The organism is Psychrobacter sp. MF31, assembly GCF_012847335.1.
GTDB lineage: Bacteria > Pseudomonadota > Gammaproteobacteria > Pseudomonadales > Moraxellaceae > Psychrobacter.
Window position 1 is genome coordinate 692,057 of sequence record NZ_JABBDX010000001.1, and the last position, 85,213, is coordinate 777,269.

Annotated in this window: 62 protein-coding genes, 1 tRNA gene and 1 CRISPR repeat array (1 of these 64 only partly in view); of the genes, 17 read left to right on the forward strand and 46 right to left on the reverse strand. The window is 45.2% G+C overall.

What is annotated here, in order from left to right; genetic code table 11:
- Positions 1-2,052: direct repeats of the CRISPR family, unit length 28 nt; unit sequence GTTTGCCATCGCATAGATGGTTTAGAAA; it begins 1,577 nt to the left of the window's first position.
- Positions 2,053-2,140: 88 nt separating this feature from the next.
- The gene (locus tag HF322_RS02935) at positions 2,141-2,629 is read right to left on the reverse strand and encodes an META domain-containing protein (protein ID WP_169391873.1); all 489 of its coding nucleotides are present in this window, start codon (positions 2,627-2,629) and stop codon (positions 2,141-2,143) included.
- A 441-nt stretch (positions 2,630-3,070) separates the two neighbouring features.
- Here HF322_RS02935 and HF322_RS02940 point away from each other — a divergent pair, with 441 nt between their 5' ends.
- Entirely contained in the window at positions 3,071-4,633 is a 1,563-nt protein-coding gene (locus HF322_RS02940) for a TerC family protein (RefSeq protein WP_169391874.1), read from the forward strand.
- A 116-nt stretch (positions 4,634-4,749) separates the two neighbouring features.
- On the opposite strand, the gene HF322_RS02945 is transcribed toward HF322_RS02940, so the two are convergent.
- The 3 genes from HF322_RS02945 to HF322_RS02955 form a co-directional block, all read right to left on the reverse strand.
- Positions 4,750-5,364: a nitroreductase family protein gene (locus HF322_RS02945; protein WP_169391875.1), complete on the reverse strand. Its 615-nt coding sequence runs from the start codon at positions 5,362-5,364 to the stop codon at positions 4,750-4,752.
- A 101-nt stretch (positions 5,365-5,465) separates the two neighbouring features.
- Entirely contained in the window at positions 5,466-6,452 is a 987-nt protein-coding gene (locus tag HF322_RS02950; RefSeq protein WP_169391876.1) for a glutathione S-transferase family protein, read from the reverse strand.
- 72 nt (positions 6,453-6,524) lie between these two features.
- Complete coding sequence (locus HF322_RS02955; RefSeq protein ID WP_169391877.1) at positions 6,525-7,406, reverse strand: pirin family protein; 882 nt, start codon at positions 7,404-7,406, stop codon at positions 6,525-6,527.
- Between the two features lie 126 nt (positions 7,407-7,532).
- On the opposite strand from HF322_RS02955, the gene HF322_RS02960 reads away from it, so the two are divergent.
- Positions 7,533-8,477, forward strand: coding sequence for a LysR family transcriptional regulator (locus tag HF322_RS02960; protein ID WP_169391878.1), 945 nt, complete (start codon positions 7,533-7,535; stop codon positions 8,475-8,477).
- 112 nt (positions 8,478-8,589) lie between these two features.
- Here HF322_RS02960 and HF322_RS02965 read toward each other — a convergent pair whose 3' ends face one another.
- From HF322_RS02965 to HF322_RS02985, 5 genes are all read right to left on the reverse strand, one after another.
- Positions 8,590-10,011, reverse strand: coding sequence for an adenylate/guanylate cyclase domain-containing protein (locus HF322_RS02965; RefSeq protein WP_219848142.1), 1,422 nt, complete (start codon positions 10,009-10,011; stop codon positions 8,590-8,592).
- A gap of 178 nt (positions 10,012-10,189) precedes the next feature.
- Positions 10,190-10,621, reverse strand: a complete 432-nt coding sequence (locus tag HF322_RS02970; RefSeq protein WP_169391879.1) for an HIT domain-containing protein — start codon at positions 10,619-10,621, stop codon at positions 10,190-10,192.
- A 106-nt stretch (positions 10,622-10,727) separates the two neighbouring features.
- Positions 10,728-14,369 (reverse strand): transcription-repair coupling factor, encoded by a 3,642-nt coding sequence (gene mfd, locus HF322_RS02975; protein WP_169391880.1) that lies wholly within the window; start codon positions 14,367-14,369, stop codon positions 10,728-10,730.
- Positions 14,370-14,570: 201 nt separating this feature from the next.
- A complete protein-coding gene (gene rraA, locus HF322_RS02980; protein ID WP_169391979.1) occupies positions 14,571-15,086 on the reverse strand; it encodes a ribonuclease E activity regulator RraA in 516 nt (171 codons plus the stop codon).
- Between the two features lie 147 nt (positions 15,087-15,233).
- Positions 15,234-15,935 (reverse strand): NAD-dependent epimerase/dehydratase family protein, encoded by a 702-nt coding sequence (locus tag HF322_RS02985; RefSeq protein ID WP_169391881.1) that lies wholly within the window; start codon positions 15,933-15,935, stop codon positions 15,234-15,236.
- A gap of 420 nt (positions 15,936-16,355) precedes the next feature.
- Here HF322_RS02985 and rpsT point away from each other — a divergent pair, with 420 nt between their 5' ends.
- A complete protein-coding gene (rpsT, locus tag HF322_RS02990) occupies positions 16,356-16,622 on the forward strand; it encodes a 30S ribosomal protein S20 (RefSeq protein WP_169391882.1) in 267 nt (88 codons plus the stop codon).
- 47 nt (positions 16,623-16,669) lie between these two features.
- On the opposite strand, the gene HF322_RS02995 is transcribed toward rpsT, so the two are convergent.
- From HF322_RS02995 to HF322_RS03075, 17 genes are all read right to left on the reverse strand, one after another.
- Entirely contained in the window at positions 16,670-17,509 is an 840-nt protein-coding gene (locus HF322_RS02995; protein ID WP_169391883.1) for a histidine phosphatase family protein, read from the reverse strand.
- A gap of 202 nt (positions 17,510-17,711) precedes the next feature.
- Positions 17,712-18,395 (reverse strand): orotidine-5'-phosphate decarboxylase, encoded by a 684-nt coding sequence (pyrF, locus tag HF322_RS03000; RefSeq protein ID WP_375138519.1) that lies wholly within the window; start codon positions 18,393-18,395, stop codon positions 17,712-17,714.
- A 132-nt stretch (positions 18,396-18,527) separates the two neighbouring features.
- The gene (locus HF322_RS03005) at positions 18,528-18,830 is read right to left on the reverse strand and encodes an integration host factor subunit beta (RefSeq protein WP_169391885.1); all 303 of its coding nucleotides are present in this window, start codon (positions 18,828-18,830) and stop codon (positions 18,528-18,530) included.
- A 385-nt stretch (positions 18,831-19,215) separates the two neighbouring features.
- Complete coding sequence (gene rpsA / locus HF322_RS03010; protein ID WP_308811477.1) at positions 19,216-20,898, reverse strand: 30S ribosomal protein S1; 1,683 nt, start codon at positions 20,896-20,898, stop codon at positions 19,216-19,218.
- 148 nt (positions 20,899-21,046) lie between these two features.
- Positions 21,047-21,787, reverse strand: coding sequence for a (d)CMP kinase (cmk, locus tag HF322_RS03015; protein WP_169391887.1), 741 nt, complete (start codon positions 21,785-21,787; stop codon positions 21,047-21,049).
- Positions 21,788-21,946: 159 nt separating this feature from the next.
- Positions 21,947-22,489, reverse strand: a complete 543-nt coding sequence (gene tadA, locus HF322_RS03020) for a tRNA adenosine(34) deaminase TadA (protein ID WP_223193136.1) — start codon at positions 22,487-22,489, stop codon at positions 21,947-21,949.
- A gap of 7 nt (positions 22,490-22,496) precedes the next feature.
- The gene (gene ung / locus HF322_RS03025; protein WP_169391888.1) at positions 22,497-23,237 is read right to left on the reverse strand and encodes a uracil-DNA glycosylase; all 741 of its coding nucleotides are present in this window, start codon (positions 23,235-23,237) and stop codon (positions 22,497-22,499) included.
- Between the two features lie 83 nt (positions 23,238-23,320).
- A complete protein-coding gene (gene clpA / locus HF322_RS03030) occupies positions 23,321-25,828 on the reverse strand; it encodes an ATP-dependent Clp protease ATP-binding subunit ClpA (protein WP_169391889.1) in 2,508 nt (835 codons plus the stop codon).
- A 304-nt stretch (positions 25,829-26,132) separates the two neighbouring features.
- Positions 26,133-26,549, reverse strand: coding sequence for an ATP-dependent Clp protease adaptor ClpS (locus tag HF322_RS03035; RefSeq protein WP_169391890.1), 417 nt, complete (start codon positions 26,547-26,549; stop codon positions 26,133-26,135).
- Between the two features lie 178 nt (positions 26,550-26,727).
- A complete protein-coding gene (locus HF322_RS03040) occupies positions 26,728-27,657 on the reverse strand; it encodes a hypothetical protein (protein ID WP_223193137.1) in 930 nt (309 codons plus the stop codon).
- Between the two features lie 213 nt (positions 27,658-27,870).
- Positions 27,871-28,938, reverse strand: coding sequence for an N-acetyl-gamma-glutamyl-phosphate reductase (gene argC, locus HF322_RS03045; protein ID WP_169391891.1), 1,068 nt, complete (start codon positions 28,936-28,938; stop codon positions 27,871-27,873).
- Positions 28,939-29,010: 72 nt separating this feature from the next.
- The gene (gene hemE, locus HF322_RS03050; RefSeq protein WP_169391892.1) at positions 29,011-30,156 is read right to left on the reverse strand and encodes a uroporphyrinogen decarboxylase; all 1,146 of its coding nucleotides are present in this window, start codon (positions 30,154-30,156) and stop codon (positions 29,011-29,013) included.
- Between the two features lie 83 nt (positions 30,157-30,239).
- Positions 30,240-31,391 (reverse strand): glutamate 5-kinase, encoded by a 1,152-nt coding sequence (gene proB, locus HF322_RS03055; protein WP_223193150.1) that lies wholly within the window; start codon positions 31,389-31,391, stop codon positions 30,240-30,242.
- Positions 31,392-31,517: 126 nt separating this feature from the next.
- A complete protein-coding gene (cgtA, locus tag HF322_RS03060; protein WP_169391894.1) occupies positions 31,518-32,720 on the reverse strand; it encodes an Obg family GTPase CgtA in 1,203 nt (400 codons plus the stop codon).
- A 155-nt stretch (positions 32,721-32,875) separates the two neighbouring features.
- Positions 32,876-34,315 (reverse strand): glyceraldehyde-3-phosphate dehydrogenase, encoded by a 1,440-nt coding sequence (locus HF322_RS03065; protein ID WP_169391895.1) that lies wholly within the window; start codon positions 34,313-34,315, stop codon positions 32,876-32,878.
- A gap of 279 nt (positions 34,316-34,594) precedes the next feature.
- Entirely contained in the window at positions 34,595-36,184 is a 1,590-nt protein-coding gene (locus HF322_RS11635) for a lipocalin family protein (protein WP_223193138.1), read from the reverse strand.
- A 313-nt stretch (positions 36,185-36,497) separates the two neighbouring features.
- Positions 36,498-37,604 carry an NUDIX domain-containing protein gene (locus tag HF322_RS03075; RefSeq protein ID WP_169391896.1) on the reverse strand — a complete coding sequence of 369 codons (1,107 nt, stop codon included), beginning with the start codon at positions 37,602-37,604 and terminating at the stop codon, positions 36,498-36,500.
- Between the two features lie 274 nt (positions 37,605-37,878).
- On the opposite strand from HF322_RS03075, the gene hemP reads away from it, so the two are divergent.
- Positions 37,879-38,037, forward strand: coding sequence for a hemin uptake protein HemP (hemP, locus tag HF322_RS03080; protein ID WP_227672156.1), 159 nt, complete (start codon positions 37,879-37,881; stop codon positions 38,035-38,037).
- Between the two features lie 81 nt (positions 38,038-38,118).
- On the opposite strand, the gene HF322_RS03085 is transcribed toward hemP, so the two are convergent.
- The gene (locus HF322_RS03085) at positions 38,119-43,110 is read right to left on the reverse strand and encodes a translocation/assembly module TamB domain-containing protein (protein WP_169391897.1); all 4,992 of its coding nucleotides are present in this window, start codon (positions 43,108-43,110) and stop codon (positions 38,119-38,121) included.
- 158 nt (positions 43,111-43,268) lie between these two features.
- Positions 43,269-46,583 (reverse strand): autotransporter assembly complex family protein, encoded by a 3,315-nt coding sequence (locus tag HF322_RS03090; RefSeq protein ID WP_169391898.1) that lies wholly within the window; start codon positions 46,581-46,583, stop codon positions 43,269-43,271.
- Between the two features lie 267 nt (positions 46,584-46,850).
- On the opposite strand from HF322_RS03090, the gene HF322_RS03095 reads away from it, so the two are divergent.
- From HF322_RS03095 to HF322_RS03125, 7 genes are all read left to right on the forward strand, one after another.
- Entirely contained in the window at positions 46,851-48,197 is a 1,347-nt protein-coding gene (locus HF322_RS03095) for an MFS transporter (RefSeq protein ID WP_169391899.1), read from the forward strand.
- A gap of 127 nt (positions 48,198-48,324) precedes the next feature.
- Entirely contained in the window at positions 48,325-48,963 is a 639-nt protein-coding gene (gene coq7, locus HF322_RS03100; protein WP_308811478.1) for a 2-polyprenyl-3-methyl-6-methoxy-1,4-benzoquinone monooxygenase, read from the forward strand.
- A 234-nt stretch (positions 48,964-49,197) separates the two neighbouring features.
- Positions 49,198-50,322, forward strand: a complete 1,125-nt coding sequence (locus HF322_RS03105; protein ID WP_169391901.1) for a hypothetical protein — start codon at positions 49,198-49,200, stop codon at positions 50,320-50,322.
- A 10-nt stretch (positions 50,323-50,332) separates the two neighbouring features.
- Positions 50,333-52,771, forward strand: a complete 2,439-nt coding sequence (locus HF322_RS03110; RefSeq protein WP_169391902.1) for a triacylglycerol lipase — start codon at positions 50,333-50,335, stop codon at positions 52,769-52,771.
- Positions 52,772-53,266: 495 nt separating this feature from the next.
- On the forward strand, positions 53,267-54,772 hold the full coding sequence (locus HF322_RS03115) for a cytochrome ubiquinol oxidase subunit I (protein ID WP_169391903.1): 1,506 nt from the start codon (positions 53,267-53,269) through the stop codon (positions 54,770-54,772).
- Positions 54,772-55,788 (forward strand): cytochrome d ubiquinol oxidase subunit II, encoded by a 1,017-nt coding sequence (gene cydB, locus HF322_RS03120; protein ID WP_169391904.1) that lies wholly within the window; start codon positions 54,772-54,774, stop codon positions 55,786-55,788. Before HF322_RS03115 ends, cydB begins: the two co-directional genes overlap by 1 nt.
- A gap of 30 nt (positions 55,789-55,818) precedes the next feature.
- Positions 55,819-55,935 (forward strand): DUF2474 domain-containing protein, encoded by a 117-nt coding sequence (locus HF322_RS03125; RefSeq protein ID WP_169391905.1) that lies wholly within the window; start codon positions 55,819-55,821, stop codon positions 55,933-55,935.
- Positions 55,936-56,045: 110 nt separating this feature from the next.
- Here HF322_RS03125 and murU read toward each other — a convergent pair whose 3' ends face one another.
- A complete protein-coding gene (gene murU / locus HF322_RS03130) occupies positions 56,046-56,765 on the reverse strand; it encodes an N-acetylmuramate alpha-1-phosphate uridylyltransferase MurU (protein WP_219848144.1) in 720 nt (239 codons plus the stop codon).
- Positions 56,744-57,871 (reverse strand): aminoglycoside phosphotransferase family protein, encoded by a 1,128-nt coding sequence (locus HF322_RS03135; RefSeq protein WP_169391906.1) that lies wholly within the window; start codon positions 57,869-57,871, stop codon positions 56,744-56,746. The genes murU and HF322_RS03135 overlap by 22 nt, the downstream gene beginning before the upstream one ends.
- A 320-nt stretch (positions 57,872-58,191) precedes the next feature.
- On the opposite strand from HF322_RS03135, the gene HF322_RS03140 reads away from it, so the two are divergent.
- A complete protein-coding gene (locus HF322_RS03140) occupies positions 58,192-61,224 on the forward strand; it encodes an LPS assembly protein LptD (RefSeq protein ID WP_169391907.1) in 3,033 nt (1,010 codons plus the stop codon).
- Positions 61,225-61,317: 93 nt separating this feature from the next.
- Positions 61,318-62,682: a peptidylprolyl isomerase gene (locus HF322_RS03145; RefSeq protein WP_169391908.1), complete on the forward strand. Its 1,365-nt coding sequence runs from the start codon at positions 61,318-61,320 to the stop codon at positions 62,680-62,682.
- 406 nt (positions 62,683-63,088) lie between these two features.
- On the opposite strand, the gene HF322_RS03150 is transcribed toward HF322_RS03145, so the two are convergent.
- Positions 63,089-64,174: an endonuclease/exonuclease/phosphatase family protein gene (locus HF322_RS03150; RefSeq protein WP_308811474.1), complete on the reverse strand. Its 1,086-nt coding sequence runs from the start codon at positions 64,172-64,174 to the stop codon at positions 63,089-63,091.
- Between the two features lie 387 nt (positions 64,175-64,561).
- On the opposite strand from HF322_RS03150, the gene asd reads away from it, so the two are divergent.
- Positions 64,562-65,686: an aspartate-semialdehyde dehydrogenase gene (gene asd, locus HF322_RS03155; RefSeq protein ID WP_219848161.1), complete on the forward strand. Its 1,125-nt coding sequence runs from the start codon at positions 64,562-64,564 to the stop codon at positions 65,684-65,686.
- A 117-nt stretch (positions 65,687-65,803) separates the two neighbouring features.
- On the opposite strand, the gene HF322_RS03160 is transcribed toward asd, so the two are convergent.
- On the reverse strand, positions 65,804-66,466 hold the full coding sequence (locus HF322_RS03160) for a heme-binding protein (protein WP_219848145.1): 663 nt from the start codon (positions 66,464-66,466) through the stop codon (positions 65,804-65,806).
- Between the two features lie 232 nt (positions 66,467-66,698).
- Between HF322_RS03160 and tgt the strand changes: the two genes are divergently transcribed.
- Entirely contained in the window at positions 66,699-67,850 is a 1,152-nt protein-coding gene (gene tgt / locus HF322_RS03165; protein WP_169391911.1) for a tRNA guanosine(34) transglycosylase Tgt, read from the forward strand.
- A gap of 68 nt (positions 67,851-67,918) precedes the next feature.
- Here tgt and HF322_RS03170 read toward each other — a convergent pair whose 3' ends face one another.
- The 13 genes from HF322_RS03170 to rimO form a co-directional block, all read right to left on the reverse strand.
- Complete coding sequence (locus HF322_RS03170) at positions 67,919-68,050, reverse strand: methionine/alanine import family NSS transporter small subunit (RefSeq protein ID WP_169391912.1); 132 nt, start codon at positions 68,048-68,050, stop codon at positions 67,919-67,921.
- On the reverse strand, positions 68,051-69,535 hold the full coding sequence (locus tag HF322_RS03175) for a sodium-dependent transporter (protein WP_169391913.1): 1,485 nt from the start codon (positions 69,533-69,535) through the stop codon (positions 68,051-68,053).
- Positions 69,536-69,796: 261 nt separating this feature from the next.
- Positions 69,797-70,576 (reverse strand): acyl-ACP--UDP-N-acetylglucosamine O-acyltransferase, encoded by a 780-nt coding sequence (gene lpxA / locus HF322_RS03180; RefSeq protein ID WP_169391914.1) that lies wholly within the window; start codon positions 70,574-70,576, stop codon positions 69,797-69,799.
- A gap of 96 nt (positions 70,577-70,672) precedes the next feature.
- Positions 70,673-71,185 (reverse strand): 3-hydroxyacyl-ACP dehydratase FabZ, encoded by a 513-nt coding sequence (gene fabZ, locus HF322_RS03185; protein ID WP_169391915.1) that lies wholly within the window; start codon positions 71,183-71,185, stop codon positions 70,673-70,675.
- 198 nt (positions 71,186-71,383) lie between these two features.
- Entirely contained in the window at positions 71,384-72,415 is a 1,032-nt protein-coding gene (lpxD, locus tag HF322_RS03190; protein WP_169391985.1) for a UDP-3-O-(3-hydroxymyristoyl)glucosamine N-acyltransferase, read from the reverse strand.
- A gap of 72 nt (positions 72,416-72,487) precedes the next feature.
- Positions 72,488-74,914, reverse strand: coding sequence for an outer membrane protein assembly factor BamA (gene bamA, locus HF322_RS03195; protein ID WP_169391916.1), 2,427 nt, complete (start codon positions 74,912-74,914; stop codon positions 72,488-72,490).
- A gap of 286 nt (positions 74,915-75,200) precedes the next feature.
- Positions 75,201-76,565 carry an RIP metalloprotease RseP gene (gene rseP, locus HF322_RS03200; RefSeq protein ID WP_169391986.1) on the reverse strand — a complete coding sequence of 455 codons (1,365 nt, stop codon included), beginning with the start codon at positions 76,563-76,565 and terminating at the stop codon, positions 75,201-75,203.
- An 85-nt stretch (positions 76,566-76,650) separates the two neighbouring features.
- On the reverse strand, positions 76,651-77,853 hold the full coding sequence (ispC, locus tag HF322_RS03205; protein ID WP_169391917.1) for a 1-deoxy-D-xylulose-5-phosphate reductoisomerase: 1,203 nt from the start codon (positions 77,851-77,853) through the stop codon (positions 76,651-76,653).
- Between the two features lie 59 nt (positions 77,854-77,912).
- On the reverse strand, positions 77,913-78,722 hold the full coding sequence (locus HF322_RS03210; RefSeq protein ID WP_169391918.1) for a phosphatidate cytidylyltransferase: 810 nt from the start codon (positions 78,720-78,722) through the stop codon (positions 77,913-77,915).
- A 76-nt stretch (positions 78,723-78,798) separates the two neighbouring features.
- Positions 78,799-79,572, reverse strand: a complete 774-nt coding sequence (gene uppS / locus HF322_RS03215; protein ID WP_169391919.1) for a polyprenyl diphosphate synthase — start codon at positions 79,570-79,572, stop codon at positions 78,799-78,801.
- Positions 79,573-79,807: 235 nt separating this feature from the next.
- Positions 79,808-80,362, reverse strand: coding sequence for a ribosome recycling factor (gene frr / locus HF322_RS03220; protein WP_169391920.1), 555 nt, complete (start codon positions 80,360-80,362; stop codon positions 79,808-79,810).
- Between the two features lie 82 nt (positions 80,363-80,444).
- Complete coding sequence (pyrH, locus tag HF322_RS03225) at positions 80,445-81,170, reverse strand: UMP kinase (RefSeq protein WP_169391921.1); 726 nt, start codon at positions 81,168-81,170, stop codon at positions 80,445-80,447.
- A gap of 191 nt (positions 81,171-81,361) precedes the next feature.
- Positions 81,362-82,834 carry a 30S ribosomal protein S12 methylthiotransferase RimO gene (gene rimO, locus HF322_RS03230; protein WP_219848162.1) on the reverse strand — a complete coding sequence of 491 codons (1,473 nt, stop codon included), beginning with the start codon at positions 82,832-82,834 and terminating at the stop codon, positions 81,362-81,364.
- Between the two features lie 445 nt (positions 82,835-83,279).
- On the opposite strand from rimO, the gene HF322_RS03235 reads away from it, so the two are divergent.
- Positions 83,280-83,364, forward strand: a tRNA-Leu gene (locus HF322_RS03235).
- A 218-nt stretch (positions 83,365-83,582) separates the two neighbouring features.
- On the opposite strand, the gene HF322_RS03240 is transcribed toward HF322_RS03235, so the two are convergent.
- Positions 83,583-84,524 carry a protein kinase gene (locus HF322_RS03240; RefSeq protein ID WP_169391923.1) on the reverse strand — a complete coding sequence of 314 codons (942 nt, stop codon included), beginning with the start codon at positions 84,522-84,524 and terminating at the stop codon, positions 83,583-83,585.
- A 175-nt stretch (positions 84,525-84,699) separates the two neighbouring features.
- Between HF322_RS03240 and HF322_RS03245 the strand changes: the two genes are divergently transcribed.
- Positions 84,700-85,068, forward strand: a complete 369-nt coding sequence (locus HF322_RS03245) for a tetratricopeptide repeat protein (protein WP_219848146.1) — start codon at positions 84,700-84,702, stop codon at positions 85,066-85,068.
- Positions 85,069-85,213: the final 145 nt, after the last annotated feature.

Sequence of the window (85,213 nt, forward strand, 5' to 3'; positions counted from 1 at the left end):
TGGTTTAGAAAACAGCGGTGATTGGTTTTTTCGGGACGGCGGAGTTTGCCATCGCATAGATGGTTTAGAAAGGTCGGGGCAGGGCTGTGGACGGTGGCATTAAGTTTGCCATCGCATAGATGGTTTAGAAACTTGGAGTTGGCCTGCAATTCCAGCCCCTGAAGTTTGCCATCGCATAGATGGTTTAGAAAGTTCAAGTTGACGTAAGCTTCGACCACTTCAAGTTTGCCATCGCATAGATGGTTTAGAAAGAAAACTACAAAGCGCGCGCGGTATTTGTTGAGTTTGCCATCGCATAGATGGTTTAGAAACAAAACGTGCTGACCGGCTGATGGTCGTTAACGTTTGCCATCGCATAGATGGTTTAGAAATAGGATCAATGCAGGCAGAATTTGAAAAAATGGTTTGCCATCGCATAGATGGTTTAGAAAATCGCCAGCGCTAGCAAAATGATTGCTAGTCTGTTTGCCATCGCATAGATGGTTTAGAAAACATAATCGCTAATCGTTTTCACCGCCTCATCGTTTGCCATCGCATAGATGGTTTAGAAAGCTTGGGGTGCTTGGGTCAGATCAGACCGTGAGTTTGCCATCGCATAGATGGTTTAGAAAACCGCGCCGCTGTGCTCGATCTTGTCAGTAAAGTTTGCCATCGCATAGATGGTTTAGAAATGCGGCTTCCATGGCTTGGCGATCAGCTTCGCGTTTGCCATCGCATAGATGGTTTAGAAAGAGATTATCGGGACCACTATCCAATGTTTATTGTTTGCCATCGCATAGATGGTTTAGAAAATGAAAACGTATCAAAAAGGCGACTACATCGTGTTTGCCATCGCATAGATGGTTTAGAAAACTCGTTATTGATGTTGAAACGCCGGAAACTAGTTTGCCATCGCATAGATGGTTTAGAAACATAACGCCAATTTCAAAAATGCGTCTTTTTAGTTTGCCATCGCATAGATGGTTTAGAAACGCGAGTCATGGGTGATATGTCGTTTGAGGTGGTTTGCCATCGCATAGATGGTTTAGAAAAAGATGGCAGCCGCGCCGTTCCTGCGCCCCGCGTTTGCCATCGCATAGATGGTTTAGAAATCTTTGATCAAGACCTGATAATCTGAGCGCGAGTTTGCCATCGCATAGATGGTTTAGAAACACCAGCCATTATTACGGTCTGATAGCTCAGTGTTTGCCATCGCATAGATGGTTTAGAAACAGCGTTCGCTAAAGCCATACTGCGGCGCGTAGTTTGCCATCGCATAGATGGTTTAGAAAAGTAGCGCAATGTCAGTCATATCGCTGCTTTTGTTTGCCATCGCATAGATGGTTTAGAAAGGATGGAAAATAATAGCGAAGTGCAAATGCGAGTTTGCCATCGCATAGATGGTTTAGAAATGTTGCTCATCCGTTGAACGAACGTTTAAACGGTTTGCCATCGCATAGATGGTTTAGAAAAACTCAAAACTCAGGAGTAGCAAGACCGCACGGTTTGCCATCGCATAGATAGTTTAGAAATACTCGCGCAACATGAAAGATGCTCGCGGCAAGTTTGCCATCGCATAGATGGTTTAGAAAAAAATCTGAGAAAGCTTCAACTGAAAAGCTCAGTTTGCCATCGCATAGATGGTTTAGAAATTGATGGCGATAAAGATAGTATTGCCTATGCTGTTTGCCATCGCATAGATGGTTTAGAAACGTCGGATCGCTTGTGGTGGCAAAAAAACTATAGTTTGCCATCGCATAGATGGTTTAGAAAAAAACGGCTCAATCACCAACGCTAAGATCGGTGTTTGCCATCGCATAGATGGTTTAGAAATCTTTGCTTAGTAGCTCATAAACCCACATCTGGTTTGCCATCGCATAGATGGTTTAGAAAAAACATGGACGACTACGACCTTGACACGCAGCGTTTGCCATCGCATAGATGGTTTAGAAACACTCGTGATGATTTTGAGAAAAGCATAACTGGTTTGCCATCGCATAGATGGTTTAGAAAGCCAAGCTGTCACAGCTTATTGTTGATATCACGTTTGCCATCGCATAGATGGTTTAGAGCTTCCCTTAAACATCATCGATTTAGAAATAAAAAACTGGATTAAACAAGATTTAACCCAACTTTTTTATAATTTTTTAACCTATAAATTTTACTTCGAGATTGCTTTAAAGTGAGCGACCTGATTGGCATTCGTAATCGTTAAGACCGGCAGATTGCTCGCGTCCTTACTTAAGCTAAATTTACCTTGAGCCATGGCACTCACTGCCGCATCAAAGCTTGCTTGCGGCTCAGGACAAGCCATTCTGGTGCTGATGATATTGCCCAATTGCACGTTACCCGCTGCAGCGCTGTAGTTGGCGCTCATTTTATTGCAAGTGTTTAAAAAAGCCACGCGATTGTTCGAATCAACCGTCATAAAATTTAAGATTAAAGGTTTTGCTGGATCAAAAAACAGCTGAGTCACTTTGCTGCCATCATTACGCTTGGCATCGATCAGTTGCCAGTTGTAGGCTTGTAGCGCGCTTGAGGTCACCGTTTGCGTCACAGGAGTCGCCGCGCTTGGGGCAGATTGACAACCCGCTGCCAATGCGCCAACCGTAAAAACGCCCGCCAGCATCAGTTTAGTCATATGTTTCATAAAATACCTTTAATATACATTCAAAAATAACGTTCAGTTGTTATATCCTCAAGGAATATCCGAGCGATTATATGATTAAATAGTGGTAGATGCTATTGCTCGTAACGACGAGAATAAGTAAAACAACGAAAGCAAACGGTTCTTTAACGTCCCGCAGTTTATCGCCACCCTTCCTAATCATTTCATTTGCCATATCTAAACCAAAAATAGCCGCAATATAAAAGGTTTACTCACTTGATTGCCAAATTTTAAGCTGATCTTAAGATTGGCATCAGGCGTTCACAGCGTATTTCACCTGCTGACAAGATTACTGATGAATTTTGCTTGATTAAACTTACGACTTCAGATAATTTTCAGGTGAACTTGAAAATAAATATGTCTTAATTCTAATTTTATAATTATAGCGTCATCCGCCTAATTTTTTTGAGAGTATGATATTCAATGATAGAGCTGTTAAGCGATCCTTCGATTTGGCTTGGATTTTTTGCGCTGGTGAGCCTTGAGATCATTCTTGGCATTGACAACCTTGTTTTTATTGCCATTCTTGCCAATAAACTTCCGCCAAATCAACGTAGCAAAGCGCGCAATCTTGGGCTAGGACTTGCTTTAATTATGCGGTTAGGGTTGCTGTTTGTCATGTCATGGCTTGTGACCTTGACCGAACCTGTGGTGAGCTTTGCCTCATTTAATTTATCAATCCGCGACTTGATTTTGATCGTCGGCGGCTTCTTTTTATTGTTTAAAGCCACGCTTGAGCTTCATGAACGCTTAGAAGGTAAGCCTGAGGGGAGCAATAAAAGCAAAGTTTATGCAGGATTTGCAGCGGTCGTTGCGCAAATTGTGATCCTAGATGCGGTATTCTCCTTTGACGCGGTGATTACGGCTGTGGGCATGGTGGAGCATTTAGAAGTCATGATGGCGGCGGTCATTGTGGCAATGGCAGTGATGGTTTTGGCTGCCAAAGCGTTAACGGATTTTGTAGGAAAACACCCAACGGTCGTGATTTTATGCTTAAGCTTTTTGCTGATGATCGGGTTTAGCTTGGTCGTTGAAGGCTTAGGATTTCATATTCCCAAAAGCTATCTTTATGCTGCGATTGGCTTTTCTATTGTCATTGAAGCCTTTAATCAATTTATGCAGCGCAACCGCACCAAGCATGAAAACGCCATTCCGCTACGCGATAGAGCGGCGGATAACATCCTAAAGCTTATGGGCGGCACTATCGCAAACCATGATGAAGATCAGCTTACCGAGGTCAGCCCATCCATAGCGCCCATCCCTTTTGCAGAAGAGGAGCGCTATATGATCAGCGGCGTGCTTGCGCTTGGTGAGCGCGATGTCAAAACCATCATGACGCCGCGATCAGAGATTTCTTGGGTTAACATTGAGAACAGCGCCGCCGAGATCCGTGAGCAGGTGCTCTCAACGCCGCACAGCTTGTTGCCGATTTGCGAGGGGCGCTTAAACAAAATCTTGGGCGTCGTTCGGGCTAAAGATATTTTATCGGTGCTCGATACGCCGTCTGACGATATTTATTTGGCGCTGGAGCCGTTATTAACTAAGCAGCAGCCTGTGTTTGTCTCTGATGGCATTGATAACTTACGGCTGATCAATCTGCTAAAAAACGCCAAAGGCAACTTGGCAATCGTCGTCGATGAATATGGTCAAGTGGCAGGATTGGTGACGCCTTTGGATTTGTTTGGAGCGATTGCAGGCGAATTTCCTGATGAAGACGAAACGTTGGAAATCTCTAAACAAGAGGATCATTGGATCGCTGAAGGTACAATCAGCTTAGATCAGTTGCGACTTGAATTAAATGAAGCCAGCTTACTTGCCGAAGCTGAGCAGCTAACCCTAGGCGGTTATATCAACTTTAAGCTTGATAACATCGCTCAAGTGAATGATCATGTGAGCAGCGAGGGTTACTTATTTACCGTTTTGGAAACGTTATCGGGAAGGATTCTTTTAGTCAAAATTGAAAAAGCGCTGACCCAGTCAAGTTGATAGCGCCTTGCCCTAAATCGCTAAAAATCGTGACATAAAAGTTGTGCTATTCGTGATTGAAAGCTGATGTCATTCAGCTTTCAACCCTAAACAATATCATCGCCAGTTTTTTTCGATTACTGCTGACCTACCACCATCACTCGCGCTTCAGTGGCGGCAAACTCTTTTTCGCCTGCCTGCGCTGCAATCCCGCCAAACGGCATCTGGGCAATCAGCTTCCAACTGCTTGGAATGTTAAACGCTTGGGCGACATCTTGTTCAAAAATGGCGGAATAATGCTGCAAACTTGCACCAATACCCAAATTGCTCAGCTGCGTCCAAACGGCGTACTGGTGCATGGCGTTGGTATGCTCAGCATAAATCGGAAAGCTGTCGGCATAAATTGCAAACTGCTCTTGTAGCGCCTTGATACCGTCGTTATCTTCAAAGTAAAGAATCGTTCCGGCACCGGCGCGAAAGCTATCCATTTTTTGCTTCGTACTTGAAAAATCGTTGTCACCGACAATCTGTCTTAAATTTGTCTCAGCAATGTCCCAAAGGCGTTTATGCGCCTCGCCAAACAGAACGGTAATCCGCGTGGTTTGCGAGTTAAACGCAGAGGGCGTGTGCAAAATGGCATGCTCTACCGCATCAACCACCGCTTGCTCAGAAACCGGAAGCTGATCCGTTAGCGCATAAATGGTTCGGCGGTTTGCAAAAATATCTTGAAGGTGAATCGCTTCTTGAGTCATAAGTTATCCTTATTGATTGAAATTTAGCTTATCTTGATAAAAAGTTTTGGCGTTGGTTAATTGGCATTGATTAAACTTGAGCTTGACTAAACTATGAAGGATTAATTTTCAGTAGAGCCAAGCGCTTCCCGACCATGAGCGCTGTTAAAATCGATTTTTGGCCCTACTGGAATAATTTTATTTGGATTGATCGTGTCGTGGCTTTGGTAATAATGCGTTTTAATGTGCGCCATATTGACCGTTTCTGACACGCCTTTGGTTTGGTACAAATCACGCAAGTAGCCCCAAAGGTTCGGGTAATCAACAATTCGGCGGATGTTACACTTAAAATGCCCAACATAAACACTATCAAAGCGGATCAAGGTGGTAAATAAGCGCCAATCGGCTTCGGTAATTTGGCTGCCGGTTAAATACTGCTGCGAGCTTAAGCGCGCTTCTAGTTGATCAAGCGCGTCAAACAGCACCATCACCGCCTCTTCATAGGCTGCTTGGGTGGTAGCAAAGCCCGCTTTATAAACACCATTGTTAATGGCGGGGTAAATAAACGCGTTCAGCTCATCAATCAGCGCAAGCAGTGAGGGCGGCGCAAAATCGACAGCCACCGCGCCAATGTCGTCAAACGCTGAATTAAACATACGGATGATTTCAGAGGATTCATTGTTGACAATGGTGTTTCGTTTTTTGTCCCAGAGCACCGGAACGGTAACTTGACCTGTGTAATCCGGTTTAGCGGCAGTGTAAATTTCATATAAATACTGAGCATTAAAGATGGGGTCAGCAATCACCCCTGCTGCCTCCTCAAACGTCCAACCGTTCTCCCCCATAACAGGGTTAACGACCGATAACGATATCATGTCCGTCAACCCTTTAAGCTTTCGATAAATCAAGGTTCGGTGCGCCCAAGGACAAGCAAGGGACACGTACAAATGATAGCGATTTGGCTCGGCTTTAAAACCGCCGACCCCTGAGCTGCCTTTGCTGCCATCTTTGGTGACCCAATTTCGAAAGCTTGAGTTTTTGCGCTCAAAGCGACCATCTTTGGTATCATACCAGCGGTCTTGCCAATTGCCATCTACAAGTAATCCCATGATTGCCTCCTTGCCGGTTCAACTTTTTAATTAAAATCAGTTGATTAAAACCAGTTGTTTAAAATCAGTTGATTAAAAGTTACCTTGATTAAAGTCGTCAAAAGCTTGCAATACCTCAGCTTTGGTCGTCATCACAAAAGGTCCACCGCGAGCAATAGGCTCTTGCAAAGGCTTGCCCGCGATCAGTAAAAAGCGCGCCCCATCACTGCCACCGGTTACCAACAGTTCATCCCCGTGGGTTAATACGCCAAGATGTTTGGCGGTTAATGGTTGGTTTGCCGCCTCAGTTTGGTCATTGCCTTCTGGTATCACACGGATATCGCCCTCGATCACGTAAACAAAGGCGTTATGCGCTCTCGGAAGCGATTGCTCAAACGTCGTTTCCGCAGGAAGGCTGATATCAAGATACGTCGGATATGTGTGATGATTGACCACAGGACCTACTGTTCCTTGATTGGTACGCCCTGAAATTACCCGAATTTGCGTGCCATTATCGCGGCATTCAAGCGGCGTTGATTCAGGCGGAAACTCTTGATATTTAGGTGCGCTCATTTTTGCAGCAGCCGGAAGGTTGACCCAAAGCTGAAAACCTTTGAGCAATCCCTCTTCTTGCTCGGGCATTTCTGAGTGAATGATACCTTTTGCCGCCGTCATCCACTGAACGCCACCGGATTCGATAAGTCCTTCGTGACCGGCATTGTCTTTGTGACGCATTCGACCATTTAACAGGTAAGTGACCGTTTCAAAACCGCGATGCGGGTGCGCCGGAAAGCCGCCAATATAGTCATTTTTATCATCACTTTCAAAGCAATCGAGCAATAAAAAGGGGTCAAGAAAATTAATCTGCGGCGAGCCGATAATTCGGGTCAACTTGACACCATCCCCATCCGCCGTGGCGACACCTGAAAACTGCTGGGCGATACGACGGAAAACTTTATTATGTTTTGTTGTCATAAGATCACTCCGTTAGGCTTTTGAAGTTACCTTATTATAGTAACTGTTGACGGAGTAAAGATAAACGTCAATAATTGCAAATATATGTTCTGCTGACAAGAACAATAAAAAAATAAAGGGGATGATTTGGGACAATTAGAAGATATGGCGCTGTTTATTCGCATTGTGGATGCCGGCAGCATCACCAAAGCCGCCGAGCAGTTAGGTCTTGCCAAATCCGCAGTCAGCCGTAGGCTTAAAGATTTAGAGCTGCGCTTAGGCGTCCAGCTCATCAGCCGAACGACAAGAAAATCCAACGTCACCGAGTCAGGCGCTGAATATTATCGGCGCGCTAAAACTATTTTGGATGAAGTGAGCTTATTAAATGAGCAAACCAGCGGCGCCCCCATGCTTATTGAAGGGACGCTAAAACTAACCGCGCCGTTATCCTTTGGTTTGATGCACCTAAATTCGGTGATTCATGACTATGCCAACTTGAATCCTAATTTGCGATTTGAGCTGGATTTTACTGACCGAAACGTGGATTTAATTGAAGAAGGCTTCGAGCTTGCCATTCGCATTGGCAATTTACAAGACTCAAGCTATCAAGCCCAGCAGCTGACCATCATTCGCTCCGTTATTTGCGCAAGTCCTGACTATCTAAGTCAAAACGGCATACCAAACACGTTGGAGGATTTAACCGCGCATCATGTTTTACAATATAGCTTAAGCCAAAGCCACGATTTAGCCCTCACCGATGCGCAAGGTCAGCAGCATTTAGTTTCCACGCATTCAAAGATGAGGGCTAATAATGGCGATTTTTTGTTAGATATGGCGGTCAGAGGTCACGGAATTGTTGCCCTGCCAACCTTTATTGCTTATCAAAAGCTTAAAAGCCAAGCGCTAATCCCTGTACTTCAGCAATTTCGACTGCCCACCCTAAACGCTTACGCCGTTTATCCACAAAATAAGTTTTTATCCAAGCGTTGCCGAGCGCTTATTGAACTGATTGCCGAGCGCTTTGGTGATCATCCTTATTGGGATGACGATTGTGGCATTGCTAAAAACATAAGCCTAAAAAAAATAAGCTAAAAGACGGTCATATTTCTTTTAGAAAAATTTAAATATTTAGGCACGATGATATGATTTATCAATAAAAAATTCGGCTTTAAACCTAAAAATGAACTGTAAATAGCCATCAAAATCAAGACTTTGGCTCATCAAGATTGCTATCTTGTTTTAATACTGAGCGCTGCTCTTTTTCTAAGCGCTCAAGGGCAAAATTGAGCCGTTTTTTAATTTCTTGATAGTCATAGTTTTTAACGTCTTTAAAGTTTAAATGCAAATTAAAGCCGGGTAAGGTGTGATCGATCCATTTGGACATCTCCCCTTGACTGACATCAGGATCAAGCACTTGCCAAGCCGGCACTTTGTCATCAAAACCTTTTAAACTAAAAGTGCCTGCAAACTCGCAATCGTAATCGTGGCAGATGTAATCGTAAGTGGCTTGGCTAATAAAAATATCGCTTTTCCCCGCCGCCGACTCAAGCCTTGAGGCTAAATTGGCTTCTTTACCAATCAAGGTATAGCTCATGCGGTTGCTGCTGCCAAAGTTGCCCACATGACAATAGCCGGTTGAAATGCCAATACGAACGTAAAGCCCCTCAAATCCCATCAGCCGCCAAGTTTGACGCAGGCTGCGCATCTCGCGGCGCATGTCCACCGCCATCGCCACACAATCAAGGGCATCTTGACGAGCACCGCGACTGTTCGGCTCACCAAAAAAGCAAACCATGCCATCGCCAATAAACTTATCAAGCACCGCGCCGTGGCGATTGGCGATCAGCGTCATGCTGTGCATATAGGTGTTTAAAATATCCGCAAGATTGTCAGCGCTTAGGCTATCTGAAAGCTCGGTAAATCCTGCGATATCTGAAAACATAATCGTTAATTTGGCGCGTTTGTTGGCAACGATTACTGGGCTGTCCGTTTTGACAATCGGCTGCCAAATTTGCGGCGGCACAAATCGGGTCAATTTATTGATGACTGACACCATGGTGGCTAGGCGCTCACGAGCTTGGGTAGAGGTTTTAAAATAGCTCAAATATTTGCGATGAATGGACCAATACTGCCATAAAATGGCGCAAATACTGACAAACAACACCGTTGGCGCTAAAAATCCTTCATGGCAGTTGGTATTTCTACCATTTAACGTGACGCTGACATAATAAAACATCAAGCTGGTAATCACCGCAACGCTGACAAGCTTTAACCGATCTTCGCTCTCGCTGACAATTACCCGAAAGCCAATCAGCATAACAAGGCTTAGCGCCATCACGGTACAAAACTGTGACAACCCAATCATGGTCGCCAGCAAAATGATGACAATGTTGGACGTCCAAAAACTTGGCGCTCGGCGATAGTTGTAAACCAAGATCATTATGCTTGGCAAAACGACAATCACCAGTCGCGCCATCGAACTTGGATTAAATTCGTAATACAGCGCTGAAAAAATGCCAGTAATGATGAGCACAAAAGCTTCAGGATAGTTAAACGAGCCATCCTTTTGGTTGGTAAGCTTTTGCTTGAAGGCTTGTAAATTAGAAAAGCGACTAAAAAATGCCATGATGATCCGGCGTAAAGCAAACAAAAAGGGGAAAATAAGTTATAACCGATAATGGCGCCAGATGCCAGTTATTCTTACTTAAACGTTAATCCTATGTTAATAAATATAAAATGCTAGGCATAAAAATAAGCCATTTATCAAACAGTTAAGATAAATGGCTTAATTAATTTTATTTTGGCTACATGCGCCAATCAAACGGCATTTGATGATGACCGCGAAGCGCCATCATGAGCGCCTGCTGCATTTGGGTTAAAATCTCTTGCGAATACGGCACGGCAGGGATGCCCCAAACCGGATTTGGCCATTGGCTGTCGTTTTGGTAGCGAACAATGTGATGAAAATGCAATTGCGGCACTTGATTGCCAAGAGCGGCGACGTTCATTTTATCGGCTTGAAAAGTTTTGGCAAGCTGACTTGACAGCCAGCTTGACTCGCGTAAAAACTGAGCTTGATCCGACTCACTTAATTCATAAAGCTCTTTGACCCCTGAGACGCGCGGCACCAAAATCAGCCACGGAAATTGGCAGTCGTTAATCAAGCGGCAAGTGGACAGTGGAAAATCCCCCACCAAAAAACTATCAGCGGCAAGCTTTGGGTGCAGTTGAAACATAATGACAGCGGCTCATCTTATTAATTTTAGCTAGTTTAGCAAAATTCCTAAGCTTGGCATAGCACCTTAAGCCGCTCCTCAATTTTACGGTAATGATCAAAGCTTGTTAGATCGTTTCTGTGATATGCTCATGAAAATAATTAAGCAGCTCGGTTACCGTGTCAACGCGCGCCTGCGCGGTGGTCAGTTTAGCCGCATCACTAAAGCGAATCGCTGAGGCGCCATTCATTTTAAAATGGCGAGCGTCTGATTGGATCAGTTTGATGATAGATAACGCTTCAACTGGTGTGTCCGGCGCAAATTCTAAGGTCACGCTTGAGGTACTGGCATCAATCTTATTAATTTTTAACGGCTCAGCCAATAACCTTAATTGATGAACGGCAAATAACTGGCGGGTTTGCTCAGGGAGCGCGCCAAAGCGATCAATCATTTCGGTGCGAATATCAATCAGCGCCGCTTTGTCCTCAGCGTTACTGATTCGCTTGTAAAACAGTAGCCGCTGATGAACATCGTGTAAATACTCCTCCGGAACAAGCGCGGAAGCATGCAGATTAATTTCACTGGTTAAAGACAGCGGCGAGCTTAAATTCGGCTCACGACCGGCTTTAATGGCTTTGGTGGCGCGCTCAAGCATGTCCATATACAAGCTAAAGCCAATCGCTTGCATGTTACCGCTTTGCTGCTTGCCTAAAATCTCCCCCGCCCCGCGAATTTCTAAATCTTCACTTGCCAACATAAACCCTGCGCCCAAAGTATTGGCGCGCTCAATCGCATGAAGGCGGCGTTTGGCATCGCCTTTTAAGCCTTTAAGTGACGGCACAAGCAGATAGCAATAGGCTTGATGATGGCTGCGACCCACACGACCGCGAAGCTGATGAAGCTGCGCCAGACCAAATTTATCAGCGCGCTCAATGATGATGGTATTGGCATTTGGAACGTCAATTCCGGTTTCAATAATGGTGGTACAAACCAAAACGTTAAACTTTTTATGGTAAAACTGCTGCATGATTTGCTCAAGCTGACGCTCTTGCATCTGACCGTGAGCGACGCCAACGCGAGCCTCGGGAACAAGTTCGCGGATAGTTTCTGCCATGCGCTCAATGCTTGCCACATCGTTATGAAGCAAATACACCTGACCGCCGCGAAGCAATTCACGCAAAATTGCCTCTTTCATCAGTGCGTCGGTTTTTTGCATGACAAAGGTTTTAATCGCCAATCGGCGCGCTGGTGGCGTCGCGATAATCGACATATCGCGCATGCCGGATAGTGCCATATTCAGCGTTCTTGGGATGGGTGTTGCGGTCATGGATAGGCTATCAACATTGGTTTGAATCGCTTTAATGCGCTCTTTATGGCGAACACCAAAGCGGTGCTCTTCATCGACAATCATGAGTCCTAAATTGACAAATTTGACATCCGGCTGCAATAACTTGTGCGTGCCAATGACAATATCCACTTTACCGTCGGCTAAATCGGCCAGCACTTTTTCTTGATGCTTTTTACCACCAAATCGTGAAAGTGATTCAATCCGAACCGGCCAATCCGCAAATCTATCCAAAAAATTATCTTCGTGTTGACCGGCAAGCAAGGTCGTTGGTACGAGCACCGCCACTTGATATCCCGCGCTTACCGCAATAAATGCCGCTCGCATGGCAACTTCAGTTTTGCCAAAGCCCACATCGCCACAAATGAGGCGATCCATCGGCTTATTTTGCTTCATATCATGCATGACCGCATGAATGGCATTGGCTTGGTCGGGCGTTTCTTCAAAGGCAAATTGACTGGCAAACAAGTCATAATGCGCCATGTCAATGTTAAAATGAATACCGACTTTAGCATCACGCCGCGCTTGAACGTTAAGCAACTCGGCGGCAACGTCATGAATTTGCTCAAGGGCTTTTTGCTTGGCTTTATCCCATTTGCCGCTGCCAATTTTATGCAAAGGCGCGGTCGCAGGATCGCCGCCACTATAGCGGCTAATCATGTTGAGATTGGCAACCGGAACGTAAATGCTCGCGTCATCGGCGTATTTTAAATGGATAAATTCTTGCTCGCCTTCCCCAACGTCCAAAGTAATCAAGCCATCATAACGACCAATACCATGCTCAATATGAACGACCGGACTGCCTTCGGTCATTTCGGTAACGCTTTTTACCAAAAACTCTTCAGAAACACCACTTTGACGGCGGCGGCGCGTTTGTAGCACTTGCCTGCCAAATAATTGCGTCTCACTAATCATCACCAAGCGCTCAGGAACAAACACCCCGCGCTCAATCGGCGCTACCGTCAAGCCAACGGATGGCAAGCCGCGGCTTTGACTGGTGATGTCATTTTCGGCTAAAAACTCTTTAAAACTTGGATAAATTTTGGTATCAATTTTACCTTTAAACAGCTCAGTTAGAATTTCGCGGCGACCTGCCGTTTCTGCAACAATCAATATCGGGGCACTTGCATTTTCCGCTAAAAAGTCTAAAAGCGCGGCAAGTGGTTCGGCTTTTTGATGATTCACCGGCAGCTCTGGCGGCGGTAACGCGGTCAATGTCACCAAGCCTTGAGCGCCCTCTTTTGCCTCAACCATCTTATCATCCGCACCCAAAATCACGCGCGGATAACCGTTTAGATATTCATTAAGCGAACTTGATGGCAAGTACAGCAGCTCAGGCGGCAAAATGGGCTTATCGATATCATGGCGGCGCTCTTCATAGCGGCGCTGAATTTGCGACCAATATTCCGCTTGGTTTTCGTTAATTAACTCATCGGTAATGATCAGCGCATCTTTGGGTAAATAGGCAAATAAATTGCCTTCCGATTGCCAATCATTTTGGTCAAAAAATAGCGGCTGATAATATTCCAAACCGCTACTGGCAATCCCTGACATCACATCTTGATGCAGCTCAAACTTTCGGCTACTGGTGTTGGGAAACATTGCCGCAAAATTGGTTCGAAACGTTTCGCGACCTTCATCAAGCGGAAATTCTTTAGCAGGCAGAATTTGAAACTGCTTAATCGGCTTTGAAACGTCCGGCAGTTTATGCAGCAGCGACAGCGACTCTTGACGGACATTGTCATCTTTGCCGGCAATAATATTTGCCAAATCGTCTTGGGTGAGCGTTCTTTGCGTTTCGGGGTGAAAAAAGCGAATGGTGTCGATTTCATCATCAAACAAGTCAAGGCGCATTGGAAACGGCTGACCCATCGCAAAAATATCGACGATGCTACCACGAACCGCAAACTCCCCCGGCTCAAACACGTTTTCAACCGCTCGGTAACCGGCTTTGGTCAATAGTTCACGCTGACTGTTAATATCAAAAGTATCACCAACCTTTAAGTCAAAATGCTGACCGATAAGCCAACTTGGCGGCGCAACCCTTTGCATGAGCGTTTGAATAGAAATAAGCAGAACGCCAAATTTTGGCATGTCCGTCAATAAATTAATGCGCTCACTGACGATATCTTGATGCGGCGACAAGTCATCGTAGCTGAGCGTTTCCCAATCAGGGAACACAAAGGCATCAACGCCGCAAAAGGCAAGCTCAGTTTCGATTTGATTGAGCTGATTTTGATTGCGAGCGACCACCACTTTTAGGCGATTGTCCAACTGCCAAAGATCGGTATCAACCAAACTTGATAGCCATAAGCTGCCAACCGCACCATAAACGGGAGCAAGCCAGCGGCGCTCATTTTTTAAAATAGGAAAAAGTTGCTCATTAATCGGGGCAAAGGCAGCAGTTAAAGCAGAGATAGGCATAGCAGAATCAAATCAACGTGATAGGTTAGGTAAGCTTGTAAGCAAAAAACTATTATACGAGGATTTTGGTCATTGACCAAAACGATTGCCGTAACGGTTTGTGATTGGCAAAGCGGAACGATGAACCAGTCAAATAGCAAAAAATCCCAGTGATGACTGAGATTTTTACTGAACTATTAAAAATTTGGTCTTTAAATAAGATTAAATCAGCGGCTTATCGCTTGCAATCATGCCGTTGTTGTCAGCATAAATATACATGCCAGAATTCAGCGTCAAATCGCCAAAGCTGATTTCGATATCGGTTTGACCTTCATCACGTCGCGTTGATTTGCGAGGAATACAGCCGACTGCCATCACGCCCAAATCCATCTCTGCCATCGCATCGACATCACGGACGCAGCCATAAATGACCACCCCTTCCCAGCCGTTTTTGACCGCCGATTCGGCAATCATATCGCCAAGCAGGGCACAGCGCATTGAGCCGCCGCCATCAACGACCAAGACTTTGCCATTGCCATTATCATCACGACCGTTTGAGCCAAGCAGCGATTTGACGCGGCTGTTGTCCTCAAAGCATTTTACCGTCACGATTTGACCGCAAAATTTATCTTTACCACCAAAGCTATAAAACGATTTACCCTCGATATTGGGCAGGCAAACTTGCGATTCTGGGTTATTATCCAGCAAATCACAGGTTACAAAGTTGTCTTTGGTCATCTCAGTCATTGATTACGCTCCATGCTTATTGTTGACAATGCTTTTGCCATTAATTTTTATTGAACAAATTGCGTTCATGTTTAAGCTTTTACTTAAATCAGCAGTAAAAATTATCGCCCATAACATAGCATAATTGCCGCCAATCGCCTAATGCTTTACGCGCGTCATGGCAAGCAGCTGCTTATTTTCGATGATATCAACGGTAGGAAATTTAGAAGCTTCGCGGTATTTTCCGCTTTCATAAATCGCTTGGGCGCTCATTGCCATCGCGATTGCCACCCTTTGGGCAGAGATTGGTCGTAGGGGCACCGATTCTGATACCAAAGGCGCAATGATCGAAAACGCCTTTTGGCTTAAGCTTTCAAGCGGTCGACCTTTATGCTTACCAAGCAGCAGTGACGGTCGAAAAATCACCAAGCGGTTAAAATTAAGCTCGATAATTGATTGCTCCGTTTCCGCTTTAACCCGATTATAAAAAAAGCGGCTATTTTTATCAGCATTCATGGCGGACAACAAAAAGAAGTTTTGAACACCTTTATCTCGGCACAATTTGGCAAAGGTGACATTGTAATCGTGATCGACTTTATAAAATGCCTCATCGCTTCCGGACTGCTTTTTGGTCGTCCCAAGGCAGCTGAACGCATCGGTGGTACTGTCCGCGCCAACGCTTGCAAAGACTTCTTTTAAATTGTCAAAATCATTGACTTGATAAAAGCGCATCCGGCTATTGATAAAGCGCGGCGGGCGGCGGGCAATTACAATTAAGGTCTCATAGAGCACATTTAACTGCTCGATTAAATGCTGACCAACAAGCCCCGTCGCCCCGATCACTATCGCTTTTTGCTGCATAGCCTACCTATTATTGTTCGTCACTAAAATGAAGGATTGGCAAACCCAACCACTATTCTTGCCTAAAATACCTTATTATCCCTCAAGCTTGGCAAGATTTATTGTAAAAGAGTTTATCAAATCCTTTTCTTGGCGACCGATTATTTTTTAATCTTATAGGTTCTTGATCATATTTTCAGCACTTCACTTGACGCAATTCACAATCAATGGGCGATTGGTTTTTAAATATATTGTCCTTATGCTAATAATTTGCTAAGATAACCGGCTTTATACGCCAAGGTTGTTGCATTATTCCCAGCGGCTTTGGCACAATTGATGAGAATCATCGGCATCATTTTGACGAGACGGCTGCTCGTCGGCCATGATTGTTTCACAGAATTTGCAATCAACATTCATAACTTTATCTTCAAGGAGATACGCGTGGCTAACTCTGCTCAAGCTCGTAAACGCGCCCGTCAAAATACCAAACGTCGCCAACATGCCGCTTCACAGCGCTCAATGGTTCGCACTTATCTTAAGCGTGTTGACGCTGCCATTGCAACTCAAGACTATGCAGCAGCAACTGAAGCTTTCAAAAGAGCCGTTCCTGTGATCGATCGCATGGCGGACAAAGGCATTATTCACAAAAACAAAGCCGCTCGTCGTAAAAGCCGCTTGAATAAAGCCATCAAAGCATTGCAAGCTTAATACCCATTAAGCTTAAAAAAAACCTTACCACTCGCGTAAGGTTTTTTTTATGGCAATTCCCAACTGACTTTTGGCGGTAATAACAACTGCTGCGGCGCAAACCCAAGCGCTAAATAGCTATCGAGCAGGCTGCTAATCGATTTTGAATACAATCTGCCGCGCCAAATAAAATAAGCCGTTGATTGATAAAAAGGCTGATCGTCAAACCACAAAAACGTCCCCTCCATCATCTTTGGCCAATCACTCCAGCTTAGGTTTTTCGTATCGAGCATCACGGCTAAAAAAGCCGACAATAAAGTGTCATGACTGATTGCCAATAACAGATGATTTTGCTCAGGGCGCTTTTGATAAAATAAGGATAGCAAATCAAGCGCTCCTTGATATGCGTTTTTGGTGCCGTCAAGATCGCCTTGTAAAAAACGGTTGATAAAATTTAATACCCCAATTTCTTTAAACACTGGACTTGCAATATCAGGGTCAATCACCAAACTTCCCGGCTCAACAAGCAGCGACTGCGGCGCAATATAGCGACTCAGCCCTGCCCCTGCTTGCATCAATTGAGCGGTATCAATGCAGCGCTTGATCGGGCTTGAAATGCTATCAACCTCCATCGAATACGGCAGATTATTGGCAAGCCAGCAGCCCCAAGAGTGGGCAAGAACGCGACCCTTTTGCGTAAGTGGCAGCTTGGAGCTTGCAAAGCCATTGCCGTCAGAACGCTCGCGCAACGAGTGGCGGGTGAATAAAATCAGCCGCTTAGCTTCTGGCAGCAGCTCTACCGACGCCATCATGCTGTCAGGCAAGTGCTCAGGAACAGGAGCGCCGCTTTTTTGATAGCTTGCCATCGTTGATATATTAGCATTCGCGTAGGGAGGATTTGAGTTCATGGCTCAAGACTAGCAGATTTTTTTGCTGCCGTGAACTAATGACAAGTTTTGTAGCAATCATTTTTTGAAGTTGAAAAAATCGTTTAAGTTATGCTTAAACGTAATTCGGATTAGTTTTAAAAAAAATTTGCTAACATAAAAAAGCTGGATGATAAGTCCAGCTTTTTAATAAATACAAGCTTTAAGCAAAGAACGTTAACGCTTAGATCCCTGACAAAATCAAATTTAGCTTAGCAAGGGGGTCGCTTGCCGTCGTGATGGAGCGACCAATGACCAAATAATCCGCGCCATCATCAAGCGCTTGCTTTGGCGTACAAATCCGCGATTGATCGTCGCTATTGTCCTCAGGTAAGCGAATTCCCGGCGTTACCAGTTTAAAATCAGTACCGCAAAGCTGCTTGAGCATTACCGCTTCGCGCGCTGAGCAAACCACCCCATCAAGACCAGCATCACGCGTCAGTTTAGCAAGGCGGCTGACTTGTAAGTCCAAATCATCATTAACACCAATTTGCGACAACGCCGCCTCATTCATTGAGGTGAGCACCGTTACTGCAATCAAGAGCGTTTGGTAATCGCCATCGACAAGCGCTTGCTTGGCGCGTGACATCGCCTCAAAACCGGCGCTGGCATGAACATTCACCATCCAAACGCCCAAATCTGCCGCCGCTTTCACTGCCTGCGCGGTGGTATTTGGGATATCATGAAATTTTAAATCCAAAAATATCTCAAAGTCGCGACTTTGCAGTTCGGTGACGATCTGAGTGCCGCAGCGGGTAAACAGCTCTTTGCCCACTTTCAACCGGCACAAGTTAGGATTAAGACGGTCGGCTAAGGCAAGTGCTTGCGGCATGGTAAGATTATCAAGCGCCACGATGACAGGAGACATGACAGTTTGGGTTAAAGCTTTGGAGGAATTCATATCAAAATCGCTTTAAAAATGAGGGACTGAAAAAATCGAGATGATCACTTAGCAACTATAAAAAACGCCGATTAAAATTTTTAATCAGCGTTTTAGGGCTTAAGCTAAAATATTGTCATTGACCGCTTCGCGAAGGGCTTTGCCAGGTTTAAAATGCGGAATGGCTTTTGCTGGAACCGGAACACTCTCGCCAGTCTTTGGGTTGCGACCTGTTCTTGCGCGGCGATGATGCAAACAAAAGCTGCCAAAACCGCGAACTTCAACGCGACCGTCATTAGCAAGTGTGTCGATCATCAAATTTAAAATCTCGCGAACCGCATCATCAACGACCACTTCGGTCATGGTGTCACAGTTGGCACTCAAATTATTAATAAAATCGGACTTATTAATCGCCTGTTGCATTATTACACTTACCTTATTGATTCATGAGTATCATCATTACTAACGCTAAAAACTAGCCTTAGTCGCCATTATTTTTGTTAACGCTGAGTGCGAGCAGTCAAACCGATTGAGCCTTTTTATCAGCCATTTTGACCCAAATCAAACAAAGCCAAGCAAAAGTTAATGCGATTTCAACCACTTAGTCCTATTTTACATTTCGTTACCCAATGTTGCAAATAATAGCGGAAAAATTTATCTTTAATTTTCAATAAAAAGCAGCTTTTATTATTAAAAAATTATGAATAGTGGATTATCTTTACTAAGTTGAAAAATAAAAACCAAAAAAAAGCGACCGAAGCCGCTTTTTTTATTTACGATATTTTCTACTTACAATATTAAATAGCTATTATTGCATTTGCTCTTTGATCAAATCACCAATCGTTTTTGGCTGAGCGTCAGCTGATTGCTGAGTGTTGCTGCTCAAGTCTTTAATCGCTTGACGCTCTTCGGCTTCATCTTTAGCTTTTACAGATAAGCTGATGCCGCGAGATTTGCGATCAACGCTGATGATTTGCGCTTCAACGTCGTCACCAACATTTAGATGCTTGGTCGCATCTTCAACGCGGTCACGTTGAATTTCTGAAGCGCGAAGGTAGCCTTCAACGTCGTCAGCCAATTCGATAACTGCGCCTTTCGCGTCAACTTCTTTCACTTTACCAGTGACGATCGCGCCGCGGTCATTAGCAACTAAGTACTCATTGAATGGATCTGAGCTTAACTGCTTAATACCAAGGCTGATACGGTTGGCTTCAGCATCTACAGACAATACCATAGCTTCTACGGTGTCGCCTTTGTTGTAGTTGCGGATCGCGTCTTCGCCAGACTCATTCCAAGAAATGTCTGATAAGTGAACTAAACCGTCGATGCCGCCATCAAGACCGATGAAAATACCAAAGTCAGTGATTGACTTGATGGTGCCTTCAATTTTGTCGCCACGCTCATGTTTTTTGTCAAACTCATCCCAAGGGTTAGCAAGGGTTTGTTTGATACCAAGGCTGATACGGCGACGCTCTTCGTCGATGTCAAGGATCATCACGTCGATATCATCGCCCACTTGAACGACTTTTGATGGGTGGATGTTTTTGTTGGTGTGATCCATTTCAGACACGTGAACCAAACCTTCGATGCCCTCTGAAATTTCAGCAAAGCAGCCGTAATCGGTCAAGTTGGTTACGCGAGCTTTAACCACGCTGCCTACTGGGTAAGTTGCGCCAACATTGTCCCAAGGATCCGTGCCAAGCTGTTTTAAGCCTAAGCTTACGCGGTTGCGCTCACGGTCAAATTTCAAAACTTTAACTTTTAAGTCTTGACCCACTTCAACCACCTCAGATGGGTGCTTGATTCGGCGCCATGCCATATCGGTGATATGAAGTAGACCGTCGATACCGCCTAAGTCAACAAACGCACCGTAATCGGTTAAGTTTTTGACGATACCTTCAACTTCGATACCTTCTTCAAGCTTGTTCAATAGCTCTTCACGCTCTGCTGAATTTTCAGCTTCCATAACGGCGCGGCGGCTAACCACAACGTTATTGCGTTTTTGATCAAGTTTGATCACTTTAAATTCAAGCTCTTTACCTTCTAAATGGGTGGTGTCGCGAATCGGGCGAACATCAACCAATGATCCTGGCAAGAACGCGCGAACTGAACCGATATCAACGGTAAAGCCGCCTTTTACTTTGCTTGAAATGATGCCTTTGACAATCTCATCGTTGTCATAGATTTTTTCAAGAACATTCCACGTTTCAACGCGTTTGGCTTTTTCGCGAGACAGACGGGTTTGACCCATACCGTTGTCCACTTCTTCAACCACCACGTCAACGCTATCGCCAACTGCTACTTCAAGCTCGCCGTCGTCATTTAAAAACTCTTCACGAGCGACGATACCTTCAGATTTAAGGCCGGTGTCAACGGTGATCCAGTCGCTATCGATGGCAACGACCGTTCCTGTGATAACTGAGCCACGCTCAATATCAAGACCTTGCTCTTCAATGCTCGCTTCAAATAGTTCAGCAAATGATTCCATTATTTCTACCTTTGTATAGCCGTAGCCTGTCCAGCACAGTACGGATCAAATTTATGGCACAATAAAACGAGATACTGGTTTTTTATTTTATCTTGCCATATAAAAAAGCTGTTGCTAATAAGCTTATCAATTTACTAGCAGCAACTGTCTTTTAGCAGCAAATGCCCTTTGATTGGCAATAGCGTTTAATGGTGGTATAAACTTCCGTTGCATCAAGGGTCGAGCTGTCTATTATCAACGCATCCGCCGCCGGTTTTGATGGCGCCGTGCTTCTTGTTTCATCGCGAACATCACGAGTTTTGATCGTCGCTAAAATCTCTTCAAAGTCTGCGTTTTGGTTATCACGCTCAAGCTGAGTTAGCCGTCTTTGAGCGCGAGCTTGCGCACTTGCGGTCAAAAATATCTTCACTTCGGCATCCGGAAACACCACCGTTCCCATATCGCGACCATCGGCAACCAGTCCTGATCGCATTGCCATATCTTGCTGAAGCTTTAGTAGCGCCGCCCGAACCTTTGGAAATACGGCAACTTGAGAAGCATAACCGCCGACCGTTTCATTGCGAACTTGATCACCAACTATTTCACCATTCACCACAATATCGACACGATTTGAAGCATTATTTGGTTCAAAGCTGATTTGCAAACTTTGAGTTAGACGTTCAAGCAAATCCTCATCGAGCTCAGCATTACTTTCATCGTTAATCAAGCCAGCTTCAAATGCTTTTAAGCCAACAATTCGGTAAAGCGCTCCTGAATCTAGCAGCTGATAGCCAAGCTCTTGCGCCAATCGCCATGCTGCTGTTCCCTTTCCCGCCCCACTTGGACCGTCAATGCAAATCACCGGAAAGCGTTTAGGTGATGATGAAAAAGCATTTAAAGGGGGCAAAGACATTGCACTTATAACCATTATTGATGACTTAAGACCACAATTTTAGCAAAATCCGCTTCCGCTATATTTTCATAGTCAAATAGGGCAGTATTATAGCAAGAAAATATCGCAATCACTAGCGTTTAACGACAATTTTTCTTATTAAATCAGGGCAAATTTTGCTTAAGACTGTGCCGCTTTTTTTAAAAGTTTAGCTTGCTTACGTCTATTTTTAAAAAACTGCTGTAACATTATCCGGCTTTGCTCAGCAAATAAACCGCTATTCACGAGCAACTGATGATTGTAAAAACTTTGTGTCGTCAAATCCATCTGACTGCCGACCATTCCGGCGCGCGGCTCAAAGGTTGCAAACACAAGCCTTGCTACGCGAGCATGAATCAGCGCGCCAATGCACATGGTACAAGGCTCAAGCGTCACATAAAGGGTCGAATTTGTTGGCAAGCGGTAGTTATTTAGCGCCTTACAAGCTGATCTTAACGCCACAATTTCAGCATGGGCGGTGGCGTCCGAATCTTGAATCGGCGCGTTAAAACCCTCGCCAATGACTTGATTATCATGAACAATGACAGCTCCTACCGGAACTTCACCAAGATTGGCGCCCAGCTTTGCCAACGTTAGCGCGCGCTGCATCCAAATAATGTCATGACTTGACCAAAGCTTTTGCTCACTTAAATCATGGGGCTCATTGAAAGGCGATAATTTCATCATCACGTTATTGCGGCAACTGCCAATCAATCGGCGTTTTTCCGTGTTGGATCAAATAATCATTGGTCTTAGAAAATGGCTTACTGCCAAAAAATCCGCCACGATTGGCAGCAAGGGGCGATGGATGAACCGCTGTTAAAATTAAATGCTTATCGGTATTGATATACTTACCCTTTTTTTGCGCGTGACTGCCCCACAAAATAAATACGGTATGGTCGGTTTTTTCGTTGACCACATCAATAACTGCATCGGTAAATTGCTCCCAACCGATGTTCTTATGGCTGTTTGGGGTCGCTTCCAACACGCTCAATGAGCTGTTTAATAGCAACACGCCCTGCTTTGCCCAATAGGTCAAATCGCCATGCTTTGAGGGCGAAATGCCAATATCATCCGCCATTTCTTTTAATACGTTGTTGAGCGATGGCGGCTTTGGAATGGCTTTAGGAACGGAAAAAGACAGTCCCATGGCTTGACCGGCTTTATGATAAGGATCTTGACCTAAAATCACGACTTTAACTTTAGATAAGGGCGTTAAATCAAACGCGTTAAACATCAAGTTTGCAGGTGGATAAATCGCCTCACCTCTTTGATAAGCGCTAGTTAAAAACGTACGAATATGATCCATATTGCTTGAGGTCAGCTCCGCTGCCAGCGCTTCTTTCCAATCTTGCGGCAAGCGAACTTTATCTAGAATCGCTTGTTTTTCAGCATCCGTTTTTTCGTTATTATTATTAAAAAGTGCAGTCATGATCACCTCTTATTTTGAGTAATTATTGGCATTGTATAAAAAAACGGCTACTGGCGTAACCGTTTTTAATAATAGGGAAAGAGTTAAGCTAAAGATTCAGAATCCGAATGCGGCTCATGAGTTTCAACCACCGTCAAAATGATCCTGCTGTCTTTTGAGCCGCGCTCGCCTTGATTGTTATTACTGGTATTATCATCACTTGGTGCAAGCGTTAAGTGAACAACGCCACCATTGACCAAATCCCCAAACAAAATCATACTTGCCAGCGGTTTTTTGATCTCATCTTGGATCAAGCGCTGCATCGGTCGCGCGCCCATCAAGCGATCATAGCCTTTATCAGCTAAGTAGTCGCGAACGTCATCATCAATCTCAAGGACGACTTGCTTGTCATCAAGCTGGGCTTGAAGCTCAACCAAGAACTTATCAACCACTGAAATAACCACTGTTTTATCAAGCGGATTAAAGTGGATGATCGCGTCTAAGCGGTTGCGAAACTCAGGGGTAAATACCCGTTTTAGCGCTTCGGTATTGTCGCGGCTGTGATCTTGATGAGTAAAGCCCATTGAGGATCGGCTGATACTTTCTGCGCCCACGTTGGTAGTCATAATCAAAATTACATGCTTAAAGCTGGCTACCCGACCGTTATTGTCAGTAAGCGTTCCATGATCCATCACTTGCAATAGGAGGTTAAAAACGTCCGGATGCGCTTTTTCAATTTCATCAAGAAGCAGTACGCAGTGCGGATGCTGATTGATTTTTTCAGTCAAAAGCCCGCCTTGATCAAAGCCCACATACCCTGGAGGCGCACCAATCAATCGCGAGGCGGTATGAGCTTCCATGTACTCTGACATATCAAAGCGAACCAGCTCAGCACCTAAAAGGCTTGCCAGCTGCTGTGACACTTCCGTTTTACCAACGCCAGTAGGTCCTGCAAACATAAATGAGCCAATTGGTTTATCCGGTGCCTTAAGTCCCGCTCTTGATAGTTTAATGGCATCGGCAAGGGTGCTAATTGCCTCATCTTGACCAAAGACCAAGCGTTTTAAATCACGCTCTAAATGCTCAAGAATTCCCTTATCATCGCTTGAGACCGTTTTTGGTGGAATCCTTGCAAGTTTGGCAACAATGGCTTCAATATCGGTGACCCCAATAACCACAGGCGCTTTTTTGCCTTTGGCTTTATTTTTGGTTTTACCTGAGGCTTTGATATTAGTCGTTTCAGAAATAATATCGGTTTCAGAGGCTTCTTCTTTATCAAAATCAATTGCTTGATCTTCAACATCAACGGTTTCTTCGCCAAGATCTGCAAGTAACTCATTTTCAGCATTAATATCACCAACATCAGGGATCACACCAAGACGTTTATAAGCTCCAGCTTCATCAATCACATCAATGGCTTTATCTGGTAAAAAACGCTCATGAACGTGCTTTGCGGACAGTTGAACCGCACTCACCAATGCCTCATCGGTATATTCCACATTATGAAACTCCTCATAACGTGATTTTAAACCGCGAAGAATGTCGATGCTGTCTTCAATACTTGGCTCTTTGATATCGATTTTTTGGAATCGGCGCGATAACGCATGATCTTTTTCAAAAACTTGCCGATATTCGGTAAAAGTTGTTGAGCCAACGCAGCGCAGCTCGCCATTTGCCAAGGCAGGCTTGATCAAATTTGACACGTCCATGTTACTGCTCATGGAAGACCCTGCCCCAATGATCATGTGAATCTCATCGATAAACAAGATAGCATTGGGCTTTTGTTTTAAGGCATCAAGCAAAGACTTCATGCGCTTTTCAAAATCACCGCGATATTTGGTTCCGGCAATGAGCGCGCCGATATCAAGGCTATAAATCACGCAGCCGCTTAATGGTTTTGGCGCTTTGTCATTGATGATCAACCAAGCTAAACCTTCAGCAATCGAAGTTTTACCCACGCCCGGCTCACCGACCAACAGCGGATTATTTTTACGGCGTCGGCAAAGTACCTGAGCGGTTCGCTCAATTTCAGGACCACGACCAATCAATGGGTCGGTTTTACCTTCCGCAGCGCGCTGGTTTAAGTTGGTGGCAAATTCAGTCAGTGGGTCTTTACCACCTTTGTCAGAAACGGCTCGGCGCTCGCCACTCATCGGTCGCGGCGGCTCTGAGCTGTCCGTTTTTCCCTGACCATGCGATAAGTATTGGGTCAATTCAAGGCGGCTAATGCCTTGTTTTTTAAGCAAATAAACTGCGTAAGTATCATGCTCTGAGAACATCGAGACCAAAATATCTGAGCCTTCGACCAAACGCCCACCGCCAATCGACTGAACATGAAAGATCGCCCGCTGCAAAATGCGATCAAAGCTTTGGGTTGGCTGTGGTGACTGCTCCATATCTGCATCAATGGTTGGCGTATGCTTATTGATATACGCCTCAAGCTCTGATCGCAGGCTTGAAATATTAGCATTACAAGCGGTCAGCGTATTTGCCGCATGAGTGTTCTCTAAAAGCGCCAACAGCAAGTGCTCAACGGTCAAATATTCATGCGACTTTTGGCGCGCAAGCGTCATGGCTAAACGTAAGGAGACTTCAAGATGACGACTTAACATAGCGAATTCCTATGGTTTGTTCCTATTGCCATCATGACTCCGGCGTTACTGGCAGTCAGGATAACTATAAAATATTTTTATTAATAATAAGTGATTTTTAGTCATTGGGTTGATTATCATCACACCATGATAATCACTTGGAGTCAATCAATTAACCGCTGCTAAAATGTATCAAAGATTTTAATGAAAGGAATTTTGATGCTGACTGGTTTAAAAACAACAGCCAATGACCGCAATAGGAGTGGATCAGTAATATCCTTTATATAAGGAATAAGATTTAAAAATCAAGTTAGGGAATGCGCAATTATTCGCCTTGATGCGGCTCAATTTGAGTCAGTAGTGGATAGCCTTCACGGTGAGCGGCGCTATTGACCTTTTTGGCTTTAGTTTCTGCGATGTCTTTGGGATAAATGCCAGCAATGCCTTTGCCATTATTATGAACGGTCAGCATAATTTCCACCGCGGTTTCAATCGAGTGGCGAAATTCTGATTGTAAAATATAAACCACAAATTCCATCGGCGTATAGTTGTCATTATACATCACCACCGCGTACATAGGCGGCTTGGCAATTTCAGGCTCCGCCACCATCACATCAGATTGCGGGGTCGATTGCGGCGCACTTTCTTCATGGGCGCGCGGAAAATTGGGAAAATAAGGCGCACTGATTGGCGCGTTCGGCAGATGCCAATCGCAAACGATCGGCTCAACAGAATCGATCATCGATTGGCAATCTTTTTGGTTAGACTTAATAAAACAAGGTTGGATTCGCGTCATTTGCATAAGAGTGAATTCAAATATTTTAATTAAAATTTTGCTTTAACGTTAAAAAGCATGCTTAAAATAAAGATGACCCTTTAATGGGGTCATTTTTGCAAAAATTAAGAGCGCCCAATCATTATTATTCAGATTTTTTAATCGCACTGGCTTTATTTGCTTTGACTTTAACGTCCTCATTGACGATCGGACTTTCATCCGGATCCCCCAAATCAAGCAGCGATAGCGGCATATTATCAACCATATCGCCAAGTCGCCAATCATAAAGCTGCTCGACTTCTTGCTTTCCAGATTCAAGAGTCAGCTTCACTTGCAGTGGCTTGAAGCCTTTTGGCATCACAAAGCGACCGCGAATACGAACAATACCTTGAATCGTATAGCTTGGCGGATCAAGGGGCACTTCTACAAAGTTATCCTTATCCTGAAGCGTTAAGGTGACTTTTAAATCTTTAGCTTTGCCATCATCGCTCAACATGCCCACATCAAAACCATATTCAAAGGCATTTTCAGGAAGCGGCTCAATTTTTGCGCCTAAGACTTGAAGCGGCATACCGCCTTTTTCAGAAATCAGCTGGGCATAAATGTCATTGAGCTGCATGACTTGCTTATTTTCAACTTTAAGCGCTTGTTGAGCTTGGCGCAATTCATCCAAATTGGCAAGGCTAATTGCCAGCTCTTGCTTAGAAGTTTCGACTTGGTTGGTCAAAACCTTGTTGCTAATTTGCAAGTCTTTGAGAGTTTTGGCGTTCTGCTCACTGCTGCTAACCGCTTTTTGCGTCTCTTCTTTGATCGCATGATAGCCGCGCTGATAGCCAATTTTATGACCTAGCAGTAGCGCCACCACGGCACTAACCAACACAGCAACGGCAAATAATGCAAATAGTCCCGTTCCTGCCCCGCGCTGACGGCTAAACGGCAACGCCAAGTTTGCGTCCAGAGTCTCATTTAACAACGGCTGATAAGATGGCGTAGGCTTTGATAGGGAGGTCACCGGCAAATTGCGCGGCGGCAAATTTTGCGAGCATTGCAGGTGGGAGTCAGTCTTAACACGCATCTTAGCAGCATCTCATAACAGAAAAAGGCGAGACATTATAACGGAAATTAGCATCAATACCTAGCCGCGCCCTGTAATCATGCCAAACGTCGCAGCAAGGATTCTGTGATAAGTAAAAGTTATCATTCTCAACTGGCTATTATAACATCTTATGGATTGCAGGTTAACCTTAAAATTTTAAGCCCAACCCTTTATCATCGTCAAAATCAAGTATTAAGGCACAATCGGCGCAAAATCTAATCCAAGCGTTTCATCCAAACCAAACATGACGTTCATATTTTGTACTGCTTGACCGGCAGCGCCTTTCACAAGATTGTCTTGAACCACAAGAATGGTTAAATCCGCGCGAGCGTTATCTTGATGAACGGCGATTCGTAAACGGTTGCTTGCGCGAACGCTTCTGGTATCTGGAAAACTTCCCTTTGGCAGCACATCAATAAAGAACTCATCCTGATAGCTTTTTTCAAACTCAGCTTGCCAATCAATTTTAGTACCTGCATCAGTCAATTCTAAATGAATCGAGCTGAACATCCCGCGGATCATTGGCACCAAATGCGGCAAAAAGCGAATGTCATGGTCAAACTGACTGGCAAGGATGTCATTAACCCCTTGCTCAATCTCTGGCAAATGACGATGACCTGCCACGCCATAAGCGGCAAAATTGTCTGAAGTTTCGGCAAAATTAAGCGACAGCTTGCCTTGACGACCTGCCCCTGAAACGCCCGACTTGGCATCAATGACAATGCGCTTGGCGATAAGCTGTTCCGCGCGGGCATTTTGTAAGTTGATAATGGGTTTTAGTCCCAAAATTGCTGTGGTCGGATAGCAGCCCGGATTACCAACCACCAACGCTTGAGCAATGGTATCGCGAGAAACTTCAGGAAGACCATAAACGGCAGATTTTAGCAGTTCAGGGCAAGCATGGGGCTGCTGATACCAGTGCTCAAAATCGCTTAACGACTGCAAGCGAAAATCAGCTGCCAAATCAATCACTTTTACGCCAGCTTTGATCAATGCTTCAGCTTGCTTCATAGCAACACCATGCGGGGTTGCAAAAAATACCACATCGCAGTCTTGAAGCTTGAATAGCGTGTCATCGCCCAAATCGCTAAAAATGATCTCTGAAACACCGCGAAGACTTGGGAAAATGCTGTCCGCGCGAGTTCCTGCTTCACTTCTTGAGGTGAGCAGCTCAAGGCTTACTTTTGGGTGAGCCGATAGCAGCCGGATAAGCTCGACTCCGGTATAGCCAGTGCCGCCGACGATCGCCGCTTTAATCATAAGTCATCCTTAATTTATTATTTTAATTGAGCATAAGCCCTAATCGTTAAACCAATTAAATTTGCAAGCCTGTTAAATTTGATAGTTATGCACCGCATCAATAAAGACTTTGGCGTTTTCAGGGTCAACCCATTGGGTGATGCCGTGACCTAAATTGGCAACATAACCGGTTTTATCGCCAAGTGCATAAGCGCTATCAAGCATGGCTGTGACTTCGCGGCTGATCGTTTCTTTTGAGCCGTAAAGGGTGGCAGGATCAAGGTTGCCTTGGATGGCTTTTGGTCGTTGCAATTTTTTATGCGTTTTGGTCAATTGGCGCTGGCTGTCAATCAGCACTTGGCGCGCGCGATCAAGCGGCATCGTCCAATCAAGCCCCAACGCATCCGCCTCGCTATCGGCTTGAATATCAAGCCATAATCCACCGCCTTTGGTAAATAAAACTACCGGAACCGTAGGATGACGCGCTTTTAGTTCTGCCACAATGCGCTTGTTATAAGCGTGGGAAAATTCAACAAACTGCCGATGACCAAGTGCCCCGCCCCAACTGTCAAAAATCTGAACCACTTGAGCGCCGGCATGAATTTGTGCGTCTAAATAATCAGTAACAGCAACGGTCAATTTATCCAGCAGCTGATGCAAAAATTCAGGCTTGCTATAAAGCAGCCCTTTGGTATAGCGATAATCTTTTGAGCTGCCGCCCTCTACCATATAAGTGGCAAGCGTCCAAGGGCTTCCTGAAAAGCCAAATAGCGGCACTTGACCATTGAGCGCTTTTCGAATACTGGTCACCGCCCGCATCACATAATCAAGCGAATCATTGACATCCAAAACCGGAAGCTGCTCTAAATCCGACTGCGTGCGAACCGTATATTTAAATTTAGGACCTTCACCGGTTTCAAAATAAAGCCCAAGCCCCATCGCATCAGGAATGGTTAAAATATCGCTAAATAAGATCGCTGCATCCAAATCATAACGGCGCAGCGGCTGCAAAGTAACTTCAGTGGCGCGAGCCGTATCTTTACAAAGGCTTAAAAAATCGCCCGCTTCGGCGCGAGTGGCTTTATATTCTGGTAAATAACGACCGGCTTGGCGCATCATCCAAACTGGCGTGGTATCGACCGGCTCAAAGCGCAGTGCTCGCAGCAATCGGTCATTTTTTAGCGGGGCAAAATTATGCTTTGGGGCAGTATCGTTAGCATTAGAGTCAGTGGCGCTCATGGCAAGCTCTCCAAAAGGACGCAAAATCCGTCGTTTTTATCATCAATTAAACTATCAAATCACTTACAGCAAAAAAATAAAGGTTAAACCGTAATGGCTAAATTATCGCGGTGAACCATCACCACGCGGTCTTCTTTATTTCCAAATATTTTGTTGAACTGCTCGGTTCGCTCACGAGCCACGCGGCGAGCGTCGTTTGAGGCAAAATTTACTTGACCAACTGCCAAACGCTTATTGGTATCTTGATGGACAATTTCCACCACATCGCCTTCATCAAAGTCGCCGCGAACTTCAACCACGCCGACCGGAAGCAAACTTTTATGATACTCAATCAAGGCTTTGGCAGCGCCTGCATCAACAATCAAGGTCCCTGACATTCGCAAATGCGCCGCAAGCCATTGTTTTCGAGCAATCATCTTATCTTGATCGTTGGTGGTTAGGAGCGTTCCAATAGCTTCGCCGGATACCACTCGGGTGATGACATCTTCAATACCACCGCTGACGATCACTGTCGGACAGCCGCCCATAGCGGCTAAGCGACCAGCGCGAATTTTGGTCAGCATCCCGCCGCGACCAAGCTTGCCGCCCTCGCCTGCAATATCAAATAAATAATCCGCCATCGCGCGCTCTTGTCGAATCAAGCGCGCATTAGGATTTTCACGCGGATTGTCGGTGAAAACGCCTTCTTGGTCGGTTAAAATAATGTACAAATCAGCATTAACCATTGCCGCTGACATCGCGCCAAGCGTGTCGTTATCCCCAAATTTGATCTCATCAACGGCGATGGTGTCATTTTCATTAATGACGGGCAGCACGCGCCAGTCTAAAAGCTGAGTCAGCGCACGCGCCGTATTTAAATAGCGGCTGCGGTTGGACAGATCATCATGAGTCAGCAAAAGCTGCGAGCTTTGAATGCCGTATTGAATCAGCGCTGACCACCACGTTTCAATCAGTCCCATTTGACCAATAGACGCGCAAGCTTGCAGCGCAGGCAAGTGCTTGGGGCGCTCCTCCAAATTCATCCGGACGACGCCTTCAGCCACCGCTCCTGAGGACACAAGCAGCACTTCCATACCTTGATTGTGAAGCTTGGCAATTTGCTTTGCCCAGTTATAAATGGCAGTTCGATCAAGACCGCGACCGTTATTGGTCAACAAAGACGATCCGATTTTTACAATCACTCGTTTGATATTAAAGTTTCGTGATTGCTCAGTAAATCTTGCCTCGTCGGTCATTTGCTCCGAATCGACTGCCATAATAACTCCTGTCACTTATCTTTCCAGTTCATAAGATGGCGTGCTTGCCCTCTTATGTTGATAATTTTGCCTTGAACTTTTAAAAACTTAGCGATTTAATATCAATTAAGGCACATAAACCACTTCAACCTCATGATCATCATCGTCATCAAAGTCGCCGCTTTGACCTTCACGCTGAGCGCGGCGCATTTCGCGGTAAGCTTCACGCTGAGCTTCCGTATTTCGGCGAACTTCCGCCTCAAGCCGCTCAAAGCGCTCTAATTGCGCCTCAGCAAACATCGGGTCTTCTTCTTCGCGCTCGCGTTCGCGCTCAATTTCATTCATCAAGTGGTATTTAATGGCATCAACGCCATCCCCAGTCAACGTTGAGGTTCGAAAAACCATCCCCGACCAGCCAAGCTCAGCCACGATATGCGTGCAAAGGGCATTTAATTCTGCCGCGTCGACTTGATCGATTTTATTTAATACCAAAATTTGTGGCAAATTGGCAAGCTCAGGCGAAAAACGCTCAAGCTCATTAAAAATAACCTGAGCATTTGCTACCGGATCACTGCCATCAATCGGCGCAATATCCACCAAATGAAGCAGTCTTCGCGTTCGAGCCACATGCTTTAAAAAGCGAATGCCAAGTCCTGCGCCCTCGGACGCCCCTTCAATCAGTCCTGGAATATCTGCCATCACAAATGAGCGATGACGACCGATGTCCACCACGCCCAAATTTGGCACCAAGGTGGTGAACGGATAATCGGCAACTTTGGGCTTTGCAGCGGAAACTTGGCGAATAAAGGTCGATTTTCCGGCGTTTGGTAACCCGATCAATCCCACATCGGCAACGACTTTTAATTCAAACTTTAAGACTTTGAGCTCACCTTCAAACCCAGAAGTGGCTTTTCTTGGCGCTTGGTTGGTTGAGCTTTTAAAATGCGTGTTTCCAAGACCGCCATCGCCGCCTTTGGCAACAAGCAGCTTTTGACCAATTTCGGTCAAATCGCCAATCACTTCATCGGTTTCGGTATCGATAATGGTTGTACCAATAGGAACGGCCAAATAAATATCGTCCGCGCCTTTTCCAGCACAGTTTTTACTGTGACCGTTTTCACCACGGCGCGCATCATAGCGGCGGGTATAGCGATAATCGACTAAGGTGTTGGTATTGTCATCGGCAATCACAAAAACGCTGCCACCGCGACCACCGTCGCCCCCATCAGGACCACCGCGCGGGACGTATTTTTCTCGGCGAAAACTGACGATGCCATTGCCGCCGTCCCCTGCTTTGACCGTGACTACGGCCTCATCAATAAATCGCATGCTACGTTCCTACTGTTTAACTCTCATTGTGATCAAAAATAATCATTGCCTATGATGGCAATAACACCCGATAACCAAGCTGACTATCGGGTGTAATTATAACCAACGCTAACTCTTAAAATAATTATCAAAACATCAAGATCAATAATTGATAATTAGGCAGGAAGTTTTGCGTAATTAATTCCTGCCATTTGCGTTGCTAATCGTAACACTTGGGTGCTGTAGCCTACTTCGTTATCATACCAAATATAAACGGTCGCATGATTGTCAGTCACAATCGTTGCTTGAGCATCCACAATCCCAACGTGTTTGGTGCCCACAAAATCGGTTGATACCGCTTCGGTTGAGTCGGTATAAGCAATTTGCGACTGCCACTGATGGCTATTGGCAACGCCTTTTAAAAACTCATTTAAGCTTTCCGCGCTTTTTGGGGCGGTTTTTAAATTTAAATTTAAAATCGCTAGGCTTACGTTTGGCGTTGGGACGCGAATGGCATTTCCGGTTAATTTACCGCTTAATTCAGGAAGGGCTTTGCCAACCGCTTTTGCCGCGCCCGTACTGGTAATGACCATATTAAGCGCCGCACTACGACCACGGCGATCGGCTTTATGGTAGTTGTCAATCAAGTTTTGGTCATTGGTAAAGGCGTGAATGGTTTCAACGTGACCATTATCAATACCAAACTCATCGTTTAACACTTTAAGCGTTGGCGTGATGGCATTGGTGGTACAACTTGCTGCGCTGACGATTTTATCATCGCCAATCGTGTTGTTATTCACCCCAAACACGACGTTTTTAATATCGCCGCTGGCAGGCGCGGTAAGCAATACTTTTTGAACGCCTTTTGATGCCAAATGCTTGCCAAGTCCTGCTTCATCTTTCCATTTGCCAGTGTTGTCAATCACAAGCGCGTTATCGATACCATAAGCGGTATAATCAATCTCGCTTGGGTCATTGGCATAAATGACTTGAACAAAACGACCATTGATGATGATGCCGTTATTGTCTTCATCCACTTTAGCAGTGCCATTGAAGCTACCATGAATAGAGTCGCGCTCTAATAGTGAGGCGCGTTTTGCCAAATCGCCTGCCGCTGCCGGACGCACCACAATGGCTTTTAGCTGCAAGCCACGCGAGGTTGAGGCTTGCGACAATAGCAATCGGGTTAAGATTCGACCAATGCGACCAAAGCCGTAAAGCACGACGTCAGTTGCGCCGTTTTGAGCACCATTTTTATCAAGGCTTGCTAGCGCATCATTAATATCCGCTTGGTTTGCGATTAATTGACCGGCATCAATACTTGCTGACTGGACTCCTGAATCTTGAATGGCACGAACCATAGCGATGGTGTCATCAATATTGATAGCGCTTGCGCCTGATTGACGCGTTGCTGCTTTTTGATGCAATGCCAACACTTGATTGACCGACGCTGAATCGATCGCTTCGCCAAAAAGCGTGACTTGAACGTCATTGTCATTATAAAGCTTGTTTAACAGCCCCATCAATTCGATGGCTTTTTGCTCTTGGCTATTGTAATTGGTTAAATGGTTTTGATGTAATTGACGCAAAGATTCAGCTTGACTCACAAGAAACATCCTTATAATAAAAAAGTTATGATGTGATAAAAGAATGGCGGTAATAATGAGATGGTGGTCACAAGAATAAGTAGTGCAACCGCAATCGATTTGCAAATAAACTAGATTTTAGCGTAAATCATCGTAATTAGCCAGTTAAAAGCTGCAATAGTTGCCACCCTTCACTTAAGATTAATCTAAAAAATCAGGCAACGATGTCGCTGCCTGATTTTGTTGATAAGGTTTTGTTATTGGCTTTAGTTCATACAAAATGGTGATGAAAAACTAATTTAATATACCTTAAGGCGCAAGTTTCACTGTTTGCCCAGACTGCGGCGTTAAGGTAAAGTTGGTCAAATCATAACCTTGCTGCTGAGCAATTTGGCGATATTTGGTATAAGTCTGCTGACTGATATTAGGCGAGCGCGCCAGTAACCAAAGGTATTTTTTATTAGGCGTTCCAACCAGCGCGGTTTGATAGTTGTCATCACGCGCCAGTACCCAATAATCGGCGCGACCTACCGGAATCCAGCGGATCCATGAGGGCAAAAAGGTCACTTTCAGCTTGCTTCCTGAGTCATCAACTGGCTTGGCTTGACCGTTTGCTGCCATCATTTTGCCATCACTTTTGGCGCATTGATTTAAAACATGGATACTGCCATCGTCGTTGGGCGTATAAGTGGCGGTAACGTCGCCTTGGCATTTTTTCTGAAACGACATTGGAAGTCGACCAATTTCAAACCAAGTCCCCGAATACTGTTGCAAATCAACCTTTTCTACGCTGGTTGGGGTTGATGCAGATTGATAAATGATGTCATTAGGCTGAGTGCTCACCGCTGCCGAAGCGTTAGTTGCATTAGCGGCGCTATTGGCAGGTAAGTTTGGCGTTGCGGCATAAGCCGTAAAGGCAGCAAGCGGAATAATAATGGCTAAGGCTATCAAAGTATGCTTCATCAAACTGTTCATAAATACTCGCTCAGGAAGGGCTGCTACTGGCTCTAGCGCTTGGGGTTCAGGTTTTTTAGCCAAAATCACAGCATCATGTTTAAAGGATTTGGGTTGATTAAAATTATGGTTAATATTATTTTTATAATGAGTACCGTCAAGATTAAGCCCTTGATCCACCGGCTTTTGATAAGCCGCTTTTTTATAAGCAAAAACGACATTATCAAATTCTGTAGTCACCGTTTCATCCGCTGGCATTAATTCTGCTGATGAAACATTGCTGCTCTTGCTACTTTTATCACTACTTTCAAATTCATTATCGCTGATATTTAAATGAGAAATTTGGCTTTCAATCAACGGTAAAGTTGCTGATTCGATTTTTTCTTCAAATACTGGTTCTATAGTTACCGATTCTATGTCGTCGCTATTTTCAAAATCATTAATTTTAGTATCATTAACTTCAGTGTCATTAACATCATAATCTAGCGCCGATTGCAAAGCTGCTTCATCAAGTTGCTGAATGTCTTCCATCGAGGTGATTTCAGCAATTTTTTCATCTGCAAAGTCTTTATCAGCAAACAACGTTGACCGCTGAAACTTAGTATTTCCCGCTGGTTTTTTATAGCCAAAGCTGATGATCGTTGCGCCATTTTGGTCATCGTTTTGATCTTTATTTTTTAAAGACGAGCTTTCTAAAAATGCGCTATGTTGGTCTTTATTTTTTTCGGCATCAGCATCAACGATTAATTGCTGATGGTTGCGCTGATAAGCTGCCATTAACTCGTGAACTTCTTGCTCATAGCTTGAATCATTGGAAGCTGAGCGGTCACGAGTCAAATAGCGGCTTCGCGCCAAATAGGAATTTGGTGGCGTAGCAGGCATCGACTGAGAACCAGCTTCCTGTGAGTCAGACCATGCTGACCACGGTAACTTATTGGTTGTCATAATCACACCACACTGGTTATCAAAAATTGGTTTGGGTCACCTAAAATATAAATAAAGTGTCGCGGCTTAACATTGGGTTTAAGACAGTGGTTTTAGGCAAACCTATCAAAAATAATCGCCTTTTGACACTCTATTAATTCATATTTTATGATAGGGATGAGGAGGTGAATAAAACAGTGTGGCAATGTAGGAAAACGCAACGGTTTGTAAGCGAATTGGGCTTTATTCACCATTTAGAATACATTGTAAATGCTTTGTAATTGCGGCTAACCATGTGATTTATTTTGTTTGCTTTTTTAAATGATAGCCGTGCTTAATTAACTTTTTCTAAAAACTGACGAATACCAGCGACACTGATTGCGCCAAAAGATTGTGCCTCAGCTAAGTCATTTGGGGCTACCCCGCCAAGCGCAATCACAGGAACATCGGCAAGCTTAGCCAGTTCTGACCAATCCTTCCAACCAAGCGCCGGCTGATCGGGATGAGATTTAGTGGGTAAAACAGGGGCTAATAAGATCGCCATCACCGGCGGCAGCAGCTGAGACACTCTTAATTTTGCAAGTTGATTGGCAGCTTGAATACTTGTTTTGTCGTGACAGCTGACGATTAGCGGTAAATTAAAATCGCTGAGGTTAAAGTAGTTATGATGTTCGTTTACATCGTAAGCTAGCAGCTCCGATTGTGATAAATGACCCGCTATAATTTGAGCATTCAGCTTGCAATGCTTGCGTAGTGATTGGGCAATCGATAATGGTAACACCGCTTGAATATCGGGGCGTTTTGTTAATAATTGCTCAGCCAGTGCTAATGACAATGCCAAATCTTTTCCCGCCAGCTCAGCTTTAGGACGAAGATAACCCCAAGCATGTTTAGGAAGCGCGTTATTGTGATAATCAAGCCATGACTGAGCAGGATCAGGATCATGGCTAAATTCAGATAAGGGCAAGGTGATCACCAACTGAGTTGGCAAGCTTAGCCAAGATAAAATGGTAATATTTGCTTCTGGAAGTGGAAATTTTTTAGCAAGCAGTTCAGGTTTAGTTGCCCAAATCAGCGGCTGATTTTCAAGACCAAGCGTTTTTCTGTGGTATTTAGCAAATTGCTCAGCACTTAAAGAAATCTGATAAACGTGAAGACAAACGCTTTTATCACCATAATCGTGCTCGATGTTGCCAAGTTTTAGCGCATAATTTTGGCGGATATCCATCCCCGTTTCCTCGCTGACTTCGCGGATCAGCGCTTGATGAGGCGTTTCATCCGTATCAACTTTACCGCCAACAAATTCAAAACGCTCCCCTTGATGCTGCTTGGCACTGCGATAACCCAGTAAAAATTGATCTTGATAATAAATCACGGCAACTGCCACATGGATGGTTTTATGAACGTTTGTTTTATGAACATTTGAAGAAGCGCTTGTCATTAAAATTCCTATGAAAAAGGATTAAAAAAGAATAACTCATCACTATAAAACGAATGATAAATAGTTATGAAAAAAATTCCTGCTAACTAATTCACATAAGTTTACATAAATTAGGAAAAAATTTTTATTGAATGCTTGCAATTTAATAATTTACAAATGATAATGGTTATCGTTAACTTAACGAAGTCAGTGCAGCTTCACTCACGCTAGGCGCTGATGACTTACAACGATTCATCCCCAGCCACATTATTTTTTAAAGGAATTCATCATGAGCATGGTTATCTCACGCTACTTAAACTGCCGCGAAAATCGTCTGCCAACACTGCAATCTCAGCATCTGTTTGCCTTAACCAAAGAAGTCCGAATTGAGCACGAAGGCGAAGAATATCGCTTGCGATTGACCCGAAATAACCGCTTAATTTTAACCAAATAATTGCTTAATTAAAAAAATGACAATAACAAAATAAAAACGCCTTAAATAAGGCGTTTTTTTATAACCGCTAATTTTTTAACCTTAAAACTGCCAGCTATAAACCACATCAACGGCGTTTTCAGCGGCAGAGGTGGCTTCAACATAAATCCGCCGCGTAAGCTGATAGCGAATCGATAAGCTGTTTTGCGCATTAAACACACCAACGCCGTAGCGAATGTAAAGATCAGGGGTAACATAGCCAGTCACGTTGACATTGGTATCCTCGCTATTTCCTGAGGCATCCACCGTGAGGCTCTGAAGCCCGAAAGCTTGCCCAATTTGGTTGGTCAGGCTGCGCGTCCCACTTAACCCAAAGCTTAATCCTGCTGCCGCTAAGTTATTGGTGACTTCAGATTTAAAGCCTTGCTCACTGATTTGGGTGGCGCTCTTATTGTCAATGCGACCGGTGACCAGCGCATTCATCGCTTGCTGCTGAGTGAGACCGGCATTGTTAAAGACGACGATATTCGGGCTTTCCGTACTGCCTTTAACGCGAAGTCCGACCGTTTTGCCGCTGATGTTTTTGACCGCCTCGATACTTAAGTTTGGCTTCATCACATCGCCATTAAAGCGAACTTGACCGTAATTGAGCTCCAAACTTTGCCCAAAGATATTCACATTGGTTCGCCGCGACACTTGAATGACGCCTTTAGCACGCATCACGCCTTGACCGCGCTGGGTGACGTTAAGCGCCCCTGCCAACGGGATGACCGCACCAAAACCACGAAAGTTAATGTCATCGCCCAAATCAACGCCAATATCTGCGTTGATCGACCACGGCTTAGTGACTTTTAATACCTCATCAATATTGCCAATTAACCGGCGATCAAGCACCACCGCATCTTCAGTTTGGGTAATGATATCTTCACTGGCCTCAGGCGGTCGAATGGTTGCTGAGGGTACGCTCACCGCGCCTTCAATATTGACATAACGATCAGCAGGTCGAACAATGATGTCAATATCAGGGTTGACTTCAGCCAATAATAACGGCGGCTGAGTGAGCACCAAGCGCTCGCCTTCAACGCTCAATTTTGCTTGCAGTTTTTGTTGCCAGTTGACGCTGCCTTTTAGTGTTCCGGTTCCTGTGCCACTGTTAAACTTACCATCAATCACCGCATCAGTGCCGCGAACTTTGGCGGTGGCATTGACTTTGGTTAAATTGATCGGCAAATCAAGCATGGCAACGCGACCATTTGCCAATTTGACATCACCATAAAACTGCGGCTTGGTTAAGCTGCCACCAAGACCGCCTGCCATAGTGATGTTGCCCTCAAGCACGCGCATTCCAGGGAAGAAGGGTTTAAACACCGCTAAGTTCAGCTCATTGAGTACCAACGCCCCTGAAATCGGCTTGTTCGGTTTGTAAGGATCAACGATAACCTCAGCATAACCGCGAGCGCCGCGACCAGTATTGATGTCTGAGCGCAGCTTTAAGCCGCCCGGAACGGACATGGCAATGAGGGAGACGCGCTGATACGGCAACGTGATCGGTTCTGCGTCGCCATCTTGAATGAGACCAATTTTGCCATTGTCAGAATATAGCGTGGTGTTGATCGAAGGCGCTTGACCTTTTTTCCAGCCAATTACCGCGCGACCATTGATCTTGCCATGCCAATCAATGTCTTTAGGTAAAAAGACGGCAAACAATGACGTATCTAATTTTTGAACGGCTAAATTGACTTGACCTTGTGAGGCGGAGGCAATCAGGTTTTCGCGAAGGCAAAGCTTTCCAGACTGGTCTTCAGCTTGCCAGCAGTGGGCGGCAAGATTGACTTTCAAGTCGGTGGTTTTGCCTTTATTGGTATTGGGCAAATTGACAATCAATTGCGCCGGTTGCAGCTGATCGAGCGTGGCATATTTGGATTTTAATTGACCATTGCCAATCGCGCCTGACCAAGTAAGCGTATTGCGGTCAAAGCCGCCTTTTAGCCGCGCCATCACATCAAGCTGCTCATTTGCCACATCAAGGTTGACCACATGCGAGCGCTCAGTACCATCAAAGCTGACATCCAGCTTGTTAAAGCTTTGATTGGAAACGTCTAGCCCTTCAGCGTGAATAATCAGCTGGCTTGGACTGTTGGCTAAATTGACGATTTTGCCACGGATTTGACCTTGACGTAGAATCAATCCGGGAAATGAGAGGCGCTCACCCACCAGATCGATATAAAGCGTTGGCAAGGCTTGACCCGCTGGCTGCAAAAGCGTGACGCCGCCAGTGACTTTACCACCAAGCTTGGGTGACAGCTGATCTAGGCTTGTGATATTGATATTGGCTTGTAAATTTTTGGCATTGCCATTGGCAGTTAAGTAGTTGTTGCCCCAGCGAATGACCAAATTATCGGCATTTAATTGCTCAATTAAGCGATTCACTTGTTGATATTGCGCTGCTGCTTCTTGCGCTTGCAGCTTTTTAAAGTAGCCGGCGATATCTTCAGGCAAGTGCAATTTGGCGGATAAACTGCCTTTTGCCGATAAATTTTGACCTTTAATCGTGCCATTTAAATTCAGGTTATTTAGATGAATGACTTGCTGATTTTTACCCCAGCGACCGTCGCTGTTGACCGATCCTGTGATCACACTTGGGGTATCTTTTAAAAAGTAGCCCAAGTTAAAGCGATCCATGGTGGCTTTGATGTTCCAAGCAATGCCATCTTGCAAATTGACCGTACCGCTGGCGTCAATGCTTCCTGCCGCGCCTTTATGCGATAAGCGCTCGATGGTGATCTTTTTGGTATCGCCTGCTGCTTTGATTTGCAGCTTGCCCGCTGGAAGCTGTTTGGCATCCAAAACACCATCAAAGTCCACGGCAAAGCGTTGCAAACTGCCCGCCGATTTACTATTTTTGGGCGCCGATTGCCACTCGCCGCTCGTCACCAAATCGCCTGAAATTATCGCGGCATTATTGGAAACAAAATAGCCCAAATTAAACTTGTCAAAATGCCCCGTCACATTCCAGCCAATATTTCGGCGCAAATCGATCACGCCTTTGGCTTGAACGGCGCCCGCTTCACCCGCGTAATTGAGCTTACGAACGCTAATGAGCTTTGGCGTTCCTGCTGCATCAATAATTAAGCGACCTTTGGGAACGTCTTTGGTATCCACATGACCATCAAATCGGGCATCGAATACCGACAAATTGCCGCCAACAATATCGACATTGGCATCCCCACTTCCAGTAATTTTAATGGCGCGCGCGTTTTGAGAGGCATCAAGAATCGCGCTCAAATCGGTATTGCTAAAGGAGAAAATATGGCGCTGACCTTTCACGCCGCCTTTGGCGATATCAATCATCCGACCGCGAGCGCTGATCTTACCGCTTAAGCGCTCAAGCGGCAAATCGGCATTGTATTTTTTGGGCAACAGCCCTTTGGTTTGCGCATCAATCTGCCACGATAATGGTTTGCGATTGTGAGCTAAAATGATGCTGCCGTTACCGGACAAATTGCCCACGATACCATTATAATCAAGGTGATTGATCGTAATAGTTTCGCCTGATTTTTGAGCGCGAACGTTGTAAATGCCTTTGGGAGCGGCGTTTAGTTTGTTGATATCGGCATGGGCATCGATGGAAAGTTTGCCGCCGCGAACGATAACACTTGCGCGACCGCTTGGGCTGTCCACCTCACCGATATTGGGAAGGTTATGACGAATAAGCTGTTGCCACGTGGCGTCAATATACCAAGGTGCAGACTGAGCCGATTTTGCCGAAACTTTTCCACGAACCAGTTTGGCATTGAGGTGCTCGCCGTCTTTTTGGCGCAAATCGGCACGGATTTGGGTGTTGCCTACCGTATTTTTTTGTTGATAATGCAGGGCGATTTTGCCATTTAAATATCGCGGCGCATAAACTTTATAATCCGCAAATTGTTTTGGAATGGCATCTTGAAGATTAAAGCGGCTTCCGGTCGCCAAAACTTTGGCATCAAAGCTATATTTCCAATCAAGCGTACCTTGAAGCAACAAATTGCCCTGAGGAACGCGAGCGTTTAACTGATCGATTTTGAGCTGTTTGTCAACGAGCACCGCTCGACCTTGATAGTGCCCCGAGGGAATATCTTTGGCACTAAGCTCGCTATTAATTCGCAAGCGAACTTCGGATAAGACGCCTTCGGCAGTCAACAGCCCACTTTTTAGATGAATGTTTTGCTCTTCTAAATAGGGAATTAACACATCATCCCAGCGCAACTTGGCTTGAAACGGGGTTCCAGGATCAAGGGCTTGAACCACCAGCTCGCCTTCAACATCACCTTCGTTATAACGGCTTTTGATTTTGCCGACAGCGCGCTTAAGGCTTCCGGTAGCGGTGATATTTAAAGGATCGACATAGACTTTTTCAAGGGCGCTGACCTCAGCAATGGCGCTTAGATCCAGCGGATAATCGCCCTGCAAATCGATATCGCCCGATAAGGCGCTGACTTTGACCAGCTCGCCATAGTACAAATCACCGCGACCAACGCTGACTTTACTGCCAACCCAAGTCAAATCGCGAGCGCTGATATCGTGAACGACAATGGGATCACGGGTGACTTGCTTGTAAACAATGCGATTGATCTTAGCGTTATCAAAGCGTAAATTAACCGGTAATTTGAGCGTTTTATAATCGTAAGGATCGCCGGTTGGCGGCTTTTTGTTGATGATCTCAATGGTATTGATATTGGCATCTCGAAGGTGAACTTCTTTGGCAAAGACGGCGCGCCAGCCAATTTTGACATACGCTTTGTCGACCAAAACCTCCAAATCATCGGTCGCTTTGATATCAATATCGGTCACCCAAAGCCCATCGCGAAGGTTGCCTTGACCGTATTTAAAGCTAATTCCCGCTTCAGAGCCAATTTTATCTAAAATAAACTTGGTGCCGCCATCCGTTCCTGCCATATAAAAAAAGATGGCAATCATCAGCGCCAAAACGATTGAAATTAAAATCAATAATTTAAGCAAAAACGACAATGGAAACCAATGCCGAACCATGCGCGCGTCACGCTGAGCCGGATCGTCGTTTGGGTCAGGATTTGGCGGCGGATTGTTGGGCAACATGACTCTCAACTACAAATAAAAATAACAACGAGCAAAACCAAATCATTAATAAGTGATCAGCAATGCGCCGTAAGAAAAAGCTTGGTTTTTTAACAATTTGATGATGATAGCGTAAAATTTATCATAAACAAATCCAAATCCGCTTATTTTTACGTTACTTATAGCGGCGAGCCAATAAAAAAGTGCAATCTTATTGGAATATCATCTTCACTCACCCCAGCGGCAACATCCGCGCGAACGACGCCAATTGGGGATGCCCAGCGGATCCCCACGCCGACGCCAACTTTGGTTTCGGTATCAAAGTCTTTGTCATAAGCATTTCCCACATCGGTAAATACCGCGCCGCGAAACCCTGGTTTAAATTCATAGTTATATTCCGCGCTGCCTACCGCTAGGATTTGACCGCCGGTTAAATAACCTTTGTCGATGGGCGATAAGCTATTGTAGTCATAACCACGAATACTTTGATCGCCGCCTGCAAAAAAGCGCAACTTATAAGGGACATCATTAAAGTCATCTGCCCAGATATAGCCCGATTCAAGCCGACCCAGCACTTGATGCTTATTATCATCGCCAAAGCTATAAATACCGCTCAATCCTGCATGAAGAATCGCCAAGTCGGTATCACTGGCTAGGCTTTTTGATCCGGCTTCTAGACCATAATATTGGCGATAACCGCGCATTGGGTTGGTGGCACTATCAGCGGTGGTTTTACTCACCCCATAACCCAATAGCAGCGCTTGCTGACGCGGTTTTGATGAGGTGAACTGTACTGGCAATTTGTCAAGCTCAGCCTCATCAACGCCCGTTTCAAGCTCATCTAACCGGTAGCGAACAAAGTAGCTTCGATCCCAACTATTGTCTTTATGGATATTTCGGGCAAGCGCCGCTTTTAGCGTTTTGGTTGATAAATCAAAGTTGCCTTCACCTTGATCGATAACTTCTTCTTCATAAGCAAGCTTGGCTTCAAGTTTGTCATTTAAAGGATGCGATAGCGGTCTGCTGCCATAAACGGTCGCGCTTTTATTGATCCGCGATAACGCCGTTTCAGCGCCTGCTTGATAGCCTTTTTTATTGATCAAGTTGTAATCGATTCGAGCGGTTGCGCGAACGCCGGTATCAGTGCCATAGCCCAGTCCCACTTGCGCATCGCGCGGCTTATTGGCAGAAACAAAGACATAAAGCGGCACTTTTTTATCCGCAAAAACGTCCTCAGGCGTTTTTTTGCCAGCAAGCGTTGGTGGCACAAAGTTTTCATCAAAGCCTAAAGGCTCATCATCGGGGAATATTTTTTTGGCAACGTTGCTGATAGAGTCGCTGATTTTACCCAAAAAGCTGTTACTGCTGCGCTCTTTTTCATCCAACACCCGATCGCTTGGCAGGCTGCTTAAGCGGTTTGCTTTTTGTTTGATTGCCAACAGCTTTTCGTGGGTGGCTTCATCCACTTCAAAATTGATGGGCGCAATATCGGCATCATCTACGCGAGCGCCGCTATTAGCTATGCTTTCGCCTTCCGCCAGCTCTCGGTCGTTATTTTCATCATCTGCCACCCGAGCAGATGCCATCATGATCTCATCATTATCTTCTTCTATGCCGTTGGCATCATTGTTATCGCTTGAGCTTGGACGGTTGTCAAAAGCAAGCGTGCTGGCTTCACTGCGCTCATCGGGCGGTAATATGGTTTCGACGTTGACGGTATTAAAATAGCGGGTCGCGGACAAATCGTTGCTAAATTTGGTGACGCTTGGGCGATAAAAGGGGTCGCCTTCACGAAAGTCAAACAGCTTTCGCAGCAACGACAGCTCAACCGGAAGCTTTTCAGGATCGGTGGTCAAGACGCGATTTTCTCTATCATAAGTATAAAAAACCACATTATCAAAGTCGTAGCGCTCGCCGGTATCATAAACAAGCGACATATCAGCAATGTTGTCCGGCAAAATGATATCTACCGATTTGTTCAGCCAATATTGGTCAAAATAGCCGTAAGTGCTGCTCAAGCCCTCTAAAGCGGCTTTGCTGTTTTTATAAACGCGGTGGTTAAAAACATCGCCTTCTTTTGGCGGCAGGCTTTGTTGCAGCGCGATAAATTCCGGCTGAGTTGCGCCCTCGCCGCGAACATCAACGATGCGCTCTTCAACGCGAACCGGATCGCCTAATTTTTCGATGATGACATCAATGGTATCAGGGCTTGATTGGCGCAGTCGTAAAGTCACATCGTAATAACCCACCGCGCGCGCGGCATCAAGAGCCGTTTGACGAAGTCGCGGTAAAGCAGCAGTAAAGTCACTTACTGACTGAACTGTGGTGTCATCAAGGGCAGCTTTGATGTTGTTGATCGGCTGAATGTCCTCATCGGCTTTGATAAGTTTTGGTGTGCCATTCGCAACCGCTTGCTGCAAATAAACGGTCGTGTCAACGTGAGGAAGTGCCGTATAGCCACCATTAAAAAAGCGGTTATATAATCGTTTAACAAGACTGCCTTTATTGCGCGCTCGCGGCTTGGATTTTGCTGCCTGCTCAATGCTATCGCTGACGGCTTGAGTTTGGTCATCCGCTTGATAATCGGGCAAATAATCCTCAGGGTTCAACGAGTCATTGCTATCGCCCGCGGTTTCATCAGGTAGTTTGCCTGCGTTAATTTTAGCGCTCAAATCACTGGTTGCGCTATTTTTACCCGTTGCCGCGCCCGTCGTTGAGCTGGTATTTTGTTGTTTTAACGCCGCGTTAGGATTGCTTGACTCCGTTACGCTGGCTGCCAAATCGGCGCGACCGCTGCTCACGGCATCACTGACGTTAATGGGGCGCGACATAATCTCGTTGGTTTCTTGATCATCTCGACCTAAGGTTTCCAAATTGGTTGGTGCAGGAAGGCTTGCCGAATCAAGGCTGGTATCAAACCCAAGCGGCGGCGCATTGCTATTTAGCGTGGCGATAGGGGCATCAAAGCCATTTTGATTGTTATTGGGCTGATTGATGGTTTGGCTTTTGGCAAGTTCGCGCTCAATTTGCGCAGGCGTTAGTACTTGATAACCTTGGCGCTGAATATCTTGAGCTTGCTGCCAAAGCTGACTTTGGGAAATGTCATTTACAGTTGAGGCGGTATTGTTTTGGTTAAGATTGCTATTGGCACTTTTTTTTGGCGCCTTGCTGTTATTATTTTTAGTATCAGAATTATGAATCCCAAGCGTCTGCTCGCTATAGTCATCAAGAACGGATTGGTCAATGATGCCCTCTTCTACCGCTTTTTTTAGGCGCAGCGCATCAAGGGCGGCATTTAATTGCTCATCGTCATCCATGGTTTGCAAGCTGCTGGGCTGGGTTGCTGATTGATTTGTGACAGGTGCTCGAGCGGTAGCAGCAACAGCAGGCGCGCTACCTAGCCCCATCAATACGCTGGCAATGGCAGTCGCGATGGCTGATTGAGAAAAAGTGGGGGCAGATGGGCGATTGGGGGCTTTTAGGTTGCCGCTCATGATGTCATACTTCCTATGGGGTCTCAAAATCAGCGCTGATCATCACAAGATGGCGCAACACGTAAGCTTACAAATCATAACTGAGATCAGGGTTAAATCATAGTGTTTGGCGCACCAATTATATCAATCATTCGCCAAGCGCTTGCTATTATAAGGGCAAAAACCAAAAAGCCCTATCGCTATTTTTGCTAACCACTTGATCCATTTCAATAAATTATTTAATCAACGGCTGATTTTTAATCTTACCGCCGATCTTTAGGAGTTGTTATGGCCAATCAGTTTTCACTGTTTAAGCGCCGCCGCTTTAATGCCATGTTTTTTACTCAGTTTTTAGGGGCGTTTAATGACAATGTGTTTAAGCAAGCGCTGATTTTGGTGCTCACTTATACTGCCGCAAGCCAGCTTGGGGTGGCGGTTAGTATTTTAAATAATTTGGCAGCGATGCTGTTTATTTTGCCGTATTTTTTATTTTCAGCGCTGGCAGGTCAGCTTGCCGATAAGTTTGAAAAAGCCAAGCTGACCCGATTGATTAAGCTGCTTGAAATTGTGATTATGGTACTTGCAACCATCGGCTTTGTTTTTGAGCTTTACGCGCTGTTATTTGTGGCACTATTTTTGATGGGAACGCACTCTACTTTTTTTGGTCCCATTAAATATGCCTATTTGCCGCAAGCCATGAAAGAGGATGAATTGGTTGGGGCAAATGGTTTATTTCAAATGGGAACGTCGCTTGCAATCTTGCTTGGGATGATTGTGGCAGGTGTTTTGACGCAATTGCCAAACGCGCTATATTGGATTAGCGCGGCGGTAGTTGTGGTGGCGCTGATGGGCTACGCGGCAGCAAGGTTTATTCCGATGATGCCAAGCGTTCAGCCAGATCTAACCATTAATTGGAATATTTTTACCACAAGTTTTGCCACCATTCGTTATTTATACTCGTTGCCGTTTTTATTTTTTATTATTTTAGGAAACAGCTGGTTTTGGTTTTATGGTGCAACTTTTTTAACCCAAACGCCTGAATTTAGTAAAGTCATTTTATTTGGCGATGAGTCGGTGGTGATTTTTTTATTAACGCTGTTTTCAGTTGGCGTGTCGATTGGCTCGCTGCTTTGTAAATCGCTGACCAAAAACCAAGTCAGCTTAAAGCTGTTGCCCTTTGGTATTGCCGGATTAAGTCTGTTTGCTATCGATTTGTATTTTTCATTATCAGCGCTTAATATTGGCGCTACAATGGCAAATTCAGGCGCGCTTTTAGGCATTGGGCAATTGGCGTCAGAGTCCGGCAGTATTCGCGTTTTTGCTGATTTGTTTTTACTGGGCTTTAGCGGCGGACTTTACATTGTGCCATTATATGCTGCGATGCAAGCTTATGCCCCTGTAAGCCACCGCGCGCGGATTGTTGGCGCCAACAATATTTTTAACGCCATTTTTATGGTTGGGTCAGCAATTTTTGCGATTGTGGTGCTCAACATCATTCATTTAACCCTGCCGCAGTTGTTTTTGGTCACCGGAATTATTAACGTCATTTTTGGCTTATTTTTATTTAAAAAATTGCAGCAGCATGTTAAAAATGCCAAGATTCAAACCCATGATGATGCCATTACCAGCGTTTGATAGTTGTCATAAGGGCATTGAAATTCGAAAAAATCCTTACAAAATAATAAAACCGCTTATTTAAAAGCGGAATTGTTTGATATATTAATTTATCCTAAATTGATGTTCTCAGGAGCCTATAATGAGCGTGCGATCTTTGAGCAAAATTGATGAGTTGCTGCTTGGCGTTGACAAAGCGCTGCGGGCGGTGGTGCCAAATTCAAACCCCAGCACCCGACCGCTGCCCGTATCGAGTGATGAGTTGCCAGAATTGAGCATCACTGAGGCGCGCCATGTGGCAGGACTGATGCGGATCAACCATACCGGTGAGGTCTGCGCTCAAGGCTTGTATCATGGTCAGGCATTTAGCGCCAAAAATGATGATGTTCGGCAGGCGATGCAGCACTCAGCGGACGAGGAAGTCGATCATTTGGTTTGGTGTGAAACGCGCCTTTCTGAGCTTGGCAGTCACCCCAGCATTTTTACGCCGCTTTGGTACGGCATGTCATTTGGTCTTGGGGCGGTTGCGGGCGCCATTTCTAATGAGTTTAGCTTGGGCTTTGTTGCTGAAACTGAGGCGCAAGTGAGCGAGCATTTACAAGATCATATCGATCAATTGCCGCCGCAAGATAGACGCTCAAAAGAAATTTTGGCACAAATGGATATTGAAGAGCTGCATCATCGCAAGCTTGCTTTGGACAATGGCGGCGCGGCGCTCTCCCCGCCAGTTCGTCATGCCATGCGCTGGATGGCAAATCGCATGAAAGCCACCGCTTATCATTTATAATTGCGTTTATTAACACTCCTAGTACCGACTTACTATAATCCTCAGGTGAAGTTTTGTTAGGGTAGATAATTGTAGAAAATAAATCAAAAAAATACCAATGAAAAAATTGTTGGCTTTGGTCTTGATTTGTAGGGCAACAACTGCGCTATAATCAAGGTCAATATCTTGTAGCTACTGTCGTTAAAAAACGCTCAATCACGCCCTATTGTTTTGAAATTTAAGGTAATACGCTTTATGACTGCTCAGAATCACTCAATCACTACGTTAAAAAAGACGCTTAGCTTAAGCGCTCTTGCTGCCGCTTGCGCGATGACGATGTCCGTTTCCAGTATCGCCGCCACCAGCCCTGCAACTGATGCCAGTGCCGTGCCCTCAGCAGTTGACTCAAGCCAGCGCGTGATTCGCCGCGCCACCTCAAGTTCAGCGGCGCAGCCAGCGCAAGCTGCTGACGCCAAAAACGATCTTGAGCGCGATCAAGAGGCGCAAGCAACCAATTTTCACGCGTCCTTATATCAAGCCCCAGCAACCACACTTAGCCGACCACCAATAGTAGCAACGCCGCTATTCCCAGGTCAAGCGCCAACATCAACACCAACTAAAGCGCCAGCCCAACAAGAAGTTCAAGCAGAAACGCAGGTTTATCAGCCAGGTCCTATTTCAACGACTGGCGTTGATATCAGCCGTGGGCAATTGGCAGGAATCCCTGCACCAAAAGTCAGCGTGTCTAACATCAGCTTTGTGCCAACGGTATTGATCCCCCAAAAAACAGGACTTGGCACCGATAAAATTGACGTGAGCCTTTTAGATGACTTTATCAAAGAAGTCTCACCAAACGCGCGCCATTATCCACCAAACTTTCCTAACCGAACTCAGCGCTATAATGCTCGTGAAAAAATCAAAGTGTTGACCGATTGGATCGAGCCTTATGCCAAAGCTTCTGACGCGTCTTATGAGGTGCTCCTTCGTGCTGCAAAATTAAACGGTATGGGACGCAACTTAGATTTAGGATCGGACTTTGCCGTTCGCGGTGGTCAATATGTTGATCGGGCAATTAAACTTAAGCCTGATAGCGCTGAAGCTAACTTTTTATATGGCATGATGCTTTCAGAAGGTGGCGGCTTTAAAGAAGGTCAAAAGTATTTGGATCGCGCGGTCAAACTTGGCTACGTAGAAGCAGAACAAAGCTTGGCGCAATCGGACTTGCTCAGTGATAAAAAATCGCAAGCCCTAGAGCGCTTGCAACGCCTTCAGCAGCAGCACCCAGAAAATGCGCAAATTCCCAAGCAAATCCAATTGATTGAAGAAGGTAAATACTATATTTGGGATCTGCCTTCTTCAAATATCGCTGCAAAGCCATAAGCGGATATTGATGACGACGTTTTTTTCATCGTTTGGCGCTCTTAACTTAAGGGCGCCTTTTGCCGTAGGATTGTTAAGCTTAGGGCTTTTGGGTTGCAGCACCGTAAGCGTTAATAAACAAACCAGCGCCAAAACCATCACCTCGCAGCGTGGCAATATTGTCACTGACAATAAGTTAAGCAGTCATACGGCATCAGCGCTTTTATCCGCAGGACTTAATGAGCAAGCTTGCTTAAAGCACTTTGACTTGTGCTTGGCACAGTTGTCCGACAGCTTATTGACCGACCACTATCGGCAAGCGTTAGCCGTTTTCGCCGAACTGCATTACACCAAAGCTCGCGATTTGCTTGAATCACCCGATTGCAAATCGGCATTGGCAAGAGCGCCCATTGATCCGTATTACGCCAACGCCCGCCCCAGCGACTCAGAAGCAAAAACCTTACAACAAAATGCCCAGTCTTGCTTAACAAGCTATCAATCAAGGCTCATTGATGCAGTAAAAACCAGCTATACCTTTTTATTTTATGACAACCTTAAGCATGATTTTGAAGAAGCAGAGAGTTTAGCGGATAACACCCCAGCTCGGCGCAACCATCGCCTTCCCACCGAGCTTGATATTCAAAGCCAAGACATTTATAACGCGGCAAGTAACGACATCATCACCCAGCTTTATGATTCCGCTGACAGTCAAGCTCAGCAGTTTGGTAAATCCACCAACATGACCGTCAACTATTTGCCAACGACGCTGGACAATAGTGATGCGGCAACAATTGGCAATACGCCTGCACTGATGGGCGACCCAACGCGGCAAGTGAAAGTGATGACGCTCTCCTCTGATGACTATAATCTTAATGTCTATTTGCCCAATGAAAACAACTATTTGCAAAATGCAAAAAAGCAAACCTCCGCACTTAGCGATTTAATTTCAGCTTATGAGCTTAAACTATCAGGGCTCAACTCCATTAGCAAACGCCCCGGACTTGGCATTAGCCTTGTGGCATCGCTTGATGATCGCTATACCACCACCATTCGTCAGCTGCTGGTTTCAACGTTATCAGGACGATTGAGCCAATCAGCAATGAATAGCGCGATGAATGAGGACGATCCGGTATCACGGATTTACCCAACCGGTCATCTGCTGATGACTGGTCTCATTCAGCCAAAAGGGAACAGCGTTCTTGATGTGCTATCTAGCAACGAGCTTGATATCCACCTTTATAATCCGTATCGCAGCGACAGCGTGGATATATTAGGCGAAAACTATCCGCTGGCAGCTAATTTTTCAGCAAGTTACGGGCTTTGGCTTGCCGAAAATCAGCTCGATGGTGTCGGCTACCTAAACTTGCTGGCGCGGCAAAAACAAGCCGTTTTGCCAAAGCTGTTTATGCTTGAGCCTTATGACCCAAATAAGCGCGTGATTATTATGCTTCATGGTCTAGCATCAAGCCCTGCCGCTTGGGTCAATTTGACCAATGACATTTTTAACGATGAAACTTTGCGTGATCATTATCAAGTTTGGCAAGTTTTTTACCCAACCAACTTGCCCATTTTAGAAAACCGCTACCAAATTCAAAAGCTGCTCACCACCGCTTATCAAAACGCTGACCCAAGCGGCAATCAGCCTGCTAGCAAAAACAGTGTCATTATCAGCCACAGCATGGGCGCGGTGATTGCGCGAATGATGCTCTCTGATGACAATTTGACCCAAAAACTTGATCAATTACAAGACGATGACTTACTAAGCAGCAGTAACAAACGGCAAATCGATACCATGCTCAAATCCGCCTTTAGCCGCGAGGAGCTTGGAAAACGCTTTGAGCTTTCGCCTTTGCCGCAAGTCGATACTGCCGTCTTTTTATCCGCGCCGTTTCAGGGAACGGACTACGCCGATCGCTGGTTTACAAGGGCGCTGCGCCGCGTGATTTATTTGCCGCTTAACATCGTCAAAACCGTCACGGACAATCTTGCTGCCATTGCGACCCAAGGCGATTTGGCACAAAATCCACTTGGCGCCCTGTATTTACAAAATGGCGCCAGCCAATTAAGTGATAAATCCTCATTTATTAAACTGACTCGCGATTTGAGCATCGATAAAAACGTTACGTATCATTCGATTATTGCCAGTAACGATTCAGATTTGACCCAAGGCTTAGCACAATTGCAGCCCGGCGGCGCCAAGCTTGATTTGTCCAAAGCCGATGAGGATGAAAACAAAACCTCCCCTAAAGCCAGCAAAATCTCTGAACCTTTAATTGCGGCAGTCACCGTTGACAATCAAATCGGTCAAGCGCTGACTGAACGCTTATCCGATGGTATCGTGCCTTATAGCAGCGCGCATCTAAAAGGCGCAGCAAGCGAAACGATCATTTCAGGCGGTCATAGCATTCAGTCCAATCCGCAAACCATTTTAACCTTGCGGCGTATTTTGCATGAGCAGCTTAAACAGTGACCTTAGTTTTAAAAGACCGCTTTAATTAAGTGGTCATTTTTTTGCCTAATTTTGTCCCTATTTCTTTGTTCGTTGATCTATTATAAAACCCCAATTTTATCAATGAATTGAAAAGTTTTTCTAAACAATTCTTTGATTATTACTCTATATTTTTTCAATAATTTAAAATGACCAAATCGTTTGTTTCAGTATTTTGCAGCGGCTTGCGCATGTTAAGGTATGAGCGCATACTATACGGCATGTTGGTTAAAGGTAAGCTTCGCTTAAAAAATGCGTCCAAAAAATGACTAAGTATTGAGTTAATTTATAAATTATGTAATTTAACTCAACTTAACATTATCAATACAATATAAACTGGCTAATAGCGCTCAATAATTTAGCAATAATTCAATAGCCACTTGATAATGAAACGCTTGGCTGCCTTTGCCCAAACCCCACGATGCCAAAGTCAGAATTCTAATTCTGATGACGCTTACAACTAAAGGGTAGCCGTCTATGTTTGCAGCAGTGATTGACCAGCTTGATGCGTTGATGCTGGCACGAATTCAGTTTGCGTTTGTTATCTCCTTTCACATCGTTTTTCCTGCCTTTTCCATCGGTCTTGCCAGCTGGCTGACGGTACTTGAGTTTCGTTGGTTAAAAACTGGCAAGCCCATTTACGCTGAAGTTTATAAGCATTGGGTCAAAATTTTTGCAGTCGTGTTTGGGATGGGCGTGGTGTCAGGCGTGGTGATGTCCTACCAGTTTGGTACCAACTGGGCGGTGTTCTCCGACCGCGCAGGAAACGTGCTTGGACCGTTACTTGCCTATGAAGTGCTCACCGCATTTTTCCTTGAGGCGTCATTTTTGGGAATTATGCTCTTTGGCTGGGGTCGCGTCAGTAAGCGCATGCATTTTGCGTCAACGGCGATTGTTGCCATTGGCACTTTAATTTCTGGATTTTGGATTTTGTCCGCCAACAGCTTTATGCAAACGCCGCAAGGCTTTATGGTCGGCGCAGATGGTCTACTCTACCCGACCGATTGGCTCAAAGTGATCTTTAACCCATCATTTCCGTATCGCTACGCGCACATGATTACGGCAGCGTTTTTGTCGACGGCGTTTGTCATTGGTGGTATCGGGGCGTATTACTTACAGTCCAAACGGCATACCGAGCACCGCGCTCATGGTCGCGTGATGCTTGGTATGGCGATGGTGATGGCGATATTTGTCGCGCCCGCTCAAGTGCTGATCGGCGATGAGCATGGCTTAAATACGCTTGAGCACCAACCGGCAAAAGTTGCCGCTATGGAAGGTATTTGGGACGATGAAACTGGCGCGGCGCTTAGGCTGTTTGCGATTCCTGACCAAAAAAACCAAACCAACAAATTTGAAGTTGCTATTCCTTATGTGTCGGGGCTGATTTTAACCCACTCCTTTGATAAAGAAGTTAAAGGCTTAAAAAACTGGGCACCTGAAGACCAACCGCCTGTGATTATTGTATTTTGGGCGTTTCGGATCATGGTCGGCATCGGGCTTTTGATGGTGATGGTTGGGCTATTTAGTATTTATAAATATTTTAAAAAGCAGCAGTTTGATCAAAACAGCGTTTGGTTCCATAGGGCATGGATGATGATGATGCCGATGGGATTTATTGCGCTGCTATCAGGCTGGTTTGTCACCGAAACCGGTCGTCAGCCCTATACGGTTTATGGTGTGATTCGAACGGCAGAAAGTATGTCACCGCTTGCCGCTCAGCAGGTGGCAACTACGTTGATTGGCTTTATTGTGGTTTATGCTTTTGTGTTTGGCGCAGGGACGTTTTACATCTTGCGGTTGATTGGTCAAGGTCCAAAACCGTACGATGATCCTGCCGATGAAAACTTCTATGAGCACTCAGTCACCGAAGGTCAAGGTCGGACGCTCAGCGGCGACACCCATGCCAGTGACAAAACCGAGCAGCACGGCAATGAGGATTTGGATTCGCCTGCTAATGATGTGGACGACGGAGGGCTACGCTGATGTTTAACTTTGGTGATGTGTTAGATTTGCCGCTGATTTGGGGGGCGCTCATTGCCCTTGCCGTGTTTGTTTACGTGCTGCTTGATGGCTTTGATTTGGGCTGCGGGATTTTATTCCCCTTTGCAGGGTCAGATAAAAACCGCAGCCGGATTATGAACTCCATCGCGCCGTTTTGGGATGGTAATGAGACTTGGCTTGTTTTGGGTGGCGGCGGCTTATTTGCTGCGTTTCCGGTCGCTTACGGCATTATTATGACGGGGCTTTATTTGCCAGTTATTTTTATGCTGTTTGGATTGATTATGCGCGGGGTGGCATTTGAGTTTCGCTTTAAGGCGTCCTCAAAGCGCTACGTTTGGGACTTTTTCTTTTTTATCGGCTCAGTGGTCGCCGCCTTTTTCCAAGGGGTGATGCTTGGGGCGTTGGTTCAAGGTTTGGAGGCGAGCAATCGGCTTTATACCGGAGGACCTTTTGATTGGCTGACCACCTTTTCCGTGGTCTGCGGCATCTCATTAATCATCGGTTACGCGCTGCTTGGCTCAACGTGGCTGATTATTAAAACTGAGCACAAATTGCAAGTTTGGGCGCGCAAAGTGTCTAATTGGATGCTCATAGCGTTGGTGCTAGCCATGGTAGTGGTCACCGTGTTTATGTATTTTTCAGACATTGACGCGCTTGAAGGTTGGTTTAGCTTACCGGGGATTTTGTATCTTGCGCCCATGCCGATTATCGTTATCGCCCTGTTTTTCTTAATGCGTAAAGACTTGTCCACCGAGCGTGAATATCGACCGTTTTTACTGACCGTGGCGCTATTTTTGATGGGCTATATCGGCGTTTGCTTTGCGGTTTTCCCATATATCGTGCCCTATCAAATGACGCTTCATGAGGCAGCCGCGGCAGATACCTCGCTATCGTTTATGCTCATTGGCGCGGCGATTATGTTGCCGATTATCTTAAGTTACACCGGCTATGCGTATTATACGTTTAAAGGGAAAACGGACCACGAGCATTTATATTAATATCGATTTCATAAATTCAGTGAGGGGATGATGAAACGGTTATCAAAAAAACAATCGCAGTGGGCTTGGTTTATCGGGCTGTATTTGGCAGGGTTTTTGACCATTTTTACCATCGCTCAAATTATTAAATGGGTGATGGGGGTTTAAAACTGGTCATTTAAGACTGAGGGTTTAAAAGACTGTCAAATAACAAAAAAATCGCTAGAACGAGGATTCTAGCGATTTTTTATTGGGTAATTAAAATTGGCAACTTAAAATCAGCGACCGCGATGGTTCGGGTTTTTATTTTGGATAAACTCATTAACTTCTGCCAAGCGCTCAGGCGTGCCAACGTCAATCCAGTTGTCTTTAATGATATCGCCTGACACTTGAAATTTGATCATTGCCTGTTTTAAAAGCGGCGCAAGGGGGGCTGCTTGACCATGAACCAAACCATCAACAAGGCGCGGCGACATCACGCTGATTCCTGAAAAGGTGTATTTATCGCCGCCTGCAATCGCCATCTCGGACGCCAAGCCATTATTTAAAGCAAAATCGCCGCCATGATTGTGAGCAGGATTGTCGATCAACAATAAATGCGCTTTTTGATCGGGGCGCAATTGATAGTCGGTCAAGTTGGCAAAATCATAAGTCGTCCAAATATCGGAATTGACCAAAATAAAGGGCGCATCTTGTAACTTTCCTGATTGCAGCGCCTGAAAAATCCCACCTGCCGTTTCAAGCGGCTCCTCTTCCACCGACCAGTTCAAGTTGACGCCAAATTCTGAGCCATCGCCTAATGCTTCGGTCAATTTGTCGGCAAGCCAAGACGCGTTGATCGTGATGTCAGTAACTCCTGCTGCCTTAAGCGCTTTGATATGCCAAACAATCAGCGGCTGACCGGCTACTTCAACAAGCGGTTTTGGAATCGTTTCGGTCAAAGGTCGCAATCGCGTGCCTTTTCCTGCGGCTAAAATCATCGCTTGGGTGATTGGCATGATGACTCCTTTTTGGTGGCTACGTTAAATGTTTGCTCAAAGGCGGGTAAAATGCTGGAATTTAGCCACTCATAAAATGGCGCCATTGCTTGAGTCTCGTTGGTCATTAAAGCGTTGATTTCAATGACCAAATCGCGCATGACCTTTGGAATATCTGCCAAATAGCGGTTTTTACCGTCGCGCTTGGCAAGTCTGACAAAAATACCAAGCACCTTTAAATGGCGCTGAACGCCCATGATATTGACTTCAGTTTCAAAATCAGCAAGCGTTTGGGCGCAAGTCATTTTGCTTGCGTTTAGCTTTTGCCAAAAATCAGCAATCCACTGATCAACCCAGTCTTCAGGAAAATCGATATAAGCATCACGGACAAGCGACACCAAATCATAAGTATAAGCGCCGATCACCGCATCTTGAAAGTCGATGACGCCCAAGCTTTTGGCATCATTTTGGTTTTGCATCAAATTGCGGCTGTGATAATCACGATGAACGATGACTTGCGGCTGCGCTAAAATGCGCTCGATCAACCAAGATTTTAACCCCTCCCAAGCTTTTTGATCGACCGGAGCGCCAATATACGGCAAAAACCAGTCGCTAAATAAGTCCATCTCGCGATTGAGCAGCTCGCGATCATAAAGGGGAATCTTGTGATCATCTTGGGCAAGCGCAACCGAAATGCCTTGCAGGTCAATCAGCGCATCCATCGCCCACTGATAATAGCCGTCAATAGCATCTTTATCAGCATCAACCAATAAATGGGCAAATTCAACCGCACCGAAGTCTTCTAATACCAAAAATCCTTGCGCCAAATCAAAAGCAATCATTTCGGGGACATGAACAGCCGTGCTTAGCAAATTGGCAACGTTAATAAACTGCGCCATCGCCTCTTTATCCTCGGACGAATCCATCACGATATAACGCTGTTGATCGTCCGTCACCAAGCGGTGATAACGGCGAGTACTGGCATCTCCTGCTAGGCTTTGAATCGTAAATTCTGCGCCATCAAACACCGAATCAAGCCAAGTCATAAGCATGTTATCGCGTAGGGTTTGAGCTTGGCTTGGGGTTTGATTGGTGCTCACGGATTGGGATAATAAAGTTTGGGTCATAAATATATCGCAAAAAAGTCAATAATTTCGCTGATTGGCTTGCCTGATTTTGCTTACCAACAAACGACCAAAATGATGATAACTTTGGGAAATTCTTGTTAAAATAGCAGCCTTTTTAGATCGCGGTGGTCAGCATCTACCTTGATGTCTTAGCAAAACTGAAGTAAAAATGGGGCAACACGGCCAAAGGCATGATAAAAAGTGCGTAAATAGTGTAGCTGATTTGCTTTTTTTTGACTATGATAAGTCGTCAAGATATGTAAGTTGATATTGGTTTGCCGTCTTAATCGCTTTTTGCCTTTGCCCTCATAGGTGTGCCCTTGTTATATTCTCTGCTTTATCAAAGCATTCGCTTGGTTTTATTTGGCTCGCTTGCAGCAGCTGCCTTAAGCGCTCAGGCAGCCAGCGTAAGCGGTGAGCAAGACTTGCCATCCTCAAGACCTGCGCCTTTAAGTGAAGGTCAGCAAGCTACCAATACCACGTATCAAACCATCGTTTATAAAAATAGCCGCCGAGCTTCAAGCGCTCAAGCGCCAAAAGATGAAGGCGACTTTCAAGTCGATGGCTTGCCAAATCAAGGCAATACTGACAATGAGCAAGCCGTTACGCCCGTTGCTGTAACGGCGATCAATGATGCTGACGATGCCAATAACCAATTTTCAGACGCGGATACGAGCACTAACTTAGCCACCACTCAAACGAATCAAACTCATAGCGCCGAAAACAAACGCGATAACGCCGCTAAAGCCTCTCGCGCTGAACAAAACCTCAAAACTGACCCAGCGCTTGATAATAGCCGCTTAAATGTCAGTGACGAGAGCATCCAAGAAAGCTTGTCGCGACTGGCTGAATTTTATGAATTAAAACCAAAAGCGGCTGAAAAAAATCCCGAACAGCCGCAAATTTCGGACAATGGTGCTAAAGTTTTGCCCAAGCTTGGCAACAATTTAAATTTACTGCGCCGAACGGTGGATAGCAGCGAGCGCTGTGAAGGTCAATGGGTGTATCCGCAACCAAACCCCAATTATCAGCGCGCCCTTGCTGAGGCAGGCGCTCAAACTGGCACAGTTAATAGCGCTAATGGCTTAAACAACCAAGCACCGATTTTTACCGAGTCGGATTACGGCTATTATGACAATGTGAACTACGCTGAGCTTGCAGGCAACGTGGTCATCAATCAAGGCACCAATCAAATTGAGGCGGACAAAGTCGTTTTGGATTTGACCACGGGGGTTGCAGGCGCTCAAGGTAAGGTGATGTTCACCGACCAAGCGATTGGCAACTCAGTGATCGGTAATTCGGCGCAATATCAAGATGGCAGTCTCAACATTAGCGAAAAAGCCAGTCAAGGCGGCTTAATTGGCGTGGCTGACAGCCTAGCTTATAGTACAGAGTCGGGACAATCGACCGCTTATGGGGTGGCATTTGCCAGCGTGCCCTTGCAAGCTCACGGTTATGCCAAGCGCTTAAACCACCCGAGCGATACCCAATACGAGCTTGATGAGGTGATGTTTAGCACCTGCCCGCCGACCGATCGCAAATGGCAGCTTGATGCCAAAAGTATCGATTTGGACACCGAAACCGGTCGCGGTAAGGCTTATGACACCACCTTTCGAATTTTAGACGTTCCGGTATTTTATTTGCCGTATTTTAACTTTCCGATCGACAATCGGCGCACCAGTGGATTTTTATTACCAAGCGCAAGCCTTGGCAGTGAAAGCGGTCTTGAGGTCGATATTCCATATTACCTCAACCTTGCGCCCAATTATGATGCCACCTTTAACACCCATATTTACACCAACCGCAATCCGATGTTGTCGGGCGAGTTTCGTTATTTAACGGACGATTTTGGCGAAGGTATTATCAACGGCTCCTATTTGCCTAACGACCGCAAATACGATGGCGAGGATCGCAGCAGCTTATTTTATGATCATTATTGGTCATCAAAAAGCATCCCAAGGCTCAGTGGGGACGCCAAATATAGCTACGTGTCCGACGCCGATTATTTAAACGACTTTGATACGCTCGGGCTGTCAAAAAATACGCTCAATTTGCCGCGCCGTGGTCGACTTAATTACTATAATGATTACGTCAATGGCGAGCTTAAAGTTGAAACCTTTCAAACGCTCAATGCCATTTTAAACGACGGTCAAGCGCTTCAAGATAAAGACAAGCCCTATTCGCGGCTGCCGCAGCTGCAATTAAACTACCGCCTGCCTTGGCTGAGCGACTTTGATATCACAGGCGTGAGCGACTCTGCTTATTTTAAAAAATCCATTGATGATGGCTCAGAAGCCGAAAAAAGCGGCGCTCGGCTTTATAACAAAATCAGCGCCGCCTACCCGTTAGAGACGGCTTGGGGCTATGTCAATCCAAAACTCAGCCTTCAGCACCTTTATACCTCTTATGATCAAGACAGCCTTGATGACAACAATTTGACCAAGCAAGATGGCAGCCAATCGGTATTTGTACCTCAAGCCAGTATTGATGCAGGATTACATTTTTACCGCGCCGGATCGCCATTTGGCAAATTTGACGACAGTTTAGGCGGCTATCAGCTGATCAACCCGCGTTTAAAATACACTTATTCGCCTTATAAAGACCAAAACGATATCCCAAACTTTAATACGCGAATTGCCTCAATCAACTATGAGCAGCTGTTTTCCGACAGTTGGTTTTTAGGTCATGACCGTCTGCAAGATTTGCATGCCATCACCCCAGGGATTAATTATCGTTACATCGACGCAACGGGCGTGACACGTTTGGATGCTAGTATTGCAGAGCAGTTTTATATCGATAAAGGTCGCGTCACGTTAGATGACAATAAGCCGGTGTTTGACTCATCCTCATCGGGGATAGTTTGGACGGCAAGTGCTCAGCCTTATAACAACGTTTGGGTCGATGTCAACGGCGCGCTCAGCCACAGCTATGACCTCAACTTTTTTACCACCGAGCTTCGCTATCAGCCAAGCGAGAACAGCTTATTTAACGTGGGATTTGTAAAACGCAAGCTTGATGACAATACCAATCAGTTGCCGCTGACCGCCTTGACCGCCTCAAGCATTTTTCCGGTTAATAACAACTGGCGCGTCCTAGCTCAAGGTCAATACGACTATCGCAACAATAAAATGCTCGATGCCCTAGTTGGCGTTGATTATGAAGATTGCTGCTTTGGCTTTGCCGTTTATGGTCGGCGTTATTATAACGATTTGAACACCAAAGATGAGCCGACCCAAGCGGTAATGGCGGAGGTGCGCTTAAATGGTCTTGGCAGTGGTAGCAGCCGTTTGACCAAGCTCCTGTCCGAAAAAGTATTGGGATTTGAACCGGTGCAAACGGCTTGGAAAGATTAACCGCTTAGGCTTTTGAACTCAATTATCGTTACCTTTAAATGTTTAGAAATTGCCGAACTACCATCCGATGCGATGATATTGATGAGGAGCATCATGAGATTTTTTTTAGACCCAAGCCAAGTTTTGCTGGCAACTGTGATCAGTAGCGCGTTACTTATCCCAGCGCAAGCAGCAACCGTTAAGCCGCAAGCTGCTGCGACCTCTAACAGCAAGCTTACTGCAGCATCAAGCTCTGATGGCATCATTGCTATGGTCAATGACAACGTCATTTTAAAAAGTGACTTGATGAGCGCCATTGCCCAAACACAAGCTCGCGCTGAGGCTGCAGGGCAACCGATTGCCAACTCGCCCCAATTGCAATCTGAAGTGCTTAATGCCTTGATTTTACGCGAGTTGCAATTGTCCTTTATCAATCGCGTTGGACTTAAGCCTGATGAAGCGGCGATCAATCAGCGCTTGACGCAAGTGGCGCAGTCGCAAGGGTTGTCAAGCTTAAGCGAGCTGCAACAAAGCCTTGATCAAAAGCAGCCCGGCAGCTATGCCACATTTCGCGCTCAATTGATTGAAGATGCGGCGATTCAAGCCCTTCAGCAGCGCCAAATCAGCAGCCGAGTCCGGATTTCTGAGCAGGATATTGATGCGTTTTTAGCCTCGCCTGAGGCCAAGCGCTTAAGCCAAAGCGAGTATCAAACCATTCACGTTCGCGTCCCTTATATCGACGATTATAACCGCTTATCAACGGCTCAGCGCGAAGAAGCTCAGCGCGTTGCCGAAGACATTCGCCGCCGGTTACAAGCGCCCAATGCCGATGTCAACGAGGTCATTAAAGCCGCTCAAGGTCGCTATCCAATCGACATTCAAGGCGGTAACATGGGCTATCATAAAGCTGCAGCCTTACCCACTGAGCTTTCCGATCAAATTGTCAAGCTTGACGTCGGTGCGGTCAGCGCCCCTTTAGTGACTCCTGAAGGTATCGACATCATTAAGCTTGCTGATAAAAAATCAAGCGACAAAGTCATCGTTCCGCAGTGGCACACCCGCCACATTTTGGTCAATGTTGATGAGCTGCAATCAGATGCCCTAGCTGAACAAAAAATCAACGATCTTTATGAGCAGCTGCGCCGCGGTGCCGACTTTGCAAGCCTTGCTTCCACCTACTCCGATGACGTAGGATCTGCCGGTCGCGGCGGTGATTTGGAATGGGTCAGCGAAGGCGAAATGGTCGCGCCCTTTGAAGCCGTTATGAAACAAACGCCTGTGGGTGATTTTTCCGCGCCATTTAAATCGCAATTTGGCTGGCATATTTTGAAAGTAGAAGGCGCTCGCGATTTTGATGCCACCACCCAATACCGCCGCAATCTTGCTCGTCAAGCGCTTTATCAGCGCTTAGCCCCGCAAGCTAAAGAGGACTGGTTACAAGAACTGCGATCAGCGGCTTACATTCAAATCATTGACTAATCCTTTCACTTTAACCAAAAAAGATGATTCATAGGATCATCTTTTTTTATTGAGCATTGAGAAATTTTGGCTTATCAAGCATCAATTTTACTAGCCAAGCAACATTTTCAAAAAACAAAAGAAAAACCCCGAACCTAGGGCGATAAGTTCGGGGTTTGGGCGCATCTGATGTTATTATTATTATCACTTCCTTGTTGACTTATCCTAAGTCGGAATACTCATCATAACGATAGCGGGCTGACCTATCTTAATGATGACCATCTCAACACTGCATCCTTACTTATCCTTGTGCTGATAATGGTATTGTAGGTCAGCTGAATGATTGCCGCTAGTCGCTAAAAACCCTAATTGTTGTAAGCTTTTACTTACAAAACAATCGTTGGTAAACTTATACGCGTTTATTAGTTCAATCTTGCTCTTGAGAAATCTTTTCTCCCTCTTTTTTGCCTTCTTGAATGGTTTGTTTGGCAGCAGCAATCTCCTCGCTGTCCGCTGGCGCTAATTGCTGAGCTTGCGCGACCGCTTTTTCCGGCTCAAATTGTAAAATGGTCAAAACCGGAAAATGATCGGAACCTATACTTGGCAAGCGCTCAATTCGAACTACCGTAAAGCATGGGCTATGAAAAATATGATCAAGCGCCCAGCGTAAAAAAGGAAAGCGCACATGAAAAGTGTTGATAAATTTGCGACCAATTCGCGGATCTAACAGCCCCGATATCCTCTGAAAGCGGCGCGTGGTCTTTGACCAAGCCACATCGTTCAAATCCCCTGCCAAAATCGCGGGCTGCTGCTGCTCCTTGATATGCCGACCGACCAATAAAAGCTCAGCGTCGCGCGTGGTTGATTTTTCTGCTTCCGTTGGGCTTGGGGGCATCGGATGCAAGCAATAAAAGCAGATGATTTGTTCATTGAGCCGAAGCTTGGTGTGAATGGAGGGAATATCATCGATAATCAAAAACTGAACAATCGGGTCAATAAGCTCAATCTTTGAGTACAAGTGCATGCCATACAGGTTTTCCAGCGGCACTTTGACCGTATACGGATAGTCGCTTTCAATCGCTTTTAGCGCAGTTTCCCACGCTTTATTGGTTTCTAAAGTCAATAGCACATCAGGGCGCTGCTTATTGACCAAATCAATGAGCGCTTGTTTGTTGTCATTGGTCATCAATACATTGGCAACGATAATTTTGATTTGATCGGCATTGGCGCGCGTACTGGCATCTTTTACTTGTTTTCGCCAAATTTTTGTATAAGGAATGACCATTTTAAGCTGATAAATCAGAGCGACAATCAATAACAACAGCAAAACTTTATCGCTGCCATCAAAAAAAAGCCTTGAGGACTCCCCCAACACCAAAAAAAATACCAACCCTAAAAGGCTGATCAGTCCAAGCCACAATATCTGAATCCGCGGAAAGTCGGCACCGCGAACCCACCAATAATCTACTGGCAATAACCCCCAAAGGGTCACAAAAATAAGGATGATCGCCAAACCTTGAAAGCCTATGAGCAAATGAAATCCCTCCTCGGTGATCCTTATTTTAATGCTTGGGTGGTTAGGGGTAATAGCTACCTTTTTGATAGCCACTTTGAATAATCACGAATCTAAGCTGATTTAACTTAGCAATCAAGGATATTTTGGTGAAGCAGTTGATTAACTTTTAAAGTTACTAAGCTAATGGCGAAAAATGGTCGTGGTTAGAACGCTTGGCAACCTCATATTTTGATAACCGAAAGTTGCTATCAGTGAAGCCAATATTGATCAAAGACCGATCAAATTGAGATAAAATATCTTGCTTTTTAGGCACTTTCACGGCATTGTAATCGGTTGGGATTGCAATACTTTTTGGTAAATTAAGGACAACATGTCATGAGCAATTTGAAAGTAGGCTTGGTAGGCTGGCGCGGAATGGTCGGCTCGGTTCTCATTGAGCGGATGCGCGAAGAAAATGACTTCGCAACCATCACGCCAGTGTTTTTTTCGACCAGTAATGCAGGTGGCAATGCGCCAAGCTTTGACGGCATTGCTCCTAGCACTTTAAAAGATGCTCATGATATCAAGGCACTTGCCGATTGCGACGTGATTATTACCTGTCAAGGCGGCGATTATACGCAGCAAATTCACAAGCCGCTACGGGACAGCGGTTGGACGGGTTATTGGATCGATGCGGCAAGCACCCTTCGCATGGAAAACGATAGCATCATCATCTTAGACCCTGTGAATGAAAACGTCATTGATGAGGCGCTTAAAAACGGTAAAAAAGACTTTATCGGCGGTAATTGTACGGTATCTTTGATGCTGATGGCAATCGGTGAGCTGTTCAATAAAGGCTGGGTTGAATGGGTCAGCGCCATGACCTATCAAGCAGCAAGTGGCTCGGGCGCAAATAACATGCGCGAATTAATTTCAGGAATGGGCGTGCTTCGTGACGCCGTTGCCGATGAGCTTGCCAATCCTGCCAGCGCCATTTTAGATATTGACAAAAAAATCGCCGAGACTCAGCGCTCAGCGGACTTTCCGCAGCAATACTTTGGCGTTCCGCTTGCCGGAAGCTTGATTCCTTACATCGACTCACAGCTTGAAAACAAGCAATCGCGCGAAGAGTGGAAAGGCGGCGTTGAAACCAATAAAATCTTGGGCAATGATGAAAACAGCCAAATCGCCATCGATGGGCTTTGCGTTCGCATCGGTGCCATGCGCTGTCATGCTCAAGGCTTAACCATTAAGCTTAAAAAAGACATTCCACTTGAGGATATCGAAGACGCGCTCAAAAACAGCGGCAATCAATGGCTTGATGTGGTCGAAGACACCAAAGAGGCGGCAATGAACCGCTTGACGCCTGTTGCCGTAACTGGAACGCTCACGGTAGCCCTTGGTCGCTTACGTAAGCTCAATATGGGCGGCGAATATTTGGGCGCTTTCACGGTTGGCGACCAGCTGCTTTGGGGCGCCGCTGAGCCATTACGCCGGATGCTGAACATCATTCAAAAGCAGCAAGCGTAATTTTAAGCTTTATTTAGCATAAAAATTTATTAAAAAGCGATTTATAAACCAAAAAAAGACAGTTCAATACTGTCTTTTTTATTATCTATTTTAAAGTAACGATACTTATTGTTGCGCTTATTGCTGCTCAAATTCACATTCAATCATGACTTCATTTCGGCGCATAAATGGTAGCGTCCAAGGCGGGTCATAACGAGCAAGCTTGGGCTCGCTTAGTGCTTTCATATGGTGCTGCTGCAACCAAGATTGCAATTCTTGGGTTTTTTTAACAACTTTATCCTCGCCTGCAAGCCCTGAAAACCCAATCACCGCAAACGTTTTTTCAGGAAGCTGCTTAATGCTAATATTTGGATTATTAGGTTTAGGCAAAGTTTCTATGGTAAATTGGCTTGGCATAATAAACTGCATTTGCCATTCATTTTTTGCTGTTTTTTGACTAATTACCAGCGCGGTCATGTTTATTTTTTCTGAAGACGCTGTTTTATTTTGCGACTTTTGCAGGATCACTGGCGCGGTCATGGCAATTTTATTTGAGCCCTCCGCTGCAGTGTTATTTCCAAAAATAAAATCCGCTAAGATTTTAAAACCTTGTTGACTGGCCGCTTGCTGCGATCCAATCACTGCAGTTTGAGCGACAATTTGACGATCATAACGGCGCAGCTCGATGCCATCATGGCGCTGCAAAACGGTATATTTTGGTTCTTCAGTTGCCATAACTTCCCCTGAGATAAAAAACGCCATTACCGCCACAATAGCCAACGCGTTTACTCGAAGCTTCATCACCGCGTCCTTAGGTTAAATCGACGGCTAAAGTGTTTTGATTGGTTAACTCGCCATTTGCTTAATAAAATAAACATAGCAAAAGCCCTACCCTGTGTCTGTATCAAATCGTAGTTAAGCTAAATATTAAAGCCTTAAGCAATTGATCTGATAAGTTTGACGATACCCGCCATTTAACATTTGCTAATGCTATAATTACGCATATTTTTTGAATAAAGATTACGGTTAAGTTATGCAATTTACCCTTCATAAAACGGCAAATGGCGCCACCCGCGCCCGCCGTGGTACAGTTCACTTAAATCATGGCGACGTTCAGACCCCCGCCTTTATGCCCGTTGGCACTTATGGCACGGTCAAAGGGATGCTGCCGCGCGACATTCATGAGATTGGCGCTGAGATCATCCTTGGCAATACCTTTCATTTGTGGCTGCGACCAGGAACGGAAGTTATTGATAAATTTGGCGGCTTGCATGACTTTATTCATTGGGACAAGCCCATTTTGACCGATTCTGGCGGCTTTCAAGTATTCAGCCTTGGGGCAATGCGCAAAATTACCGAAGACGGCGTTCATTTTAAATCGCCCATTGATGGCGCAAAGGTGTTTTTGTCCCCTGAAAAATCCATGCAGATTCAGTTCAGTTTAAATTCTGACATCGTCATGCAGTTTGATGAGTGTACGCCGTATCCTGCGACCTTTGATGAGGCAAAAAAATCGCTTGAATTGTCGCTTCGTTGGGGCAAACGTTGTCTTGATGAGCATCAGCGCTTAGAGAGCAATAACGCCTTGTTTGGCATTATTCAAGGCAGTATGTTCCCCGAGCTGCGTCAGCAGTCCCTTGAGGGCTTGCTTGAGATTGGTTTTGATGGCTATGCTATCGGCGGGCTGTCCGTTGGCGAACCAAAAGAAGAGATGATCGATGTTTTGGATTATATCCCTGACGACATGCCAAGTGATAAGCCGCGCTATTTGATGGGCGTTGGTAAGCCTGAGGATATCGTTGAGGCCGTTCGCCGCGGCGTGGATATGTTTGATTGTGTCATGCCCACCCGAAACGCTCGCAACGGTCACTATTTTGTCACCGGAAATTTAGATAATGGCGGCATCGTTCGCATCCGTAACAGCCAATACCGCTTGGATGAGACGCCGCTTGATCCTGATTGCGATTGCTATACCTGCCAAAACTTTAGCCGAGCGTATTTATATCATTTAAATAAATGTAAAGAAATGCTGGGCGCTCAGCTTGCGACCATTCATAACCTGCGCTACTATCAGCGCTTGATGGCAGGGATTCGCGCGGCAATTGATAATGACCGCTTTGATGACTTTGTCTATGACTTTTATCAGCGCCGTGGTCAAGACGTTCCGGAACTTAACTTGCGCTAAAATTTAAAGAAAATTAAAAAAAAGGCTTAACTGATTAAGCCTTTTTTATTATTAACTTTTATAAAATCTTAAGGTAAATCTTGGTTGATATGATCTAATGGCAAATCTGGGTGCTTCATTAAGTGAATGATGGCCATCACCAAACCACCCCAAACCAATAAGATTGACACCATCATCAAAACAATTGCAGATGAATTCATTTAAATCTCCTCACGTCGATCTTTAAGGCTAGTCAGTAAAAACGCCCCAATAGCAAAGATCACCACAATGCCCCAACCAAAGATCAGCTGAGTCAACATCGGATAATCGCCGTAGCCTTCGGTCAATAAAGACTTGAGGGTCAATACCAGCGCCACCAATAACGACAATGGCGTCACCACTGTTAGCATAAACACCCAAACTTTACCAAGCTTGATGCTTGAGATGCGGTTAACATGAGTGATAAGCTCTGGAATAACTGAGCGGTGAAACCAAGTAATCCAAACGATGGACAATAGCGCCCCAACCACGATGCCGATGTTATTGGCAAAGTTATCGATGATGTCCACAAAGGTAATGGCGTTTTTGGTGGAAAATAATACGATAGAAATTAAAGCACAAGTGCCACCAATGATCGTCACAGCTTTATTTCGTGACCAACCAAATTTATCTTTAAACGCGGCAATCGGCACCTCTAAAATACTGATGATCGAGGTCACCCCTGCAATCACTAAAGAGCCGAAAAATAAAAACCCAACGATATCGCCGCCGCTTCCCAAGCTTGAAATCAGCTTTGGAAAAGCAATAAAGGCAAGACCAATACCGCTACCAACCACCTCGGCAATCGGAACACCGGTAGCTTGCGCCATAAATCCTAACGCAGCAAAAACCCCAATTCCGGCTAGCAGCTCAAACGACGAGTTGGCAAAGCCGACCACCAACCCTGACGCCGTCAAATTGGCATTGGGCTTTAAATAAGAGGCAAAGGTCAACATAATACCAAAGCCGATGGATAGCGAGAAAAAGATATGACCGTAAGCGGCAAGCCAAACTTTAGGGTTGGTCATCGCGCCCCAATTGGGGGTGAAAAAGGCATTTAAGCCGTCGACCGCGCCTGGAAGTCTGAGCGACTGGAATACCAGCAAACAAAACATGATGACCAGTAGCGGGATACAAATGCGGTTGGCAAGCTCGACGCCTTTTTTAACCCCACCGTATAAAATAATCAATGCCAGCGCCCAAACGATGACCAGACCAATGAACAACTGAGGCACAAATGCCGCTTGCAAGGTATCCGCATTTTGCAAATAAGTATTAAAGAAAAACGCTTCGGTATCCTCGCCCCACTGCTGACCGAACGAGAAAATCATGAAGTTGCCCGCCCAGCTTAAAACACTGGCGTAATAAATCGCTACCACCGAGCAAACAAGCACTTGCCACCAGCCGATCGACTCGGCAGATTTAATCATTCGCCGATAAGCAATCGGCGCGCCGCCGCGGTATTTTTGACCGACAATATAATCTAAAAATAGCAGCGGCAATCCTGCCGTCATCAGCGCAATCAAATAAGGGACGACAAATGCGCCGCCACCGTTTTCATAAGCCACATAAGGGAAACGCCAAATGTTCCCTAATCCTATTGCTGATCCCACAGCCGCTAAAATAAATCCTGAGCGGCTGGACCAGTTTTCTCTAGGTTCTGCCACAAACTACTCCTTAAAAACAACGGAAATGACCCGTCAATACGAAAAATTAAAAATGTTAATTGAGGAACAGGGCAAACCAATGATCAAATTTACATTATTAACAATGAAGTAAGAAAGCTTTCTGCTTTCTAGCAACCGTAAGTTTCTGTTAACTTGGCTGCCTTGTCAATATTAGGGCAAAAAAAAACCATAACAAATTGTCATGGCTTTTAATAAAAATAGGCAAAAAGCAAAGAAAAAATAAACGATTGTGAATGAATCTTATCGAACGACGCCGCGATTACTTTGGGTAAGTGAGTTGATAAGCATTTGAACTTTTGGCTCACGAGGGAGCAGATCATTTTTTAAAATATCGACCGCTTGTTGGCTGGTGAATCCGGATCTAAAGATCACTTTATAAGCTTGGCGCAAGGTGTCAATCGTCTCAGCAGACCAGCCTTTTCGGCGCATACCTTCCACATTTAGACCATGAGCGCTTGCCGGATTTCCTGAAACCATAGTAAAGGCAGCAACATCTTTTAAAATCAAACTTGCCCCGCCAATCAAGCTATAATCATCAACACGGCAAAATTGATGAATCCCAGAATTGCCCCCGATAATCGTATGATTGCCGATATGAACGTGACCTGCAACCCCAACATTATTTGCTAAAATATTATGATCGCCAATCACGCAGTCATGAGCAATATGGGTGTTGACCATAAACAGATTGTGGCTACCAATCTTTGTTAAGCTGTTGTCCTGAACTGTGCCGCGATGTAAGCTACACGCCTCACGGATGGTATTATGATCGCCAATTTCAAGCCAAGTGCGCTCGCCATTGTATTTTAAATCTTGGCAATCCTCGCCAATACTGGCAAATTGATAAACGGTATTATTTTTACCGATTTTGGTAAGCTTAGCGACGACCACATGGCGCTGAAGTACCGTATTTTTACCAATCGTCACCTCATCGCCGATGATACAATAAGGTCCGATCACCGCTGAAGCATCAATATTGGCAGAAGGTGAGATGAGCGCCGTTGGGTGAATCTGACTCATAATACAGACCTTAGAATCATCGAATTTCAATAAAAATGTTAAGCAAAAAGCAGAGCTTGACCGTAAAATTTGACCCTGCTTTTTTCTTATATAAACCTATGACTGCTCTTGTCGAGCAATCATCACTTGAGCGCTGGCAGCAAGCTCATCTTCCACATGAACCGTGCAGTCAAACTTATAAATACCGCGCTTTTGCATCACTGTGGTGGCGCGAATAATCAACTGATCCCCTGGAATCACGCGGCGTTTAAAGCGAACTTTATCCACGCCTGCAAATAAGTACAAATAGCCATCTTCAGCGGTGATCCCTGCGCTAATAAACCCAAGGACGCCTGAGACTTGAGCCATTGCCTCAACCATCAAAACCCCTGGCATAATCGGCTCATCAGGAAAATGACCATTAAAAAACTCTTCGTTAATAGTCACGTTTTTGATGCCGGTGATGGACTCACCAGGCTTACAAGCCGTGACTTTATCCACCAACATAAACGGATAGCGGTGCGGCAAGTAATGCTTAAGCGTATGATAGGTTAAAGGCAGCGTTAAGCCTTGATCCGCTAAGCTTTTAATATGATCGTCAGTTAAAGTATCAATATCGGTGGCACTCATAAGGGCTTCCTTGCTGCTGCAAAAGGTCAGCTTAAAAATCATCGGCTAAAAGGTATTAAACATCCAAACCAAACGTCTTAAGCTTACCGCAATTTAGAATAAAGGTCTTTAATTTTGCTAAAATTTTGATCGTCATTATTTTAGACAAATTTTTGATACAAATTATAGCGCGTCAAATATATGACGTGATCAAAAGCATTATTTTGATGAGCTATGTTTATCCCCAAGCTTTCGAAAGCGAACCGCAGCTCGCCGCCAGTTGCTCGTTGGCATTGCCGGTGTTCCAGAAGAATACGCCCCAGAAGTAGTGATAGACTTAGTCACCATCGTCATTCCTGAAAGGCTCACATCATCACAAATGCTAATATGACCATTAATTCCAACGGCTCCGCCAATAATGCAGCGCTTGCCGATACTGGTACTTCCGGCAATGCCTGTTTTGGCAGCAATGGCAGTACCATCCCCAATGGTCACGTTATGGGCAATTTGAACTAGGTTATCAATGATCACATGATTACCAATGACAGTATCATTCACCGCACCGCGATCAATACAAGTTTGGCTCCCAACACGAACATGATCGCCAATCACCACGCGACCAAGCTGAGCAATACGCTCCCAACCGCTTTGGCTGATGTCTTTGGTGGGGGCAAATCCAAAACCTTCTGAGCCAATGCTCACGCCAAAATGCAGCCGAACAAAATCACCAATGATACAATCATGAGCAATGCTTGATTGTGATTTGATGACAGCGTGACTGCCAATAACCACGCGATCTTCAACCACCACATGCGCCTCAAGATTGCTATGATCGCCAATCGAAACATCGTCGCCAATCACACAAAACGCGCCGATCGAAACGTTCTTGCCAATCATCGCGCTTTTGGCAATGACGGCGGTGGGATGAATCAGTCCTAACTTGGGCTGTGGCGCAAACAATTGGCTCACACTGGCATATGCCAAATAAGGCGCTTCAACAACCAGTGCTACGCTTGATTTTGGCACTAAAGCTTCATGCTTTGGCGTCACCAAAATTGCCGCTGCCTGACTTTTTTCAAGGCTTGATTCAAATTGAGCACTCGCTAAAAAGCTGATCTCATTGGCTTTAGCATGAGATAAGCTCCCAATGCCGCAAAGCGTTTGCTTAAGCGTTGATGCCTCAAGATGGGCTTTATTTAGCACGGGTTGGCGCCGCTCGATTTGAGAAATCAGTTGCTCAATGGTGATCATCATGCATTATCATCACTATAAATATCAATCAAGCCCAAAATTTGGGCTTGAACCGTAATCTTAGGTTATGACTTAAAAGGTGCTGCCAATTTGGAACTGGACGTGCTCGGTTTCATCGCCTTCTTTATCGCCAATTGGCATGGCGTAACTTAAGGAGATCGGACCAATTGGCGTGTACCAAGTTACCCCAGCGCCTGCACTAAAGCGCAAGTCTTTATCTTGAGTCAATAGCGGAATACCTTTATTTTCGCCAGAAACTGGATCAACAAAGGTGCGATTTTCTTTATCGGTAGTATCAAAAACCTGACCGCCTTCAAAGAACACCACAGGGCGAACTTGATCTGCCCAATCGCCTTTAAATGGCATCGGTAAAATCAGCTCAGAACCAAAGGTCACCAGCGCGTTTCCGCCAACCTCTTCATCGCGAAGTCGATCGTATCCGTTAATTGCATCATAATAGGCTTTAGATCGTGGTCCAAGACTTGAAGACTCATAACCACGAACCGAACCGTAGCCGCCGGCGTAAAAGTTTTCATAAAACGGCAAATCGTTACCATAGCCAAGCTTGGTATAACCGCGAGCCACCCAGTCTTTATAAATTGGGTAGTATACATTACCACGATAAATGACTTTTTGGTAGCTGGCATCCCCTAAACCAATGGTGGCATCAACGGCATGACTCATGCCTTTGGTTGGGAAAACAGGGCGATCAAGGGTGCTATAATCCCAGCCTAACAGTAAATTGTAGGTATCATAGTCATTTTTAAAGCTGCCGATGCCTTTGATTTGCTCGCCATTGTCATTGGTATACGTTTCAACGCTACCGCCATCATCAATGATTTGCTGAACGTTGGAGATGCCTAAGTTACGACCGCCACGAACTGTAGTATTGTCGTAGTTGAATCCTGCACTTACGCGCTTGGTTTCATCAACCGGATAGCTGTAGTTTAAAGTTGCGCCATACGAGTCGGTGACGTATTCACTCACGTTACGATCATCGTATTTGGTATTGCGGTAGTAAGCGCTGATCCCTTGCGATACGCCATTTTCGGTAAAGTAAGGGTCGGTATATCCCAAGCTATACGAGTCGCGGGTTTCTGATCGCGATAGCGCCGCTTTTACCTTATTCCCGGTTCCCATAAAGTTATTTTGGGTCAAATCAAGCTGGAAGGTCACCCCACCGCTTTGCGAGTAACCGGCGGCGATGGTTGAGCTTCCTGAGGGCTGCTCTTCAACCGTGTAGTTGACATCGATTTGATCGGGCTGATTGGGGACAGGTTTGACATCGACGTTGACCGATTTGAAAAATCCCGTCCGCATCAATCGCGTTCGTGACAGCTGGATTTTTTCATTGGATGCCAAAGCGCCTTCTAGCTGACGCATTTCACGGCGAAGCACTTCATCTTTGGTGCGCAAATTACCGCTAAAATTGATCCGGCGAACATAAATGGGGCGCGCAGGGTCAATATAATAATCGATATCAACAACGCGAGTTTCATCATTGATACGAGGAACAGGGCGAACTTGAGCTAAGTAGTAGCCTTCATTGCCATAGCGGCTTTTAAGCGCAGCGGTAGTCGCATCAAGCTTAGCTTGCGAATACTGCTCATTGGGCGCAAAGGTCACCAGCTTTTGAAGCTCACTGGTTTCAAAAGTAGGCTTTCCTAAAAAGTTAATTTGACCAAATTTGTACTGCTCGCCTTCGCTCACGCTCACTTCAATAAAGACGCTGCGCTTGTCTTCACTGATATTGAGAACCGCGTTATTGACATCAAAGCGCACAAAGCCTTCGTTTTGATATAAGGCTTTTAAATTTTCAAGGCTTGCAGCAAGCTTTTCTTTAGCATAACGGTCAGATTTTGATAATAATCGCGTCCATGAGGACTCTTTAACCGCAAAAACTTCTTTGATTTTTGAATCACTAAAATGCTTATTACCGATGACATTAATATCAACGACTTTGGCAGGCTTGCCTTCAATAAAGCGGATATCGAGTTTGACGCGGTTGCCATCAAGCAGCGTTTGGTCAACTTCAATGTCGCTATTGTAGTAGCCTTGGCTGATATATTGCTGCTGAAGCTCATTGGCAACCCCAAGCAGCGTTGCTTGTTTGAGCACATCACCAACGGCAAGCCCTGCATTTTTTAAGCCTTGGGTTAAGCCTTCTTTTGGGATGAGTTTGTTGCCCTCAAAGTTCACCTCAGCGATGATGGGACGTTCAATCACTTGAAAATTGATCGCTGAGCCTTTTACTTGGCTTTGAATATTGGCAAAGTTTTCAGTGGCGTAAAGCGCTTTAATACTGGCAGCAAGGCTTTCATCGGTGACGGTATCGCCCACAGAGATGGGTAAGACAGGATAAAGGCTCTCAGCGGTCAGGCGATTGAGCCCTGAAAAGCTGATGTCTGAGACCACAAAATTTGCCGCTTGAGCAGGCACACTCATCACAGCGACCATGAGCGGCAACCCGGCCGCGCTCATCAATAAAGGCGTTCGCATAAACACTATCCGTCAATAAAAAACTTGGCTTAAATTAAGGGAAAAAGTCTGTCTTGTAAAGCCCGATCCGTACAGAATTTTGGCAGTTGCTCTAAGATTGAACTTGCAGACTTTGACCAATTTATATAAAACGTAGCATAAAATAAACTAAAACTTACCGTTAGTATAGTACCTCATAACAAAGCCCTGAGGAATTTTATCAGACAAAATAATGATTAAAGACAGCCATCAGTTGCGCAAAGTACCCAAGAATCATTGATTGGTCAAAATGGCACCAATATTGAGTCTAAAATAAGCGGCTAATATCATTACCAATTGCTAACACCATGAAACCTGCCAGCAAAAGAAGACCAATATTTAGCCCAACCATTTGTACCGATTCTGACAATGGCTTACCACGAATCAGTTCAATGACATAATAAACCAAATGACCGCCATCCAAAACTGGAATTGGCAATAAGTTTAGTACCGCAAGGCTCAAGCTAATCAGGGCGGCGGTTGATAGCACCATCTCCCAACTGATATCAAAGCTTTGTTTAGCCACTTTGGCAATGGTTATAGGACCTGATAAATTTTCAAGACCAATCATTCCTGAAAGCATTTTTCCCATGGAGCTGAGCGTCATCACTGCCAGTTGCTCAGTTTTTGCAAATGACTGAACCAACGCTTCGCCAGCGCCGTATTGAACCGTGGTTTTATAAGCGTCTGGAATGACAATGTCCGTTTCAGCAGCCATGGCGCCAATTTGACCATAAACATTGCCTAAATTGTCTTTTTTACCTTGCGGCATAATTTGCAGATCAAGCGGCTGATTGTCCCTTAGCACCTGAATATTTAATAGCACCTCAGGGTTATCACGGATGATCCGCGTAGCACTTAACCAATCAGTAATGGGCGTGCCATTAATGGCGGTAAGGGTGTCGCCAACTTTTAAGCCTTGACGAATTGCTGCCCCATCGGGGGCAAGCTGACCGACCACGGGCGCAATTTTTGGCTGCCAAGGCAACATTCCAAAGCTGGTTAGCGCATCGACGCCGTCTTTTTCTTGCATAAAGCGATTGATGGCGACAGGATAGGTCGTAGCATTGCTGTTGTCCGGCTGCAAGGTAACATTGACCTTGGTGGTTTCGCCCATTTTATCCGCCAAGCGGTAGTTGATCGCCTCCCAAGTTGCCACCTCGTGACCGTCAATCGCTATGATCTTATCCCCGACCGGAAGCTTTGCGGCGGCGGCTGGCGAATTTGGCAACACCTCACCGATTTTGGTGGCAAGCTGCTCTGATGGCGTTAAAAAAAGCACCCAAAATAAAAAAATGGCAATGACAAAATTCATCAAAGGTCCTGCCGCGACCACGGCGATTTTTTTCAAGGGATGCTGACGGTTAAACGCCAAATGCTGTTCGTGCTCGGCAACCTCCCCTTCGCGCTCATCCAGCATCTTGACATAGCCGCCCAAAGGAAGCGCGGAGATGCGGTAATTAATGCCGCTTTTTTTACTCGTCCAACCAAACAATTTGGGACCAAAACCAATTGAATAAGTCAGCACTTTGATGCCGCAAAGCCTTGCGACGATGAAATGCCCCCATTCATGTAGCGCAACCAGTGGTCCTAAAATCAAAATCGCCGCAAGCAATGTCAATAAAAACGTCATCATAAAGTGTGATTACCCTTATTTGTGACCCAAGCCGCAGTTTTTGCAAGCTTTGCTCAGTGATAATAGCGCTTTTATGGCGGCGTTATCCTGCTTTTGCAATATAGTCTTGAGCGATGCGGCGAGCTTTAGCATCAATCGCTAAAATCGCTTCAATATCCGCATTTTTTGGTAGCGTTTCTGGGAGTTTGCAAAGCGTTTGCTCATTGATCTCAGCAATTTGAGTTAAGCCAATTTGACCGTTTAAAAACGCATCAACAGCAATTTCATTTGCCGCATTAAGGACAATGGTCGCGCCATTTCCTGATTGCATTGCTTCGCGCGCCAATCGCAAACAGGCAAATTTTTGCGCGTCAGGATGAATAAATTCAAGTGCGCTTAACGAAAACAAATCTAACGGCTGAGCGCCACTTTCGATGCGGTTCGGGTAAGCTAAAGCATGAGCAATGGGGGTTTTCATATCAGGGCTGCCAAGCTGAGCTAAAAAGCTGCCGTCGTTATACTCAACCATGGAATGAATAATACTTTGCGGATGAATGGCAACGTTGATTTTATCTTCAGGAAAATCAAACAAATAACACGCCTCAATCAGCTCAAGACCCTTATTCATCATCGTTGCCGAATCGACCGATATTTTTTGCCCCATCGACCAATTAGGATGATTGACCGCCTCAGCAACATTTGCTTTTTGCATTTGCTCAAAGCTTTGGTTTAAAAAAGGTCCTCCGGATGCGGTCAGCCAAAGCTTGCGAACGCCAAAACTGCTGTCGTGAATTTGACTGCGATTGGCTTGAATATTCACCGGCAAACATTGAAAAATGGCATTGTGCTCAGAATCAATCGGCAACAGCATCGCTTGATTGGCATTGACCGCATCGATCATCACCTGACCTGCCATCACCAGTGCTTCTTTATTGGCAAGTAAAATGCGCTTTCCTGCCTTGGCTGCGGCAAGCGTTGATGGCAGCCCTGCCGCCCCAACGATCGCTGCAACTACCGTTTGCACTTGGCTGTCGGTTGCAATATCAATTAAACCTTGCTGACCGCTGACCACCTCAATCTCAAGCTGATGTTCGGCAAGCTTTTGCGCAAAGTCATCAACCGCAGCTTCTGGAACACAAACACGCTTGGGCTGAAATATTTGGCAAAGCTCAAGCAATTTATCAAGCTGATGATGTCCAGATAAGGCAAAAACGTCGTAGGATTCAGGATGCGCCGCCAATATCGCAAGGGTACTGTCACCAATGGAACCGGTCGCTCCAAGAACCGCAATTCGCGACTTTGTCATTTCTTGATCACTTATCATCAGTGTTTGTTATCTCGTTAAATTATGTTTAATAAATCGTACTATGACACGACAATGCCAAAATGGTTCAACGTCCAAAACCCAAGTGCAAAAATTGGCGTGGCGGACAATAATGAATCAATTCGATCAAGAACGCCGCCATGACCGGGCAAAATGGTTCCTGAATCCTTCACGCCAGCTTGGCGCTTGAGCATCGATTCAAACAGATCACCAAGTACCGATGCCAAAATAGTAACTGCCGATAGCGCCACAAAGCTGATGAGCGCAACGCCTGACAGTTGCAGTTTAAACACGCTAATAGCCATCACCACCAAAAGCCCCGTTGCAAGTCCGCCTGCCAAGCCTTCCATGCTTTTATTGGGTGACACGTTGGGCGCCATTTTACGTTTGCCAAGCTTGCGACCGACAAAGTACGCCCCACTGTCAGCACACCAAACCAACAAAAACACATACATCAGCCACCACGGCGACAATCGCCACAAATCAAACATCGCGGTAATGGCAGCGGTTAAAATAACAGCGCCCATCACTGCCAATCTGCGACCATACCAGCGGGTTTTTTGCGGAAAAACGCGAACCCAAGACAACGCCAACAGCCAAATGACCACGGAAGCTGACCACCAAACCGCCCAAGAGCTTGGCACCACTAAAGACGTGAAAGTCAGCGCCAAAACGATGACCACAAACAGCCAAGGCTGACGCCAAGCAGGCATCAGTTTTGTCCATTCATGCGCTGAAATGCCCGCCCCAACCGCCAATAGCGGTACAATCAAAATGGGCGATGCACTTGCAAAAAGCGCCACCCCAACGATAATAATTAAAATAATGGCGGTTTTAATCCGTTGCCACATCAGCGCACCTTATCAATGTCCCTCAATCAGACCATTATAGCAGTTAATTTGACCATCACCGATTGAATCGTGATGCCTAATCAAGTGACAATAAATTAGATGACCTATCAAGAGCAACTTGCTCACTGGTTTTTCCAAATCGGCGCTGCCGCTGAGCAAACTCAGTGACCATGGCTGCAAGCTCTTTGTCGGTAAAATCTGGCCAAAGCGTTTGGGTAAAAAATAGCTCAGCATAAGCCGATTGCCACAATAAAAAGTTGGACAAGCGGTAATCGCCGCCCGTTCGAATCAGCATATCAACCGGCGGCGCATCATGAAGCTGAACGTGCTGCCCCAAGCTTTCTTTATTAATATCATCAAGGGTAATTTCGCCGTTTTGAACTTTTGCGGCAAGCTGCTTTGCGGCATTCGCAACGTCCCACTGACCGCCATAACTGATGGCAATCACCAATGTCATTTTGGTAAATTTTTCTGTTGTTGCTTCGGCAGCTTGCATTTTTTGTTGCAAATCATGACTTAACTTTTCACGGTCGCCAATAAAGCGCAGCCGAATCTCAAACTTAATCATCCTTGGCAACTGCTCATCAATGGTCAAGGATAAAAGCTGCATCAACAACGCCACTTCATTGGCGGGTCGCTGCCAATTTTCGCTAGAAAAGGCAAATACGGTGAGCACCTCAACGCCAACCTCACGGCAATATTCAACCACAGGGTCAAGCGCATCTTTTCCAGCAATATGACCGCCGCCGCTTCCCAATCGGTGAGCTTTGCCATAGCGATTGTTGCCATCCATAATGATGGCGATATGGCGCGGAAGAACGGTGTTTGAAAGCGAAGTTGGTAAGGTCATAAGGTCAGCTTTTAATGATAAAAAAGTTCAGCAACACGATAAATTGACGATTAACAAGAACCGACTTTTATAGCGTTATAGAGGTTTTATAATAACGCTTGAGCAATAAATTAAAAAGATAAGACGATAAATTTCACTAAATTATCATAATTAATAAGAGCGATTTTAATTCTTAAAAAAACAGCCAATAGCACCAAACTATTGGCTGTTTTTTAAAAGCGTTTTGATAAAAAGTTTACACTTCCATCAAGTCCGCTTCTTTTTTCTCAAGCTTGCTGTCAATGCTGGCAATATATTTGTCCGTCAATTTTTGGATATCATCACCCGCGCGGCGCTCATCATCCTCTGAGATTTCTTTTTCTTTTGCCAAATCCTTGATATCGTTCATCATATCACGGCGGATATTACGAATAGAAACGCGGCTACTTTCAGCTTCACCGCGAGCCAATTTTTGCATATCGCGGCGCGTGTCTTCGGTAAGCGCAGGCATTGGAACGCGAATCACATCCGCCGTCATGGGGTTAAGTCCCAAATCAGCTTCGCGGATGGCTTTATCCACCGCTTGAACCATCGTTCGATCAAACGGCTGAACCAATAGCGTTCTTGAGTCTTCAACGTTGACACTTGCCACTTGATTCAGCGGTGTGTCCGCGCCATAGTAGCTGACCATCACCCCTGACAGCATTCCAGGATGGGCGCGACCCGTGCGAACTTTACTAAAGGTATTTTCAAGCGCCTCTAAGGTCTTTTGCATACGCGCTTCGCCGTCTTGCTTAATCTCTTTAATCATCATAAATCCTTAATGTTAGTCAGTTAACATTCATTTATTTAACATTTAAAATTAACCTTGAAAAAATCTGTCAAAGGCGGCGTTAATGATAAACGCGAGTGCCTTCATTTTCACCCATCACAACATTGAGCAGCGCATTAGGCTTCGTCATATCAAACACTTGCAAGGGCACATTGTGCTCGCGGCACAGCGCAATCGCAGTCAAATCCATGACGCCAAGCTTTTGCTCAAGCACCTCATCAAAGGTCAGACCGTCATATTTGACCGCATCGCTATGCAGGCTTGGGTCTTTATCGTAAACGCCATCGACTTTGGTGGCTTTTAAAATCAAACCCGCTTCAATCTCAATACCGCGTAAGCAAGCGGCGGTATCGGTGGTGAAAAATGGATTTCCCGTTCCGGCAACAAAGATGCAAACCTCACCGTTTTTAAGGTAGCGAATAGCATTTCGGCTGCTGTAACTTTCGGTGACCTCACCAATGGGCAGCGCAGACATTAATCGTGTTTTGATATTTCGGCGCTCAAGCGCATCGCGCATGGCAAGACCGTTCATCACGGTGGCAAGCATTCCCATTTGATCGCCGGTCACCCGACCCACCAGACCTTCTTTTTGCAATTGCGAGCCGCGATAAAGGTTACCGCCGCCAACCACGATGCCCACTTGAACGCCAAGACCACGAAGGTGGGCGATAGATAAGCTCATTTTGTCTAAGACGTCGCTGTCGATACCCATGTCCTTGCCGCCGGCTAACGCCTCGCCTGAAAGTTTAAGCAAAATTCGCGCAAATTGGGGATTTTTGTCAGACATGAGAGCACCTTTTTAAGAAAATATCAACCACGGTAAATGAAGACTTATTGCCAATTATCCAATTCCAAGCCGAACGACGCCTCATGCAATAGCAAAAAACCATGCAAGCATTTAATACGTTTAGGCATTGGGAAGATAAATTGCGCCAATTGTAGCAAAATCTGCGTTGATTTGGCGCAAAATTTTTGCCTTTAGCCGTCAAAGCTTGCAAACAAATCGTACTCGCTGGCTTCATCAATGGTGACGGTTAAAAATTGACCGGCTTTGACCGAGCCATCAATGTCATCAACATAAACATGACCGTCAATTTCAGGAGCATCAGCAAAGCTTCGGCAAATGGCAATATTCTCTTCCGTATCGATTTCATCGACCAACACGGTTAAGGTTTTACCCACTTTTTCTTGCAATTTTTCAGCAGAAATGGCTTGTTGCAGCGCCATTAAGCGCTCATAGCGCTCCTGCTTAACATTTTCGGGAACGGGATTTGGTAACTCATTAGCCACCGCGCCCTCAACTTCGGAATAAGTAAACGCGCCCACGCGGTCAAGTCGCGCCTCTTTGAGCCAATCAAGCAGATATTCAAAGTCCGCTTCCGTCTCCCCCGGAAAGCCGACCACAAAGGTAGAGCGAATCACAATGTCAGGGCAAAGCTCGCGCCACGCCTTAATTCGCGCCAGTGTATTTTCGCTATGCGCAGGGCGTTTCATGGCTTTAAGCACGCTTGGACTGGCATGCTGAAACGGAATATCAAGATACGGTAACAGCTTTTTTTCGCTCATGAGCGCAACCACATTATCCACGTGTGGATACGGATAAACATAATGCAAGCGCACCCAAATCCCAAGCTGGTTTAGCGCTTGGCACAAATCAAAAAATTTGGATTTAAGCGGCATGCCATTCCAAAAGCTGGTTTTATACTTTAAATCAACGCCGTAAGCTGAGGTGTCTTGCGAAATGATAAGCAATTCTTTCACGCCAGCGTTCTTTAAAGCAACGGCTTCATTCATCACGCTATCAATCGGTCGCGATACCAAATCGCCGCGAAGGCTTGGGATAATACAAAACGTGCAGCGGTGGTTGCAGCCCTCTGAAATCTTGAGATACGCGTAATGGCTTGGGGTCAGCTTAATCCCCGCATCATTGATTAAATCAATTTTTGGGTCGTAAGTTTTATCCAAATTGGTGGGTTTTGGAACATGCTTTGATACTGCGGTAATCACCTCGTCATAAGCATGAGCGCCCGTCACCGCAAGCACCGCCGGATGCATTTCGCGGATTTTTTCCGCCTCTTTACCAAGGCAGCCGGTCACTATCACCTTACCGTTTTTATTAATTGCCTCGCCGATGGCATCTAGCGACTCTTGAACTGCTGACTCAATAAAGCCGCAAGTATTGACCACCACCAAATCCGCGCCGTCGTAATCTTTGGCAACCTGATAACCATCGCGGCTAAGCTCGGTGATGATGCGCTCACTATCAACCAGCGCTTTTGGGCAACCGAGCGACACAAAGCCAATTTTGGGCGCGCCAGTTCCTGATAAAGCCGCTGCCAAATCTGCGCCCTGTCCCATCCCAGATTGGGCACTTTCTTCAATACTGCGGTTTTGATTGTGATTGGCTTTATGATGATAAGGCGCATCGCTGCTTTTTTGCGGATGAAACATCGTCACGCTGTCGGTTAACGGCGAATTGTTATTGTTCAGAGCGGTTTGGCTTTGAGGATTGGACATGGCGAACCTTGATTGGAAGTGATTAAAGCTTGGCGCATTGTACGTTTTTTTTGATTCAATCGCTACAATTTATTCGCTAAGCGTTTGATTTAATGCTTAAAATTGGGTGAAAACTACCAAATTAAAGGCAGATTTTAGCGTTTTTGAGTATTTTTCAACCAAAACAAAACTCTCACTTTTTTAAAAAAACTTCAGTTAAAAAAATTTTTAATTTCAAAATCTTAGCAAAAAACTGCCAATTATTTTAAAATTAATTGCAAAAAAGGCTTGCCAAGCGTTTAAAACTCTATATAATGAGCAACCACTGAGACGCACTACCGAATCAGTTACTTATCTTCTTGCGATGACTTTATATCGCTACTAAGATAAGCTGACAAATGGGGCTGTGGCGGAATTGGTAGACGCACCAGATTTAGGTTCTGGCGCCGAGAGGTGTGAGAGTTCGAGTCTCTCCAGCCCCACCATTTTTCGATAGTGATTAAAGCTCTCAAACCTATACTAGACCTGCCTTCGGGCAGGTTTTTTTATATCTGAGATTTGACCCAAATCCCACGCTGGGACATACCGTGGGATTGATTAAGAATCTTATATTACTTAAAAACCTTGTATTTACTGACTTTCAGCGCTTATCACATCTTATCCCATAAGTTTTTGCGTGGGATTTGCCATAATTTCCCGTCATTTAAAGGGCTAACAAGTCCTTAATAATCTTGCTCATGCTTTGATAGCGCTGTGCTTGCCGTTTTGCTAATGCTTTATTAATAATAGGTTGGTATTGCTGATAATCAATTGGCAATATTGGAATTGGGTTTTGGCAGTGAGCCGTCGCCCAAGCTTTCGCATAATTTGGATTTGTTTTACCAATGCTAAACGCTCGCTTTCCCATCAATATCTCAACCATCATAATTCCAAACGCATAAATATCACTTTGCAAGCTTAATCCTTGCCCATGCCAACATTCAGGCGCTAGATACGCAGGCGTTCCGGCAACATTTGAGCTTTCGCTATTGCTAACCTGCTTTGATAAGGCAAAATCGGTTAAAAGTAGCTGCCGCTCGTGTTTACTATTATCAATCAAAATATTGCTCGGTTTAATATCGCCATGAAGCCAGCCGCTTTGATGAAAATTATTAATAATTTGCGCGCTTTTTATCAGCAACTCTTGCTTTTGTTCAAGACTCGTTAGCTGCCGAATCTGCTTATTTAATGAACTTGCAAAATAAGGCATCACCAAAAATTCAAACCGATAAGCTTTATCTAAAAAAATAAAGCTACTACTTTCGACAGCTAATAATTTTGGAACGATTTTTGAAGTTTTTTCTATTTTTGATAAATCTTTTAAAACGCTAATTTCATGAGACAATTCAGAAAAACTTTGCGGTGACAATGACCATTTAATCATCACGGTTCCAAAGCTTGAATGCTCCGCTTTAGTTAATCCTTGATAGCTTAAAAAATTATCCTTTTGCTGACTAAGTCGTTGATGGCAGATATTTAAATAACCAAAATCGCGAAATTTTTCGGTTAATTTCGGTAAAAGTTGAGTGGCTGTATTTTCTAACGCCAATTTTGGATTTATTGTTTTGGTTTTATTTTGGTTAACCGCTTTGCTGCTCAGGCTCATGATGACAATTATGCTTTAGTGAAAATTAGTTTATCGTATAGCAATCACAAAGGGGATGACCGCTACTATGAAAAAAAGACTCTCAATATTTTTACTTACTGGCTTGATGCTCACTGGATGTCATCAAGCTATTGACACTCAGACTATCAACATTCCTAGCAAGGTTTCACCTGTAATGTCAGAGACTGAAAACGCATTTGATGACCTTAATATACAAGCCAATCAAGGCGATGCTAAGGCTCAATTTAATATTGGTAAAGCTTACTACGACGGTCACGGCGTGGGTCAGGATTACATCAAAGCGATTGAATGGTTTACAAAATCCGCTGAGCAAGGCTATGTTCCTGCCCAATACCAACTTGGAACCCTCTATAACTATGGCGAAGGTGCTCGTCAGGACTATTATAAAGCGGCTAAATGGTATTTAGAAGCTGCCAACCACGGCGATGCTCGATCTCAATATAACCTTGGTATGATGTACTATGCAGGTCACGGCGTGCGAACCAATCTAGGTCGTGTCTTCAATTGGATAAGCCATAAATAATAGCTACAATACTGCATCTATGGATCTGATGCGAGAAATACGAGTCATGGCGAGAACAGCCCTAACAGATACGCTTTGGGAACAATTGCAATCAACAATGACACAGCATGGCTGCTATCAAACTCAAAACAGTCGAGAGGTCATG

Coding starts and splice junctions, on each gene's coding strand:
- bamA (WP_169391916.1), bottom strand. CDS start 74,914: ATGCGAACGCCTTTATTGATGAGCGCGGCCGGGTTGCCGCTCATGGTC.
- HF322_RS03085 (WP_169391897.1), bottom strand. CDS start 43,110: ATGTTGCCCAACAATCCGCCGCCAAATCCTGACCCAAACGACGATCCG.
- HF322_RS03125 (WP_169391905.1), top strand. CDS start 55,819: ATGAAACGGTTATCAAAAAAACAATCGCAGTGGGCTTGGTTTATCGGG.
- HF322_RS03105 (WP_169391901.1), top strand. CDS start 49,198: ATGACTGCTCAGAATCACTCAATCACTACGTTAAAAAAGACGCTTAGC.
- pyrF (WP_375138519.1), bottom strand. CDS start 18,395: ATGTCTCCTGTCATCGTGGCGCTTGATAATCTTACCATGCCGCAAGCA.
- mfd (WP_169391880.1), bottom strand. CDS start 14,369: ATGCCTATCTCTGCTTTAACTGCTGCCTTTGCCCCGATTAATGAGCAA.
- ispC (WP_169391917.1), bottom strand. CDS start 77,853: ATGACAAAGTCGCGAATTGCGGTTCTTGGAGCGACCGGTTCCATTGGT.
- lpxD (WP_169391985.1), bottom strand. CDS start 72,415: ATGATCACCATTGAGCAACTGATTTCTCAAATCGAGCGGCGCCAACCC.
- cgtA (WP_169391894.1), bottom strand. CDS start 32,720: ATGCGATTTATTGATGAGGCCGTAGTCACGGTCAAAGCAGGGGACGGC.
- hemP (WP_227672156.1), top strand. CDS start 37,879: ATGGTTATCTCACGCTACTTAAACTGCCGCGAAAATCGTCTGCCAACA.
- HF322_RS03065 (WP_169391895.1), bottom strand. CDS start 34,315: ATGTTTCTTGTGAGTCAAGCTGAATCTTTGCGTCAATTACATCAAAAC.
- HF322_RS03040 (WP_223193137.1), bottom strand. CDS start 27,657: ATGCGTGTTAAGACTGACTCCCACCTGCAATGCTCGCAAAATTTGCCG.
- HF322_RS03095 (WP_169391899.1), top strand. CDS start 46,851: ATGGCCAATCAGTTTTCACTGTTTAAGCGCCGCCGCTTTAATGCCATG.
- HF322_RS02950 (WP_169391876.1), bottom strand. CDS start 6,452: ATGGGATTACTTGTAGATGGCAATTGGCAAGACCGCTGGTATGATACC.
- HF322_RS03075 (WP_169391896.1), bottom strand. CDS start 37,604: ATGACAAGCGCTTCTTCAAATGTTCATAAAACAAACGTTCATAAAACC.
- HF322_RS02965 (WP_219848142.1), bottom strand. CDS start 10,011: ATGGCATTTTTTAGTCGCTTTTCTAATTTACAAGCCTTCAAGCAAAAG.
- HF322_RS03090 (WP_169391898.1), bottom strand. CDS start 46,583: ATGAGCGGCAACCTAAAAGCCCCCAATCGCCCATCTGCCCCCACTTTT.
- HF322_RS03160 (WP_219848145.1), bottom strand. CDS start 66,466: ATGAAGCTTCGAGTAAACGCGTTGGCTATTGTGGCGGTAATGGCGTTT.
- HF322_RS11635 (WP_223193138.1), bottom strand. CDS start 36,184: ATGACAACCAATAAGTTACCGTGGTCAGCATGGTCTGACTCACAGGAA.
- HF322_RS03115 (WP_169391903.1), top strand. CDS start 53,267: ATGTTTGCAGCAGTGATTGACCAGCTTGATGCGTTGATGCTGGCACGA.
- tadA (WP_223193136.1), bottom strand. CDS start 22,489: ATGAAATTATCGCCTTTCAATGAGCCCCATGATTTAAGTGAGCAAAAG.
- HF322_RS03210 (WP_169391918.1), bottom strand. CDS start 78,722: ATGTGGCAACGGATTAAAACCGCCATTATTTTAATTATTATCGTTGGG.
- proB (WP_223193150.1), bottom strand. CDS start 31,391: ATGACCGACGAGGCAAGATTTACTGAGCAATCACGAAACTTTAATATC.
- HF322_RS02940 (WP_169391874.1), top strand. CDS start 3,071: ATGATAGAGCTGTTAAGCGATCCTTCGATTTGGCTTGGATTTTTTGCG.
- ung (WP_169391888.1), bottom strand. CDS start 23,237: ATGACTGCACTTTTTAATAATAATAACGAAAAAACGGATGCTGAAAAA.
- uppS (WP_169391919.1), bottom strand. CDS start 79,572: ATGACCTTACCAACTTCGCTTTCAAACACCGTTCTTCCGCGCCATATC.
- HF322_RS03145 (WP_169391908.1), top strand. CDS start 61,318: ATGAGATTTTTTTTAGACCCAAGCCAAGTTTTGCTGGCAACTGTGATC.
- HF322_RS02945 (WP_169391875.1), bottom strand. CDS start 5,364: ATGACTCAAGAAGCGATTCACCTTCAAGATATTTTTGCAAACCGCCGA.
- rimO (WP_219848162.1), bottom strand. CDS start 82,834: ATGTTTCATCCGCAAAAAAGCAGCGATGCGCCTTATCATCATAAAGCC.
- HF322_RS03110 (WP_169391902.1), top strand. CDS start 50,333: ATGACGACGTTTTTTTCATCGTTTGGCGCTCTTAACTTAAGGGCGCCT.
- fabZ (WP_169391915.1), bottom strand. CDS start 71,185: ATGAGTGCCACCGATATTGATACTTTAACTGACGATCATATTAAAAGC.
- HF322_RS03135 (WP_169391906.1), bottom strand. CDS start 57,871: ATGACCCAAACTTTATTATCCCAATCCGTGAGCACCAATCAAACCCCA.
- HF322_RS02995 (WP_169391883.1), bottom strand. CDS start 17,509: ATGAACTCAAATCCTCCCTACGCGAATGCTAATATATCAACGATGGCA.
- HF322_RS03245 (WP_219848146.1), top strand. CDS start 84,700: ATGTCAGAGACTGAAAACGCATTTGATGACCTTAATATACAAGCCAAT.
- HF322_RS02955 (WP_169391877.1), bottom strand. CDS start 7,406: ATGACAACAAAACATAATAAAGTTTTCCGTCGTATCGCCCAGCAGTTT.
- rseP (WP_169391986.1), bottom strand. CDS start 76,565: ATGACGTTTTTATTGACATTGCTTGCGGCGATTTTGATTTTAGGACCA.
- cmk (WP_169391887.1), bottom strand. CDS start 21,787: ATGTCTTTGCCCCCTTTAAATGCTTTTTCATCATCACCTAAACGCTTT.
- HF322_RS02935 (WP_169391873.1), bottom strand. CDS start 2,629: ATGAAACATATGACTAAACTGATGCTGGCGGGCGTTTTTACGGTTGGC.
- lpxA (WP_169391914.1), bottom strand. CDS start 70,576: ATGAGTCAGATTCACCCAACGGCGCTCATCTCACCTTCTGCCAATATT.
- tgt (WP_169391911.1), top strand. CDS start 66,699: ATGCAATTTACCCTTCATAAAACGGCAAATGGCGCCACCCGCGCCCGC.
- frr (WP_169391920.1), bottom strand. CDS start 80,362: ATGATTAAAGAGATTAAGCAAGACGGCGAAGCGCGTATGCAAAAGACC.
- HF322_RS03035 (WP_169391890.1), bottom strand. CDS start 26,549: ATGATCGATTCTGTTGAGCCGATCGTTTGCGATTGGCATCTGCCGAAC.
- murU (WP_219848144.1), bottom strand. CDS start 56,765: ATGCCAATCACCCAAGCGATGATTTTAGCCGCAGGAAAAGGCACGCGA.
- HF322_RS02970 (WP_169391879.1), bottom strand. CDS start 10,621: ATGTTTCAACTGCACCCAAAGCTTGCCGCTGATAGTTTTTTGGTGGGG.
- cydB (WP_169391904.1), top strand. CDS start 54,772: ATGTTTAACTTTGGTGATGTGTTAGATTTGCCGCTGATTTGGGGGGCG.
- HF322_RS02985 (WP_169391881.1), bottom strand. CDS start 15,935: ATGCAGCAAAAAGCGATAGTGATCGGGGCGACGGGGCTTGTTGGTCAG.
- HF322_RS03005 (WP_169391885.1), bottom strand. CDS start 18,830: ATGCAACAGGCGATTAATAAGTCCGATTTTATTAATAATTTGAGTGCC.
- hemE (WP_169391892.1), bottom strand. CDS start 30,156: ATGAGCGCCACTGACTCTAATGCTAACGATACTGCCCCAAAGCATAAT.
- HF322_RS03240 (WP_169391923.1), bottom strand. CDS start 84,524: ATGAGCCTGAGCAGCAAAGCGGTTAACCAAAATAAAACCAAAACAATA.
- rraA (WP_169391979.1), bottom strand. CDS start 15,086: ATGACCAAAGACAACTTTGTAACCTGTGATTTGCTGGATAATAACCCA.
- pyrH (WP_169391921.1), bottom strand. CDS start 81,170: ATGTCTGACAAAAATCCCCAATTTGCGCGAATTTTGCTTAAACTTTCA.
- HF322_RS03170 (WP_169391912.1), bottom strand. CDS start 68,050: ATGAATTCATCTGCAATTGTTTTGATGATGGTGTCAATCTTATTGGTT.
- argC (WP_169391891.1), bottom strand. CDS start 28,938: ATGATTAAAGCGGCGATCGTCGGCGGCACTGGCTATACCGGAGTCGAG.
- clpA (WP_169391889.1), bottom strand. CDS start 25,828: ATGTTAAGTCGTCATCTTGAAGTCTCCTTACGTTTAGCCATGACGCTT.